The following is a 111,121-nucleotide window of genomic DNA, read 5'->3' on the forward strand; positions in this document are numbered from 1 at the left end:
CTCCAGCTATCCGCCGCACAAGCACGACACCGACAACCTGCCGGTCGAGAGCTCGCTGGAAGAAACCTATTACCACCGCATCGATCCGCCCCAGGGCTTTGCCTTCCAGCGCGTCTACACCGACGAGCGCGACCTCGATGAATCGATGGCCGTGGGCGATCACGACGTGGTGATGGTGCCGCGCGGCTATCACCCGGTGGTGATGCCGCACGGCTATCGCGGCTACTACCTCAACGTGATGGCCGGCCCGCATCGTGAATGGCATTTCAAGAACGATCCGGCACACGACTGGCTGATGCCGCGCTGAGCGATTCGCGCGTCGACACCAGCCCCGATCCAACTTTTCGATTGATACGGAAACACCGACCATGTCTGCCCAACTCTCTCGCTCCCCTGCTCCCGTCAATATCGGCCACTACATCGGCGGCCGCCATCAGGCCGGCAAAGGTCCCTCGGCACCCAGCTACAACCCGGCCACGGGTCACGTGATCGGCGCCGTGGCGCTGGCCGACGCGAAAGAAGTGGACCTCGCCGTGCAGTCGGCGCTGGCAGCGTTTCCCGCCTGGGCGCAAACGCCGCCGCTGAAACGCGCGCGCGTGATGTTCCGCTTCAAAGAGCTGCTCGAGCGCGACATGGACAAGCTGGCCGCCGCCATCACGCGCGAACACGGCAAGGTCGTCTCCGATGCCAAAGGCGAACTGGTGCGCGGCCTGGAAGTGGTCGAATACGCCTGCGGCATTCCCGAACTGCTCAAGGGCGACTACACCGAGCAGATTGCCAACGGCATCGATGCGTGGACCATGCGCCAGGCGCTGGGCGTGTGTGTCGGCATCACACCGTTCAATTTCCCTGCGATGGTGCCGATGTGGATGTTTCCGATGGCGATCGCCTGCGGCAATACCTTTGTGCTGAAGCCGTCCGAGCGCGATCCCTCTACCGCGCTCCTGCTTGCCGAGCTGCTGACCGAAGCCGGCCTGCCCGACGGCGTGTTCAACGTTGTGCAGGGTGACAAGGGCGCGGTCGATGCGCTGCTCGATCACAAGGACGTGCGGGCCATCAGCTTTGTCGGCTCCACGCCCATCGCCGAATACATCTACGCGCGCGGCACCTCGCAGGGCAAGCGCGTGCAGGCGCTGGGCGGCGCGAAGAACCACATGATCGTGATGCCCGATGCGGACATGGATAAAACCGTCGACGCGCTGATGGGTGCCGGCTACGGCGCCGCGGGCGAGCGCTGCATGGCGATATCCGTCGTCGTCGCGGTAGGCGACGCCACCGCCAACACGCTGGTGGAAAAGCTCACACCCAAGGTCCGCACCTTGCGCATTGGCGACGGCATGGACGACACCATCGAGATGGGGCCAGTCGTCACCAGCCAGCACCGCGACAAGATCACCGGTTATATCGATGACGGCGTAGCAGCCGGTGCCGAACTCGTCGTCGATGGTCGCGGCCTTCAGGTCGCCGGCTGCGAGCAGGGCTTCTTTCTCGGTGGCACGCTGTTCGATCGCGTCACCCCATCGATGCGCATCTACAAGGAGGAAATCTTCGGACCCGTGCTTTGCGTGGTGCGCGTGCCTGATTTTGCCAGCGCACTGGATCTGGTCGATTCGCACGAGTACGGCAATGGTACGGCGATCTTCACTCGCGACGGCCATGTGGCGCGCGAGTTCGCGCATCGCGTGCAGGTCGGCATGATCGGCATCAACGTGCCCATTCCCGTGCCGATGGCCTTTCACAGCTTCGGCGGCTGGAAAAAAAGTCTGATGGGCGATCACCACGCGCACGGCCCCGAGGCAGTGCGCTTCTACACCCGTCAGAAAGCCGTAACCCAGCGCTGGTTGGCAGACAAAGAGAGTGCAGGCGCCGAATTCGCCATGCCTACGCACTGATAAACGCTTGCTTCACTGCAACACGTTGTTTTGCTTCATCGCAGCACGTTTTTTGCCCCGCAACGCAACACGAAAAAACGCAATAGACCTCGGGCGTTAGTCAATTGAGCGTGATGAGTATCCGTTCGAAAATGCCAAGTAATAAAAAAATCATAAAAGTTAAAGAAAGAACTCGTATTCATTTTTCAATTGAAAAATGCTGACCGTTTAACGAACGCACCAGTCGCTTCACCATTGGGAGAGAGGGAATCATGGCTTCAACATTTCGGAAAAAATCACTCGCCTGCGCGCTGACTTTCGCAGGCCTCGGTCTAGGCATGGGCCTGGCGGCACCGCAGGCGCATGCAGCAGACGATCTGACTACCAGCCCTTACCTCTTCGGCGACTGGAACGGTGAACGCACCCGTCTGGCCGACGAAGGCGTCACCTTCAACCTGGGCTACGGCGGTGAAGCAGCGCATAACTTTACCGGCGGTACACGCAGCCTCACGCGCTATACCGATCAGTGGGTCGGCGGCGTGGCAGCGGACCTGGGCAAGTTGTGGGGCTGGCAGGGCGCCACCTTCCGCATGACGATCACCGATCGTAACGGCCGCAATCTCGGCGCCGATGCCAACATCGGCAACAATCAGCTGATCCAGGAAGTCTACGGCCGCGGCCAGACGTGGCTTCTGACCGAGTTCTCGCTGGAACAGAAATTCTTCGACGGCGCGCTGGTGGTGAAAGCCGGTCGTCTGCCGGTGGGTGAAGACTTTGCGCCATTCACCTGCGACTTCGAGAACCTGACATTCTGCGGCAACCAACCGGGCAACGTCGTTGGCAACTACTGGCTTAACTGGCCGACCAGCGTCTGGGCCGCCAACGTCACCCTCAACACGACCAAGCAGACGTACGTGAAGTTGGGTGCTTACCAGGTCAACCCCCAGTACGCGAATACCCAGTACGAGGAAAGCCACGGCCTGCTCCCGGCCTTCCCGGGCGGCACCACTGGCGCGCTGATCCCGCTGGAATTCGGCTGGAATCCGGTCGCCAACGGCCTGCCGGGCCACTACGATTTCGGCGTGTGGTACAACACATCGAAAGGCAATGACCTTTACTACGACATAAATCACGACCCTGCAGGCGAAACCGGCCTGGCTGCACAGCAGCGTGACGGACAGTACGGCGCCTACATCAACATGATGCAGCAGATCACCGGAGACGCCGGTGGCCGGGGCGCGACGCTTTTCCTCAACATCTCGCAAGCTGATCGCAACACCGCGGCAACCGATCGCCAGATCAACCTTGGTGTGGAGTACAAAGGTCCGTTTGCCCGCGACAATGACATGATCGGTTTTGCCCTCGGTGCCACCGACGCCAACAGCCGCTACGCTGCCTACATTCAGCAGAACAATGCCCGCACCGGCCAGAACATCATCGTCGGCAATGGTAACGAGTACGTGTCGGAACTGTTCTACAGCTGGTCGCCGATTCCGTCGGTATTTCTGCGTCCCAACCTGCAGTACATCCTGCATCCGGGTGGCACCAGCCAGAATAGCAACGCGTTTGTGGCCGGCCTGAAGATGGGCTTCACGTTCTAATCAGCGATGCCTAGTTGCTGCGCGACCCGCAGCGGCACGTCCAACATCCCGGCCCTGGTGCCGGGATGTTTTTTTGTATCGGTCGCCTTTCATCTGTCGCTTCATGAAGAAATTCTTCCGGCATGGTCGAGCATCGAAGAAGTGATCTTCCAATCATGCCCGCAGCTGGCGACATTCGATTCCTCGCGCATCACATCCCATCCCTTATGCTTGTACCTCCTCTCCCGCAAGGCCGCGAATTTTCATGACGCGCATCGTTGTTGTCGGCAGCATCAATATGGATCTGGTCACCGTGGCGTCCCGCTTTCCCGCGCCCGGTGAAACCCTGCTGGCGGAGAGTTTTCACACCATTGCCGGCGGCAAGGGCGCCAATCAGGCCGTCGCTGCCGCCCGTCTGGGCGCCCAGGTATCGCTGATCGGAGCGCTAGGTGATGACGCGTTCGGAAAGGATCTGCGTCGAGGGCTGATCGACGAGGGCGTGGATACCGAACATGTGCGTAGCCTCGATGACTGCGCCAGCGGTACCGCGTCCATCACGGTGGCGCAGGGCGACAACCACATACTGGTCGTGCCCGCCGCGAATGCGCGGGTCACGCCCGGGCAGGTCGAACGTGCGAGCGATCTGATCGGACGAGCCAACGTCGTACTCGTGCAGATGGAGATTCCGCTGGCGACGGTCGAAGCCACAGTGCGCTTGGCGCACAAGCTTGGCGTGCCGGTGATTCTGAATCCTGCGCCCGCGCAGCCGTTACCGACCGACTGGCTGAAGCTCGTGCGTTACGTCACGCCCAACCAGCACGAGCTGGCGATACTGCTCGGCGCCGGCGCGGACGAGGATTTTCACGCGCTGATGCAGCGCGCACCCTGCCCGGTCGTGCTCACGCGAGGCGATGAAGGCGCGTGGTATCGCGAAGACGGCAGCCCCGTACATCAGCCCGGTTTCGACGTGGGCGTCGTCGACACCACTGGTGCCGGCGATACCTTCAATGCGGCGCTCGCCGTATTTCTACAGCAAGGCCTGCCGATCGCGGTGCAAAAAGCCTGCGCGGCAGCGGCGCTTTCCGTCTCGCGACTCGGAGCGCAGGGTGGCATGCCGCGCCTGCCCGAGGTCGAGGCATTGATGAGACAGCAGTCATGAGGCGCGCCGGACTTCTGCACGCCGAGCTCAACCGCGTGATCGCCGCGATGGGACACACCGATATGCTGGTGATTGCCGATGTCGGCCTGCCCGTGCCGCGCGGCGTGCCGTGCATCGACCTCGCCGTGCTGCCGGGCATACCGACTTTTGTGCAGGTGTTCGACGCGGTCTGCGCGGAACTTGCGATTGAATCGATGACTTTCGCGAGCGAGATTCGTCGGCACAATCCGGCGCTGACGAATCTCGCCGAAAAATTGAAAGACGGCGGTACGGTGATCGACGAAATAAGCCATGAGCTGTTCAAACAGCGATGCGCGCAGGCACATGCAGTCATTCGTACCGGCGAGACGGCGCCATATGCCAATGTGATCCTGCACGCCGGCGTGACGTTCTGAATGGCGTGTGCCGGTCGGCACACGGGTACATGGAAAAGCCGCCAGCAAGGCGGCTTTTCCTTTCATCATCGGGTGATTTGGAAAATCACGGATCGATGGAGGGAGGTCCTGATCCCAGGACCAACGGCTCCAAATGACGATTCAGCTTCGACAGTGCGGCAGATCGAGTTTCAGCCCCGATTCGAACCCGACAGCACGTCGACCCACACCGCCAGCGCAAGAATTACGCCCTTGATGATCATCTGCCACGAGTTGTCGACGTCCATCAGCTGCATGCCGCTGTCGAGGCTGGCCATGACCAGGGCGCCGATCAGCGCGCCGTAGACCGTACCCGAACCGCCACGCATGGACGTGCCGCCGATGAAGCAGGCCGAGATGGCATCGAGCTCGCCGCCGGTGCCCGCCGAGGGCGAACCCGAGCCCGTGCGTGCCACCGTGATGATGCCTGCGAAGGCGCACATCAGGCCCATCAACGCAAACACCACCAGCTTGACCCGCGCGACGTTCACTCCCGAGAGTCGCGTGGCTTCCATGTTGCCGCCGACGGCATAGATGTGGCGACCGAAGACCGTCTGCGTCGATACGTAGGTGAATACGGCCAGCAGACCGAGCAAGATCATCACCGGAATCGGAATGCCGTTGGCGTCGTTGAGCATGCGAACGAAGCCGAAGATAAGCAGGCCGATCGCCAGCACGCGCGCAATGTCGATCCAGAGCGCGCCCTGATGAAGTCCAAGCTTTGCCCGACGCACGCGGCGACGCGCTGTCAGCGCGGCCATGCCGAGGAAGATAAACGCGCCGATCCAGCGTGAAATCACTGGCGGCACGAAACCCTGGCCCAGCGAGATCAGATCATCCGGCGCCGGCGCAATGGTCGAGCTTCCGGTGATGTAGAGCACCACGCCGCGAAACGCCAGCATGCCGCCAAGGCCGACGATGAACGACGGCACGCGCATCTTGGTGACCACGAAACCGTTGAACGCGCCGATAAGCAGGCCCAGGACCAGAACCGCACCGATGGCCGGCCACGTGCCCCAGCCGTGATTTACGGTCAGCAGCGCGACCACGCCACCGAGCAGGCCAAGCTGCGAACCGACCGACAGATCGATCTCGCCGGCAATGATGACGAAGACCATGCCGCAGGCGAGCATGCCGGTAATCGACATCTGCCGGAACAGGTTGGACAAATTGCCCGGCGTGATGAATGCCGAATCCGTCTTGATATGGAAAAAGATCCAGATGATCGCCACCGCGATAAGCAGCGCGAGAATCTTGTAGCGCACGAACAGTTGCTGGATTTGCTGCGACTGCATGGAGAACTTCCGTAATAACGTGGACGTGGAGGATAAACGGGTCAGGCCGCGTGCGCGGATCCCTCGGCGGCATGCGCGATCGCCGCGGCGAGCACCTGCTCCTGGGTGAGGCCGACATTCGGGAAGTTGCCCTGCAACCTGCCCTCGCCCACCACGAGGACGCGATCGCTGACGCCCAGCACCTCGGGCATTTCCGAGGACACCATGATGATGGCGACGCCTTTGGCGGCAAGCTCGAACATCAGCTTGTAGATGTCGTACTTCGAGCCGACGTCGACGCCGCGGGTCGGCTCGTCGAGTATCAGCACCTTCGGCTGCGGCAGCAGCATCTTGATCAGCACGGCCTTTTGCTGATTGCCGCCGGACAGACCGGCAATGGCCAGCTCCGGACCGGCCGTTTTCACGCGCAGGCGCTTGATTTCGGCGTCGACGGTCTGAAGTTCGGCCTGACGATCGATCTGCCCCGCATGCGCGTAATGCGACAGCGTGGCCAGCGTGATGTTGTCGCCTACACCGAGCATCGGCACGATGCCCTGGCGCTTGCGGTCTTCGGGCACCAGTGACAGCCCGGCCTTGATCGCCTGCTCCGGCGAGCGGATTTTCAGCGGCTTGCCTTCGAGAACGACCTCCGCTTCGTAGCGGCCCGGATAGGCGCCGAAAATGGCCGAGACCAGTTCGGTGCGCCCGGCACCGACCAGCCCGGCGATGCCGACGATCTCGCCGCGGCGCACCTCGAACGAGATGTCGTCCACGCGCTTGCGGTTGGGATTGGATACGTCCCAGCAGGTGACGTGCTTGGCTTCGAAAATCACTTCGCCGACGTCATGCTCCATCTTCGGGAACAGATTCTCGATTTCACGGCCGACCATTGCGGTAATGATGCTGTGCGTGGTCATCTCGCTCATCGGCCTGGTGACGATGTGCTTGCCGTCGCGAATGACGGTAACCGTATCGCACACCCGAGCAACTTCCTCGAGCTTGTGCGAAATGTAGACGCAGGCCACGCCGTCCTTTTTCAGATCCTCGATGATCGACAGCAAGGTGTCGGTCTCGGACGAGGTCAGCGACGATGACGGCTCGTCGAGAATCAGCAGGCGCGCATTCTTGGCCAGCGCCTTGGCGATCTCAAACAGCTGCTGATACCCGCCGCCGTAGTTGGAAACGGCTGCAGCGACGTTCACGTCTCTCAACTTCAGGCGGGCCAGCAGCGCCTCGGCCTTGGCGTACATGGCGTCGTAATCCATCACGCCGCCGAACTTGCGGATCTCGTTGCCGAGGAAGATGTTCTCGGCCACGGAAAGCTGCGGCACCAGCATCAGCTCCTGATGGATGATGACGATGCCGGCGTCCTCGCTGTCGCGCACGGAGTGTGCTCGCAGCGGCTTGCCGTCGAACAGAATCTCGCCTTCCCACGTGCCATACGAATACACGCCGGAGAGGACTTTCATGAGGGTGGACTTGCCTGCGCCATTCTCGCCGCACAGGCCAACGCATTCGCCGGGCCGCACGGCCAGATCAATGCCATTGAGCGCGCGTACGCCGGAAAATTCCTTGATGATCTGGCGCATCTCGAACAGGTATTCGCTCACGGTATTCCTTCAATCGCGGAACGGCGCCCCGCGATTGCAGGGCGCCGTTATCTTACGCGTAAGGCGGCTTACAGGCCGACCTGGGCCTTGGTGTAGAAACCGTCCTTCACCACGAGATCCACGTTCTGCTTGGTCAGCAGCGTCGGGGTCAGCAGGATGGTGGGGATATCGGCCTTGCCGTTATTCATTTTCGAAGTGAAGCTCGTCGGTTTGCCCTCGGCCATTTCGACGGCGAGGTTAGCCGCATCGGTGGCGATCGTCTTGATCGGCTTGTAGACCGTCATGGTCTGGGTGCCGGCCTCGATGCGCTTGATGGCGGCCAGATCGGCATCCTGACCGGATACGGCGACCTTGCCGGCCAGCTTCTGGCCGGTCAGTGCGGCGATGGCGCCACCGGCAGTGCCGTCGTTCGATGCCACGATGCCCTGGATGTTGTTCTTGTTCGCGGTCAACGCGTTCTCGATGATCGACTGCGCGTTGGAAGCCAGCCACTCATCGGTCCACTGCTGGCCCACAATCTTGATATCGCCCTTGGCAATCAGCGGCTGCAGCACCTTCATCTGCCCCTCGCGGAGAATCTTCGCGTTGTTGTCGGTCGGTGCGCCGCCGAGAAGGAAATAGTTGCCCTTCGGTGCCGCGTTGACCACGCCCTGCGCCTGCATCTGGCCGACCTTGTCGTTGTCGAAGGAGATGTACGCATCGACGTCGGCGTTGAGGATCAGTCGATCGTACGAAATGACCTTGATGCCGGCCTTCTTCGCTTCGGCGACGACGGTGGTCAGTGTCTTGGCGTTGAACGGCACGATGACAATGACGTCGACCTTGCGCGAAATCAGGTTTTCGATCTGCTGAATCTGCCTCTGTTCGTTCGCGTCAGCCGACTGCACCGACACGGTCGCGCCCTTGGCTTCGGCAGCGGCCTTGAAATAATCGCGGTCCTTGGTCCAGCGCTCAACGCGAAGGTCGTCGATGGAAAACCCGATGACCGGCTTTTCCTTGCTGGCGTGCGCCGGCATGGCGGCGAACGTGCCTGCCAGCGCAATGGCCGCGGAAAGCGTCAGCGTGCGGAGCGTGTTGCTTTTCATTGTTTTGGTTTTCATTGAGTCCCCATCCTGTGTGACGTGCTGCGTTAGTTGACTGAATCAGCGCCGGCTTCAGCGCCAGTGAAAAGCGGGTGCAACTGCGGGTACAACTTCTGAAACAACGGATACCGTTGTTCGCGATAAAACGCACGTCGCGACGCAACAGGAATGAAGTTCGCCACCAGCGCGGGCGCAGGACAAACCTCGTCCAGCGCGGCGCCCTGCTCAACGGCCAGATGAGCAAGCCGTGCCGCACCCAGCGCGGGGCCCACGTCACCGCCGGAGCGCTGCTGCAGAGGCTTGCCAAGAATGTCGGCGAGCATCTGGATCCAGTACGCGCTGCGCGAGCCGCCGCCGATTACGGTGATCTCGTCGGACACCAGGCCCGCCGCCTCGACGGCAAGCAGGCCATCGAGCAATCCAAATCCGACGCCCTCCAGCGTGGCGTTGGCCAGGTCGGCGCGCTGCGTGCTGCCGCTCAACCCGACAAACGCACCGCGGGCGTGGCTGTCGTTATGCGGCGTGCGTTCGCCGCTGAGATACGGCAGGAAGAACGGGCTGCTGCGATGAATGCCATTTGATGCCTGCGCATCGCCGAGCAGGGCCGGCACGTTCTCGTACGAGGTCAGCCGCGCGGTGAAATCCAGACAGCTGGCGGAGTTGAGCATCACGCTCATCAGATGCCAGGTATCCGGCAGCGCATGACAAAAGCTGTGCACCGCCAGATCGGGCCGCGAAAGGAAACCATCGGAGACGGCGAAGAAAACGCCCGACGTACCGAGCGACAGCATCGCCTGCCCCGGCTTAACGATGCCGACACCAACGGCGCCCGCCGCATTGTCGCCACCGCCGGCAGCCACCGGCACGCACGCGATGCCCCAGCGCTCGGCCAGATCGTCGCGCAGCAGGCCCGTGATTTGATTACCCTCGTGCAAGGACGGCATCTGCGACCGATTCAGCCCGCACGCACGCAACATCTCGTCGCTCCACGAGCGCTTGCCAACGTCGAGCCACAGCGTGCCGGCGGCATCGGACATGTCGCTGGCGTAGTCGCCGGTGAGCTTCAGCCGCAGGTAATCCTTCGGCAGCAGCACCTTGGCAATACGCTCGAAAATCTGCGGTTCGTGCTTGCGCACCCACAACAACTTCGGCGCGGTGAAACCGGGCATCGCCAGGTTGCCGGTGATGGCGCGGAAGTTCGGCACCTGTTCGAGTTCAGCGCACTCGATATCGCAGCGGCCGTCGTTCCAGAGGATGGCCGGGCGCAGCACCTCATCCTTTGCATCGAGCAAGGTTGCGCCGTGCATCTGGCCGGAGAGTCCAATGCCGGCAATATCGCTCGCAGCGACGCCGAGTTTCTTGGCCTCGACGAGCAAGGCATCGACCGAATCCAGCGTGGCCTGCCACCACGCCGCGGGGTCCTGTTCGGACCAGCGCGGCTGCGGCTGCGAAATGCTTAGCGCGGTCGAAGCGCTGCCACGCACCTCACCCTTGCGGTCAACCAGCACGGCTTTGACCGATGATGTTCCCAGATCGATTCCGATAAACATGCGCCGGCTTACTCCGGCGACCGTGCGGACATCGGCCGACGATCAACCGTAGACATAGCGATTGACCAGGTTCTCCAGCGCTTCCTGCTGGCCGGAGACATGCTTCGGCTGCAGATCACGTTTCGCTGCCTCGGCGGCCAGGGCCTCGAGGGTAAAGTTGCCGGTCAGGACCTGCTGGCCGAACTCGCCATCCCAGCCCGCGTAGCGAGCGGACTTCATCTTGGCCAGCGTGTCGCGTTCGATCATCCTGGCCGCGCGCTCCAGCGCCAGCGCAAGCACGTCGATCGCACCGATATGGCCGTGGAAAAGATCGGCCGGATCGCTGCTCTGACGACGCACCTTGGTATCGAAATTGAAGCCGCCGTTGACGAAGCCGCCCGCACGCAGAATCTCGTAAACGATCAGGGTCATCTCTTCGACGCTGTTGGGGAACTGGTCGGTATCCCAGCCGTTCTGCATGTCGCCGCGGTTGGCGTCGATGCTGCCGAACAAACCCAGCGCGATCGATGTGGCCACCTCGTGCTGGAACGAATGTCCGGCCAGCGTGGCGTGGTTGGCTTCCAGGTTTACCTTGACCTCGTGCTCCAGGCCGAAGTCCTTGAGGAATCCGTACACCGTCGCCGTATCGTAATCATACTGATGCTTGGTCGGCTCCTGCGGCTTGGGCTCGATCAGGATCGTGCCGTCGAAGCCGATCTTGTGCTTGTGCTCGACCACCATCTGGAAGAAGCGCCCAAGCTGCGCGCGCTCGCGTTTCAGGTCGGTGTTGAGCAGCGTGTCGTAACCTTCGCGACCACCCCACAGCACGTAGTTGGCGCCGCCCAGGCGCTTGGTCGCGCCCATCGCGTGGAACACCTGCGTGGCGGCGTAAGCGAACACTTCCGGCTGCGGGTTGCTCGCTGCACCGGCGGCATAGCGCGGGTGGCTGAACACGTTGGCCGTGCCCCACAGCAGCTTCATGCCGGTTTGCGCCTGCTTGGCTTCCAGCACGTCAACCATGGCGGAAAAATTGTTGGCGTACTCTTTCAGGCTATTGCCTTCCGGCGCCACGTCGGTGTCGTGGAAGGTGTAGAACGGCACGCCCAGGCGGCTGAAAAAATCGAACGCCGCATCGGCCTTGGCCTTGGCCTGCTGCATCGGATCGCCCGGCGCATGCCACGGCCGCTCGAACGTACCGGCACCGAAGACGTCGCTGCCCGGCCAGACAAACGTATGCCAGTAGCAGGCGGCCAGACGCAGGTGCTCGGCCATGCTCTTGCCAACAATCTGGCGCTTGGCGTCGTAGTGATGGAAAGCCAGCGGATTATCACCAGCAGCCCCCTCGTAGCGGATCGGGGCGATGGCGTCGAAATAAGACATGGTGAACTCCACGGATGATGGCATTGAAGAAGTTGTCAGCGCCGATCGGCAGCTGCTTGACCCAAAGAAAGCGCTAGCGATGACCGTACACGCGACCACCGCAATCCCCGAATGCTGCCTACTCCCTGCCAGAGGCGGCAATTGCGAAATCTGGTGGGGGGCTGATCATTTTCCCTGTGGCGATGCCGCATGCCAGCAGGGCTGGCGCGTGATAGCGTCTGCACTCTGCCGAGTGATCATCGTCCTCCGTGCACGCTGCCTGCCCATGCCCGGCCGGTTATGCGCGGTACGCTGGTGATCCCGCCATACCGGATTATCGACACGCCCATGGGACTCTCCCCGCCGCCGCACCGCATCGCGCTGCTGTTCAACGCCAACAAGGGCTATGACCGTGAAGTGATCGCGGGCATCGGTCAGTATCTCAACTCGACCCGCGTCGAATGGGACCTGTACCTGGAGGAGGATTTCCGCAGCCGCATCCAGGGCATCGAGCGCTGGCACGGCGACGGCATCATTGCCGATTTCGACGACCCGGAAGTCGTGGCTGCATTGAGTCAGTCCGCCCTGCCCGTGGTAGCCGTGGGCGGTTCATATGCCGATGCGTCGCTGTATCCCGCGCATATTCCGTATATCGCTACCGACAACGCCAAGCTGGTACAACTGGGCTACCGGCACCTGATCGATCAAGGCCTGTCGCATTTCGCCTTTTACAGTTTGCCACCGGCGCCCGGCAACGCGTGGGCGGCCGAACGCGAGGCCGCGTACGCGCAGCAGTTGCAGGGGGATGAGCTGCCGGTCACCATTTTCCGCGGCCAGCCCACCAGCGCCGGCGGCTGGGACCATGCTTCCGAACAGCTGGTCGAATGGCTGCAGGAGCTGCCCAAGCCGGTCGGCATTCTGTGCGTCACCGACGCCCGCGCGCGGCAACTGGTACAGGCGTGTCAACTGGCCCGCATATCCGTTCCCGAACAGATTGCCGTGGTCGGTATCGACAACGACTCGCTGACGCAGATGCTCACGCGCATTCCACTGACGTCGGTGATTCAAGGCACCGAGGAAATGGGCCGCACCGCAGCGCATTTGCTGCACCAGATGCTGCGCGGCGCCGACCACACGCAGACGCGCATCGTGGTGCCGCCGGTGGGTATCAACGTGCAGTCGTCGAGCAAGCACCAGCCGCTGCGCAGCCCGCTGGTGATGCGCGCGCGTCACTATATTCGCCAGTACGGTTGCCTCGGCGTCAAGACCGAGCAGGTCGCCGATTACGTCGGCGTATCGCGCACGGCGCTGGAAGAACACTTTCGTCGCGAGCTGAAGCAAACCGTGCATCAGGCGCTGCTGCAGCACAAGCTGGAGCACGCCGGCGAGCTGCTGACCAGTTCGTCGCTTCCGCTGGCCGATATCGCCGTGCGCTGCGGCTTTACCTCCTTGCAATACATGTATGCCGTGTTTCGCCGCGAATACAATCTCACGCCCAAGCAGTTCCAGGCACAGCAGCGCGGCATCGACATCACCGAATCCACCGACAGCTCCGCACCATGAACTCCCTCACGTATCCCAATGCCGCCCACGTACCGCACGCCGTGCGCTGGGGCACGCTTGCCGACGGCCGCAAGGTGCACCGCTGGACGATGCGCAACGCGCAGGACATGCGCGTGGACATCAGCGATCTGGGGGGTAGCCTGCTGAGCTGGCACACGCCCGATCGCCACGGCCGCATCGAAGGCGTGGTGCTCGGCCACGCCGACCCGCTTTCCTATGCCGCAGGTTTGGGCTATCTCGGCGCGCTGGTGGGTCGTTGGGGTAACCGCATTCGCAACGGTCGTTTCGAGCTGGACGGCGTGAGCTATCGGCTCGACCGCAACAACAATGGTCACCATCTGCACGGCGGCCACGAAGGTTTCCACCAGGCGGTCTGGAACGTTGACCGCGATGGCAATGGACTGCTGCTGACGCTGCACTCGCCCGACGGCGAAGGCGGGTTTCCGGGCAATCTCGACGTGCAGGTGCGCTACGAATTGCAGGACGACGGTACGCTGCGCCTGGACTATCAGGCCCGCACCGACCAGGCCACGCCGATCAATCTCACCGCGCATCCGTACTTCAACCTCGGCGGTGCGCGCGGGGATATTCGCGATCACCTGCTGTGGATCGATGCCGAAGATTTTCTCGCCGTCGATGCCGGCATGATTCCCGCCGGCAAGGAAAGCGTGGCCGGCAGCGCCTTCGATTTTCGTCATGCCGCGCCGCTGGGCTCGCGTCTGACTTGGCCGCATCCGCAGCTGGCGGTAGCCCGAGGCTTCGACCACTGCTACTGCCTGCGTGAACCGCATGGCCAGCCACGCAAGGTGGCGCAGGTGACCGATCCGGCCAGCGGGCGTCGGCTCACCGTCATCACGGATCAGCCGGGCCTGCAGCTCTACACCGGGCAATACCTTGGCGAGTCTCCCAAGCGCAGTGCGGGCTTTTACAAAGCCTTCGACGGATTTTGTCTGGAGGCGCAAGCCTTTCCCGACCAGATCAACAGCGCCACGGCCGAACGCGTGGTGCTTCGACCGGATGCCGTGTATCGCCAAAGCACCGCGTATCAGATCGATACGCTTTAGAAGCGGCCGGCGCGGCGTCTAGTCGTTGAAGGACTCGCCCGTGGGCTGCGATGTCGTCGCGCTGGGCGGGCGCACGCGCCGGCATCGAACCAGCGCCAGCGACAATGCCAACGCCGGCACCAGCACGCCGGGATTGCCGACCTTTGCCGTGGCGAATCCACCGGCGCAGGCACCGATGGCAAAGCTGCAGCACACCATCGCAAAAATCCGCGCCTGGTGGCGCGCCGTGGCGTCGCCGGGCGGAAAAAGCCCGGTGAACAGCAGCTCGGCGGTGCGCCGCAGGTTGCCGGTGGTCATCACCGAACTGTAGGGCGAGCCCTCGACCCTGGCGAAGCTGGTGCTCTGCAGCGCCGCGAGAAACGCCACGCCCAGCACGATCGGCAGATCCGGAAAACCGCGGGGCAACACCGCCACCACAACCAGAAAGGCGATTTCGATCGCGAGGCTGATCAGGGCCGTACGCTGCCTCGACTGTCGCGACTCGTTGAGGCGAAGCCGAAAAGCTACAAACACACCGATGAAAAATGCCAGGATTGGCGGCACGTGTCGCAGCGACTTCCCCCACTGCCCGGACGCCGCATAAATGCCCAGCAGAACGACATTGCCGGTCTGCGCGTTGGCAAATACGCCGCCATGACCCAGCCAGGTGAACGCGTCCAGAAATCCCCCTGCGCTGCTGAGCAACATCGCCACACCGACAGTTTCCTCGGGACGAGCGGACGCGTTTGTGCCGCGGCCTTTGAGCGTTTCAACCAGTGCGTGGATGGAGATGTTCAGAGTGGGCGCCCAAAAGCATGGGAATGCATGCGACGCGTCGAGACTGACATATCGCCGTCGTCCCGCTCAAGCCGTGCCGGCACGGCCGCAGCTGTCGTCGGCGTCCGCGGCTGCCTGCCGGTCCGCATAAAGTTCCGAACCCTCATCCGTGCGCATTTCTCTGCGATCATGCGCGGGTTGCCGCTTCTGCCATGTTGCCGTGGCGGCCCCGCCCCTAGAATCCCCTCACCATTTCGACTCTCTGCCGTGGTCTCCCGCATGACTGATGCCACCCCTGTCGATCGATATCCGTTTCTTGGCGGCGACTCCGAGATGGCCGCCCTTATACGGGCCTTCGACTGGAGCCAGACGCCGCTGGGGAATATAGATCAATGGCCGGAGTCGCTGAAGATGGCTACGGCGCTTGTCCTGCGCGTTGAATCCGCCATGGCCATTCTGTGGGGCGAACCGGGTTATCTGATCTACAACGACGGTTACGCCAAGCTCGCCGCCGCCCGACATCCTGCGCTGCTCGGCATGGGCGTGCGCGAAGGCTGGCCGGAGGCTGCTGCCTTCAACAGCCATGTCATTGAACAGGTGCTTGCCGGTAACAGCCTCGTTTACCGGGACCAGCACATGGTGCTCCTGCAAACGGGCAAGCCGCAGGACGTCTGGCTCGAGCTTCTCTACAGCCCGCTGCTCGACCTTGATGGCGTGGCGCGCGGCGTGCTCGCGCTGGTGCGCGATACCACCCAGCAGTTTCAGGTTGAGCAGCGTTTGCGCGTGGCGCAGGAAGCCGGCGGCGTGGGCACCTTCGAGTGGTATCCGGATGAAGGGCGGATGGAAGTATCCGATCAATACCGGCGTGTCTGGGGGCTGGACTCGCACGACCGCATCAACGACGCGCTGCTGGTCGGAATGGTGCATCCCGACGATCGGCATCTTGTCGGGCCCAATCGTTTGAACTTGTCCAATCCGATCAGTTACTCCGAGTTTCGTCTGCTGGATCAGCAAACCGGCGAAATCCGCTGGATCGCGCGGCGCGGCGAAACGCTGGCGCTCGATGGCTCGGGCCGTCAGCCGCGCTACATCGGCATCGCCATGGACATTACCGATCGCAAAAAGGCCGAAGAGGCCGTGATCGAAAGTGAGGCACGCTGGCGCAACCTGTTCGAGGACATGCAGGAAGGGTTTTTCATTGGCCGTGCCGTGCGCGACGAAGCCGGACGCATGGTCGATTTCATCATCACCGAGCTCAATCCGGCGTTCGGCAAGCAGACTGGCCTCAATGTACGTACGTCGATGGGGCGCTCCATTCGCACGCTGGTGCCTGACGTTCCCTCGTCGGTCGTTGACTCGTATGCGCTGGTGCTCGAGTCGGGCGAAGCCTCGCAGATGGAGGTGCATATTCCCACGCTCGAAAACCGCTGGTTCGAAGCGCGCGCGCGCAAAGTCGACGACGAGCGATTTGCGGTGCTGTTCGTGGACATCTCCGAACGCAAGGCCGTCGAAGACGCCGTGCGCGAAAGCGAGGCACATTTCCGCACGTTGGCGCAGTCCTTGCCGAACCACGTCTGGACCACCGACGCCGATGGGAAGATCGAGTGGTTCAACGATCGCCTTTACGCCTATGCCGGTGTCGACAATGGCTCGATGGAAGGCGACAAATGGTTCGCCATCGTGCACCCGGACGACGTGCAGCCAACCGTCAAGGCAATGCGCAAGGCGCAGGAAACCGGCGACAACTACGAAACCGAGCTGCGCCTGCGCCGGCACGACGGCATGTATCGCTGGCATCTGGCGCGCGCCGTTCCCATTGCCGGTCGCGACGGTGACCCGTTGCGGTGGCTGGGCACCAGTACCGACATCGACGATCAAAAAGTGGCCGAAGCCGCGCTCGGGAACCTGGCCGCCACGCTGGAAGAACGCGTCAGCCAGCGCACGGCGGAACTGATCAAGACACAGGACGCGCTGCGCCAGAGCCAGAAGATGGAATCGATCGGCAACCTCACCGGAGGCATCGCGCATGATTTCAACAATCTGCTGCAGGTCGTCAGCGGCAACCTGCAGCTGCTGGGCAACGACGTGGCCGGCAACGCTCGCGCCGAGCGGCGCGTGCAGAACGCAATGGCTGGCGTTACACGCGGATCGAAGCTTGCCTCGCAGCTGCTGGCATTCGGACGACGCCAGCCGCTGGCGCCGAAGGTCGTGAACGTGGCGCGCCTCATCCGTGATCTCGACGAGCTGCTGCGTCGCTCGCTCGGCGAAGGCATCGAACTCGAAACGGTGATCGCCGGCGGACTCTGGAACACGTTGATCGATCCGGGCAATGTCGAGAACGCGCTGCTGAATCTCGCGCTCAACGCCCGCGATGCGATGGAAGGTCACGGGCGCCTGACCATCGAGGCGGGCAATGCCACGCTCGATCAGGATTACGCCTATCGCTATCCCGAAGCCATGCCCGGCCAGTACGTGATGATTGCGGTCAGCGATACCGGCTGTGGCATGACGCCGGACATCGTCGAGAAAGTTTTCGAGCCGTTCTTCACCACCAAACCCGAGGGCCGCGGCACCGGACTCGGCCTTTCGATGGTCTACGGCTTCGTGAAACAGTCCGGCGGTCACGTCAAAATCTACAGCGAGCCTGGTCAAGGCACCACGATCCGCATGTATCTGCCGCGCTCGGCGCAACTGGAAGATCCGCTGCTCGATTCGGAAACGGGGCCGGTTGTTGGTGGCCACGAAACGATTCTGGTGGCCGAGGATGATGACGCCGTGCGCGAAACCGTGGTGGCCCTGCTCGGCGAACTTGGCTATCGCGTGCTCAAGGCCAAGGACGCCCAGGGCGCGCTCACCATCATCGAAAGCGGCATCGCCATCGATCTGCTTTTCACCGATGTGGTCATGCCGGGCGAGCTCAAAAGTCCGGATCTGGCCAACGCACTGCGTCAGCGCCTGCCGCATCTGGCGATCCTGTTTACCTCCGGCTACGCGGAAAACTCCATCGTCCACGGCGGCCGCCTCGACGAGGGCGTCGAGCTGCTGAGCAAGCCGTATACCCACGAAGCGCTGGCGCGACGACTGCGTCAGATGCTGGACGCCAGGCTGTCGCACGATGCCGAGATCACTTCCGCCGCGTCTCCGACGTCGGCCCCGCGTGCCGCTATCGGCAACCGCCGACTGCCGGCGCAGGCTGCGCGTCCATTGCATATTCTGCTGTGCGAAGACGATGCGCTGATCCGCATGAGCGTGGCCGAGATGCTCGAGTCGCGCGGCCACCGCGTGCTCGAAGCCGAGAGTGCCGCCCGCGCCGTGCAGATTCACGGCGCACAGCACATCGATCTGCTGCTGACCGATATCGGCCTGCCGGATGCGTCCGGCATCGAACTCGTCCAGGCACTGCGAACCCTCTCGCCCGATCTTCCCGTCCTGTTCGCCACCGGCCAACTCGACACCGGCGACGTTCCCAAAGACGCACGCACGTCGTCGATACTCAAACCGTATGGCGTGGAGGCGCTGCTGCAGGCGATCGACGGGCTGCGTTTGGCAACCTGAGTCAGCGCCCGAAGATAATTTCCTTCCCCTCGTGATCGCGATCCCAGCCGCGCAGCTGGTCGCGAATATGCGCAATGCGCTGGCGGCCGAGGGCGTTACGCTCCTCGTCCAGCACGTGGCCATCGAGGAGTTCGGCGAGGCGCTGCGCAGTGGGCAGCATCGCGTCCCACGCGTCGAGCGCGGAGAGCGGGCCCGGCAGCGTCATGAAAAAGCTGACGCCGGGCGTGCGCAGCGCGTCGAGTCGCACTAGGTCGAAATTGCCCGGCTTCAGCATGTTGGCCACGCTGAAGATCGGGCCGAGTTCGCGCTTGCCTTCGAGCAAGCGGTGATAGATGCCCATATCGCCGAATTCGAGCCCGGCCTTTTCGGCCGCCACCACCAGGTTCGGCCCGTTGAAGTGTTCGCCCTCGCGGGCCACCACAAACAGCGTGACGATGCGCTCGACGGCCAACTGTGCCGGGCGTCGACCAAGATCGGAACGCGGCGGAATTTTCGGCGCCGGCGCGGAAGCTGGCACCGGAGCGACCGGCGGCGCGACCGAAATCTCCGGCTGCGGCAGAAGGCTGTCTTCGTCGGGAATGCTGGGCGCGCGCAGCGCATCGACGATGGATGCCGCATGCCCCATCAGCTTCGACGGCATCGGCTTGCTGCTCGGACGCTCGCCGGACAAGGTGGCTCCCAGGCGCTCCAGTTCGGCGCGCATGCCGACATCCAGCTCGCCCTGCTTCGGCTTGACCGGTATGTCGAAGGCAGCATCGTCGTAGGACGCATCGCGCGCGCTGAAAGACGGCGGGTCGTCGCCGATGTCGTCGTCATCCCCGAGGCGGGGCTCCCGACGTTCGCCTGAAGACGCGCTGGGCACGACGCGGCGCTTGCCCTGCTCCTTTTTTGGCTGTCCGAACAGCCAGATCAACGCCAGGATGATGATAGCGACGATCAGCAGCGGAACACCGACGGCAGGGTTCCAGGCAAAAGCGAGCACGGGTTGCATGGTCATCGTGAAGTCCTCAGAGCCTGTTTGTGATCTCCACGTCGCCCGCGCCGGGAGCGGTTTGACCGCAGGGCAAGGAAGATCGGGGGAGTGTACGTCGGTACACGACCGAGTGATGACGCCGGCCTGCGGTCAAACCGACCCGGCCCGCGTTGAGTCGTCGCGACCGCCAGGCGGGCGCGACGACTCAACGCGGGCCACGCGGAGATCATAAACAGGCTCTCATGCGGCGCCTGCGAGTTTAGCCGCTTCCGCAAGATCCACCTGCACCAGTCGCGACACGCCCGGCTCGCGCATGGTCACGCCGCACAGCTGGGTGGCCGCTTCCATCGTGGCCTTGTTGTGGCTGATGAAGATGAACTGCACTTTTTCGCTCATTTCGCGCACCAGGCTGGAGAAGCGTCCCACGTTGGCCTCGTCCAGCGGCGCGTCGACCTCGTCCAGCAGGCAGAACGGCGCCGGGTTGAGTCCGAAGATGGCGAATACCAGCGCGACGGCCGTCAGCGCTTTTTCGCCACCGGACAACAGAGTGATATTGGACACGCGCTTGCCCGGCGGGCGCGCCATGATCGCCACACCGGTATTGAGCAGGTCGTCGCCGGTCAGCTCCAGATACGCATGGCCGCCGCCGAACAGCCGCGGGAATAGCTCCTGCACCCCGGCGTTGACCTTGTCGAAGGTCTCCTTGAAACGCTGGCGGGTTTCGCGATCGATCTTCTTGATCGCGCCTTCGAGCGTTTCCATCGCGCTGACCAGATCGGCCAGCTGATTATCGAGATAGGTCTTGCGCTCGCTCTGCTCGGCGTGTTCCTGGATCGCGGCCAGGTTGACCGGCTCCAGCCGCACGATCTTCTGGCCCAGTTCGCCGAGCTGCTGGCGCCACTGGTCGGCGTCGATGTCCTCGGCCAGTTCGGCCAGCAGCGTCTCGAGTTCCAGACCGGATTCGCGGATCGCCTCGGCCAGCTGCTCGGCGCGCATCTGCAGCGCCTGCGCCGCCAGCCGCTTTTGCGACAGCGCTTCGCGCAGGGCGCTGAGGCCGTGCTCGGCGCGCTGGCGCTCCTGTTCCAGGCGGCGGAATTCGCCGTCGCAGTCGTCCAGCGCGCGGCGCGCTTCGACCAGCTGCCTGTCGACCAGCAGGCGCTGGTCGAAATAGGTCTGACGCTCGGCTTCGAGTTCGGCGATCGGATCGGAACCGGCGGCCAGCTGTTCGACGATGTCGGCGCGACGCGCGGCGATTTGCGCCAGCTGCGCGTCCATGCGGGCGAGCGACTGTTCCAGCGACGACAGCGATGAACGTCGCGACTCCAGGCCTAGCGCCAGCGCGTGCGACTGGTCGGCGGCCTCGCGCGCATTCATGCGCGCTTCTTCGCGCGCCTCGAGCAGCGTGCGCCGCTCGTTTTCCAGCGCGCGGCGTTCGTCTTCCAGATCGCCCATCAGGCCGACGGATTCGTCCAGACGAGCGCGCGCTTCCCGGGTCTGGCCCTGCAGCTCGTCGAGCTGGTTGGCCAGATCGTCGAGCTCTTCGCCGACCTTGGCGGCACGCGCACGCGCGGTTTCCAGCTTGCCGCGATGGCTTTGCAGCTGGCCGGCCAGCTCGGACTGCTTGCGATGCGCGTTGTAGAGCTCGCGCTGGGCATCGTCGCGCGCCCGCTCGACTTCGAACTTGCCGGTGCGCAGGCTTTCCAGCCGCTCGCCGTCTTCTTCCAACTGCGCTTCCAGCGTGGCGATCTGCTCGGTCAGCAGGCGCAGCTCGCGCTCGCGCGCCAGCACGCCGACCTGATTGCCCTGCGCGCGGCGCACGCGCGCCCACTGCGGCGCCAGCCAGTCGCCATCGCGGGTGATGATGGACTGCTCGGGGCGCAGCGACGCCACGCGCCGGCTCGCTTCCTCCAGCGTGTCGGCCGTCTGCACGTTGGCCAACAGCTGCAGCGCGGCGATCGGACCCTGCACGCGAGCGGCCAGCGTGTCGGCGGCGCCCTGGTCGCCGTGGGCGGACGCCAACAAGGCGATATCGGCCTCGCCCAGGCTATCGAATTCCGACACCAGGCCCAGCGGGCTGTCGACCAGCACGCCGTCGAGCAGACCGGCCAGCACGGTTTCCACCGCCGTTTCCCAGCCCGCGTCGACCTGCAAGGTTTCGCCGAGGCGGCGCGACCTGTTCAGCCCCAGCCGGCTGAGCCAGCCGCTGGCGGCGCTCTCTTCCTGCCCCAGCGCCGCGTGCTGCAGCGCTTCCAGCGACGCATGGCGACCGCGAGCCGACTGCAGCTGCTGGCGCGCCTCGTTGAGGCTGGACTGGACCTGGCGCTCTTCGTCGAGCACTTTTTCGTGGCTGAGCTTGTGCTGATCGAGCAGGCTGCCGAGCGTTTCGACGCGCTCGCGCTGGGTATCGTGATCGGCGTGCAGCTGCTCGCCGGCCGCGTCGAGCGCGGCGACGTCGGTCGCCTTCTGCTCCGCTTCCAGCGCCTCGCGGCGCTTGGACAGATCGATGCTCTGGCGGTCGAGGTAGTTAAGCTTGGTGCGCTCGACTTCCGCCGCGCGGCTGGATTCGCCGGCATGCCGGGTATGGCTGTCCCAGCGCTGCTGCCAGTCGGCCAGCCTGGCTTCGGTTTCGCGCTGGGCTTCGGCAGTGTCATCCTGCAGCTGCTGCAACGCTTCGAGCTTGGGCTCGCCTTCGGCCAGCGCGGTGCGCAGGGTTTCGACCTGTTCGCGGTCGGTAGCGATGTGCGCGGCCAGCTCGGCGTGCTCGCGCTCGGCATCGGCATGCGCGCGCTGCAGGCGATCGGCGGTCTCGCGGCTGTAGCGCACCTGCTGCTCGACGCGGGCGATCTCGGCGCCGACCTTGTACACCTCGGCCTGCACGCTATTGAGATGTTCGCTGGCGCCGCTATGGCGTTCGCGCACGGTTTCCAGCTGCGCTTCGATCTGGCGCTGCCCGGCCAGCTGCTTCTCGATTTCGGTTTCGGCCGCCGACAGGTCGGCACCCTCGCCGTCGTGCTGACTTTTCAGGCCGCGGTATTCCAGCGCGCGCAGCTCGGCTTCCTTGCGCGTCTGCTCTTCCTTCAAAGCCTTCCAGCGCTCGGCGGCGCGGGCCTGGCGATTGAGATGATCGAGCTGCTTGTCGACCTCGTCGCGCACGTCGCGCACGCGATCGAGATTTTCGCGGGTGGCCTTGATGCGGCTCTCGGTTTCCTTGCGGCGCTCCTTGTATTTGGAGATGCCGGCGGCCTCTTCCAGATGCGTGCGCAGCTCTTCGGGATGCGCCTCGATAATCTGGCTGATCATGCCCTGTTCGATAATCGAATAGCTGCGCGGACCCAGGCCGGTGCCGAGGAACAGATCGGTGATGTCGCGTCGACGACAGCGCGTGCCGTTCAAATAATAGGCCGACTGGCCGTCGCGGGTGACCTGGCGCTTCACCGAGATCTCGGCGTACTGGCCGTACTCGCCCTGCACCGAACCGTCGCTGTTATCGAAGATCAGCTCGACCGTGGCCTGACCCACCGGCTTGCGCGAATTGGAGCCGGAGAAAATCACGTCCGTCAGCGAATCGCCGCGCAGTCGGCTGGCCGCGCTCTCGCCCATGACCCAGCGGATCGCGTCGATGATATTGGACTTGCCGCAACCGTTCGGACCCACCACGCCGATCATATTGCTCGGCAGCTGCAGGGTGGTCGGGTCCACAAAGGACTTGAAACCGGCAAGTTTGATGGTGGTCAGGCGCATGCGGTCATCAATGGGGTCATCGGGTAACGCCTTCAGTCAGGCGACTCGTCACTGTGCCAAACCAGAGACGGGGCTGCAACGCGTTTGCGCTGGAGAAAAACCTTAGATAATATACTTATCTTATTGTTATAACTGATTATTTATCAGTTGCGTCGATCGAGAGCGCGTGGATGCCGTTGTCCATCAGCCCTTCCATCGCCGCATAAACCATGCGGTGTCGCTGCAGCGGCAGCCTGCCCGCGAAGGCTGCGCTGACGATGCGCACATGGAAATGCCCCTTGCCGGCATTGCCGTGGGAAGCGTGCTTGTAGCCCTCGTCCAGCACCTCAAGCGCGGTCGGCGCGAAGGCGAGTTCCAGGCGACGGCGAATCTCATCCACCATCGGCGTCATGGCCGGCGCGCTGCTCACGCGCTCGGCAACGTCTTGCGGAACGGCCGCACTTTGACGTCTGCGTAGACGCCGGCGGCCATATAGGGATCGGCCTTAGCCCAGCTTTCGGCTTCTTCCAGCGAGGCGAATTCGGCAACGATGAGGCTGCCGGTAAAACCGGCTGGACCCGGATCTTCCGAGGCGATCGCCGGAAACGGACCGGCCAGCAGCAGTCGACCTTCGTCGTTCATGTGCTGCAGCCGCGCCAGATGTGGCGGGCGGTTGGCGACTCGAGCTTCGAGCGAATGGGGAACGTCATTAGCAACGATGGCAAACCACATCTCAGGCCTCCGGGCGCATATAGGGGAACAGCAGCACGTCGCGGATCGACGCTGATCCGGTCAGCAGCATCACCACTCGATCGATGCCGATGCCCAGGCCGCCGGTGGGCGGCAGGCCGACTTCCAGCGCGCGAATGTAATCGGCATCGAAATGCATGGCTTCGTCGTCGCCGGCGTCCTTGGCGTCAACCTGCGCCTGGAAGCGCGCGGCCTGATCTTCCGGATCGTTCAACTCGGAGAAGCCGTTGGCGAGCTCCTTGCCATTGACGAATAGCTCGAAGCGGTCGGTGATGCCCTTGTCGGTGTCGCTCTCGCGCGACAGCGGCGACACCTCGACTGGATGCTGAGTGATGAAGGTCGGCTGGATCAGCGTGTGCTCGACGGTCTTCTCGAAAATTTCCAGCAGCAGCTTGCCCCAACCGTAGCCGGGCTTGACCTGCACCTTTAGGCGCGCGGCATGTGCTGCCATGGCATCGCGGTTGCGCAGCTCTTCACGCTTGATCTCGGGGTTGTGCTCCAGCACGGCGTCTTCCATGCGCCAGCGGCGGAAGGCCGGACCGACGTCGATCTCGGCGCCGTCCCAGGTCAGCTGCGTCGTACCGAGAACGCTCTGCGCCGTATCGCGGATCACCGATTCGGTGAGGTCCATGATCTCGTGATACGTGGCGTAGGCCTGATACAGCTCCAGCATGGTGAACTCGGGGTTGTGCCGGGTCGACACGCCCTCGTTGCGAAAATTGCGGTTGATCTCGTATACGCGATCGAAACCGCCGACCACCAGCCGCTTCAGATAGAGTTCCGGCGCCACACGCAGATACAGGTCCATGTCCAGCGCGTTGTGATGCGTGATGAACGGCTTGGCCGTGGCGCCGCCAGGAATCACGTGCATCATCGGCGTCTCGACCTCCATGAAGCGACGCGGCGGCGCTTCCAGCCACTGGCGCATGAAGCCGATGATCTTCGAGCGCGTGACAAAGGTGCGGCGCGCCTCTTCGGTCACGATCAGGTCGACATAGCGCTGACGGTAACGCTGCTCCACGTCGGCCAGGCCATGAAATTTATCTGGCAGCGGACGCAGGCTCTTGGTCAGCAGGCGCAGGCTGTCGGCACGCACGGAGAGCTCGCCGGTCTTGGTGCGCATGAGCACGCCTTCGGCGCCGATGATGTCGCCGACGTCCCAGCCCTTGAAGGCCTCGTACGCCTCGCCCACCGTGCCCTGATGGATGAACAGCTGGATGCGCCCGGTGTAATCCTGCAGCTGCACGAAGCTGACCTTGCCCTGCACGCGCTTGAGCACGATGCGACCGGCGACCTTCACCCGCCGCGCTGCCGCCTCGATCGCTTCAGCCGTCTGGACGTCCTTATCGGCGAACTCGGCTTGCAGATCGCCGGTAAAGCTGTCGATCTTGAAGTCGTTCGGAAACGCGATGCCCTGCCCGCGCAGCGCAGTCAGTTTCTCGCGACGCTCGGCGATGAGGCGGTTTTCGTCGATCGGGCCTTCGGATTCATCAGACATGAAAAGAGTTCTTTAGTGGATTGCGCACCGGCAGGCGCGAGTGGTAGCGAAGAAAATCACGGTCGGCTGTCCACAGCTGGCTGACGCCGTGATCGATGCAGATCGCCGCAATGCGAGCATCGTGTACCTGTGAACCGCTCACATCGGCATCGATGCAGAGTTCAGAAAACGTCAAGAAGTGCCCGGCGCTTTCGTGCAGTAACTGTACCTGGTCGCTGGCCAGCCACACCGATACGGCCTCCAGTGCGGCGTGCATCGTCGTGGGAACTTTATAAATACGGCAGTTGGTCACGTTGCCGATGAATTCGTGCACACAGGGCCACGGGATGGCCCAGGGGCGGCGGCTATTGGCCAGAGTGTTGATGGCAAACAAAGCTGGCTCATGCTGCTGCGCGTAATCGGGGCGATGAGCGTACACCAGGATATTGGTGTCAACGGCGATCATCGGCGACGGCTCTCTTCTTTGATCTTGCTCCACGAGGCGTCGGCAAAAGCTTCTGTAAAGCCCGCCGTACCATCGAACACCAGCGACTCGATGGCCTTTGGCGCGCTTCGATGGGTCGCTTCGCCCAGAACGTGCTGCAGGCCCTGCTCCACTAACGCGCGCAGCGTTGTTCCTTCGCGCTGGCTGACGCTGCGGGCGCGCTTGAGAAGCGAATCGTTTATCTCGATGGTGGTTTTCATATGGCTCCCCTTATACAAGGATATGGGCACCCATACCTTAGTCCTGCCAACGCATCCGATCAAGCATCCGAACGCTTGGAACCCGCTTCCAAGCCGGACTTCAAGCTCGCCTCAATGAAATCATCCAAGTCACCGTCGAGCACCTTCTGCGTATCCGTCCGCTCGATGCCGGTGCGCAGATCCTTGATGCGGCTCTGGTCGAGCACGTAGTTTCGGATCTGGCTGCCCCAGCCGATGTCGGACTTGGTGGCTTCCAGCGCGTCGCGTTCGACATTGCGCTTCTGCACTTCCAGCTCGTACAGCTTGGCCGCCAGCATCTTCATCGCGGTGGCGCGGTTGGCGTGCTGGCTGCGGCCAGTCTGGCAGGCGACGACCGTATTGGTCGGGATGTGCGTGATGCGCACCGCCGATTCGGTCTTGTTGACGTGCTGGCCGCCGGCGCCGGAAGAGCGGTAGACGTCGGTCTTCAGGTCGGCTGGGTTGATGTCGATGTCGATGTCGTCGTCGACTTCCGGCGAAACGAAGACCGACGTGAAGCTGGTGTGGCGGCGGTTGTCTGAATCGAACGGCGACTTGCGCACCAGGCGGTGCACGCCGATCTCGGTCTTCAGCCAGCCGTAGGCGTAATCGCCTTCTACCCGGAACGTGGCGGATTTGATCCCGGCGACGTCGCCACCGGAGACTTCCATCAGCTCGGTCTGCCAGCCGCGCGACTCGCACCAGCGCAGGTACATGCGCAGCAGCATTTCGGCCCAGTCCTGCGCCTCGGTGCCGCCGGCGCCAGCCTGGATATCGACGAAGGCGTTGGTCGCGTCCATCTTGCCGGAGAACATGCGCTGGAATTCCAGCTTGCTGATCTGGCCATCGAGTCGCGCCACGTCGGCGACGACCGACTGGGCGGTTTCCTCGTCGCCGTCGGCAATGGCCATCTCGAGCAGCTCACGGGCATCGGTGAGACCGGCGGTGAGGCTATCGATGCCGCTGACGATATCGTCCAGGCGGGCGCGTTCGCGGCCCAGCTCCTGCGCGCGTGCCGGATCGTCCCAGATGGTGGGGCTTTCCAGCTCGCGGCTTACTTCTTCGAGACGCTCACGCTTGGTGGCGTAGTCAAAGATACCCCCGAAGCGACTCGACGCGGCCGCTGAGGTCCGCAATCTGCGCGAGGATGGGATTGGTCTCGATCATGGGTTCGCTCTTACCGGTTTTTCGACCCGCCATAATAGCAGACGACAACCAGCGGTCAGCGCTGCCGGCTTGGTCCCAGCGCTCGCCAGCGCCATGGTTTGGCTAGAAATGATGGGCTGACCGAACTGCGCGCAGCCTAAATCACTTGTCCGAGATCCATCAGTCCTCAAACGCCTCAACCGTTTTTCGACGCCCGAGCAGGAACGCGTCGGCCACCAGGCGCAGCGGAGCCGTATCGACATCACTGGCACCGTCGCGAATCAAGCTTGCAAAACGCGCATATAACCCGGCGTACTCGCGATCTTCGGCGCGCTCGACACCATTCGGCAGCTCAAGAACCGCGCCACCGTTGGCTAGTTTCAACGTGCCGGTATCGGTCTCGACCACGATGTCCCAACTCTGCGGGCCGGTCTGGCGCCAGTCCAGATCCATCGCTATCTCGACGCCGGCGGTATCCGTGAACGTCATCTCGGCGGCGATCGGCGCCGCGCGATTGGCCGGCGTCGAGAGGACGGCGGAGCGCAGAAAGAACGCGCGCGGCAGGATGCGCGTGGCAATCGACAAAGCATTGATGCCGGGGTCGAATACGCCCAGACCACCCGGTTCCCAGATCCATGCCTGCCCCGGATGCCAAACGCGAACGTCCTCGCGCCAGACGATCGACACGCGCTCGATACGCCGCTCGGCCAGCCATGCGCGCGCCGGCTCCACGCCACCGGCGTAACGCGAGTGCCAGCCGGCAAAAAGGGTCAGGCCACTGACACTGGCCTGCTTTTCCAGCGCCGCCACTTCGGCGAGCGTGGCGCCGGGAGGCTTTTCGAGAAAAACGTGGATGCCCCGCGCCAGCGCTCTCGCCGCCAGCTCATGGCGAACCTGCGGCGGCGTGCAAAGGACTACGGCGTCTACCGCAGGGCCATCGTTGAACAGCGCGTCGAGCGTATCGAAACGAGTAACGCCCTCGATGTCCGAGCTGCTGCTTGGATCCACCACAGCCTTCAGACGGAAAGCGTCATTGCCGGCGAGCGCAGAAAGATGCTGATCGCGGGCAATCTTGCCCAGGCCGATCACCGCCACTCGTATCGGACCCATCTCAAAGCGCCTTGATGCTGAACGTCTGGCCCGAGGCGATCGCCAGTCGATTGCGCAGCGGCAGGGTGAACGGTGCCGCCTCGATCTCGAACTGATCACCCTCCTGCGTTTTTATGCCGTCGGAGAACGACAGTGTGGCGGTGCCAAAAAAATGCACGTGAACATCGCCCGGCTGGCGAAATACGTCGTACTTGAAATGATGCGCCTCAAGATTGGCGAAGCTGTGCGACATGTTTTCCTCGCCGGAGAGGAAGGGCTTCTCCCACAGTACCGCGTCTCCGCGCCGAATGCGGCTGGCGCCTTCGATTTGCGCCGGCATCGGACCGACCAGCAACTCCGGGCCCAGCGCCGCCTGCCGCAGCTTGGAGTGTGCCAGCCAGAGATAGTTGTGGCGCTCGGTGACGTGATCGCTGAACTCATTGGCCAGGCACACGCCAAGGCGAAACGGCGTGCCGTCTTCGCCAATGAGATAAATGCCCGCCAGCTCGGGCTCTTCGCCGCCGTCTTTCGCGAACGATGGCAACGTCAGCGGCTGGCCGGGACCGACCAGGCCGAACCCGTTGCCCTTGTAGAACCATTCCGGCTGACTGCCGACTTCCCCGGCGGCCGGCTTGCCGCCTTCGACACCTTCGAGAAATATCCGCATCGAGTCGGTCTGCTTTTCGGCCGCTGCTGCTGCGCGATGCATCTTGTCGCGGCCTTCGGCAGAGCCCAGATGGGTCAGGCCCGTACCCGTCATGAACAGGTGCGCCGGATCCGGGTGATCGATCGGCGCCAGCAGCCGGCCAGCGGCCAATTCGGCAGCGACGTCCACCGACTCGCCAAAGCCGCAGTCGGCCACCGCGCCAGCGAGGTCTGTGCCCATGGTGATCGCCAGCTGCGCCAGCGCTCGCACGCTGTCGACGCCCACCACAAAGGCGTCGCCGCTGCCGGTGGAGGCGACGACGGAGCGATGGCCGCTCGCGTCACGATGCTGCAGAAGGCGCAAGGTCATGTTGTTCCTCTCTTAATGGAGATGCGGCACTCGCCAATTTACGAAGTGCGGTAAGGCGTGGCATGCGGACGACGATCATCCGTGCGTGGCAATGCCATCGAGCAGTCGCGGCAGCCCGGCGTCATCGCGCAGCACGGCGGGTAGCAGCTGCGGCGGGAAATTCTGGTAGGAGACCGGCCGCAGAAATCGATCGATGGCCAGGCTGCCGACGGAAGTCGATCGTCCATCGGAGGTGGCCGGATACGGTCCGCCGTGCACCATCGCATGCGTCACCTCGACGCCGGTCGGCCAGCCGTTGACGACGATGCGTCCGCTGCGGCGTTCCAGCAGCGGCAGCAGCCGCGCGGCCAAATCGATATCGCCATCATCCATCTGCAGCGTGGTGGTCAGCTGCCCTTCCGCCGCCGCCAGCACCGCCTTCAGCTCGGCCTCATCGGCGCAGCGAACGAGCAAGGACGACGCGCCGAAGACTTCATGCCCCAATACCTTGTCAGACAAAAACGACCGGCCGCTGGTCGAGAACAGGGCCGCGCGACCGGCGTTGCCACCGTCGGCCGCCGGACCCTGGGCAATGGTCTGCACCTGGCCATGCTGGTGAAGCGCGTCGATCGCGTGTTCGTAGGCCGAGTGAATGGCGCTCGTCAGCATGGTCTGCGCGGCGGCGCCCGAGACCGCTTCGGCGGCCGCCGACACGAAGGCATCAAGCCCATCGCCCTCGACCGCCAGCAGCAGGCCAGGGTTGGTACAAAACTGGCCGGCGCCCATCGTCAGCGATCCGACAAAGGCCTTGCCAAGCGCAGCACCGCGCGCGCGCAGCGCTTCGGGTAACAGCAGCACGGGGTTGATGCTCGACATCTCGGCATAAACGGGAATCGGAACCTCGCGCGCTTGCGCCAGTTTGACCAGCGCCAAGCCACCGGCGCGCGATCCGGTAAAGCCCACCGCCGTGATGGCAGGATGCTTGACCAGTGCTGCACCCAGTTCGATGCCCGGACCGACCAGATGAGAAAACACGCCGGACGGCAGGCCGCTGGCCTTCACCGCCGCATGTATCGCATCGGCAACCATGGCGCCCGTCGCCGGATGCGCCGGATGACCCTTGACCACGACCGTGCAGCCCGCCGCCAGCGCCGAAGCGGTGTCGCCACCGGCCGTGGAAAAGGCCAGCGGAAAATTGGACGCGCCGAACACGGCCACCGGCCCCAGCGGGATCCGTCGCAGGCGCAGGTCGGCGCGCGCTGGCGCCGTCGTGCCCGGGTTCGCCGGGTCGATCCGCAGGCCCATCCAGTCGCCGCGCCGCAGCACACCGGCGAACAGCTTCAGCTGGTTGACCGTGCGGCCGCGCTCGCCCTCGAGACGGGCGCGCGGCAGGCCGCTTTCGCGCATCGCGGTGACGATCAGATCGTCGCCCAATGCTAGAATTTCGGTGCCGATGCGCTCGAGAAACACCGCCCGGGCTTCGGCATTGGTCGCACGGTAGGCGTCGAATCCCGCCTCGGCTGCCAAACAGGCCGCATTGACTTCGGCGATGCCGTCGACTGCAAAACCAGGGCCGAAAGGCTGACCGGTCGCGGCATCGATCGAGTGGAAATCCATTGTCGCGTCATCCGTCAGTTGGGTCTTGCCGTCGTTCGACATTATGCTCACCGCCATTTATTACTCAGACAATTAGGTTAAGGCGCGTATGCTGGTTTTGCAATGCCGGCGGTTTCCTAAGATTTCCGAGCGTGCGTGCCGTGCAACATTGCAACTCGTTACCGAGGGGTGAACTCTTGAGCAAGACAATCACGCCAGCAGAACCCATCAAGCGTGCGCGCGAGCCTCGCGGGACCGGTCGCCGCCTGTACGGCGCGATCGCCCACAAGCTGGGGGCGGCGATCTTGGCCGGGGAATATCTTCCGGGCCAAGTGCTTTCCGGAGAAATCGTGTTCGCCGAGCTGCTTGACGTATCGCGCAGCGCGTACCGTGAGGCCATCCAGGTGCTTGCCGCCAAGGGGTTGGTCGAAAGCCGGCCCAAGGCAGGCACTCGCGTTCTGCCGAGAAACCGCTGGAATCTGCTCGACCCGGATGTACTGGGCTGGGCCTTTGCAGGGCAACCGGACGTCGCCTTTGTCCGCAGCCTGTTCGAGCTCCGCGCCATCGTCGAGCCTGCCGCCGCCGCGCTGGCAGCGGAGCGACGCGACAAGGCCGCACTGAAGAGCATGCGCGACGCGCTGGCCGGCATGACGCGGCACACGCTGGCCAGCGAAGCCGGCCGCATGGCCGACCGTGATTTTCACAACGCGATTTTGCATGCCACCGGGAACGATGCGTTGATCGTCCTCAGTGCGAGCGTATGCGCCGCCGTGAGCTGGACCACGCAGTTCAAGCATCGCCAGCGCGAACTGCCGCGCAACCCCATCCCCGACCATCGTCGCGTGCTCGATGCGATTGCCGCAAGCGACCCGGCCGCCGCGAGCGAGGCGATGCGGGTGCTGGTGGAGCTGGCGCTGGAAGATACGCGCCAGTCGATGCAGGCCTGAGCTGCATCGACCGACACCTGCCGTTTCAGCGGCCGCCGGTGCGGCGCTTGTTGTAGACGTCGAATGCCACGGCGGCCAGCAGCACGAGTCCCTTGATCAGCGACTGGTATTCCGTGCCGACACCAAGAATCGACATGCCGTTGTTCAACAGTCCGATGATGAGTCCACCGACGATCGCTCCCGTCACGGTACCGATGCCGCCGGTGACCGCGGCGCCGCCGATGAATACGGCCGCGATCGAGTCGAGCTCGAAGCCCGAACCGGCGCTGGGACTCGCGAGATTGAGCTGCGCGGTGAATACCAGCCCGGCCAGCGCCGAGATCACGCCCATATTGACGAACAGCAGAAAGGTAACGCGCTGCGTCTTCACGCCGGAGAGCGCCGCCGCATGCAGGTTGCCGCCGATCGCATAGACGTGGCGCCCAAAGACCGAACGCGCCATCACCGCCGCATAGATGACGATGAGCAGACCCAGGATCACCAGCACGATCGGCGTGCCGTTGTAGCTCGCCAGCAGAAAGGCGATGTAGAGGATAAGGAACGCGCCGAAGGCCAGTTTGAGGACAAACCACCACAGCGGCTGCGATTCCAGCCCGTATTTGTGACGGGCCAGACGCTGACGAACCGCACCCGCAATCAGCACGATCGACGCCAGCGCACCCAGCGCGAGCGTCAGCGGCTCGTAGCCACTGGTACCGAAGCTCGGCAGAAAGCCGGAGCCCAACCGGCGGAAGGCATCCGGAAAGGGCGATATCTGCTGGTTCTGCAGCGCGATCTGCGCGGCGCCGCGAAACACCAGCATGCCGGCCAGGGTGACAATGAAGGCCGGTATTCGAAAGTACGCGATCCAGAATCCCTGCCAGGCACCGACCAGTGCGCCAAGAATCAGGCACAGCACGATCGCAATAGGCCACGCGATATGCCATTCGGTAATCATGACGCCGGCCATGGCGCCGACGAAGGCCACCACCGAACCGACGGACAGATCGATGTGACCGGCGATGATGACCATCACCATACCGATCGCCAGAATCAGGATGTAGCTGTTCTGGATGACCAGGTTCGAAACGTTGATCGGGCGCAGCGTGATGCCATGTGTAGTGATCTGGAAAAACAGCACGATCACGATCAGGGCGCTGAACAGGCCCACCTGGCGAAGTTGGCCGGTGAGGTAACTCAGTACATTGCGTGCCTCGCTGACGGGCTTCGCCACTTCGTTAGACGTTGTCACTGGTGGTTCTCTCCCGCTCTCTTGTCATGTGCTGCATAAGGAATTCGGCGGTCGCCTGCGAGCGCGGAACATCGGCGGTGATGCGCCCCTCGGCGAGGGTATAGATACGGTCGCACACGCCGAGCAGCTCCGGCAGCTCCGACGAGATCATGATCACGCCTTTGCCCTCGTCGGCGAGCCGGTTGATGATGGTATAGATCTCGTACTTGGCACCGACGTCGATGCCGCGCGTCGGCTCGTCGAGGATGAGCACATCCGGATCGGCGTACATCCACTTCGACAGCACGACTTTCTGCTGGTTGCCGCCGGACAGTTTTCCGGTGATCGAGTCGACGCTCGGCGCCTTGATGTTGAGGCTCTTGAGGTATTTCCCGGCGACGGTCGCTTCCTTGTGGTCGTCGACAAAACCAAACAAACCCGCCAGCTTTCCCAGCGCCGAACCCGATACATTGCGGGTAATGTCGTCGATCAGGTTGAGCCCGTAGCGCTTGCGGTCCTCCGTCGCATAGGCGATGCCGTGCTGAATCGCTTTCGATACTGTGCCCGTATCGATTTCGACGCCGCGCTTGAAAACCTTGCCGCTGATCTTCACGCCGTAGCTCTTGCCGAACAGGCTCATCGCCAGCTCGGTGCGCCCTGCCCCCATCAGCCCGGCAATGCCGACGATTTCCCCGGCGCGAACGGTGATCGAGGCGTCCTTGACAATCTGGCGCGTCGTGTCGATGGGATGGAACACATTCCAGTGTTCGATCCGCAGCAGCTCCTCACCGATCGTCGGCGCGTGATCCGGGTAGCGGCTTTCGAGCTCACGCCCAACCATGCCCTTGATGATCCGCTCTTCGGTGATTTCATCGGCATGCATGTCGAGGGTTTCGATCGTTCGACCGTCCCGGATGATCGTCACGGCGTCGGCAATCGCCTTGATCTCGTTCAACTTGTGGCTGATGATGATCGAGGTGATGCCCTGGCTCTGCAGCTGCTTGATCAGCCCGAGCAGGTGCGCCGAATCCTCGTCGTTCAGAGCCGCTGTCGGCTCATCTAGAATAAGCAGCTTCACCCGCTTGGAAAGCGCCTTCGCAATCTCGACCAGCTGCTGTTTGCCCACGCCGATATCGGTGATCTTGGTGATCGGATTGTCTTTCAGGCCCACCCGCGCGAGCAGCTTGGAAGCCTCGAGGTTGGTCTTGTTCCAGTCGATCCAGCCCTTCGTCTGCTGCTCGTTGCCGAGAAAGATGTTCTCGGCGATAGACAGGTACGGGCTGAGCGCCAGCTCCTGGTGAATGATGACGATGCCGGCGGCCTCGGAATCATTGATGTTCCTGAAATCGACCTTGGCGTCTTCGAAGACGATCTGTCCCTCAAAACTGCCCGCGGGATACACGCCGCTGAGCACCTTCATGAGGGTCGATTTACCTGCGCCATTCTCGCCGCAAACGGCGTGAATATGGCCACGCTTGACGCCGAGCGAGACGTTTTGCAAGGCCTTGACGCCTGGAAACGTCTTCGTGATGCCCTGCATTTCCAGAATGTTTGTGGTCACGTTTTCTGCTTCTTCCTGATTGAGAAGAATGAGGAGGAACCCAGGCGCTAACGTCGGATAAACCAACGAACAGCGCCTGGGCGGGCGACCATTACTGCAGCTGTGCTGGCGTGTAGTAGCCGCTGTCGATGAGCACCTTCTGGTAGTTCGCCTTGGTAACAACCGTCGGCTGGAACAGATAGGTCGGCACCGTGATGACCTTGTTGTTGTAGCTCTTGTCGTCGTTGGTTTCCGGCTTCTTGCCGGTCAGGATGTCGTTGGCCATGACCGCCGCCTGATCGGCAAGCTTGCGCGTGTCCTTGTAGATCGTGGAGTACTGCTGACCGGCGATGATCGACTTGACCGACGCCGCCTCGGCATCCTGCCCGGTGATGATCGGCAGCGGTTTGGCGGAGCTTCCGTAGCCGGCACCCTGCAATGCCGAAATGATGCCGATCGACATGCCGTCGTAGGGCGACAGCACCCCAGAGAGGGTCGCGCCATCGGAATAGGACTTCGCAATCAGGTTCTGCATGCGGGCCTTGGCCGTTGCCGGATCCCACTGCAGCGTGGCGACCTGGCTGAAGCCGGTCTGACCGCTCTTGACGACGATGGAACCGTCGGCGATGTAAGGCTTGAGGGTGTCCATCGCGCCGTTGAAGAAGAACGTGGCGTTATTGTCGTCCGGGCTGCCGGCGAACAGCTCGACGTTCAGCGGACCCTTCTTGTCGGTCTTCTTGCCATCCGCATCGAGAAGCCCGAGGCCGGTAAGCAGACTGTTGGCCTGGTCTACGCCGACCTTGTAGTTGTCGAACGAGACGTAGTAGTCGACGTTCTTGCTGCCGGTCAGCAGGCGGTCGTAGGAAATGACTTTGATGCCGGCCTTGGCTGCGGCATCGAGCTGATCGCTGAGCGAACCGCCGTCGATCGACGCCACGATCAGAATTTTCGCACCCTTGGTGATCATGTTGCTCACCTGGAGTACCTGCTGGGGAATCTTGTTGTCGGCGTACTCGAGATCGACCTTGTAGCCAAGTTTTTCGAGGTCTTGCTTCACGGCGTCGCCGTCCTTGATCCAGCGCTCGGAGACCTTCGTTGGCATGGCGACTCCGATCAGCGCGCCCTTGTTGTCGGACGACGCCGCTGCGCTATCCGAGCCTCCGCGACCGCCGGAGCATGCGGCGAGCGAGAACGCCAGGCCCATTGTTGCGATGCCGATCAGTAATTTTTGTGCCTTCACGGTGAGTACCTTTCAGTTGATTTCAGGACGTCTTCATCGGTGTAGTGCTGATCGGTCCACATTGTCCGGGTGCGGATCCGCGTGCTGCCCTGGAAACAGGCGGCCAGTTTCTCTTCTAATCGTTCAAGCCAGAATCATCGACGCCATTCTGTCATCCCGCAGCGCCAGCGCCTGATGACGGACAGCAGCAGGCGCGCTTGCTCATGGTCCCAGCCTGGCTCCATTGGGAGGAAGCAACGCGCCGCATTGAGATCGCCTTCGATGAATTGGAATGTTCTTTACTGCGACGCGCTTCATCGCTTATCTTGTCTGAGTAATAGACTATCGACGCAGTCCTCATGCGTCAACGACCACTCGCAAAACCAACAGGAGTAGATATGAGCATGTCGCTTAAGATCACATCCGTCGCCGTTTTAACCGCGTTGATGGCGTGTAGTGGACACGTTTTTGCAGCAGAAGCAAGTCGCGCTGCAGCAGGACAGCTCAAAGACGGCAGCAGCGTAGACGCAATTACACTGAGTAATTCGCATGGCATCAAAGCACGAATTCTTGCCTACGGCGCCACGCTGCAGTCGCTGATCGCGCCGGACCGCAACGGCAAACCGGCAGACGTCATTCTGGGCTACGACGATCTGAGTTCGTACGTGGATCATCCCAACTTCTTCGGCGTGACGGTTGGCCGTTATGCCAACCGCATCGCCGGCGGCCGATTTGCGCTGGACGGCAAGACGTACCAGCTGCCGCTCAACGACAAGACCAACAGCCTGCACGGCGGGGGCAACGGCTTCGATAAAGTTCTCTGGAAAGTCGTTTCGGTGAAGAGCGGCCCCGTGGCCAGCGTCGTGCTCTCGCATCACAGCGCGGACGGTGATTCGGGCTATCCCGGCAATCTCGATGCCACTGTCACTTACACCCTCGACGAGAGCGGCAACCTTGGCATTCGGTTCGAAGCAAAAACGGACAAGCCGACCATCGTCAATATGACGAACCATGGCATCTTCAATCTGGCTGGTGAAGGTTCGCCGGACGGTGCCATGAATCAGCGCCTCACCATACCGGCAAGCGCGATCACGCCGGTCAACGCTACGCTGATACCAACCGGTAAGCTGCGCCCTGTCGCGGGAACAGTGTTCGACTTCCGCACGCCACGCGTCATTGCCGATGGCCTGCGCGACGGTCGTGACGAGCAGATCGTTTTCGGCCGCGGCTACGACCACAATTTTGCGCTCGATAAAGGTGTTACCAAGACGCCGCAGCTCGCTGCGCGGCTGGAAGATCCCGCCTCCGGTCGCGTACTGGAAGTATTGAGCACCGAACCGGGCGTGCAGTTCTACACCGGCAACTTTCTCGACGGCACCTTTATCGGCAAGCACAGCCACGTCTACCGCATGGGCGACGGCGTCGCGCTTGAGCCGCAGAAATTCCCCGATGCACCCAACGAACCCGGCTTTGTCTCGGCCCGCGTCGATCCTGGCAAGCCCTATGTACACACCATGATTTATCGCCTATCCACGCTTCCTGAGTGATCTGCAGCCTGCCATGAACAATCCCGCCAAACCCAAGCTTCGTTCGCGCGCCTGGTTCAACAATTCCGACAATATCGACATGACGGCGCTCTATCTGGAGCGCTACCTCAACTTCGGTCTGTCGTTGGAAGAACTGCGTTCGGGTAAACCGATCATCGGCATTGCCCAGACCGGCAGCGATCTTTCGCCCTGCAATCGCCACCACATGGTGCTGGCCGAGCGCGTGCGCGACGGCATTCGCGAAGCGGGCGGCATACCGCTGGAGTTTCCGGTGCACCCGATCCAGGAGACCGGCAAGCGCCCGACCGCCGGCCTCGATCGCAACCTCGCGTATCTGTCGCTGGTCGAGGTGCTGTACGGCTATCCCATCGATGGCGTAGTGCTGACCATTGGCTGCGACAAGACCACGCCCGCCTGCCTGATGGGGGCCGCGACGGTCAACATCCCGGCCATCGCGCTGTCGGTCGGCCCCATGCTCAACGGCTGGCACAAGGGTGAGCGCACGGGCTCGGGCACCATCGTGTGGAAAGCGCGCGAGCTGCTGGCCACCGGCGCCATCGACGAGGACGGCTTCATCAAACTGGTGGCGTCGTCGGCGCCGTCCACCGGCTACTGCAACACGATGGGCACGGCGACGACGATGAACAGCCTGGCCGAAGCGCTCGGCATGCAGCTGCCGGGCTCGGCGGCGATTCCGGCGCCGTACCGAGATAGGCAGGAAATTGCCTATTACACCGGCAAGCGCATCGTCGAAATGGTGGCTCAGGATTTAAAGCCCTCGGACATCCTCACACGCGAGGCGTTCCTCAATGCGATCGTGGTCAACTCCGCCATCGGCGGATCGACCAACGCGCCGATTCATCTGGCGGCAATCGCGCGGCATATCGGCGTCGAGCTGGCGATCGACGACTGGCAGACCTACGGTCACAAGATACCGTTGATGGTCAACCTGCAGCCGTCGGGGGAATACCTGGGCGAAGACTTCTATCGCGCCGGCGGCGTACCCGCGGTCGTGGCGGAGCTGATGAAGCAGGGGCTGATTCACGAGGATGCGATAACGGCCAACGGCAAAACGATCGGCGACAATTGCCGCGATGCGACGATCGAGGACGATCGCGTGATACGCCCGTTCGCCGACCCGCTGAAAAAAGATGCCGGCTTTATCGTGCTGCGCGGCAACCTGTTCGACAGCGCGATCATGAAGACCAGCGTGATCAGCCCGCAGTTTCGCGAGCGCTACCTCAGCAATCCGGAAGACCCCGAGGCGTTCGAGGGACCGGCGGTGGTGTTCGACGGTCCGGAGGATTACCACCACCGCATCGACGACCCGTCGCTCGGCATCACCACCGACACCCTGCTGTTTATGCGCGGCGCAGGACCGGTCGGCTACCCGGGCTCGGCCGAAGTAGTGAACATGCGTCCGCCCAACTACCTCATTCGCGAAGGCGTGCACGCCCTGCCCTGCATTGGCGACGGCCGCCAGTCCGGCACCTCGGGATCACCTTCGATCCTCAATGCCAGCCCGGAGGCAGCGGTGATGGGTGGACTGGCGTTGATCCGCACCGGCGACCGCGTTCGCATCGACCTCGGCAAAGGCACCGCCAACGTGCTGATCAGCGATGAGGAGCTGGCCGAACGGCGGCGTGCGCTGACCGAAGCGGGTGGCTACGCCTACCCGGCGTCGCAAACGCCGTGGCAGGAAATCCAGCGCAAGTTTGTCGGTCAGATGGAAACCGGCGCCATTCTCGAAGGTGCTGAAAACTATCAGCAGATTGCGCAGACACGTGGACTGCCGCGGGATAGCCATTAGGCGACCGCGGTTGTAATGCGACTGGGTGCCGAGGCCTGCGTGCAGGCCTCGGCACTGAAGAACGTTCATGCCAGCGCGTCGTCGTGTACGCCGCGCACTGCGCGACCGGACGGATCCGCCGCGTTGGCAAACGCCGGGTCCCAGGCCAGCGCCGCCGGCGACGAGCAGGCGATCGACTTGCCGCCGGGCACGGTCGCCGCGCAAGCTTCGCCCGGAAAGTGCTGCTCGAAAATGCGGCGATAGAAATACGCTTCTTTAGTGGCGGGCGTGTTGAACGGATACCTCGCGGCGGCCGCCGCGAATTCACGGTCGGTCACGGCCTGTTCGGCCTGCGCTTTCAGGCCATCGATCCAGCCGTAACCCACGCCGTCGCTGAACTGTTCTTTCTGGCGCCACAGGATTTTTTCCGGCAGCGCGCCGTCGAAGGCTTCGCGCAGCACACCCTTTTCCATTTTTCGGTTAGACGGGCCGGCCTTGTCGATCATCTTGTGTTGTGCGTCCATGCCCATCGCCACGTCGATGAATTCCAGATCGAGAAACGGCACGCGCGCCTCCACGCCCCAGGCCATCATCGCCTTGTTGGCGCGCAGGCAGTCGTAGCTGTGCAGCGCGTCGATCTTGCGCACGGTCTCCTCGTGGAATGCCTCGGCCGACGGCGCCTTGTGGAAATACAGGTAGCCACCGAACAGCTCGTCCGAACCCTCGCCCGACAGCACCATCTTCACGCCCATCGCCTTGATGCGCCGCGCCAGCAAATACATTGGCGTGGCGGCGCGAATCGTGGTGACGTCATAGGTTTCGATATGGCGAATGACCTCGGGCAACGCGTCCAGCCCTTCCCAGAAGGTGTAGACAAAACCGTGATGCACCGTGCCCAGCGCATCGGCGGCGATTTGCGCGGCGGCGAGATCGGGTGAACCTTCCAGGCCAATCGCGAACGAATGCAGCCGCGGCCACCACGCTTCGCTGCGATCTTCGTCTTCGATGCGCTCGCGCGCGAAGCGCGCAGCGCAGGCGGCAACCAGTGAGGAATCGAGCCCGCCGGATAGCAGCACACCGTACGGTACATCGGTCATCAGCTGGCGATGCACGGCCTGCTCGAAAGCCAGTTTGAGCGCGGCCGGCTCGACCGACGTGCCCTGCGTATGCGAATAGTCACGCCACGGTTTGACGTAATACTGGCGCAGCTCGCCGCTGGCGCTGTCATAGATGTGGCCTGGTGGAAACGACGCGACATCCGCGCAAAGGCCGACCAGCGATTTCATTTCCGAAGCCACGCACAGACGGCCGTGCGCATCGTGGCCCCAGTACAGCGGGCAGACGCCGATCGGGTCGCGCGCAATCAGGTAACGCTGCGCTTCGCCATCCCACAGCGCAAAGGCGAAGATGCCGTTGAGCCTGTTGACGAAATCGGTATCGCCATCGCGGTACATCGCGCTGATGACTTCGCAGTCGGAGCCGGTGGTGAAGTCATACGCGCTGCCGGCGCGCAGTTCGCGGTGGTTGTAGATCTCGCCGTTGACCGCCAGCGCCAGCGCGCCGTCGCGCGAGCGCAGCGGCTGCGCGCCGCTGGCCGGGTCCACGATGGCAAGGCGCTCGTGCACCAGGATGGCGCCAGCGTCGACAAACACGCCGCTCCAGTCCGGCCCCCGATGGCGCTGCCGCTGCGAGAGCTCCAGCGCCTGGCGACGCAACTGCGTCAGGTCGTCGCCGGGCTGCAGGTCGAACATTCCGAAAATCGAACACATCGCATTTCCCCTTGGTTTGTCTGATGAGTCTTTACTGATTACAAAACCGGGATGCCCGGCGATTTGTTCCTGCGTTCGGCATACGGCCATCCGTGGATGGCCGGAAATTGCTCCTGCATTTCCGGCATACCGGCCATCCATGGCCCGCCGAAAATTGCTCCTGCATTTCCGGCATACCGGCCATCCATGGCCCGCCGGAAATTGCTCCTGCATTTCCGGCATACCGGCCATCCATGGCCCGCCGGAAATTGCTCCTGCATTTCCGGCATACCGGCCATCCATGGCCCGCCGGAAATTGCTCCTGCATTTCCGGCATACCGGCCATCCATGGCCATAAAAAAAGAAGGCCCGCACTGGGCGGGCCTTCTTCGCGTGTTTTTCGTGGAATCCGAACTACGCGAAGGCCCGCCAACGGCTGGCGTTATTATTCGCGTTGTTATTGCTGTTACCCACAAGCGCGACCGGCTGCGCTATAAGCGCGGCGCTGGTCGAGAAGCTGGGAGTCATTGAAGTCATGGCTCGACTAAAACAGATACGGCGCGCCAACGCAAGCCCGCTGATGCGACACTCTGCGCAGGTACCGGCAACTAGTGTAGTGCTGCATTCTGTTTGGAACTTAAGCGGTTGTTGGCGCGGATGACCTTCTGGAGGATGTCGCGCGCGCTCTTGGTCCAGATGAAAGGCTTGGGCTGGATGTTGTGGTGAGCGACGTATGCCTCGATGGCAGCCACCAGTTCGGGCACGCTGGTGAACACGCCGCGACGCAGGCGTTCGGTGGTGATGTCGCGGAAGAAACGCTCAACCATGTTCAGCCACGACGCCGAGGTCGGGGTGTAATGCATGTGGAAGCGCGGATGCTTGTCCAGCCACGCTGTCACGACCGGGTGCTTGTGCGTGGCATAGTTGTCGGCAATCAGGTGCAAGGCCTTGTCCTTGGGTGTGCGGCGGTCGATCTTCTTCAGGAACTTCAGCCACTCCATATGCGTGTGGCGCGGCTGGCACTGACCGATGACCTGGCCATCGAGCACATTGAGCGCAGCGAACAGGGTGGTGGTGCCATGACGTTTGTAATCATGCGTCATCGTCTGGGCGCGCCCCTTCTTCAGCGGCAATCCGGGCTGCGTGCGATCCAGCGCCTGTACCTGGCTTTTCTCGTCGCAGCACAGCACCAGCGCGTGCTCGGGCGGCGACATGTACAGACCGACGACATCTTCGAGTTTCTGCACGAACTGCGGGTCGCGCGAGATCTTGAAACCCCGCACGCGATGCGGCTTCAACCCGTTTGCGCGCCAGTGGCGCGAGACACTGGCGGCGCTGATGCCCAGCTCAGCGGCCATCGTGCGCGTGCTCCAATGGGTGGCTGCCGAAGGCGTGCTCTGCGTAGTCAGTTCCACCAGCCGGGCCACGTCGACCTTCGACGGGGGCGCGCCGCGCGGGCGGTCGCGCTCGATCCCGGCGAGTCGATGCTGGGCATAGCGTTCGCGCCAGCGCGCGACCTGCACCCGCCCGAGGCTCAACTGCTCTGCAATCGCCTTGTTCTGCTTGCCCTCGGCCGACAGCAAAACGATCCGGGCGCGCTGCACTAGCCGGACGCTGGTGAGCTTGGAGCGAACCAGATGGGTGAGCTCACTCTGCTCCTCCTCGCTCAGCACAATGTTGGGGGCAACTCGCACGCCATCTCTCCCGCGGGCCTCGTAGTAAAACATGAGACCGGCGGGTCGCTTATACGTTCAATCAAGATTGAAACACTACACTAGCCGCGCGGCGGCTCGCTGATCCAGCTGATCGCCGACGGCAGCTCCGCATTGCTGAAAAGCCGGAATTCCGCCGGTATCGCAAAGCCCATCGCTGTCGCCGTCATCCGCAGCCACTGCACGTCGGTGACCAGCGCCACGCGATCCCAGCTGCTGAGATGGCGCATGCCGAGCTTGGCGTCATCCCACATCGCGCCCGGGTCAAAGCCGGTGAACTGTTCGCCGATGTGATAGATCAGGCGAAGCTTGCGATTCAGCGCAAACGCCGCCTCGACATCGGGCACGATGATGCGCGCATAGTCGTCCGCCGTGACCTGGCCAATGGCACGAAAGCCCAGCGTTCCGGCCGGCAGTCCCTGGATCTGTTCGATCATCGCTTGCTCCTGGCATAGGTGAATGGATTTGAATCTAGCAGCAGCTTGCATCGGTCATCGTGAACGATGCGAACGGCGTGCTCCGTTAGATCGCTTCGATATGCCGCAACAGCAGCCGCGGCGTTTCGCGGCCCTGCCAGTCGTTGATGGTCAGTTCGTACACCGCGCGCAGTCGCGTTGGTGGCGGCGTGCCGTGGTACGCGTTGAACATCACCGCATCGTGCATGGCGCCGTCGCGCGGATCGCGCAGCTGCAGGCGCAGGTGCCTCTCGCCCATCAGCTTCCAGCTCTGGCATTCGAACGCATTGTCGAACAGCGGTTCGGGAAACGCCTGCCCCCACGGCCCGGCCTGACGCAGCTGCCGGGCCAGATGCAGCGACGCGGCGCCCGCGGGCAATTCGCCGTCGGTGTACAGCACCGCCTGCAGTTGATCGGCGTCGAGCAGCTCGCGGGCCACTGCGTCGAAGGCGTCGGCAAAACGCGCGTAGTCGCAGGTCTTCAGGCTCAATCCGGCCGCCATGGCGTGGCCACCGAAACGGTCGATCAAACCCGGGTGCCGTGCGTCGATCGCCGCCAGCGCATCGCGAATATGAAAGCCCGAAATCGAACGGGCCGAACCGCGCAGCTCGTCGGTGTTGTCTTCACTGGCCGGCGCGAAGGCGATCACCGGGCGGTGCAGCCGATCTTTCAGTTTGGACGCCACCAGCCCGACGACGCCGGCGTGCCACGACGGTTCGAACAGGGTCACGCCGACGGCATCAGTATGCGCCGCAGCGTCTGCCATCTGTTCGGCCTCGGCCACCATCGAGGCCTGCAGATCGCGTCGCTCCAGGTTGATCGCGCTGAGCTGTTCGGCGTAGCGATACGCCTGCCCCACATCATCGGTGAGCAGGCACTCGATGCCCAGACGCATGTCTTCCAGTCGACCCGCCGCGTTCAAGCGCGGGCCGACGACGAACCCCAGATCGCTGGCGCACAGCGTCGCCACGCTGCGCTTGCCCGACTCGATCAAAGCGGTGATGCCGGCGCACGCGCGGCCGCTGCGTATGCGCTTGAGGCCGGCTTCGACCAGCACGCGGTTATTGAAATCCAGCGGTACAAGATCCGCGACCGTGCCCAGCGCAACAAGGTCGAGCAGGACCGAAAGATCGGGCTCCGTTGCGCCGAACGTGCCCCGCTCGCGCAACCTGGCACGCAGCGCGAGCAATAAATAAAACATCACGCCAACGCCGGCCAGCGCCTTGCTGGGAAAGCTCTTGTTCAAGATCGCGTCGTGCGCGCAAATCTCGCAGGGCGGGCTGCTGTGCCCGCATTGGTCGACGTAGACCAGATTGGGATTGACCATGGCATCCGCGGCAGGCAGCTGCTCGCCCGGCAAGTGGTGATCGGTGACGATGACCTTGATGCCGCGCGCCCTGGCCGCCGCCACGCCCGCCACGCTGGCCACGCCGTTGTCGACGGTGACGATCAGCTGCGGCGTCGGCTGCATCGATTCGACCAGCGCCGCGCTGAGCCCGTAACCGTGGATGAAGCGATGCGGCACCGCATAGCTGACTTTTTTGGCGCCCAGCATGCGCAGGCCGCGCACGGCCACCGCCGTACCGGTAGCGCCGTCGCAGTCGTAATCGCCGGCAACCACGATGCTCCAGTCGTCGCGGATCGCTTCGACCAGTATCTCGATCGCCTGCGGCATGCCGCCCAGCGCCTGCGGCGACAGCATGCGCGCCAGGCGGTGTTCGACCTGATCGGGCGTGAGCACGCCACGCGCGGCGTAGATCTGCTGCAGCACGACGTGCACCGCATCGGGCCAGCCGCTGGGCGTGCCGGCGATCGTCCGTCGGCGCAGCTGCGGTGTCATCGACGGGTTGCCCGACGCCACAGTCGCCAGCGATGCCACGGCTTGCTCTGCCAGCGTTCGCCGCTGGCAAAGTGCAGACGCAGCGAGCGGCGATGCATCAAGGTTTCGATAACCGGTAACCACGCGGATTCGATCTCGCGTATCGGCAAATCCTGCAAATCGATCAACCATCCATTCGCAGTGGCGGCAACGGCTGCTTCCGTTCGCGCAAGACATTTGATGCCGGCACGCGCGGCCAGTGCGGTGAGCAGCAAATCGTCGCTGATGACGCCGGTCAATGTACTGGGCAGCGGCGGCGCCAACGCACCGCCGCCCCAGAGCCACAGGCTGTTCGCCGGCGCCAGGCCACGCGCGCGCCGCGCGTTATTGAGCGGATGCTGATGTAGCAGGACCTGAATATCGTTGATCAGCACGCGCCAGCGCTTGCCTTCGGCGCCCTGCGGCAGGTGCTGCGAAAGATCTTCACCCAGCGCCTGCTCGGGCGCCGAGAACGTCGGCAGCGAGGTATTCGGCGGCAGTCGCAGATGCCAGCGATCCGGTGTGGTGATTTCCAGCGCGATCCCCGCGTCGTCAAACGCCGGTCGCAGCGCATCGGCAAAGGCGAGCGCTTCGTCCATCGTCAGCTGCAATTGCCCGCAGGCCAGCAGCCGCACGCCGTTCATTTCGGGCTGCACCCAGGCGGGATCCGCCGACAGCCAGGTATCCTCACCGGCATCGTGAGCCACGTGTTCGCGCGTGGTAGCGGCGGCTGCCATCGAGTTGTCAGCACCGGCAAAGTAATCGCCCAGACCGGCCAGATAACCGGCGCGTCCATTGCTGAGCCGATCGGCGCGAAGCAGTAGCGCTCGCAACGCGCTCGCAGTGCCGGTCGCCGGTAACGCCGGCAACCACAGATGCACGGTTGTGTCCGGCTTCGCGGTCATATCGATACCTTACGCTTCCAGCTGCTCTTGCAGCTCCAGCCACTCGGTTTCCAGCGCATCCTTTTCCTTGCGTAGTTCGGTCTGGCGCTGGCCCAGGCGCATCATCTCGCCGGTGGGGCCGTTATACGTGGCCGGATCAGCCAGCGTGGTCTCCAGCTTCGTCAGCTCGGCGTCGATGGTTGCGGTGCGGGTTTCGATTTTCTTCACCCGCTGGCGCGAGACTTTTTCATTCTCGCGCGCGGCGGCATGGTTACGCTTGCGCTCTTCCGGCGACTCGACCTTGACGACAGCTGCGACCGGCTTGGCCGCAGCGCCGGCCTTCGCCGCCTTTTTATTGGCTGCGCCGCGCGAGCGCAGCCACTTGGCGTAGTCGTCCAGATCGCCGTCGAAACCTTCCACCACGCCGTCGGCGACGCGCCAGAAGCTGTCGCAGACCAGGCCGAGCAGATGGCGATCGTGCGAGACCAGCACCAGCGCGCCGTCGAAGTCGGACAGCGCGTCGGCCAGCGCCTCGCGCATGTCCAGATCGAGATGGTTGGTCGGCTCGTCGAGGAGCAGCAGGTTGGGCTTGTCCCAAGCGATCAGAGCCAGCGCCAGACGCGCGCGCTCGCCGCCGGAGAACCCGTCGACCGACTCGAACGCGCGATCGCCAGCGAAATTCCAGGTACCGAGGAAATCGCGCATCACCTGGGTCGCCACGCCCGGCGCCTTGTCCATCAGATGCTCCAGCGGGCTGGCGCCTTCGCGCAGGCTCTCGACCGTGTGCTGGGCAAAATAGCCGATGCGCAGATCCTTGTGCGCCTTGCGCTCGCCGCTGAACGGATCAAGCTCGCCGACCAGGGTTTTGACCAGGGTCGATTTACCGGCGCCGTTGGGGCCGAGCAGGCCGATGCGGTCGCCGGCTTCCAGGCTGAAGCGCACGTTGTCCAGAATGATGTTGTCCGGGCCGCCCTTGTCGTCGGGGTAACCGGTGACGATGTCCTCGAGCTGCAGCATCGAGTCCGGCAGGCGGTCGGGTTTGGCAAACTGAAAGTGGAACGAGCGCTCCGCGCGCACCGCCTCGGTGCCGGCGAGCTTTTCCAGCCGCTTCATGCGTGACTGCGCCTGCTTGGCCTTGCTGGCCTTGGCCTTGAAGCGATCGACGAAGGACTGCAGATGCGCGCGCTCGGCCTGCTCGCGCTCGTGGGTGATCTGCTGCTGGCGCAGCTGCTCGGCGCGCAGGCGTTCGAAGGCGCTGTAGTTGCCGGTGTACATCTTCGCCTTGCCATCGTTCAGATGCATGGTGTGCGTGATCACGCCATCGAGAAACTCGCGATCGTGCGAAATGATCAGCAGCGTGCCCTGATAGCGGCGCAGCCATTCCTCCAGCCACAGCACCGCATCGAGATCGAGATGGTTGGTCGGCTCGTCGAGCAGCAGCAGCTCGGACGGCGCCATCAGCGCACGCGCCAGGTTGAGCCGCACGCGCCAGCCGCCGGAGAACTCCTGCACCGCCCGTTCGTGGGTTTCCGGCGGAAAGCCCAGGCCGTGCAGCAACTTGCCGGCGCGCGCGCGGCCGTCGTAGCCGTGCAGTTCCTCGATGCGCTGATGCGCGCGGGCCATCGCCTCGGTATCGCCGCTTTCGGCAGCGTCGCTTTCTTCCTGCAGCACGGCGGCGAGCTCTTCGTCGCCACCCAGCACGTAGTCGATGGCGGCATCGGGCAGCGCCGGGGTTTCCTGCGCCACCGAGGCCAGCCGCAGCTTGGCCGGGATATCCAGCTGGCCCGCATCGCCGTCCAGCTTGCCCTGCAGCGCGGCGAACAGGCTGGATTTGCCGCAGCCGTTGCGGCCGATCACGCCCAGCCGCCAGCCGCTCTGGATCACCAGATCAATATCGGAAAGCAGCAGGCGGGTGCCGCGGCGCAAGGCAAAGTGTCGAAAAGCAATCATGGTGTCGCCGGTGTCCGAATCGGGCAGGCTGTGGCCCGCAGCCGCCCATGATAGCGGGGATCAAGGTATTCTTGCCCTTGGGATGAGCATAGCGCAGGCTTCAGCGAAGTGCCGATCGGGCCGCCGCTCGTCAGAATCGACATAGCCTTATGCCGGGGAATACTCGCCGCCGTGTGGCGTTATCGACATTAAGCGCGTCACGGCGTGGCGCGGGCACGCTGGTTTTGCTACAACATCGCGGTATACAGCCTTGCGTGCAAATGTCTTGCGCGCACACAGTCTTGGTAGGGATAGGGGGAGCCATGGTCAAGTCCATTTGCCGTTTGCCGGTCGTCATCGCGCTGGCAGCCATCGGCGGTTTCGCCGCCTCGTCCGGCGTCAGCGCCGCGCCGCAAACGCAGACCCACGGCGACAACCTGCTGATCCACCGCGTGCAGCAGGAAAACGGGATGCACCTGCCTACCCGCGGCATGAGCATGGCGCAGGTGGAAAGGACCTACGGCGCGCCGCAGAGCAAGCTGTCACCGCGCGGCGGCGACAGCAGCAAGCATCCGGTGATCAACCGCTGGGATTACGCGAACTTCATCGTGTATTTCGAGCGCAGCCACGTGATCCACTCGGTGCTGAACACGCCGGCGGGCAACAACACCAATCCCGCTGCCGTCAACTGAGTCCCAGCTTTCAGGAAAGCTGCCTGTGGCGACACAGGCAGCTTTTTTATGCGCCTGTCAAAAAGCCCGACGTACAATGCGACTTTGCCAGCAAGCAGCGATGCACTCTCACCGATCTCCCTGAGCGTAGCGCAGCGGAGTCGAAGGGCAAGCGTTTGATCTGCTTCACCGCCACCGCCAACTTGCTTTTCCTTCGCCTAGAGAATTTCGTATGACCGACCACACCTTGCGCCTGCCGGCGGAATGGGAGCCGCAGTCCGCGGTGCTGATCGCCTGGCCGCACGTCGGCACCGACTGGGCCGATCGCCTGGCCAGCGTCGAAACCACCTATGTCGCGCTGGCCGCCGCCGTCGTGCGCTTCCAGTTGCTGATCATCGTGGTGCCGGATGCGGCGCTGCATGCGCATGTCGAAGCGCGGCTGCGCGAGCATGGCGTCGACCTCAAACGCGTGAGCTTTGTCGAACTGCCTTACGACGACACCTGGCTGCGCGATTCCGGCCCGATCACGCTAACCACCAGCGACGACCACTATCAGCTCACCGATTTCCGCTTCACCGGCTGGGGCGGCAAGTTTGGCTCGGAACAGGACGATGCCCTGGTCGCCGGCCTGTTCCGCGCGGGCCTGTTCGGCAAAGGCGCCAGCCATCGGCGCATCGACTGGGCACTGGAAGGCGGCGCAATCGAAAGCGACGGCGAAGGGACCGTTCTCACCACGTGGCGCTGCCTGGTGCAGCGTCATCCGGCGCAGTCGCGCGAGGAAATGAGCGCCATCCTGCGCGATGGCCTGCACGCCGACCGCGTGTTGTGGCTGGACTATGGCTATCTCGAAGGTGACGACACCGACGCGCACATCGACACCCTCGCCCGCTTCGCGCCCGGCGACCGCATCGTGTTTCAGGCTTGCGACGATGCCAGCGATCCCCACCACGACGAGCTCCAGCGCATGGCCGGCGAACTGGCCGCACTGCGCACCCGCGACGGCCGCCCGTATCAGCTGTATCCGCTGCCGTGGGCTGAACCCATACTCGACGAAGGCCGCCGGCTGGCCGCGTCCTACGCCAATTACCTGATCATCAACGGCGCCGTGCTGGTGCCGGCCTATGGCGACAAAGCCGACGACGAAGCCGCGCGCATCATCGGCAGCGCTCATCCCGGCCGCGAGGTCGTGCAGGTGCCCTGCCGCGCGCTGATCTGGCAGAACGGCAGCCTGCACTGCATCACCATGCAGCTGCCGGCCGGCCTGGCCTGAGCGCGAATCGCCTCGCAGCGAACGTCGCGACGGGAGAACCGGCTTGAGGCTTACCGCATCGGCTAAACTTCACGGCTAGCCACGCAAAAATCTGTCGCCCGAGGATTAAGCCCATGACCCGCAAGACCCTGAAGGTCGCCCTGCTGCAAGACGCCCATCGCGGCAGCCGCGAGGCGAATCTCGACGCGATCGAGGCCGGTCTGCGCGAGGCCGCGGCGGCGGGCGTCGAGCTGGTGGTGCTGCAGGAGCTGCACAACGGGCCGTATTTTTGCCAGCGCGAATCGGTGGAAGAATTCGATCAGGCCGAAACCATTCCCGGCCCCGGCACCGAGCGCATCGGCAAGCTGGCCGAGGAGCTGCAGCTGGTGATCGTGGCATCGCTGTTCGAAAAGCGCGCCACCGGCCTGTATCACAACACCGCCGTGGTGTTCGATCGCTCGGCGGCGATCGCCGGCAAGTATCGCAAGATGCACATCCCCGACGATCCGGCCTTCTACGAAAAGTTCTACTTCACGCCGGGTGATCTCGGTTTCGAGCCGATCGCCACCTCGGTCGGCAAACTCGGTGTGCTGGTGTGCTGGGATCAGTGGTACCCCGAAGCCGCGCGCCTGATGGCGCTGGCCGGCGCCGACCTGTTGCTCTATCCCACCGCCATCGGCTGGGACCCGAACGACGACCAGGCCGAAAAGGATCGCCAGCGCGATGCCTGGATCACCGTGCAGCGCGGCCATGCGGTAGCCAACGGTCTACCGCTGCTGGCGTGCAACCGCATCGGCCACGAGTCTGATCCGTCCAACGTCGGTGACGGCATCACCTTCTGGGGCAGCAGTTTTGTCGCCGGCCCGCAGGGCGAGTTTCTGGCGCAGGCCGAAACGCAGGGCCGTGCCCTGCTCGTGGTCGATGTCGATCTCGCGCGCAGCGAGCACGTGCGGCGCATCTGGCCGTTCCTGCGCGATCGCCGCATCGACGCGTATGGCGACCTGCTCAAGCGCTTTCGCGATTGAGCCACACGTTGGCCTTGCTTGTTCCCTGCTACGGTCATCCCCATGACTGCCCTGACCCCACGACCGGCGCGCTGATCGCATGAGTTTTCCCGAAACCCGTTCTCCCGAAACCGACAGCGCCCTGCTCCCCGAACTGCAAGGCCAGCCGATCGAACGCGTGCAGCGCGACGGCGTGGAATACGTGGTGCTGGGCACCGCGCACGTGTCGAAGGTCAGTGTGGATGCGGTGGATGCGCTGCTGGCAAACGAGCCCTTCGACGCCGTCGCGATCGAACTGTGCGACAGCCGCGCGCAGAGCATGCGCGATCCCGAAGCGTTCAAGCAGATGGACCTGTTCAAGGTCATTCGCCAGGGCAAGGCCGGCATGGTCGCCGCCAGCCTGGTGCTTTCCACGTTCCAGAAGCGCCTGGCCGATCAGTCCGGCATCCAGCCCGGCGCCGAAATGAAAGCGGCGATGGACGGCGCGGATCGACGCGGCCTGCCGCTGTGGCTGGTCGATCGCGAAGTGGGCACCACGCTGAAGCGCGCCTGGCACAGCGTCGGCTTCTGGCAGCGCTTCGGCCTGCTCGGCGGCCTGCTGGCCAGCGTGTTCGAACGCGAGGCGATCGAGCAGGAAGAAATCGAAAAGCTGAAACAGGGCGACCTGCTGGAGAGCGCCTTCAGCGAATTCGCCAGCGAATCCAAGCCGCTCTACCAAAGCCTGATCGGCGAGCGCGACGCCTTCATGGCCGCGCGGCTGCGTGAAGAAGCCACGCGCTCGGCGACCACCGAAGCACGCCGCGTGCTCGTCGTTATCGGCGCCGGCCATCTCAAGGGACTAACCGGATTGCTGCGCGACCAGCAGGAAGATCCGGCCACCGTCGTCGCCGCGCTCGCCAGCACGCCGCCCAAGGCGCGCTGGCCGAAGTGGGTGGCCGTGATCCTGGTGCTGGCCGTGTTCGCCGCCATCGCCTATGCCTTCCATCGCAACGCGGCGCTGGGCGCGCAGGCGCTGCGCGACTGGGTGCTGTACACCGCGGGCTTCTCCGCACTCGGCGCGCTGATCGCCGGCGGTCACCCGCTGAGCATTCTCGCCGCCGCCATCGCTGGACCGATCAAGCCGTTTCGACCCGGTATTCCTTCCGGCGGCGTCAGCGCCATGGCCGAAGCGTGGGTGCGGCGCCCGCGCGTGGTCGACTTCGACACCTTGCGCGACGATATCGGCCACTGGAGCGGCTGGTGGAAAAACCGCGTCGCCCGCACCCTGCTGAACTTTTTCCTGGTCAGCCTCGGCACCATCATCGGCGAATACACCGCCGGCATTCACATCTTCAAAAGCCTGCTCTGAAGGTTGGCAACGAAGCGTCAGCCTCGGCCGACGCGTTCACGCATGCTACGATTCGCACTGCCTGCCGCCCCTGGCGCAGCGCCTAAAACGCATCACCCGCCCGGATGGCGAAACTGGTAGACGCAAGGGACTTAAAATCCCTCGACCTCACGGTCTTGCGGGTTCGACCCCCGCTCCGGGCACCAATCACGGGAACTAAAGAAAAAGCTCACGGCAATGCGAGCTTTTTATTTATCGGTCGTTTTCAAGACGGCCTCTGTCTCAAGGCGAGACGCATTGAGGCGATACGTTTCCTAACTTTTTGCGACCATGTTTTCGACCAGCCTGGGCGCAATGCGCAGACCCAGTGGCAGCCAGCGAACGGCACCTGGACGCACTTCGGGTTTCCCTTTGCTGACGGCAGCCAGCGCCAGCTCAGCAACGCTGGTTGCAGACAACTTAGTGCCGGACAAATGGGCAACCGCTGGCGTATCCACCAATGGCGGAAGCACTTCGGTCACCGTCACACGATGACTTGCAAGTTGCCGGCGCAAAGCCTTGGCGAATCCACGCAAACCGTATTTGGCGGCGGAGTAAACGGGGCCGCGGGTAGATGCCGCCATCGCATAGCCAGAAGTCACCAGTACGATGGCGGAAGGTGATGCGCGTCGTACGGCTGGTAAGAATGCAGCCGTCCACTCGATGGCGCCGGCAAGGTTGCTGCGTATTTCTTCGGTCGGATCCTGATCGGCAATGTCATCGCGAGTAAAGTCCAGTTCGCGCAGCCCGCCGGCGTTGCTGATCAGCAGATCGATCTTCGGGTGACGCCCTACGACGTCCTTGGCGAAAGCGCGTAACGCGGCCGTATCGCTGACATCGCAAACGCCAGCCTCGACACCGGGAAAATCTCTCGCCAGTTTTTCCAGCTTCGCTGCATCGCGACCACAGGTAACAACCGTATATCCCTGCGCGTGCAGTTGTTCGACGAAGGCGCGGCCGATGCCGGAAGAGCCGCCGCTGATGACCGCGACTTTGCCGCTTGGCCTGGCAGTTGGCTGCATGATGTGGTGGTCCTTGGGGGAGTGAAAGACGCTCATTAAACGGCGCATCAGACGACGTACGCCAGCAAGCACATCGTCTAATGCCGACGCAGACGATCGAGACCAAAGCGTCGCGACAGCAGCGCGTCGCGCGCGCGCAATGGCAGCTGAGCCAGGGCGGGCAAGGTGCGGCTGTGCTTGCCAATGCGTAGGATCGAAGGCGGTTTGTCGGATAGCACCGCATTCACCAGCTGCTGCGCAAATAGGTCAGCCGGCATGGCGCCGCCTTGCGAGGCGCTGGCGCGGTCAGCGATCGCGTTGCTCAAAGCGGCGTAGCGCGAGGGCCGGCCGTCGGACGTCGCATTCAGCGCCGCGGTTGCCGTTGTGCCGAATGTCGACTGGATGGCGCCGGGTTGCACGGTGACCACGCGAATGCCGAAGGGCGCCAGCTCCATGCGTAAAGCGTCGGACAACGAATGCACGGCCGCCTTCGATGCGCAGTAGGCGCCCGAAAACGGCGTGGCGGTCACGCCCGACACGCTGCCGATGTTGACAATGCAGCCGCCGCCCCCGGCAAACATCGGCGGCAGCAGTGCCTGCGTCACGGCCATCAGCGAAAAGACATTCGTCTGGAACTGACGCTGCAATTGCGCAATCGGCAATTCCGCCAGCGGGCCCATCGCGCCGAAGCCTGCGTTGTTGACCAGCAAATCGACCGAGGCCCCATCCTGTTCCAGTCGCTGCAGCAGCGCCTGGATACTGGCCTCGGAATCGACATCCAGCGCAGCGGTTCGCAAGCCTGCGTCATGCAGCGCGGCAATGCTGTCCAGTTTGCGCGCCGTGGCGTAAACCACCAGACCACGCGCGTGCAGCGCCAGCGCGACGGCGCGACCAATGCCGGTGGAACAGCCGGTGACAAGCGCCGTACGCGCTACGCCCATCATTCGCCCATCACCACGCGATTGCGCTGCGTGCCCAGATCGATCGCGCCATCGGCCGTGCCAATGTGTGCTTCAACGATGTCGCCGGGCTTCAGATACTGCGTGCGACGCGACTGTACTTTGAGAAAAATTTCCCACTTCTTCTTTTCCGGCAGCAGCGCGCCGAGCTTCTGCTTTGCCGGCGATGGCACGCGGAGCGCGCAGCCGGCCGGCGTGCCGGTGGACAGCAGGTCGCCAACGTACAAATCCTGCACGCCGGACAATTCCGTCAGCGTTTCTGCCGGACCATAAACCAGGTTGCTTGTGCTGTCCTGCTGACGCACCTCGCCATTGACGGTGAGCTTCAAATGGAGCGTTTTCAGCAGCGGAATTTCCGCTGTGCTCAACAGGCACAGATACGGACCGATGGGGCCAAAGCTGCGAAAGCTCTTGCCCTTGTAGAACTGCGTCTGCGGAATCTGTATGTCGCGCGCGGAGTAATCGTTGACGATGACTGCGCCAGCCACGTACTCGTGCAGGTTGGCGTCCGTGACCTTCACCGGTCCGGTAATGGCGCGCCGCAGAATCAGGCCCAACTCGATCTCGTAATCGAGAAAATTAACCTGTCTGGGCCGTACCAGATCGGCGTTGGCCGCGACGATGCAGCTGGTCGCCTTGGTGAAAATCATGTTGTAGGTCTTGACGTCCGGATTCATGCCGGACTCGATCATGTGCTGACGGTAGTTGGCGCCCTGACAAACAAATTGATGATTGCCGGTAAGCGGCGAAAGCAGCTCGACAGCGTTTTCAGCGATCGATTCACCACTCAATCCGGATAGTGTTTCAGCGCTGTGCGCCCGGATGAAATCGCCGGTGGTGACGTAATCGCCCGGGATGGGCGTGATGGCATGACCGGCTATCACGCCCCACTGCGCGCGACCTTCGTATTTGTAATGGATGACGTGAACGGCCATTGAAACTCTCCGCAGGTATTCGGTAGGAAGATCTGGATCGGTGCGATGGGTGATCTAGGCGAAAAGGCGCGCCAGCGTCACGACCTTGGCAAAGCTCAGGTCGGGCGTGCGGCGGATCGCAGCCAGCATCCGCAGCAGGCCCGCGGGTGTCAGTTTCGGTCGCGTAAAGCTCCCCGGCATCAGCGGCCCCCACTGTGACATGGCCTCACGCGAGACCGGATGCACACCCATCGGCACAGCCGACGTCATCAGATCGCCGTCGGTGTAGTGCTCGTGCTTGTCGCCGAACGGATCGTGCCAATAGTCGAAGATCTGGCTGCCCAGCATGTGTCGACCCATGCCCCAGGCATGTTTCCAGCCACGCTCGCGCAAGACGCGCTGGCCCATGCCCACGGCATCGGCGTCAACCACCTCGTAGGCGCTGTGGCTGTAGAGCGGCAGCACGCCCTGCGCCAGCGCCAGCGTGTGATGATCGGCCGGGGTATCGCCCAGATCGAGCCGCATGAAGGTCACCGCCGGCGAGCCATCCGGGAGCACCTGCACATCGCTTGGAATGAACCCGAAGTGCCGCGTGTACCAGGCACAGGTTGCCTGAAACTGCCCTACTTCGAGTACCGCGTGCCCCAGTCGTATGACGTCTGGCGGCGCCACCGGTGGCCGCTGCGCTCTGTTGATGCGGGGGCGTGCCTCGGCGTAATTGAGCGGCAATGGCTTTCGGTGTCCGAAATCGTTGACCTTGCTGCCACCGAACACCGCATCTACCCGAAATCCTGAGGGATCGACCAAACGTACCCGTTCACCGCCGCCGGGCCAGTCAACGCCTTCGATCGGCGATGCGCCCGGCAGGGCAGCAAGTTTCAACAGGTCATCTCGGCTGCCGACTTGCAAACCCAGGCCGAGAAAACCGTCGTGCTCGGACTTCAGCGCAACGTAGCAAAACGGCGTCGGCGCCGTACCGCGTGCGAAGAGCTTTGTCTTATCACGAGAGACCACGTGCAAGCCGAAGTCGTCCAGAAAACGCTCGACCAGTGCCAGATCGCTTCGTTCGAACATCAGGTAAGCAAGTGCCGTCGCCTTGACCGTCGGCTGCGGGTGACGCGCTGGTTGGGGCGTGGTGAGGGTAAGCGTCGTCATGCTGATTTCCGGCTCGGTCCGCGGTTCAGAGGGTGATGGGCTGGAACGACGGCGCCGCCAGCGGATCCGGGCTGCCAAGTATTCGTAGCGATTCGCGCACCAGCCGGTTGGCGTCATTGGCCGGACCGTCATTGAGAACGATACGATCGGGACGTACGACAGCAACCCAGCCGACGGGCACCACCTTCGACAGAAAGCTGCCATCGATGTCCTCCCACACCGCATCATGCGCGGAAAGATGCAGCGCCTGGCCGCGGTGGCAGATCTGCACCACCTGGCCGCCAGCTGCAGCAAAGGCTGCCGCGATTTCCTGATCAAGAACGATGTCGATGCCGAAGCCGATCAAGGTCAGTGCATTGCCCAGCGCTTCGTCGCTGAGCTCGATGCGGCCATCGGCGGCGCGCACCCAGCCCTGCGGCAACAGCCCACCGCGATGCAGGCCGCTGCGCTTTTTACCGCGAACGAACAGGCCTTTGGAAAAACTGTTTTTCGGCTTCGCGCTCTGGTCTTCCAGCTGCCGTCGAAGGCCCGGAAACAGTCGTGCGATGCGCATGCCGCCGTGAGTGAAAAACGCGGTCACCGCGTTCATCGGCATCACCAGCCTGCCCATCATGCGCGCCAGCGCAATCATCGCGCGAGCGTGCGGGCGGCGTTCGGTGTTGTAGCTTTCCAGCGCCACTTCAGCGGCGTGGCCGCGCAGCACCCAAGCCAGTTTCCACGCCAGGTTGGCGCAGTCGCGAAGCCCGGCCACCAGCCCTTGTCCCGCAAACGGCGGCGTGATGTGTGCCGCATCGCCCACCAGAAAAACCCGGCCCATCTGGAAGCGATCCACAACCCTCGCGTGAAACCGGTAGACCGCCTTGCGCTCGATTTTTACCTCGGGCGGGCAACCCCAGTCAGCAAGCAACGCGTGGATGCGCGCGTCGTCGGTCATCATCTCCGCCGATTCGCCCGGCTTGAGCATGAACTCCCAGCGTTCGCGACCGCCGGGCGCCACCATGTGCGGCGTTGGACGCTTTGGATCACAGACAAATTCGACGTGATCAATCGGATGCGGCACGTCCAGCGCATCGATGATCAGCCAGTCTTCGCCGAAACTGCGGCCATGAAAATCCTGACCGATGAGCTTGCGCACGATTGAACCTGCGCCGTCGGCGCCGATCACATAGCGCGCGCGCAGCCAGCTGGGCAGACCGTTGCCGTCAACCAGCGAGACGTTGACGCCATCGGCATCCTGCTGCAGATCCGTCAGGGCGATACCCAGCGTCATCTGGACGGTTTTTTGCGATGCCAACCGGCGACGCAGGGCACGCTCCAGGTCAGGCTGATAGAACGTCACCAATTTGGGATGCCCATCAAGCGTGCCGGTGGTGTCGATTCGGGCAAATACACCGAACATCGGCGAGCGCATGCGCACCTGCGGAATGGCGATGCGCTCGAAATCGGTTTCACCGATACCGGCTTGCTGCAGGATGCGCAGTGCCTCGTTGTCCAGTGCGATGGCTCGCGGCGCTTCGTGGATCATCTGTGCTGAATCGATTACCCGGACAGAAACACCCAGGTCGCCGAGCAGCACCCCGAGCGTCGCTCCCACCGGTCCGCAGCCGACGATCAGCACATCGACTGCTGCGCACGGCTGGGCGGAGACTGACAACACCGCTGCGTTGGCTGCGTCCGCTTCTTTCCCGGCGGTCTGTTGAGCAAGTGGCTGCAACACTATCTCCTCTTATTTTGTACATTTTTGTCATAACTGATGAATATGTCAATAATGACTGTTACCGTATGCTACGAAAATGACCAAATTTCCTACCGATGCCTTGAAAGAGCCCGCAGCTAAGGTAAAAAAGAAGCGGGATACATCAGCCGTGAAAGTCGCCTTGACGGCGAGTGCTGATACAGGTGCTGGGCCGGCGCGGGGCGTCCGACGCAAGCTTCAGACGCGCGAGCGCCTGCTCGATGCCGCGCTGAAGCTGATGTCACGAAAAGGCATGGAAGGTGTCGCGATCAACGAGATCACAGACAGGGCGGACGTCGGTTTTGGATCTTTTTACAATCACTTCGAGTCGAAGGAAGCGATCTATATCGCCCTGATCGACAAGTTCTTTGAAGACTTTGCCAACGTGTTGGAAGAGTCGCTTACCAGCTTTGAAGATCCTGCAGAAATCATTGCGGCTTCGATCAGACACACCGTAAACCGCGCGTCCGACGACGCCGTATGGGGACGCTTTTTACTGCGCGAAGGACTTTCAACACAGGCGCTGACGCGCGGACTAGGTCGCCGACTTCTGCGCGATATTCAGAACGGCGTCTCCAGCGGCCGCTTCGGCGCTGCGGATAGCACCATGTGCTTTCTCGCGGTGGGCGGCACGGTCCTTACCGCGATCGCGGCGCGTCTGGCAATTCTTGAGCAGACGGAAACGCAGACGGAGGCCTTGCTTTCCGAAGGCAATGACCTTGGGCCGCTTGATCAACGAACCTCAACCATGTGCCTGCAAATTCTCGGACTGACGCGAGAAGAGGCCCTGGTTATTTCTGGCCGCGCGCTTCACAAAGACACCTGAAACGCAGATTCGTCGGGCGATGCGCCAACTCGGCCACGGAACGACCAAACCCGTTACACGCAGGAAGCGACTTTCATGGAGACTCTTGCCACCCGCGAGCGACATATAGCGCGTCAATGGCGTTTCGGCTTGCCATCTTCGTCATGCGCAGATGTGCGACTGCTGTCGTCGCCACCGCTGCCACCAGAGCCTGACGCGGGATCGCGTCCCTCTCCCCCCACTTCACCGTCTACACCGGCAGCGCCTTTGTTGCCTGGCTTGGGATTGCTCTGGTTAACCTTGCTTGGATCGTTTTTGTCGCTCATGGCGCAGCCCTCTTGAGATTCCCTCTCGCAGCATAAGCGCCAGTCGCATCAACGCCCGATGAAGAGAGAATTGGAGAGATCACTCGTCCGGCCATGAGAAAGAAACCGGCAAAACTGCTATGGCGCCGGATTCTCGTCATACTGGCGCATCAACCATCAGACCAAAACGGTGTCAGCCATCAAACAAGAAGTGCCGAAAGAGTTGGCGTCAGGGCAGATCCACGCCGGTGTTCTCAGTTCGTCAACTCATAATGGATGGCTCGCGCGGCTCGAGTGCGGCGTGGACGTGGTGGTGCCGCGGCCTTATGGGTCTAAGGGGCCGGTGTTGAACGACAAGGTGCATGTTCGGGTGCTGGCGATCAATCGCGTCTCGGGCGCCGTGGTCGGGGTGATGATTCAACCCGAGAAGCGCGAGTAGTACGTCGCTTCATTTCCCTAACTGCACAGGGCGAGCGAGGAGGCACAAGCCATTTCGGATGCCGTCAGCGCAGGTCGGGGAAATCGTCCTCCCAATACTCGTCGGACAGACGTTCGGGATCGCCGGTGCGCGCCAGTTCCTGTTGACGCAGTTCGACACGGCGGATTTTTCCGGAGATGGTCTTGGGCAGCTCGCTGAACTGCAGGCGGCGAATGCGTTTGTACGGCGCCAGCTTTTCGCGCGAGAAGCGGAACACGCTGCGCGCGAGTTCCGGACTCGCCTCGAAGCCCAGCCGCACGGTGACAAACGCTTTGGGTACGGTCAAACGCAGCGCGTCGGCGCTGGGCACGACGGCCGCTTCAGCGATAGCCTCGTGTTCGATCAAGACACTCTCGAGCTCGAACGGACTGAGCCGATAGTCGGACGATTTGAAGACGTCGTCAGCGCGCCCGACGTAAACGTAGTAGCCATCGTCACGGCGTATGGCGATATCGGAGGTGCGGTAGTAACCACCGCGCATCGCGTGCGCGGTGGCCTGCACATCGTTGGCATAGCCGGCCATCAGTCCGAGTGGGCGCGCTTCGAGCGGCAGCGCGATTTCACCTTCATCGGCCAGCTGTCCGTTGGCATCGACCAGGGCGACGCGATAACCGGGTAATGGACGTCCCATCGATCCCGGCACGAGTGGCTGCCCGGGCGAATTGCCGATCACGCAGGTGGTTTCGGTTTGGCCGAAGCCGTCACGTATGTTGATGCTCCACGCCTGCCGAACCCGTTCGATGATCTCGGCATTCAGCGGCTCACCGGCACCGACGATTTCGCGAAGCCGCACTGGATAGGACGCAAGCGGTTCCTGCACCAGCATGCGCCAGACCGTCGGCGGCGCGCACAAGGTGGTGACCTGGCAGCGCACCAGCACCTCGAGCACATCTTTCGGCACAAAACGCGCAAAGTTGAAAACGAACACGCAGGCCCGCGCATTCCACGGTGCGAAGAAGCAGCTCCACGCATGCTTGGCCCATCCGGGCGAACTGATGTTCCAGTGGACGTCACCCGGCTGCAGGCCAATCCAGTACATGGTCGACAGATGGCCGACCGGATAACTCTGATGCGTGTGCGCCACCAGCTTCGGCTTGGACGTGGTACCGGAGGTGAAATACAGCAGCATCGGATCGGTGGCTCGGGTCGGCGCATCCGCAACGAAGACCGCCGAGGATGCATAACCCTGCTGCAAATCGATCCAGCCATCGCGCGGATCGCCGACCGAAATCCGCCCCAGCGTTGCATCGATCGCGTCAAACTTGTGCGCCTCCGCACTACCGACTACGACATATCGAACGGCGCCGACGCTGATGCGATCGGCGATGTCGGCGGTGGAAAGCTGCGTCGATGCCGGCAGCACGACGGCGCCGAGCTTCATCGCGGCCAGCATCACATCCCACAGCTCGACCTGATTGCCCAGCATCAGCAGCAACCGATCACCCCTCCCTACGCCCAACTCACGCAAAAAATTGGCGACGCGTGCGGAGCGTTCGGCCATCTGCGCGAATGAAAATCGGCAGCCCTCGTGATCTGCCGCATCAACGATCCATAGCGCGGTCTGTTCGTTGCCGCGAGCCATCACGTCGAAGTAGTCCAGCGCCCAGTTGAAATCGCCGAGCTCAGGCCAGCGGAACTCGTCATGGGCACGGTCGTAATCGACGCGATGGCGCAAAAGCAAATCGCGCGCCTCGACAAACGTTGTCGCTGAACTCATGACTGCTCCCAAACGTCCATGGGTGATCCGCGCACCGGCCGAGGCGGTTGCACGCAACCATACCTTCATTGCACCGATACATCAGCGTCGGTGCAACTGCCTGTCTAGAAATGCAGCCCCGGCGGCGCGTTGCACTGATATTTTTCATCTTCACGGTTCACGTCATCGGGCGAGATATGCCGCGCAAGCAGCTCCTGCGTTGTCAGTGTTCGCCACGCCTCGACATCGATGCATTGACGGCTTTTGATACCGAACAGGCGCTGCGCCTGGCGCGCCACCGCGCCGACCCCCTGGTCCATGGGATTGACGAATTCGATGCCCGAGACAAGGGCTTTATCGGAACCCGGTATGCCGTGAGTAGCGGAGCCATGTTGCGCTTCACGCAGCCGTTTCCCAAACCCGCCATCGGCATTTGGGTCGCTTTGGTTTGGCGCTTGCGCTGGGATGGATAGCGGTGAAATCGCCGGCGTTGCCGCCGGTGAAGGCGAATCGCTAACAATGGTGTGAACCGTCGGCACGGCCATTCGTCGTATCCGTGCAATCGTCCGATAGCGTGGACTCCTGGACGCTTGAGCGCTGGAAGAAGCCACCGGCATCGGGATGAGGCGCGGCAAGGTGACAAAGCGAAGCTGCAGCGCGAGCCGCTTAGTCTTCGCCATCCGGTTCGTATCGGAGTGGTCGATGGCGGGCGGAAAAAACAGCATCAGAAAACCCAGATGGCAGGCGATGACCGCGACCCATACAGCGACCCGCCGACTGGATTCACGCCTATCGATGGCGGACTTTTGTTCTGATCTCACCCTGGGCATTCCTTTGGCGCTGCCAACCGATGGACAGCCTGCTGGTGAGGGAGTTCCTGCGCGCCGATCTTTCTGGCTGACCGCGCAAATGTCCTGAGCGGATCCAACCGCGCGCAATAGGGCAACACGCGCAGGGAAGCTGGCCGAGTCGATATGAGATTACGCCGCCGCTCGCTCGCGCACCGCTTCAACCGCGCGACGGCGATCATGTTTAACTGCAGGCGCGCCGTTGATCGTGGCTGCGACAAAGCCGGAGCTTGAATGAACATGGCCGGATGGCAGCTGCGCAAATGGCGGACGCGCCGCATTTGACGCTAAGGACGAAAATATCGTAAGGCGCAGTAGACAATAACGTCGGTCCGACACACGCTGGAATGCCGCTACAGCTGGATAAAATATAAAGTTGATCAGGGCGGTCCCATAGCCCGGCATTTGGCGACGCTCTGCTTTCAAGGACACATGCGCATGTCATCCCACGCTTCCACCGAATCCGGCATTCGCGCCGTTGCTCCGCATGGGGTTGGCATTGCTGAAATAGCGCTGGCGCTGGGCGGACTGGCGATCGGCACGGCCGAGTTCGCCGCGATGGGTGTGCTGCCCGAAATCTCGCGGGATCTCGGCGTATCCGTGCCGCAGGCGGGACACCTGATAACCGCATATGCGCTCGGGGTAGTGGTTGGCGCACCGGCCATCACGATTCTGATGGCGAAGACGCCGCGCAAGGCGCTGCTCGTAGGCCTGATGCTGCTCTATGCCTTGGGCAATTTTGCGACGACGATTTTTCACAGCTACGCGGCAGTGCTTGTTTCGCGCTTCGTGGCCGGCCTGCCGCACGGCGCGTATTTCGGCGTGGCCTCGCTGGTCGCCGCCGCGATGGTGCCGCCGGCGAAGCGCGGCGAAGCGATCGGCAAGGTGATCATGGGACTGAGCGTGGCCAACGTGCTCGGCGTGCCGGCAGCGACCTGGCTGGGCGAGACGTTCGGCTGGCGCTCGACGTTCTTGGCGGTGGCGGTGATCGCCTTTCTTACCGCCGCCATGATTTACGTTTTTGTGCCGGCAGTAAAAGCCGACAAGAACGCCAGCGCGCTGACCGAACTGGGTGCGTTGAAGCGCGTCCAGGTGTGGCTGACCCTACTGGCGGCGGCAGTCGGCTTTGGCGGCGTCTTCGCCGTATACAGCTACATCACGCCGCTGCTGACCGAGGTGACGCATCTGCCGCTGACGCGCGTTCCGCTGATGCTGAGCCTGATCGGCATCGGCATGGTGGTGGGCAGCGTCGTCTGCGGCAAGCTGGCCGACCGCTGGCTCAAGGGCACGATGATCGGCATGTACGCTTTCACCGCGCTAATGCTGACCATCCTGGTCTTTGTGGCGCACTCGGCGCCCGCCATGGTCGTCGTGCTGTTTCTGATCGGCATCTGCACGATGGTCACGGTGAGTTTTCAGGCGCGACTGATGGACGTGGCTGGCGATGCGCAATCGCTGGCTGCGGCCTTGAACCACAGCGCTTTCAATATCGCCAATGCGCTCGGCGCGTGGCTCGGAGGCGTCGCCATTGCAGCGGGCTTCGGATGGACGTCCACCGGCTGGGTAGGGTTGGGTCTTGCCATTATCGGTATCGGCGTGCTGCTCTGTTCGTTCGCGTTGGACCGCCGGCGCGTTGCCGCCTGACGTCGCCAGCGCGCAAGCAAAAACTAGGGCCCGCCCAACCCGACGCGGATCGCCTTCGAAAAGTCGTCGGTCGGCAAGCTGGCCCTGGCCCGGTCGGTGACGCGGCCGCGACGACGCAGTTCCTGCACCGATACGCTTTGATCCAGCGCGCCGATCTCGTAGAGATATTCCGGCAGGTAGCCGGTAATCAGTAGGCGTACGTCGTACGGCAAACCCGGGTCCAGCCGCTTGGCCATCCGGTAGACGATGGTGGTGCAGTTGGAGGTCAGCGTGTTGTAGAACGCCGGCGTCTTGACCAGCTCGTTGGCGGCATGGACGTAAGACAGAAACAGCTCGCGCATCACCTGCCTGCTCATCTTCAGCGGAAACAGGTAGTCGTCTTCCCCGCGCACGTTGGTACGCACGGCGATGATGTCGCGCTCGTCGGCCGCCGTGAGGATCATGTCGAAGCGTTTGAAGAAGCCGCCGATGGCCGAATACTGCTGGCCGCGCTTCTTGCGGATCTCGACGGAAAACACCACGTGGCGACCGTCGTCAAAGCCGAACGAAATCATCGCGTGGGAAATCTCCCTGCTGCCCCAGTACGACAGCACGGCATCGGCGGAGGCGATGTGATCGAGATCGTAGCTGCGCGTCTCCCAGCGGATGTCGTGATCCTCCTCGGTGCGCCAGGTGAAGTTGCGCACGTTGTTCAAGGTGACCTTGCTGCCGTCGACGGTGCCGCTCATCAACTGCGCCACGTCATCTGCCCACACGCGGTTATTGGAGGGCGCGATGGTCGACCACCACGCCAGCAACGCCACGAAGGCCAGCGCGTAAAGGAGCAGCGGCAGCCAGCTTCGGCGGCTTATCGCGAATGCAAACAGCGAAACGATGAGGATGGCCCACAGCGCGCTGCCGATCGCACGCACCACGGCGCTACCCGGCAGCTGAAACCACAGCGCCATGGCGCCCCAGAGGCCAGAGAAAAAAGCGACCAGCGCCACCAATACGTTGATGACGACGCGGCAAATCGCCCAGAATTTGGTGATTGTCATTGCGGACCAGAGTGACGATCAATGCCTGCAAGCGTGACGGTTTCGCCGCGCCAAGACAATTAGCGGCGGCCGGTGAAGTCGCCAGGCTGCCCGCGCGCGATCCGCGGGCGCACCACGAGTTGGTAGTACGCGGCAGCCAGCACAAACAACCCCAGAAAGATCGCAAACAGTACGGCGTTGTAGAACACCATGGTGAGCAGACAGATCAGCGCCGTCGCCAGCGCGATAAAGGGGAACCACGGATAGCACGGCGCACGAAACGGCCGTTCCAGCGCCGGTTCGGTGCGCCGCAAACGCAGCAGCGCCAGCATCGAGATCAGATACAGCACCACCGCACCGAAGACCGACAGCGTGACGATGTTGGCCGTCAGCGGCTGACCGCCGATCTGCACCCAGCGATCGGAGTAGATCGCCGCCACGCCGATCACGCCACCGACCAGGATCGCCCAGTGCGGCGTGCGTCGACGCGCGCCCAGCTGCGCCAGAATGGTGGGCAGAAAGCCCGCGCGCGCCAGCGCAAAGATCTGCCGCGAATAACCCATGATGATGCCGTGGAACGACGCGATCAGTCCGAACAGTCCGATCGCGACCAGCATATGCAGCCAGCCGCTGTGGCTGCCGACCACCACGCGCATGGCCTGCGGCAGCGGATCGTTGATGTTAGCTAGGGCGCGCCAGTCGCCCACGCCGCCGGCAAGCAGCATCACGCCGAACGCCAGTACCGCCAGCGTGCCGATACCGGCGATATAGGCGATCGGCACGGTGCGCCGCGGATCACGCACCTCTTCAGCCGCCATCGCGGCACCTTCGATCGCCAGATAGAACCAGATCGCAAACGGAATCGCGGCGACGATACCACCCAGCGCCTTGCCGTCGAGCGTCGCCTGCCCGGCCCAGCCGTTGGCCGTGAAGTGCTGCCAGGCAAAACCCGGCGCGACCACGCCCATGAATACCAGCAGTTCGACGATAGCCAGCAGAGTAACAATGAGTTCAAACGTGGCCGCAATGGTCACGCCGGCAATGTTCAGCGCCATGAAAACCACGTACGCGCCAACGGCGACCAGCTTCGGTTCCAGCGCGGGAAACTGGACGTTGAGATACGCGCCGATCGATAGCGCGATGGCCGGCGGCGCAAAGACGAACTCGATCACAGTAGCGAAGCCGGCCACCAGCCCGCCCCAGGGGCCGAACGCCCGATAGCTGTAGGCAAACGGACCGCCGGCCGAGGGAATCATCGTGGTCAGCTCGGTATAGCTGAAGATGAAGGTGACATACATCACGGTGATAAACACCGCGGTGACCAGGAAGCCCAGCGTCCCCGCGCTGGCCCAGCCGTAGCTCCAGCCGAAATATTCGCCGGAGATCACCAGCCCCACGGCAATGCCCCAGAGATGAAAACCGCTAAGTGTTTTCTTCAAGCCTGCTGCTGTGTTCATCCGAGATGCTCGCCTGTGATGAAAGATCAGGTTTGAGTGCGGTACCCGTCAGCTTGCGCTGGCGCGCTTCCTGGGCCAGCCACGCCAGCAGCGTGGCCGCGCGTTCGTAGCTGAGTCCGTCGGCATGGATATTCGAGATGCAGTTGCGCAGCGAATCGGCCTGCCCCGGCTCCGGCGCCCAGGTCAGATAGACGCCTAAACTATCGGCCACGCTGAGACCCGGCCGTTCGCCGATCAGCACCGCCACCATGCGCGCGCCGAGCCGCTGCGCAATCGCATCACCCAGGCCCACGCGCGCCTGCGTCGCCAGCACGATCGGCGCGATAGTCCAGTCCTCCAGGCGCGCCCTGCAAGCGTCCAGCATCGCGACCGAGTGATGCATCGCCGCACACGCGGACAAGCCGTCAGCAATGACAAAGACCAGATCGTAGTCGGCGCGCGCGGCATCGAGTTGGGCCTCACCGCTGCCCAATTCGCGGCCCCAGTCCGGCCACAGGAGATAAGTCTGGCGATCGGTGGCGCGACTACCGACCTCAATGCATTCGCGTGGCGCCAGCGCCTTGCGCAGCGCAGGGACGTCCAGCGCCGCGTGCACCGCATCGCGCGCCTGGCTCGCGGCGGCCTGAAATTTCAGCAGTTCTTTGGTCGGCAGCGCATCGCCGGTGCGGCCCAGCCCGATGCGCGCGCGGGTGAACTGACGCAGGCGCGCAAACGGATCGCGCGCCGGATCGTCGACCACGCGTCCGTCAACGGCAGATTCGTCGATGGCGCGCTCCTCACTCATGCGGACGGCGCTCCGAGCAGTCGCCGCAGCGGCACGCCGCCCGGCTGCGGCGGCGGCAAACGTCCATGGCTATCGAGCATGCCCATTTGCGCCAGCCAGCGCTCGAATTCCGGTGCCGGCTTCAAACCGCGCGCATGGCGTAGGCCGAGCACATCGTGAAACGACAGGCTTTGATAATTCAGCATCACATCGTCCGCGCCCGGCACCGCGATCAAAAAATTGACGCCGGCGTTGGCCAGCAGATGCATCAGCACATCCATGTCGTCCTGATCGGCTTCGGCGTGATTGGTGTAACAGACGTCGACGCCCATCGGAAGGCCCAGCAGCTTGCCGCAGCAGTGATCCTCCAGCCCCGCGCGAATGATCTGCTTGGCGTCGTAGAGATACTCCGGGCCGATAAAGCCGACTACGGTATTGACCAGCAGCGGATCGAACGCGCGCGCCACCGCATAGGCGCGCACCTCCAGAGTCTGCTGATCGACGCCGTGATGCTGGCCCGCGGACAGCGCGCTGCCCTGCCCTGTTTCGAAATACATCGCCTGCTGCCCGACGCTGCCGCGCTTGAGCGAGCGCACCGCATCGTGCGCCTCGCGCAGCAGCGAAAGGTTGACGCCAAAGCCGGTATTCGCACCTTCGGTGCCCGCCACCGACTGAAACACCAGATCCAGCGGCGCACCGCGCTCGATCGCCTGTATCGACGTGGTGACATGCGACAGCACGCAAGACTGCATCGGAATATCGAAGCGCTGGCGCAGATCGTCCAGCAGCTTCAGCAAGGTGATGCAATCGGACAGGCTGTCACCGGCGGGGTTGATGCCGATCACCGCGTCGCCCATGCCGAATAGCAAACCGTCTAACACCGCCGCCGCAATGCCGGCCGGGTCGTCGGTAGGGTGATTGGGCTGCAGCCGACTGGCGAGCGTGCCGGGCAGACCGATCGTGCTGCGAAACGCGGTGACCACGCGACACTTGGCAGCTACCGCGATGAGATCGGCATTACGCATCAGCTTGGAAACGGCCGCCACCATTTCGGGCGTGAGCCCTGTTGCTAGCTGGGTGAGAGCTGCGGCATCGGCCTCGTATGAAAGCAGCCAGTCGCGAAACTCGCCAACGGTTAAGTGCGCGACAGTGGCGAACGCGGCAGCATCGTGCGTATCGACGATCAGCCGCGTCACCTCGTCGCTCTCGTACGGCACCATGGCGCGATCGAGAAACGTTTTCAGCGGCAGCTCGGCCAGCGCAAAGCGGGCGGCGACACGCTCCTCCTCACTCCCCGCCGCGAGGCCGGCTAATTCATCGCCCGAGCGACGCGGCGACGCGCGCGCCATCAGCGCGCGCAGATCGTCAAAGCGATAGTTCGTTGAACCCACGGCCGCGGTATAGGCCATCGACTTGCCCTCTCGCCGGTCGATTCGATACTAGCGGCCACTTTGTGCATTGCGCAACGACCGATCGCCGTGGGCAGATCGGCTGTAACCGTCGCGATGCCTTCCGGTCAGTCCGGCAGGCGGTCCAGCCAGTCGCCCATTTGCTTCATCACCTGAGTGCGAGCCGGCTCCGCTTCGTTCATCAGCTCGTGATACAGCGCCGCGAAATGGCGGGTGGTGAGCTGGCCAGTTGACGCGGCCGCGCTGGCAAACGCGGTACTGCCGGCGGGGTCGACCAGCTTGTCCGCGCCGGCAACCAGCAACAGGGTCGGCACGGGCAGCTTGCCGGCATCGGCGATGCTGGCCTCACCGGCGCTCAAGATGAAGTTGGCCAGGCGCGGCGTGATCTGGCTGAAGACCAGCGGGTCGTTGCGGTAGGCCTCGATAACTGCGGAGTCGTGCGAAAGGTTGTCGACCTTCAGACCGTTGCTCAGCGGCAGATTCGGCAGCAGCGACGCCAGCACGTGGGCCAGCTTGCGCATGCCGGCACCCGACCAGCTGCGCAATGCCGGCGACGTCAGCATCATCGCGCCGGGTTTGATCCGGCCATCCAGCACCGTGCGCGCGGCGACCAGCCCGCCCATGCTGTGACCGAGAAGAAGCGGCGCACGGGCATGCTTGGTCGCGTACTCGTTATAGACGGCCGTGAGATCGTTCAGCAGATCGTCTTCGTGCTTCAGCGCGCCGCGCGGCCCCGGCGTTTCACCGTGTCCGCGCTGGTCGTAGCTGAGCACGTCGAAACCCCGCTGACGGGACCATGCTGCCACGTGGACGTAGCGACCGCTGTGCTCACCCAGACCATGCACGATCAGCACCGCGCGTTTGGCGTCGGCCAGCGGCCAGCGACGAAGCCGCAGCGCGAGTCCATCGGCCATGCGCTGTTCGTCGATAAGCCCGTTGTCCTGTTGGCTGGCCGACGACACGCCAGATTTTTCCGCTGCGTCCATGGTCGACCCCGATCCCGAATCAAAGATGCCGCATCATGCTACGAGGGGCGCTGCCGATGCCACCGCAACCGGCTATCGAGCACCGATATTTCACCTGGCACGCGCTATTTTTCCGCGCACGTTGCTTTCAGGAAACTCACATGGGCTGCCTACCCGTACCGCTCTTTTTTCTCATCGGCTTTGGCGTCGGTTATCTGGTCGACGGCCAGCACGGCGCACTGTGGGGCGCCGGCATCGGGCTGGTGATGGGCTTGATCGGCATGGGTATTATGATCAAGGCGATGCGCGGGAGCGACGGACGCTGAAGCTCGCCGCAGGTAGCTCGACGCTGGTTTCGCCGTGGAACGACGTGGCCGAGTGTCCCAGCTGGACACGATAGCTGCCAGCCGGACGCTGCCAGTTTTTTTGCTGGCTGTTGAAAGCCACGAGAATCCACGGATCGGCGGTGATTTCCACATGCTGCGTCGCGCCCTTTTTCAAGGTGACTCGACGCCATCCAGCCAGGCGCCGCGTGTGGTTTTCGCCGGGAAGCGTGACGTAGATCTGCGGCACATCGGTACCGTCGCGAGAGCCTCGATTGCTGACGTCGAAAGCAACCACCAACTTGCCATCCGCCCACTTCGCCTGCAGCCTGTGATAGCCGAAGCGCGTATAGCTCAGCCCATAGCCGAACGGAAACAGCGGCTCGATATTTTTCTTCTGAAACCATCGATAGCCGACGTCGGCTCCTTCGATGCGGTAGTCGACCGTATCGGCCGGCTGTCCCTGCGGCGGCAAGCCGATCGAGGCCAGCCCCGCGCCTGGAATCTGCGGCCGCGGCAGTTGCGAGTCATCTTTCGGCCAGGTCATCGGCAGCCGCCCCGACGGCGCCGCTTCGCCAAACAGCAGTCGGGCAATCGCCTCGCCGCCGCGCGCACCGGGATACCACGACTCCAGCACGGCGCCGGTTTGATCGAGCCACGGCATCTTTACCGGACCGTTGTTTTCCAGCACCACGACAGTGTGCGGGTTGGCCTTGGCAACGGCCTCAACCAGGGCGTCCTGGTTATCCGGTAGCGTCATGTCGGGCCGATCGAACGACTCCGCATCCCACTGCTCGACGAACACCACGGCCACCTCGGCATGCGCGGCCAGCTGCACGGCTGCCGCCACATCGCGTCCGTCGTTGAACTGCACCTTGCCCGGCACGCGGCGCGCTATCGCCGCGACCGGCGCGGACGGTTGATAGACGCGCGGCCCTGGCCAGCCGTCCGGCGGCAGGCCGGGCACGGCGTTACCGGCGGGCGGATACACCACCGACGAGCCGCCACCGCTGAGCACGCCCTTGTCGGCATGCCCACCAATCACGGCAATCGACTTCAGCGACGGCGACAGCGGCAGCAGATCGCGCTGATTGCGCAAAAGCACTGCGCCCGCCTCTTCCGCCTTCTGCGCAACCGCGCCATCGGCCGAAAAATCGATCGGCGCTGCTTTGGCGGGATGATCGATGATTCCCGCGGCAAACATGCTGCGCAGAATCCGTCGCACCATATCGTCGACGCGCGACTGCGGCACCTCGCCGGAAGCGATAGCCGCCCGCAGGGGCTGATCGAAAAATACCTTCGGGTCGAACACTTCGCCCGCTGATTCCTGATCGAGCCCCGCCAGCGCCGACTTGCCCGCGCTATGCACTGCTCCCCAGTCGGACATCACGTAGCCCGGGTAACGCCAGTCACCCTTCAGTACAGTGTTGAGCAGCCAGTCGTTTTCGCAGGCGTAGACGGCGTTGTAGCGGTTGTAGGCGCACATCACTGAACCGGGGTGGCCGATGCCGATGGCGATCTCGAACGCCAGCAGGTCGGCATCGCGCGCGGCCGGCTCGTCGATCTGCGAACTCAGCGTATTGCGCCCGGTTTCCAGCGCGTTGAGCGCGTAATGCTTGACGGTGGCGATGACCTTTTGATCCTGCACGCCGCGCACGGCGTTGCCCGCGATCGTGCCGGCCAGCAGCGGATCTTCACCGGCGTATTCGAAATTGCGGCCGTTGCGCGGATCGCGCTCCAGATCGACGCCGCCGACCAGCATGACGTTGAAACCCTTCTTCCGCGCCTCGCTGCCGATCATCGCGCCACCGGCGTAGGCGATCTGCGGATCGAAGCTGGCGGCGGTCGCCAAACCGCTGGGCAGCGATGTAGCGCCGCCGCTCTTGTCCGCCTTGGCCACGCCGAGCCCGGCGTCGGTCTCTTGCAAGGCGGGCAGCCCGAGACGCGCCAGTGCCGGCACATAGGCAGCCGAGTTCAGCGCGCCGACAGGCATCGCCCTGCCCTCGCTGGGCTGACCGAAGTCCGCACGGATCAACCGGAATTTTTCATCCTGGGTCATTGCCTTCAACACCAGCGTGGCGCGCTGATCGGCTGACAGTGAGGCGTTCATCCATGGCTGTAGAGATGATTCGGCCGAGGCTGTGGCGCAAGTCATCGTTGCTGCGCTGGCGGCCAGCATCCATCCCATCCGCAAGTATTTAGCGCGTGCCAAATTCGTTTCCTTTCTCGTTCAAGTCACCACCAAGCATGCCACGCGCTGTCGGGCGATCGGTGAACGTGCATCAAAGATGCAACGTTCAGCGCGCGGGGATCAATCCATCCAGACCCCACACAGTAAGAACGATGGGCAACAAAAAACCCGCTCGATGGCGGGTTTTCAGGGCTGCTATGAGCCATGACGCAATGGAGGCCTAGGTCGGAATCGAACCGGCGTACGCGGCTTTGCAGGCCGTTTACATCCTTTATTATCAGCCGCTTGCGAACACTGACACCAGCAACGCGCTTTAGATGCGCCGGTCTCTATGATTGAGACAAGGCCACGATACGCTAAAGCCATGGGCAGACACATCACCAAATCAATCCTTGGCCCCGGCTCGGCATGCGATAACTGCAACCGTGTGAATTGGGACATGGGCAGCGAGGGGTCGCTTTGCTATTACTGCAAGGCAGGGCTGTTCATGCACCGAAAATTCTGGCGTTACACGTTCAACGATCAGGACGAATTGATTGATGTGTCACCGCGGCCCGAAGTGACCGAGGCCGAGGTACACGAAGAATGGCGCCGATTAGGTGTTAGCTACAAAAAGTATCCGGAAACGATGCCCGAGCTGCTGCGCGACATGCTCACCGTCTACTGAGCTAGGGAGCTACTGGATCACGCCCTGCTCTCGCAGCTTGGTTATGCAGGTCCGGAAGCCGGACACCACTTCGCCCGCCTTGGTGTAGGCCGTGATGGCGTCGGTGATCCACTGATCCATCGGCGGCAAGTCAGCCATGCTATTCAGTGACGGCACGTTGGCCAGCACCGGCAGAGCTGGCACTTGGTCACAGGTGACCTGCGGCGGCGGCGTTGGCACGGGCGACGGCCTGGTCGAGGCTTGCTTGCACGCCGGCAGGGCGAGAACAAGCCACGTCAGTAGCAGGCCGATTGCGATAGATCGTAACGATCTGAGTCTTGGTTTCATTGGCGGTGGTATCCAGCGCGGGAAAGTCGCGGTTGAATTTGGCGAGCATGTCGCCGGTGGTCGTCAGGCTGAAGGCGTCATCGGCGGTGTGTTTGGCTTGGATCTGCTGCGCGGCATTGGCGTCGTCCGCCAGCACCTTGTTCTGGCCATCGGTGACACCCTGCGCATAGCGCTCGGCACCGTAGTGATGCACCCAAAACCCGGTACCAACGACGGTGAGTACCAGCACGATCAAGATGGCCAGCACGGCATAGAGTTTGGCGGTGGCCGTCATTTTCCTGCTCCCGCCATCGTCTTATGCGTGCGCCAATAGATGTAGACCGACGAACCGATGGCGGCGACGGCCAGCAACGCCGACACCACCATGAACCACTGCGAGCTGGTGGCACTGCCAGACAGCGCGCCGCCGATCGCGTTAGTGATGTGCTGCGCCTGCTGCGCGCCCTCGATGATGGCGCCGCCGGCGCCAGTCACGATACCCGCCAGCGCGCCCTGCCCGGTGCGTGTCTGCGAGGCGGACGTTGGGGGAGCCACCGGCGTCGCTGTCGTCACCGTAACCTGCCGCAAATCGGACTGTGTAAGCGTGGCGGTAGTCGGCAGCGCAGGACTGCTTTCGAGCGGTTTCATGGCCTCATCGGGCAACAGCCACAAGGTGGTTTCCAGCGCACGTCGGTTCACCAACCCCTTGGACACGATCTTTTTGCCGGTGGCAGGATCGGTAACGAACTTCCACTGAGCCAGCTGCTCGGGCACCGAATCGTAATTCGGTGGCGTCATGTTGAGATTCTTGACCAGCGTCGAAGCCTTGAATGCGCCAACGCCGACGTTGAATGCGAACCACACCAGCGCTGCAAACTGGTTGTTGGTCAGCGGCGCCTTGACGCAATCTTCCACTGCCGCGCAAGTCGGCGCCAAGTCGTCTTGCAGATCCTGTTCGGCGCGCTCCGGCGTGATGACGTCGCCAATCTTTACGTTCTTGGTGTGTCCGAAACCGATCGTCGGTACACCGGCCGAATCGAGATAGGCCTTGAGTGCTGGTTGACCGTTGGTACCCGGCAAACCCTCCCACACCTTGCCTTGGTTGAGTCCGTAGGCGTCGAGCATGCGTGTCATGACGTGGTTTCCAAATGGGTTAGCTAGCGCGACGCTCTTTCAGCATCACTTCCAATTCCTCAGCCGCCAGGCGCACCAGTCGCAGGGATTGGCCGATCTTTTGCTGCTCCTTTTCCCCGAGCTTCCAGTTTTGGATGTCGTGCTGTATCGAAAAAACGAGTGAGCTGAAATCCTTCACTGCCTCATGCAACTTGTGCCGTGCCGCGGTGAGCGCGCCATCGGTACCTGTGCGCCGTATCAGCAGCTCGAGCGATCCCAGTACGCGCGGAAACAAGATGATTTTTCCGGCTGCCGCCTGGGCGGGTAATTCTTTGTCGAGCGCCTTGCATTCGTCGATGAGCTTTGCCAGTTCGTCGGCGAGCGCTTTTCCATTCACTTGCAGGTCCTGGACTGCAGCTGTCCGACTTGAAATTGAAGTGTGGCGATCGCGCTGGTGCTGCCTGCGTCGTGCTTGATTAAGTCGATGACCGTTCCCCCAGCCCACGCGAAAATGGTCATGCACGCGGTGGCGGCCAGACCCTTCCAAAACGTCAGGTCGTTTTGCCGGCGCGCGCGCTTCACGGTCATGCGCTTATCCGTGCATGGCAATTCACCCCACTGATGGCGCACGAAAAATTCATGGCGCCATGCTCGCCGCTAGCGCGGAAACGGATAAGACAAAACGTTTCCAGGAACGGCCTTCAGCTATTCGTCGTCACAGGGATTAAGCGAAAGGGAACGGGGCCGACGCGGGTGCATAAGCCTCGCCGCCGTATCGACCCGCGCCGAGCGTGAAACGGAAGTTGGCGAAGTTACCGGCGAATGACTCGCTGCCATCGTAATTAGCTCCGATGGAAACGCGAGAGGTGTAGTCCACTGTCGGCTGCGCGCCTGATCCGATAATTGCGCCGTTAAGGTAAAGCGTACCTACCCCGCCTATCACGTCCCACGCTACTTTGTTGAATACGCCAGGATTGGCCACAGCCGTAGCGCCGCTGTTGGCAACGTTGAACGCGCTGTTGCCGTAGACGTATAGCTGATTGGCATTGGTTAGGCCTATGCAAACTGTGCCGGTAGTCGGTCCGTTGTTCGGTCGATTGGATACGATGCTCTGAAACGCAGCCAACGCGCCGACCACCATGAAATCAATCTCCCAACAGAAGTCCTGCGTTCCGATGACGACTGCCAGGTTGATCTGCAAAGCACCTGCCGGCAAGCTGAAAACCGTAACGCCTCCGCCTCGGTTAGCTAGAGTGTTTTTTCCGTACTGCTTGTTCGCCGAGTCGATGAAAACTTTGTTGCAATCAATAACCGGGTTGCCGCACAGATCGTAGAAAGCGAGACTGTTGGCGCGGCCATCGAAGGGTATCAGCGAGACGACTTTCGATAGCAGCGGATCTGTGCCTGCGCCGCCAGAGTGTCCGCCGCCGGCCAGCGATACGCCCAACCCCTGTGCCTGGAACGCCGACCCATTCCAGATGTAGACCAGGTTGTCCGCATCAACAATGTAAGAATCGCCGTCGCTCAGTCCCGACGTCGGCAACGCAGCATACGTAGCCACACGGCCTTTGAGCACGAGCGAAGCAACACTTATCACAGGCGCTTGCGGATTGGTTGAGTCGACAACGACGTTGGGCGTGCCAGGCACAATCGAATTGACACCGGGCGCCGGCGGCAGAGGCTTGGGGTTGATCAGCTCGTAGTGATTGGCCCCTTGCGTGCTGTATTGCAAAAGCAGTTCATGTCCACTACCCGCAATTTCGCCTGCGACCAGCGCCACCCCGCCAAACTTGGTGATCGGTAGCGCGCCAAGGTCGTTGGGGTTGAGCGTAGGTGCGGTTGTTGCGTTCGCAGCCGTCGCTCGCACCGATAGCACCATGCCATCGGTTAGCACCGTAAGCGCGGGCGAAAAGTCGACGGTGATCGCGTCCCCTGTGCCTGCACCAATGGCATACGCGATACCTGCACCGCCTGGGGAATCACCGCCGAAATAAGGCAGCGAATTCCATGGCGTAGCGCCGTCACCGATTTTCAGTTTGTTGGTGTCTCTCTCGTGGCCACCCTCGTCTGCCAGCAATACTTCGTTGCTCGCGGTCCACTCAGCAGCAGTGCCTCGGCGAAAGCGGAAGCGATAAGGTAAATCGGTCATGTGCCTGTCTGCCCGCCGTCGATGATGATTTGCACCGGTGTCCAGGTGACAGCGTCAATGGTGCTTTCAGTCACACCGCTGGCCGCGGTATAGGCAAATGGCACACTATGCATCTGCATGCTGATGCCGTTGGTGTTGATGGCATACACCTTCATGGTCACCTGCCCGGTGTAGGCCAGCGATGCCGTTGCGCCGGTCCCTCCGACATCGAGCTTTTCGATAATAAGCGCACCTGTGCCATCAAAGAATTGCACCGCGTAGCGCACGTCATCCTCGGGCGTGATGCTGGCAGCCGTGGTATCGATGACCTGATCCGCCTGGATGGTGCGGTTGCGCGTCGCCCACGTCACGGCGATGTTGCCGTTCACGGCCGCTGGCCGGTAGGTCCCACCGATGAGCAGATTGCCAGGCGGATACGGCAGCGCTTGTCGGTCCGCAAAAAGGACGGATAGCGTGGGCGCGTTGTCCAGTGACAGCGAGCTGCTGCCTAAATTGGTGAGCAGTTTGGCGTTGACGGTTTCACCGCCCACGTATTCGCGCTGATCGGTACCCGTCCACTCGCCGCAAAAATAAACCACGGACGCCGCTGCATGCACTGCTGGCAGTGTATCGGCGCACCCGCGTGCCAGCGTTACCGTGTTGGCCGTTGTGTCGAGTGCATCGACACGAACGATCTCGCTGTCCCACATAGCCCAGCTACCCACGTCGACGCGGTCGAGCAACTGGCCGCTGGCTATGGTGAACGCGGTATCGAGATAGCCTGCAGCCTCAACTATTTTTGCAATGGGCGTCCAGTCGGCCGTTGCGCGCTCGGCATACGCCTCACCCGTTGCCGCCGTGTCCACACCGTAGTTCACTCCACCCGAAGGCGGTGAAGCTGCCGTCAACAGGTAGCCCGCATCGGGTGCCAGCGCAGCGAGGTCTGCTGCGCTCAGCGTCTGCGCCAATTCGATATAGGGCGCTTCAAACGCGATCTGGTTAGGCGATGGTGTGGGTGTTGAAGGCGTAGGCTTCCACAGGCCAGGGGTTGCGTTGACGTACGCCGTCGCTGGCAGGTCATAGATGTTTTCAACGCCGACGATTTTCAGGCGACCATCCGTGCTGGTGCCATGGGCTACGCTGCCGCATACCAGCACCATACTGGCAATGCCTTCGCTGGGTGCCTGAAGCACCACGTTCAAGCCCGGCCGCAACCCGGGCAGAATGTGCCGAATCGTCAGCGTCATTTTGTTGGTGGGCGTGGCCAGCGCCTGACTATCGCGCGTGGCCACGCGCAAGGCGAGCGACTCGGTAGGAATCTCTTTGTAATCGTTGGTTGCCGCGATGATTTTGCCGACGGATTGAATGGCGCCCATGGCGTGTACTGGCGCCGTGGTTCGATCCTGCTTTGCTTGCGGATCGGTCCAGGACACACTCACCGTGTTGGTTGTTTCCGTAGTGATGCTGGCGTCCTGAGTGAAGCTGATGATGTCGTCGGTCAACTCACTGATCACCGGCAGCGTGCTGATATCCGTCACCGCGCGAATCAGGTCCAGGTAATAGAGCCCGTCCAGCCGGCTCTGGCTGACGTTGGCGCCGATGACATTGCATATCCGCTGGCGAAACTGCAGCGGCGTCTCGGCGCTGCTGTCGTACGTCGTGCAAAGGCCAAACCCCTCGGCATACAACTGGTCGGCCGCTGCGCGAAAGCTCGCGTCGTTGATCATGCCGATCGGCTCGCCCTGCATGTCGCTGAAGGTGATGCTGTCGTAGATCATATGGGCCGGATTCATGGCCAATAGCTCACCCGACAGGCCGTTTTTGTAGATGCGTAGCGATAGGCCACCACGGTTGTCATTGACTGGGTTATCGCTTAATCCAATCGTGTAGCTGGTCGACCCGGTGAGGTAGACATAGCTGTTAAGAACAGCAGCTTCAGCTTCATCGGCAGTATCGTAATCATTATCCCAGTACGTCGTTTTTACCCCGTTGCCATCAACTACGTTGAATACGGTGGTCCATTCCTGCCGACCAGGTGGCACATCGCTTTTTGAATCCCAGCGCGACCATGCCTGATATGTCATACCCACATCGTGGGCAAGGATGATCGTGTCGTCGGCCGTGAAACCCGAATTGATTGTTACGCCATTAACTACAGGATCGATGCCCGCGGATGTCGCAGGAAATGCGGTGTCGTTGATGACGAGATCACCGCTATCCATGGAAATGGCGGCTTTCTCGGGATACCACGGCGTGTCGTTTTCCCAGTCGGCGAGGATGCGCTCTACCTTCAAACTCACGGTTTGCGGATTGGGAATGTTGGCGCCGTAGCGGCCACCGCGGAACACCGTGGTCAACTTGCCGCGGTGGGCCGATTGTTCCGGCCCGAAGGTGCTAGTGAGATAATCGTTGGGCGCCTGGGTCTGCTCACCGAACATGATGTCCATGTCGCCCACCACGCCGCCCTGCTGGCTCTCGCCGCCCCACAGGTTGGGCAGGTTGACGCTGATGCGGCCGCTCGCCGTCATGCGCCCCTGCCATGCGGTTTTGCCGCCGGCACGCCACTCGAGCACGGCGTCTACCACGCCTTTGCACCAGCCGAAGTGCATGCTCCATGGGTACCAGTAGCCGACTGTCTGTTTTTTGCTACCGCCCATCGTATTGCTCCATCTGCATCGCGTGGTTCACCAGTCGAATGGCCAGCGCATCGCCGGTGGCGAGCAACTGCTCGGCGTCAATGCCCTCATACCGAAACTTCAGCCAGTCGAGGCCATGCCGCGCGAAGAACACACGCGCGCCCTTGCGGCAGAAACCGGCTCGGGTCGTGAAGCCCGGCACGGTGGATAGGTGAGAAAGACGCACGATCACTTTTTGCCACCGCTCTTGCGGATGGGTATGGGCGTGCCGGGCAACATCGCCAGCTGCGTCGGGTTATCGATCCACACGGTGCCGTAGAGCCGGATGATCCGTTTGCCGTCGGCCACATCGGGCACGCTGCCCTTGGGCGGAGGTGGTGTTCCAGGCAATTTAGGCGTCAGCGCAATCGTGAGGATCAGCGCGACAAGGCCTTCCGCAATAAGAATCCACATGGTCAGCTCACAGGGTTGCCGTCGTAGTAATTACGGCCCGGCATCCACAGCTCGCCGCCGTAGTTGTCGGTGTTGTTGTAGTACGTGCAGTCATCCCAGTCTTGTCCGCAGCCGGGGTAGGCAGTGCCTTCCAGCCCATCGATCAACTCGGCACCGCCGAACGTGACAGTGATCGTGTTGCCGCCGTGGCTGTCGATGCTGCGGCGAAGCGTCAGGCCATCCGAGGGACGCGTCCATTCGATCCAGCCGCCGGCCAAGCGCCCGCTCGGCAGCGTGCCGAACGCATCGGCGGTGAGGGAGAATCCAGACACACCGCTCAAAGTGAAGGGCAGCGCGTGCAGCGTCTTGTCGACGTTGCATCGGCCATTGCCTTGGCTGTAGAGCAGCAAATCGCAGGGACGCTGCCAGGTGCGACCACCGCCGGCGCGCTTGGCCGTGGTGAGCGTCGGCTCTGTCGTGAGTACGAGATTAGTGTCAGTGAACTGCGCGCCGACGATGCGGCCGACCCAGTTGGCTAGATAGTCGCTTTCGCCAAAGTGCTGCGTCAATATCGTGACGGACACTGCATCGCATGGTGGTTCGGGCCGCCAGTTTGCAGCGACAGCCGCCGTTTTCGGCAACGTGATGGTGATGCTGGCCTGGTTGGTTTCGCTGCCGTCCTGAATCTCGGTGTGGCTGATCGGCACCGGCAGGTAGATGTTGCCGAGGTAAACGATCGGGCGATCGGCATCCGTGTGGTACCAACTCACGGTGCTACGGGTAAACCTGTAGAGCTTGTAGGGCTTGCCTTGATCGAGGCTGATGTCGCGCGCTTCAGACGTCATCTTTGACGGCCTCCCATGCGGTGGTGACCTGGAGGATGCCGTCGGCGTCGGTGACGTGATCGAGCTCGATGCTGTCATCGGCCAGCTCGGCCAGTGTCATGAAACTCACCGCACGCACATCGCTGGGCGCAAACGCCACGCCGAGCGCGTTGTCGATCGAGAGCGACTCGGTATCGGTGGCTTCCACGCTGCCGGTGATGCGGCAGTAGTAGACCGCCCCGCTCCACAGCTCGATGCGCAGATTCCGGCGCCCGGGCTGCTGGCGGCCAAACACGGTGTAACCGCACCACTCGATGGTGAGAGTCACGTCAGCTGGCGACACGGGCGACGCGAGCAGCACGTCGGATGACCAGCTGGGCAGCCACACCGTGCCCATGCGGCCGGCGAGCGCGTATAGCAGGCTGCGGAACGCGTCATGGTCTGCGCGGCCCACAATGAGCCATTCGTGCGACTGGTTGCGGAAGGGCACCTGCGGCAGGTCGATGTACTCCACCAGGCCGGTATCCGCATCGACCGGCTCGATCAGGCGGTCGTAAGTGTCGGTGGGATCGTTCGATTCGTTCGGGCGCCACTCGACCACGTACACGCCGCGATAGAGCGGGAACGATGCCGGCATGGCCGCTGGCCAGTCGCACGGCTCGATGATGTCGAAGCTGACGCTGACCTTGCCGCCGTCGTCGCTCCACCGATCCTGCTCTGGCTGCGCGTTCATGACAGCGGCGCGCGTCGGGTACAGGCGGGTCAGCGCAGGCCAGTCATGCTGCGTGGGGCCGGTGAGCGTCAGGCTATCCGCACCGATGCTCTGGACGGTCGCAAGCTCCCACTGGTTAAGCCCACGCCACAACAGCGCCTGCCCGCCGTCGACAAAGTCATAGCCGCTGGTGGCACAAGGGAGAACCGTGCTGCCGGCTGGCAGGTCGGCTTGCGTCCATTGCAGATCGGGCCAGATGGGCAGCTGCCATGGACGCGTGCCCATGTCGGCGCGTACGGCATCCATCAGCCGGCGGTCCTGCGCGGCCATCATCGACAGAAAGGTAAAGCTGCGCCGAGGCGCCAGGCGCAGTTGCCGTTTTTGCTGCACGCCCAAGCGACCCTGCAGCACGTCGGTGAGCCACGCGAGCGTTTCCTTGAGCGGGTCGCCCCAGTCGGGCGGTATCGGCCAGATGACTGGCTCACCAATCGCGAAGGCCATCAGTTGCCCCAGCGCTGTTTGATGTTCGTCGGATTTTTGCCAACGATATTGAGCACAGCATGCTCGAAGGTTGCTGTGCTCGCTATATGCCGAGCGCCCTCTTCCTTGTCCCATAAATTGACACTTTTCAGATGCACCGCTTGTGGCTGACTTGCGCCACCCGACGTACCGGGCATGCTGGAAAGTGATGGATCTGATGGATTGGTGTTGAAGCCTGCCAGGCTGGCCATGGGCGAGCCAACGAAGCCGCCGTCAGCGAAGCCCGGCAATGTACGCGAATACACTGCGTCCATGCCGCGCTGGTTGAAGTCCATCAGGAACGGCAATGCACCAGGTTCTTTCACACGTTCCTGCGGCGTGACTACCTCACCACGATGCACGATGCCGGCCGGCTCATATTTGCCGCCGTCGCCGGTATAGCCGCCCGTTGCAAAGCTGGTCGGTTGCGCGCGTATCTGCGCGACGTTGGCCAAGCCTGCAGCGATAGCCGCAGCCGCAGCAGCAACGCCTAGTTCTGGTCCCACGTACGGAATCGATGAAAGCGATGCATAAGCATTGGTTGCACTTTCATACGTCTTGATCAGCGCCTGCGCGATAGATGCGGCTTTGCCGATTTCAGCCAGCGTGCTGTTCTGGCTGCGCGATAGTCCGGCGATCTGACCGAAGAAATCGGCGGTGCTTTGCAGCGTCAGTACTTGCCGCGCTTTCTCGATTTTCTGGTTTTCTGATGCGTAGTTTGCGTCGAGCTGCGCTTTGGCTTCATCGTAAATTTTCTGCTGCGCCAGATCCGCACTGCGGTAGTCATTTCCAGCTAAAAGCTGTTGTTTGTAGGACTTCAGTTGATCCTGATAGGCCTTGTCCAGTGTCGTTTGCGCAGAGAAATTCTTTTGCAATTCGCCATCGGAACCACCCACGGCAGCGCCCGGACCTTTGTACTCGGGCAGCTTGGTGACTACCTTGTCGCCGATCGCTTTCAGTGCATCGTTGTATTCTTGAGCGCTGGCCGTTCCATTTTTCAGGAAGGTATTCAGCTTTTGCAGCTCCAGAATCGCATCGGCACCCTTCGTTTCGATTTTGGTGCCCAGCGACGCGCGAAATTTCTCGAAAGCTTCGCGTTCGTTGTCCGCAATTTTAGTGATGTCAGCGTCACGCACGGCAGCTGCGGCGGCGATGCGAGCATCTCGCTCTTTATTAATAAGCGCAATATTGGCTGTGCTGCTAGTTTTTGCTTTGTCCGCAAGCTTATTTGCCGTGTCGACTTCTTTGTCGTAAGACGCCCAAGCAGCTTGTGTCGCATCAAGTTTTCCTTGTAAGGATTCAAGACCTTGCTCAAGCTCTTGTTGCGCAGTGGCTGCAGCAGCGTCAATGGAATCTTGCGAGCGACCTTTCCGAGCTTTTGGCTGCGCATATTTTTTATCGATAACTGCCAGTGCCGATTTTTCATCGGCTTGATATTGAGTAGTTTCACCCGGATTTGTTTCGATTAATTTGGCAGTTGCCGCCTTTACCTTAGCGATTTCTTCAGCCTTCGCTTGATCTGTTTTTGCTGATACCAAATACCCCGCAATAACATCGCTAGCGGTTTTCGCCTGCGTCTGGATTTTCGTTTCATTTGATTGAGTATCAGAAACCCACTTCTCCAGAAGAGCTCCGCTTTTAGCAGTGTTTTGTTGGCTTATCAGTTGCTGGATAGTGCCGTAATCACCAGCAAAATAAGGGTGATTAGGGTCAGAAGGCGTCGATGCCGCTTGCAGCAATTGCTGGTCGGTCAGGTCTTTGGTTTGAGGCAAACGATTTTTTATCGCCTGCAACTTGGTTGTCGCTTCGTTGAAATCATCCGTGTTCGTCGTTGTTCGCCCAATTCCTTTCATCGCGTTCCATGCCGCGCTAGCCGTATCACGCACCCTCGCCCATGCCGTCTCCAGCAAACCTAGGTTGGAACGTGTCTCGCTGGCACGCTGCGCCAAAACCTGCGCGGCCGCTGTCTGAGCAATGGCAAGCGCACCTTCAGCATCACCCTGCGCTTCGAGCGCTTTTATGTTTTCGTATTGGGTAAGCGTGAGGATGTGATACGTCGAATCCAGTTCCTTGATTGCTTTAACTGGATCCTCTTGCAACTTGATAATTGACTCAACGGCCTTTTCGATGCTCATTCCGGTGACTGCGGACAGATCGACCGCCGCCTGCCCCGCTTCAGCCAAGTGATCGCCGGTTACTTTTCCGGATGCCGTCAACAGAGTAAGTGCAGTAGTTGCGTCGCCTAATGGACCTTTCGTTTTTGCAGCAAGGTCACGCAACTGTCCGGATGTGACTCCAGCATAATTGCCTGTAGCAATGATCGCCTGATTAAGTTTTGCTTCATCCTCTGCCCCTTTTTCTGCCGCCAGTGCAAATGCGCCCAGAGCGCCACCGACAGCCAGAATAGCTAGACCCAGCGGACTGAATAGCGCCGTCAGAAAGCCCGTACGGTTCGCCAGCGTCACCAGGCTACCTTCCAGCCTCGCGGTATTACCGCGTGCCAACTCCCCGGCCAGCACGCCGTATTCGCGCTTGGCGCCCGCACTGGCGAAGGCAAACTTTTCTGCCGCACCGGCGGCACTGGTCAGCGATACACGGTTCTGATCGATGAGTCCCTTATAGACCGCATAATCTTCCGCGCCGACAACGCCTTTTGAACGCAGCGCATTGAGCGCCACCTCTTGGGCATCCAGCTTGGCCAATGCGGCGACGGTCGGGTCGATCTGGCCGGCCAGCTTGGCCATGGCAGCGCGCTCGGCCTCGAGGCCGGCCACCGCAGGCGTGCCACCGACGCCGCCGGTGGATGCACCGGTGGATGCGTTGCGGTAGTCCTGCGCGGCCTTGGCGGCGCGTTGCATGGCCGCGGCCTGGTCGTCGTAGCTCTTGATGGTCGCGGTGGTTGTCTGCGCCGCCCGCTCGGCCTGCGAGCGGGCGGATTCCTGCACCTGCACCTGCTCGGATGTGGCCGCCACCATCGCCCTGATGCGCGCGGTGGCTTCGTCGGCGCTTTCGCCGAGCTGGTCGGCCGAGCCCTTGGCGTCACCCAAACTGCCCTGCAGACCTTTCAGGCCGTTGATGGCGTCCTGAAGGTCGGCGGAGACTTTGAGTAGTAGCTGGTAATCCTGGACGGCCATTGGTGCTCTTAGTCGGTCAGCTGTTTGATGTGTTGCGTGGCCGGCTTGCCGCCCACGGTCCCCATGGCGATGTCCATCGTTCTATCGCGGCGATGGCGGCGGTGCTGCCGCTGCACCGCCTCGTAAAGCAGTTTCAGTTGACGCTTCGTGTAGGTGCTGAGCTGTCGCGCGTCCCCGTGCCCGGAGGCGGTGAGGGCGGCGAAAACATCGCTCCACCGACCTCGCGCACCTTGGCCAGCTGCACGCTCAGCAGGACGCGTTTCAGAAAAAAATCGCTGTTCACGCTCCACCAGAGCATGTGCAGCTGCTCGCCGTCGTCGGCGCCGAGGCTGGTGACCCAGTCCACCGGCTGATCGCTGGCAATGGCGATGAGCGCCATTACCGCATCGGCCTGCTCGCCGAACGCCGCGCGCAGGGAATCCAGATCCGCGAACTGGCCCTTGAGCGCGATGCCTGTCATGGCATCCGATAACGCCGCGATCAGCGCGTGGTGCTTGAGGCTTTCGGCGAAGGTGTATTCGCGCATGGTGACGGCTACGCCCGCGATGATCGCGGAGCGTTCCGGGTAGAGGATGGCGAGATCATTCTCGCCATCGTTGTTGCTGTTGGGCTGTGTCATGGCTTAGGCGGCAACGCCCACCTGCGTGACACGGCCGAACTGGCCCAGCGGACCGCTGGCCGGCTTTGTGGTGTCGATGAGCACGCCGGCAGTCATCGCCATGCCGGCGGTGTCGGTGCCAGTGGTGATGTGCATCAGCTCGGTGAGCACGCCCGGCGCCACCTTGTAGTACTCGGCGATCACGGCCGCGTTGTTCTCGGCCAGGTTGATGCCCTCATACAGCACGCTGATGTCCGGCTGGCCGGCGGTGAAAATGCCCGTGTCGGTGCGCTGCGCGTAGCTGTAGTTGGCCTTGAACGGCTGCACGTAGGCGCCGATGTTGAGAATGGTGATGCGTCCGAAGGTCGGGTCGACGGTGTAGTCGGTACCTTCCACCAGTTCGGCGGGCACGGCGGCACTGTCCGTCAGCACCAGATCGCTGATGCCGGGATTGGCCGTCCGCACGTCGTCGCCCACCGCAAGACCAGGTGCGAGTACTTCATCGGTGGCCGTGCCGCTTTCCACGCTGATGTTGGTGCCGTACAGCGCAAAGGCGAGGTTCTTCGGGCGGAACTCGCTGAAGGTCCAGTCGAGCGTCAGCGCTTTTTCGCTGGGAAAGTAAGCCGCCAGCGCGCTCTGGCCGCTGTAGCTTTCCTTGTGCTCGACCATGGTGGTGGTGGGCTTGGCACTGAATGCCGACACGTCACCGCACCAGACCCACGGGCCGAGTGCCTTGGTGATCGGGTTGCGCACGGCGATCGAGAACCGACCTTTGCCGTAGTAAAAATTGGATGCTTCAAGACTCATGGCTGGGCTCCGGTGGTTTCGGCAGGTGTTGCGGTGGTGGTCGGCGCCGGATCGGCGGCGGGTTGTTCGGTGGCTTCCACAGGTGCGGCAGGCGCGGCGCTCGGCGCTGGCACAGTGACGCTGCGCTCGACGCGCGCCACTTCCACGATGCCGCGGTTGATCAACCAGGTAGCCACGTGATCGGGCACGCTGAGCGAGACGCCAGTGGCGTGAGGCACACTGGCATGGGTATGTGGGTAAAGCAGCGTGACGCGTTTCATGGTGTGCTCCCGAGCAGTCGGGCCTGCTCGCTCTGAAGGGTGCGGATGGCGAAGTCGACCAGCCGCTCGGGCCGGCGACCGTGTTTGAGCATCTGGCCGATGCTGGGGCCGTAGATGCCTTCCAGCGGCAGCCGCTTTTTACCGGCACGGGTAAAGACCAGCAGCGCACCGTTTTTGCCGCGCGCGATGAACGTGCCCGGCTGCGCGCCGCGATCACCGCCGCGCTTGATGGCGTACTTGGCGCCCAACGCGCTGTCGCCGCGCAACTTGCTGCCGTACTTCACCGCGGTGAATTTGCGCTTGCTGCTGGTGGCCACCAGGCCGCTGCCCTTGACGCGCGACCAGGTGGCACCGAACTCGATGGCGTTGATGCCGCGCGCCTTACCGATGAGGCTGATGCCGTCGGGCGTCATGCGCGCGCTGAGTCCCTCAGCGATGCGCGCGGCCGTGAGGTTATATTCCTCTCCGATGCTGCGTTTTGCTTCCGTTGCCAGCTTGCGCTGCAGCGTGGACAGCGCGCGCTTTTGCAGGCTGACGATGCGCGCCGGGATATGGCCGATATCGGCCATCGCCTCCAGCGCGCCGGCGAGGCTGACGGTTTGCGTGGTGTATTTGCTCATCGGAAGTACCTCGCCACGACGCGCACTTGGCAGGCGATGACGGGCGCGCCTTCGGGCCGATCCAGAATGGCCACGTCCGTGACGTACATGGCCGACGCCTGTTTGACGCCAGCGATAGGAACGCCGAAGGCCTGCGCGTAATGCGACATGCAGTTTTCGACGTCCTCGATCACGCTGTGAATCTGCTGCTGTGCGTCGTCCTGATCGGTACCGATGGCGCATTCGATCAGCAGGCTGAGCTCGCGCACCGGCTTGCCAGCGCGCGCCTGATCCACCCCGGGGCCGGCGATGTTTTCGCTGTAGATCATCGCGCCGAGCGCGTCGCTTTCGGGGCGCTGGCTGTCGGTGGTCCAGATATTGAGGCCAAGGTCTGTGATGTAACCGTTGGCGATGGTGATGGTGGCCAGCTGCGTGGCCAGCAGCTGGATCAGCGTCCAGCTGCGCGAGGCGGTGGCGACCAGTGCATTACCCATGCATCACCACCACGACAATGATGCCGTCGTCGGTGGCGATTTCGTCCACCTTGCGGGTTTCGTTGCGCACGGTGATGACGTCGCCGCGCGCCGGCTGCCAGTCGGCTTTCATCATGCCGATGGCGCGCTTGCCGCTGACCACGCGCGAATAGTTGCCCAGCTCCTGCAGCGCGTCGTCCACGAAAAAAGTGAGCGGTACGGGATCGGCTACACCGCGCACCACCGTGCCCTGCTCGCCCAATACGGCAAGCAGTTCACGGGTGGCGGCGGTGAAGTCGTCCAGCATCATGGTTTATGCAACCACCGCGCCGGCGGCCGGGGTAAGCAGCACGCGCACGGCGGTGTCAGCGGCTAGCGCGCCCTGCTCGACCACGACGGCCCCGCCGGCCACATCACCGCTGGCGCCGGCGCCGACGATGAAGTGCTTGTTGACGTGGTCCCACGTGACGACGGTGCCTTCCGGCATGGCGGTGCCGCCGACTTTGGGCAGCGTCCAGACGCCCTTGATGCCGACGCTGCCGGTAGCGTTGACAGGGATGTTGGTGAGGGCGACGGCAAGCAGCACGCCGATCACCACCACGTCGTTGACGTTGATGGCGGCGCCGGAGCTGTTGGTGTGATCGATGGTGTCGCCGGGCTTGTTGAACTTGGTGGTCATGGCTTTAACCTCTGAACGGGAATGGGTTGGCAGGTGTGCAGCAAATGCGGGCGGTAGCGCGGGCTGGCCGCACTACCGTTGGGCGATTACTGGCCCGGATTCATCACACCGCCGCGCCAGCCGATGGCGGCCACGCCGTAGCGGTGCACGACCTTCCAGGCGAGGCCGTCGGTACGGAAGTTGGTTTCCTGCTGCAGCGTCGGCGTGCTGACACCATCGAGGAAGGCCACCTCGAACACCGGCTCCATGGCGGCGTCGGCCAGCGCGTACCACTTGGTGGGCGGCAGGCGCGGCGTGGTGACGATGTCGCGGAACATGCCGCGCACGATGTTGGGCACCTGGAATTTGTTGCTGACACTGGTGTCGTACAGCGCTTCGTTGAGCGTCAACGCGGCACCGTTCAACGACAGCGCCGCAAGGAACACGGCCGGCATGATGTCGAGGTAGTCGTTGCCGCCCACGTCGAGCTGCGTGGCCATCTGCTGGCGGATCAGGTCGAACGCCGTGACGCTGGGCGCCGCGCCTGGTGCGATGTTGTGGTGGCCGGCGTCGAACAGCGGCAGACCGTCGTTCATGGTCGGGCCGAAGCCGTTATTGAGCGCGAATAGCGCGTACACGTCTTTCTCGATGGTGCGGCCAGCTGCCTGACCGAGCGCGGCCGCGATGCGGGTGAACGCGCCGAGGTCGTCGTTGATGAGAACTTCCGGGGTGATTTCCAGAATGCGGCCCTTGCGGATCGCGGTGATGGTTTCCTTCGCGCCATCGCCGAGCACGCCGTTTTCGTACTCGCCGGCTTCGTTCACCGGCTTGAGGTCGGAGAACGAACTCAGGTGGTAGCGACCGTGCGGGCGGTAATCGCTCAGCGTGCCGGTCATGCAGAACCGGTTCCAGGTGAAGTTGGCGGTGTTGTAGCCGCCGATGATGACCTTGTTCAGTACGTTTTCCAGCAGCAGCTGAAAATCGCTGGTGGTCTGCGGGCCGGAGGAGGCAAGCACGCGCCGGGCCATATCCTCGCGGCTCATGTCACGGGTATTGACGCCCGCGCGGATGAGCATCTTTTCTGCGACTCCCATCAAGGTGTCGCGCGCAAACGGGTTACCCTGCCGCGCTTTTTCGGCCTCCGCACCCTTGATGACGCCCGCACGCGCCAGCAGCATGTTGACGCCAGCCTCGCGCAGCTTGTCGCTGTCGTCCTGACCGTGCACGGTGCCCTGATGGGCGCCGAGCGGCTGGGCGGCCGAGCCGAGCAGTGCGAGCGCCTGGGCGCGCACGCTGTCGACGCTGGCCGATGGATCTTCCAGCGCAGCGGTGTAGAGGGCTGCAACGCCCTCGCGCGCCATGTACGGCTCAAGCGCCGCGCGAATATCGGTATTGCGGGTGCGCAGCGCTGCATGAGCAGACGCGGTGGCAGCAGCGGTGATGGCGGCCGTATCGACCGCCGGGTCGGCCTGATTGGCCTGGTTAGTATTCGGCATGGAAATAGCTCCGGTGGGTTTGGCGGCGGTCGCCGCGCTGGTCGAACGTGGTGAATCGGTCTTGATGGCTTGGATCAATGCGGTGAAATTGGCGATCGCATCGGGCGAGAGGTCAATGGCGTTGGCGGCGGCTTTCGGCAGGTGCCACGCGGCGGCAACGGACAGCTTTTGCACGGCCTTGGTGGCTTTGCCGATGTAGCGCTGCAGGCCCGCGGCAAATAGCGGGTCGTCCTGCGTTTCCACATCGGGCACGTCAGTGATGAGCGTGTCGGCGAAGCCGGCAGCGACGGCCTGCTCGCCGGTGTAGAAGTGATCGGCGCCGTCGAGAACCTGCGCCACGACGTCGTCGGCGCTCATGCCGCTTTTGGCGGCGTAGGCGGCAGCCATGGCAAGCGCGAAAGTGTCGAGCGTGTCTGCGTACTCGCGCATTTCAGCCGAGTTGCCGCTGGCAATGCCCCACGGCGCGTGAATCATCATCACGCTGGTGGGCGGCATCTGCACTTCGTCCGCGGCCATGGCGATGAGCGAGGCGACGGACATGGCCACGCCCTCGACCACGGCGACCACGTTTGCTGGATGACGCTTGAGCGCGTTGTAAATCGCCAGGCCATCGGTAACGCTGCCGCCGATGCTGTTGATGCGCACGTTGATCTGCTGCGTGTTGAGCGGCAGCGCGTCGAGCTGGCCGACCACGTCGACGGCGCTGACGGACTGATCGTCACACCAGCTGTCCCCGATGTCGCCGTAGACCATTAGATCGAACTGCTGCGGCTGCGCGCTGGCTTTCAGCGATAGCAGCGGCGTGACCGTGGCGACGTTTGCGGCAGTCTTGGCTTTAGGCATGATCAGGCGGCCTCGGTGGTTTTGGCGGGTGCAGGCGCGGGTGTGGGCGCCGGTGCAGGTGCAGGTGCAGGTGCAGGTGCTGGCGCAGGCGCAGGCGCGCCCGGTGCGGGCGCCGTAGCGGGATCAGCCACGGGCGTGGTGTCGGCTGGCGGCGGCTGTTTTTTGTAGGTGGGCTGTGCGGTGGGCGAGTCTTGCGTGATAACGCCGGCATCTTGCAAATCTTTCTGCCATTTGGCTTGCGACCGGATAACGTCGGCCGGCTGCGCGCCACGGCGGCGAACGATTTCGCTGCCGGACATCCAGGCACGGTCTTCCATCATTTCCCAGCCGGCAGCCTCTTTCACCGGGTCGATCCACGGCATGCTGGGCGCGATGTATAGCGCGTGCGACAGATCCGCAAAGCTGATTCCACGTGGAACATTTTTCAGCAGGCCGCCCAGCACGCAGGCGGCTACAAAACGGCTGTAGGTTTCACTGGTGTCCTGATCGATGTACGCCTGACTGAGCAGCGCGTAACCCTGCCAGCCTTCCACCAGCTCTTGCCGCTGCGCGCTGTAGCTGCCGATGTAGTTGCGGCTGATGGTGCTTTTGTTGGCGCCAACACCGGCCGAGATGGCGCCCATCTGACCGTTGCGCCACTCCACCGCCTGCGGGTTGGGGCGGTTGCTGTTGATCATGCTGATGTCTTCGCCGGGCAGCAGATCGTCGAATACCATGCCGGGGTGAAAATGCATCTGCCGGGGCGCGCCGCTGGTGGGCTGTTCCGGATAATTGGTGGCGTCACCCTTTTTGATGACGGCGCCCATGCTGGCGGCGATGCGCGCGGCGATGCGCTCGCTTTCTTCGTAGTCCTTCAGGTCATCCAGACGATTGAGGATGCTGGCAAACAGGCTCACGCCACGGCGCTGGCCGATGCGGTCGGTAAGCTTGAGGTGGCCGATGCTAGCGGTGGGCACGCGCTTGAGTTCCGGCATGGCCACGAACGGCTCACCAGGGTGCTGCTTATAAAGCCAGTACGCCTGCGGCCTGCCCCATGCATCGACCTCGATACCCTGGCTGATGCCGTTGGTGTAGTCGTTCCAGTCGATCGGCAGCATGTCGCACTCGAGCAGCTCGACCGAGAACGGCACCACGCTGCCGTGCGTGAGCTTGGCTTTGGTGCCTTCGACGTACTGCCACAGCACTTCACCGTCACGCAGCCAGCTGCGGCATTTGAGCTGCTCGTAACGCGCACGGTTGAGCTCGCCAGTGACTTCGGGCGCCTTGCTCCAGCTAACCCACAGGTCACTGAGTTGCTTGGCAACATCCTCGAGAATGTCGCCGTTTTTGTCGCGCGGCTGTGGCTCCACGCCAATGCCGGTAGGGCCGACAATGCACTGCACCATGGTGTTGAGGATGCCGCGGCTCAGATCGTGATTGCGCTCCAGATGGCGGGCCTTGTCGCGCAGCTCGCGGTGGCCGAGGCCGGCGACCATGTTGCCGTCGCCATAATCGCGGCCGCGCTTGTGCAGACGGCCGGGGCCGATGGCATCGAACGCATGGCTATAGGCCTGCACGGCCAGCCGGGCCTTGGCGCGGCGTGCGCCCCAGCCCGGTGACACCGCCGTAATGACGCGATCAAAGGCGCTGCCGTTTGGCTTGATGGGGGCGCTGGGCTTGCTCACCAGTAGCCACCCGTGCGGAAACAGCCTTCGCCGTAAGGGTCCGAGCCTTCCGGCTGGTTGGTCACGCCGGTTAGGTTGGCAAGCGCGACACTGGGGCCCTTGTTACCGTTCAACTCGGCGTTGGCCTTGCGCTCCCACTCGCGCCGCCCATCCTGCACCATTTTCAAATCGGCACGGGTTAGCTGGCGGTCGCCCCACTTATACGACTGGCCACCGAGAATGGCTGTCTCGGCGGCGAGGTAACTGGCGAGCATGTCGGTAGCGGTGGACATGCGCGCACTATCACAAATTACACGGAAGTCAATAAGGCAACGCGTTTCCCGCTTTTATGATCTGGCGAATGCGACGCAGGCACAGGTCGTATTTCAACGACAGGTAGTCTTCGGGCACGCCGTTTTTTGCGTCGCTGCAGATGGCCTCATCGCGCTGCATGAGCGCCACGCGATCCGAGTCGCCGATCTTGGCCACGTAGGGCCGCGTGCCGCCCCAGTCCGCGCGGGCGGCACGCTCTATGTCTACCAGCGCGTCGGGCGCAATGCTGCCGACGCGATTCTCCACGTGGCGGAGAATGTCACCGATGATGTCGAGAAAGGCCATGGCTTACAGCACCTGGTGCGCGGTGAAATGCACGCCGGGCCGGTCCAGCTCACCGGCCAGCGCGTTGATGGCGTGGCCCAGTTGGGTGAGCTGGTTTTGCTGCTGGCGCAGCTGGCGCATTTGATCGTCCAGCACGTCCAGCCCCAGCACCATCACGCAGCGCGTGCCGGCCTGCGTGTTGGCTGCCCAGCGGGCCAGGGCTTTCAACGTGGCTTTGCGCTGCTCGGCCAGGGCAGCAAACTGTTCCATGTAGGCGGTGTAACGGCCAAGCGGTTCAAAATCGGTGTCGGGCATGGCGGGTTACTCCATCAGGGTGGGGTGGCCGGTGGATACCAGGTGCGGGAGCGTTGGCCGGGTGCGCCCGTGCGCTTTGGCCACCAGCCAAGGCGACGCATGGCGATGCCAACGCGTGTTTGTAGATCGCGGCTTTCGGGGTCGCCGTGCAACGCCTCTTTGATCACGTCTTCCATGCGCGTGCTGGCGCGACCTTGCAGCCACGGGGCCAGCAGGGTTTGCGTGCGGTCAACGATGGATGGGCGACTGTTATGCAGCGCGGGTGAGCCAAGCACGTCGGATGCATCAAGCTCGGCGATCAGGTCGATACCGGTGGCGCGGAGCGTGGCCGTGTTGGCGGCGCGCACGCTGCGGATGCGGTCCATGCCGATGCTGCGCCCGGCCCGCACCAGCGCATTGAAGCCGCGCGAGGCAGACACCAGCACGTCGGCCCGGTGCTGCGGGCTGGTGGGTACGGCAGGCAGAGCATCCGGCTGGGTGACCATGGCGTCATACGCGCGGATGACGTGGAGATGGAAAGGCGCGCTGATCCACATGGCGTAGGCGTAGACGAGTTCCTTGACGGCGTAGGTGCCGCGGGTCGGGCCGCCGTTGATGACCTGAACTGCTGATTCCACTCCGGGATTCCCCGGAGTGGATACTGGGTTTGCCTCCACTTCTGCCACCAGCTCGCACGTTTTTTCAAGGCGAAGCCAGTCATGTGGCTGATGTTTTTTATTCCCGCCGCTAGCCTGGTGCAAATCATTCAGGCAGTACCGCCCAATCACATCGCGCCGTATCTGGGTGTTGGCGATCACCAAAGCGTTCATGCTTTCGCCCCTTGCAGCTGCAGCTGCATTTCCAGCCCGTTGAGCGCGTTCATCACCGCGCAGAGTTGCGTGGACTGGTTGTCGCTGATGGCCGAGCCAGCGACCAGCATGGGCTCGATGGTGTCGAAATCGACGGTGAGGTCAGCCGCCGTATCGAACAGCGCTTTGGTGGCGCATGCCGCACCGAGCACGGCGTCCAGCATGCTGTGGATTTCGCACGCGCGCTCCAGCGCTGTGAGGATTGGGGCCCTTTCAGGGCCCGCTTGGGGCTTACGAAACTGCTTGGGAATAGGCATCGTGACGTCTCCTGTTTGATCGAGAGACCACGCGGAGACGTTTCGATGCGCCTCCACCGTGGGTGTCGGGAGTTTCGAAACCGCAAACAGACGGCCGGCAACTTTTCCCTTTCGGGTCTTGTATAGCCACCGACTCCCGACGTGAACGTCAGAGACAGAAAAACCACGGGACTGACGGGCGTGGTGGCCGCTGTTTGAGGGGTTTCGAAGCCCCGCAACCAGAGGATGCACCGTGAAGCGCCGTGGGTCAATATGTGCTGGGTATTGGTTCAACAGGAGTGCAAAGCGATGGAAACCATTGATCGACTGCAGGAAGTGATCGACGCCAAGGGCACCACCATCATTATTTATCACGGCGGCAGTGCGCCAGGCACGGCACGGGCTATCCAGCCAATTGCGATTGAATCTGGGAAATTGACCGCTCGATGCCTTGAAACTGACACCCGGAAAACGTTCATGCTTGACAAGGTGGAGTTGGCCAGTGCAGCGCCGATTATTCCAAGACCAAAACGCATTGCGGAAGACGTGAAAGCGCTCAAAACACTGCGCGCCAAGACGTTTAATGAATTTGCACAGGAAATCGCAGCGCTTGCCCTGCGAGAAAATTGGCTGCTTGAGTTTACCGGTGACAAGCTGCTGGCAAAAAATGCCAACTGCCAGCACGAACTTTGCTACAGACCAACCATGGCGGGTTGGAACACAGAAACCCAGAAATTCGGAGTGGTGGAATCGGAACGCCCATGGCATCTGGACAAGAAACTCTTCACCCATAAAGAAACCGCTTTTGCAGCATTCATGGACGTATTGCTTGCCCCACACTAAAGCACTCATCGCCGCTGCGCCCAGTCGCTGGAAATCCCAAACGGGTTGCTCGGTACCGGCACGCGCTCTACCGGCACGACAGGCGGCGGCATCGCACGTGCCTGCCGTTCCACAACCGCTGCCGGTGCGGGTGGCGCCGGCGCGCTGAACAGGTCGCTGGTGCCCGGCTCCAGCTTCGCTTCCAGCTGCGCCCAGTCGGCGTCGCGCTTAACGTGGATGCGCACGTTGGGGCTGAGCGCGGCGGCGTAGGCGTAGACCAGGGTGTCCAGCGCTTCGTTGCGCGCGCCGGATTTTTTCAGCCAGCGCTTGGCGACCAGATCGAAGCGCTCGGCGGTGAGCATGGCGTAGTAGTCGTCGGGCATGTCGGACGGGAAATGGACCAGGCGCTTGTCTTCCTCGCGGTCCTGATCGCCGAGCAGGCGCTGGAGCAGCGTGGTTTTGGCCGAGTTGACGCCAACGATCCAGAGGTTGAGGCCGCGCCGATTGGTGCGGCCGCGGCCATCGACTTCCTGCTTGCTGGCGCGACCGATGACGGGCTTGGTGGCATCTTTGCTGCCCTTGATGGCCATGACGCCTTGCGTTTGCAGCGGGCGCACGGCGTTGTAGACCTCTTGCGTCCAGTTGCCGGAATCGACGGCCGCCGCGCTGATGCGCAGGCTGATGCCGGCCGCGTTGACGATGGGCTGGCCCAAGTGCTCCCACAACACGTTCCAGTCTTCGGTGCGCGTTGGGTCGGCTGGCAGCTCGACGTAGTCGATGATCCACGCCTGTTCGTTGCGGCCCCACGCGACGATCTGCACGGCGAAACGGTTGACCTGCACGTCGACGCCGGCCGTGAGGATGAGCGCCCCGCGCGGCACGGTGCGGCGCAGCCACTTGCCGGCGCGCTCTTGCAGATCCTTCGCCTCGACTTTCTGGCTGGCGCCTTCGTAGGCTTCGCCGAGGATGGTGTTGGTGAACACGACCTGCAGCGCGGAATCTTTGCGCGCCTCGGCGCGCATGTCGGCGATTTCGCGCCAGGTGTAGCCAAGGCCCAGCGCGGCGTAGGCCGACCAGATGTGGAAACTGCGGTGGTGGGCGCTGCGTTCTGGACGCCGCGCGATCCACTGGCCCGCTTCCAGCATGCGGGTTTTTTGGTGCTCCTGGATCAGCTTGCCGCAGTGCAGGCAAACGAACTGACCGTCGTCGGTGAGCTGATCGATGACCAACACTTGCTGGCGCGCGCAGTGCGGGCACGGCACGTGGAACTGGCTCTGGTCGCCGGCATCGTAGGCCGCGCTAATGGCGCACGCGTCTTTGATGGTGGCCGAGCTGATGCGCAGAATTTTCCGTCGGATGTACGAAGACGTGCGGCGCAGCGCTTGCTGCTCGGCACCACCCTGGTCATCGAGGTCAGTCGGGTATTTCGACAGCTCATCGAGCACCAGATACATGATCGGCATGGACGCCAGCGACGCCGAGCTGTTGGCGCCGCTCAGCACCAGCATGCCGCCGGGAAACTTTTTCATCAGCGTGGTGTTGCCGCTGTCGCGGCTGCGCGCGGGCGGGATGCGTTCCTGCAGCACCGGCATGAGCTTGATCGCGGGCGTGAGGCGTTGCTCGCTGAACTTGCGCGCGGTGTCGATCGTCGGCAACACGTACATCACCGAGGCCGGCGCATGCTCGATGATGTAGCCAAGCCAGTTGATGCCGATTTCGGTACCGCCCACCTGCGTGGATTTTTTGATGGTGGTTTCGCGGACGGTGGACTCGCGATGCAGGCAGTTCATGATGTCGCGCAGGAACGGCATGCGGCTGGTGTACCAGTCGCCGGATTCGCTCGAGCCCTCTTTCGGCAGCTTGCGGTAGCGGTCGGCCCAGTCGCTCAGCGTGATCGGCTCGGGAATGGTCCAGCCGTTGCGCCAGCTTTCCAGCACCACGTCGGCGCCGGAGGCAAGGTCGACGTCGATGTGGTCGATATCGAGCATCAGGCAGCCTTCGCGTGTTCTTCAGCCAGGCCCGGTAGTGCGCCGAGCATCGCCTTGCGGATCTTGCTGGCGTTTTCAGTGATCAACGCATGCACGCGCTCGACGTCCGTTTCGGCAGCCAGCTGCGGCGCAAGGCGATCGGCTAGCGCGTCCAGCGCTTCCATCGCCTGCCGCGAAAGCCCGAAGACCGCTGCCGCCACTTCTGACTTGCGTACGAGCTCGCCCGTTTTCTCGGCCAGCTCAAGCTCGGCCAGCCGCGCTTTGGCCACGCGCTCGCGCGTAGCGGCGTTTCGATACGCCGGGTCGCCGCCGACGGCATCGCCGGACGGTGCAGCGCCAGCAGGCGGAACGCGCGTGGTTGCCACTGGCTGCGCCGCTGCCGCGGGCGCTGATGCTGGCGCTGCCCCACGCTTGCCGCCGCGCGCAGGATCGCGATAGTGCGCGATACGCGCGTCGCTGGCGGCGAAGTCCACCAGGCCTGCAGCGTTGTAGACCAGAAATTCCGACAGCCGCGAAACCAGGCTGTCGGAGCAGCCGCGGTGCTTGGCGTAGGCCGCCTTGTTGCCAAAGCCGTTGACGCTCATCCGAACACCCCGAACAGGTCAGATATGCCATGTCCGAACAGTCCGCACCAAAGTTGAAACCCAGTAACTACCGCGTTTTTGCGGCCGTGCAACCCGCATTCGGCTGGCCTGGAAAGGACCCGCGCCGAACCGATCCCGAACGCCCAGGCCGTGCCGTTGTCCCAACCTGCCCAACCTGCCTTTGATGAGGTCGGGATGCTGAAACCGTTGCTGGGCTTGGCTTGTCCCGACCTGCCCAACCTACCCAACCTGTATGCGCACATATAGAGAACGGATGCACTAGCAGACCATAGTTCTATATACGCGAGAGGCGCGAAAAGGTTGGGTAGGTTGGGACAGCCCAACAGCCGCAACGCCTTGCAGGTCGGGACAAGGTTGGGACAAGGTTGGGTAGGTTGGGACAAACAGCCCGCACCCATGATCGGCCAGGCATCAGAACGGCACATCGCTATCCCCCTTCTTTGCTGGCACGGTGTTGACCCACCGGCGTTCGCGGTATCCGTTCACCCACACGCGTTCGTGATTCCACTTGAGCCGCCGCATGATCGAGGCGATGCGCATCTGCTCGGGCTTGCCGTGCTTGCCCACATCGATGCCCAGCGCGTTGGCCAGCAGCTCGGTCGTAGTTGCCCATTCAACCGGCTTGCCATCACCGGCAAACGGTATGCGCGATGGATAGTGCGAGTCCGGTGCACGGCCAGCCAGCCAGCGCTGCAGTGGACCTTGCCAGCTATCCTCGGCGAAACGCTCATCCTGCTGCTCGACCGCATCGTCTGGCAGCGACCACCAGGCAAACCCATCGCGGAACATCTGCACGGCCTCAGCCCAAAGCTGATCGCGCTCGGCGATGATCTTGGCGATATGCACGGCATTGACCTTTACCGGCAGGAATCGCCGACCACCGCTGGCATCGCGCAGATATTCATTCTCATTGGTCGTGCCGACAAAGATATTCTCGCGACGAAACGATCGGCTCACGCGCCCGTAGCTCGGCCGGTAAGTATCGAAGCGCGCCGTGATCGCCTGCTTGACCTTGGTCACGTCGGCCTTGCTGAAGCTGTCCATCTCGCCAATCTCGACGCACCAGCGACCGCGCAGGCTTTGATAGAAATCCTTGCTGCTGGGCGACTCCATCGACTCGGCATACCACTCGGCGCCGAACAGCTCGCGCACGGCCGACGTCTTGCCGCGACCCTGCTCGCCTTCCAGCACCAGCATGAAATCCACCTGCGCGCCGTTGTGCCGTACCTTGGCATCCAGCCACAGGATGCGCGCGACCGCGCTCACCATGAAGCATTGCGCCGCCTGCCGCGTATAGTCCGTATCCTCGGCGCTGAATAGCCGCGGAAACAGGCTGCGAACGCGCGGTTTGCCATCCCACACCAGCGTCGTCAAATACTCGCGCACGGGATGCACCTTGCGACGCCGCGCCATCGCCTCGACGCAATCCATCACCATGTCGCGCTTCACGTTGAGCTTGTAGTTATCGGGGCTACCCAGCCAGCCGGATAGCTCGGTGCCATCCTGATCGGTGAATTCGTCGCGCTGGCCCGCTTGCCAGCAGGCGTCGCGTGTCAGCTTCACGACGTTGGCGAATTCATCCAGGCTGAAAAGCCCCTGCAGCGGATCGGCATGCGTCATCACCAGCAGCGTGTTGTGCGTGGTCGATTCCGGCTTGCCGGTGCTGTTGCGCGTAAGTTTGTTGCCCCAGTCGTTGTGATCGAACGAACCACCGGAACCGCTGCCGCCGCGGCCACTGCCGTTGCCGCCACCGCCGCCGCGTTTACTCGGCTGCCGCTGGCCCATGGGCACGACGACCTTCGATGGATCTGTCATGCGATCAACCTGCCTTGTCGCTGCGCGTCTTCTATGCGGCGGCAGGCTATGTCGAAGTAGTGTTTTTTCGATTCGACACCGACAAATGTTTTGCCCATCTGGATCGCGGCAATGCCTGTACTGCCGCTGCCCATATACGTGTCGAGGATCAAAGACGGATCGCCGACCTGCGTGATGCACCAGCGCATCAAAGCTTCAGGCTTCTGCATAGGATGGTGCCGTTTCTGGCCAGCTGTCACCTCATGCCGAGCGCCTTTGCCAACGCATAAACCATCCCAAAGCAGACGAAAGATACGCAATGGCGCATCTGGCTCAACGTTTGTCCATGCGATTTCGCCGTCACCTTGGCTTCGCACCTTTCCCGTGGGAACTTTGTCCCAAACGAGCGCTCGACCCGGCGGCAGGCAATGGCCGAACTTGTGCGCGCCCCACATCAGCACGCGTGGCGCGAGAGCTAGCAGCGGCGTCGGATCAAATGGTTCGTCATCGCCATCGATTTCTGCATGGACGTTTGGGCGAACCATCAAGGTCGATCCATTTCGCTGCACGACTGCGTTATCGCGCGTTCCTCCCTTGTGAAAAGTGTTTACCTTGTAGTCCTGTCCGTATGGCGGATCGGTTATCAGCGCATCGACCACAAGTTTACGCGGCAGAACACTCTCCCAGCGTCCAAAGTACAACGTTGCGTTGCCGATGACTTCAACTCGAGTCATACAGCCACCCTCGACTCATCCACCACAATCTCCACCGGCTTCACTCGCTCACGTGCCCACGCCATCAATTGTTTAGCCGTCCAGCCGTCCGCAATCGCGTCGGCAATATCCCAGCCTTTCGGCCGTTGCGACACGTCGACCACCCGCAGGCTGGCGCATCCCGCGCGGTGCGCCAGTTGCGCCACGCCTTCGTGCAGCAGTCCGGTGTTGTCGATGTAGCCGAGCATCGCCTCGCGGCCGGCATCGTCAGCATCCGGCCACAACACCACATCGCGCCCAGCCAGCGCCGACCAGTCGGCATACTTCGCACCTTTGCCGCCGCCCATCCAGCAGGCCACGGCATACATCGGCAGTGCGCCAGCACTGACCGTGGCGCACTTTTCGCCTTCCACCATCAGCACCGGCGCATCGGGCTTGCGCGCTAAGTCATGCAGCCCGAATAAGGGCCTCGGTTCTGGAAATGGCTGCAGGCACCATTGCGATTCCCCGCGAGGGCCAATGCACCACGTGACAGCCGGCGTGATCTTGCCGTCGTCCATCTCCACCCGCAGCACATAGCCCATCAGCGAGCCATCGGCGCCGAGGTAGGCATCCGCGCGCGATGGCTCAACATGCCACCAGCGGCCGCGCTTGATGTTCCACACCTTGCCTTTCACGCCTACCGACCAGCGCGGCGCGTCATCCGGTACCGGCCAAATCGGCACCCACACGCCGTCACTCGGCACATCCGGTCGGCGTGGCAGCTCGCGCACGGCGTTGCGTACAATCTGTCCGAGGTCGTGGCCACCCAGCTTGTGGCAGGCCGTCTGAAAATCGCAGCCGTCCATGACCATCACAAAGCCGATCGCATCGTGGTGCGCGCCGCAACCGAAACAGTGCACAAAGCCTTTCACCGGCGACACCGTAAAGCTCGGGCTGCGCTCGCTGTGGAAGGGGCAAAGCCCGGTGTATTCCACACCGTTTTTCTTCAGCGGTGTGAATCGGCCCACCAGCTCGACCAGATCCACGCGCGCCAATATCGCCTGTACGTTGATCATGCGTCGCTCCTCGCGAGACCGCGGACGCTGAATATATTTTTCAGAAACACCTTGACACAAGGAACAATAGTTCCTACTATAAACCCATGCCAGCCATTCCGGCGCGGCGAATACAGGAGATCGACATGAGCAAGATTGCGCAGCAGATTGCGGCACAGCACGCCGACACCACGAAAGCCTCTGAAGCCGCTGAAGCAAAGGCGATTGCCAAGGATCAGGTGTGGGAAGGCGAGGGTTACACGAAGTACACCTTCGACGACAACAGCATCCTGATCCAGCAGGGGGCGACGCAATACGCAATGGACGCTGACGACGCCGGAAGCATCCAGGGTTACGCCGAGTGGCTGGATGATGTGGCACGCGCTGCCGAAGCTGGCGAGGTAGAGCGGCTGCTGGAAGCGTTGGAAGTATGAGCAAGCAACTGCCGAGCAGGCAGCCCGACGCATCCAAGCACGATCCGAGCCCGGAATATCTCCGGGCTTTGCTTGAGCAAGCCGGCCTGACGCAGCGCCAAGCTGCTGAGCGCATCGGCATACATGAGCGGATGCTGCGTTATTACCTCTACCCCGAAGGTCATGCGCAGCGTCGTGCGGCACCATATCTCGTGCAATACGCGCTTGAGGGCCTTGTACAGTCATAAAAGCCCACAACATCACGTCGAAGTCCTCCCCGCCCACTTCATATCCGCCACAATCTGCGACCACAGCGCACCGCGCACGTACGTGGCAAACAGCGCATCGCCGCAGTGGCGCATCAGCACGTCATCGGCGCGCTGGCCAATGCTCACCAGCGCCCACGTGCCATCGGGGAAACGAAACACCCGCACGCCCTCGCCCTTCCACGCGCGCTCGGCCACCACGTCGGCAATCGGCAGCAGCGGCTTGCCCGGGCGCCACACGCGCACCACGTGGCCGATCTTCTGCGGCACCGGGCAGACCCAGCGCGCCGCCTTCACCGCGGCACCTCCAGCGGCAAGGCCGGCTGCCTCGGGTTGTTCAGCGCCTGCAGCGCGGCATACGCCTGCGCCGTATCCGCGGGCGTCGTCTCGCCCCGCAAAATGCGCTCCACATGATCCTTCGCGGCCTGCATCGCCGCTCTCTCGCTCGAACTGATAGGCCATCGTGCTAGCCCTGGCCGCGCGGTGCCCATCGACGCGCCTCCAGTTCGTTGGCTTTTGCGCAATCAATGCACAGCCGCGCGCCCATCGCCTGCCGAAAACCGGTAATCGCTTCGACGCAGTCGATGTTTTCGCAAAACGCCAGGCCCGGCACCGACACTTTGCGCTGACTCAGCGCATGGTCGATATCTTCCTGCTGGCGTCGCTGTGATACGTCAATCACATCCATGGCCACGCTCCCCTTTCTTCGCTCGATGCCGCAATGGCACTACTTGCCCGCCTGACGTATGCAGCGCGTACCTCTCGCGCAATTCATCGGCGGCCAGCTGCTCTACCGTCACGCCGCGCGCCGCTGCCGCTTTTTCCAGCCGCTCCAGCTCGCTATGCGTGAGTGCAATTTCAATGTCGGGCACAAGTCCCCCATGAGGCCCCTAAAAGCGCCTTCATGCCGCCTTCGGTTGCTCGGTAACCTGTGCCTCGAATCGCGCCACGCTGGCCATCACCAGTTCGCGAATAAACGCGGCCCGTTGCCGGCGGTTGTAGCGGGCCAGCGCGTCAACCACCGCCAGCTCTTCGTCATTCAAGCGGACCTTGATCTCGCGGTCGCGGATGTGGCTCGGATCGTCATACATGGAATTACTGACCTCGGGGAAAGGCATGAATCGAAAAATAAGCGCGGCACTGCCGGTAAGCTGGCGCGCACCAACCAATCAACCTATGAGAGAGCCGCATGGAAAACACGCTGGAAGAACGAATCACCCTGCTCGAAGTGATGCATCGGGAAGTATTTCTTGCCCTCATCGACACCATCGAGGACTTGGCCGAAATTGCCGAAACCGACGTGCGCGCGCAGTTCAAAACGTACCTCCAACAAACTGCTGCCGCACCGACGCCCGTGCCTGGGCTCGCAAAAGCTCTCGCCGATCTAGCAACGCAAGTATCTGCCGCTGCTCTTCGGTAAGAGTCCGCAAAAAAGCATCATCAGCGGCCTTCATCGCGGCGCGTATCGCCCGGTGTTGCTCGCTTCTTGACGGCGCGCTCGGCTCGGTTTTGCTTTCCATATCAGCCAGCCTCCTGCAGTTCGGTCGCAGGCGCTTCGCCGAATACGTCGGGGCGAAGGTCGTAGCGGGTGACCTTTCCGCCTGTAGCTGCCTCAATAGCGCCACAGCGCTCGGCAGGCACCTGCTTTCGCTTGCGCCAGTCGGAAATCGATGGCGATTTGATGCCAAGCACCGAGGCAAGCGCCTCCTGACTGCCCAGCAGGTCGCAAGCTTTATCAAGAAAGGGAATCGTCATAGTGAACGCATTATTAGGCCTGTCCTAATATTGTGTCAACAGGGCGAGCCTAATCTCTTTTGGGGGAAAATTTAGGCCATGCCTAGACACCCACCAGCACACGATCCGGCCGAATTTTCGGCGCGACTCAAAGAGGCCCTGACAGACGTCGGCCAGAACTCTGGACGCGGTGCAGGCGTAAAGCTTGCAGATCGTTTCAAAGTATCTCCAGTAACTGCTAGCGCCTGGCTGAAGGGCGAGCACATGCCATCACCGAACGTGGTCGAAGAAATGGCGACAGAGTATGGCGTTCGCTACGAGTGGCTCTATTTCGGTAAAGGCTCCAAGCGCGCAGCCACGGTGAACGTCATGGAAGACAGAACTAGCTATGGCGTGGATGCAGGCTTGCAACTCACTGCCGCCGAGTATGCGCTCATCGCTAAATTTCGGGCTGCTGACGAATCGCTGCGTCAAATCGTGGAACTTGCACTGGAGCCAAAACAGCATCAGCCAAGCAAAAGGAAACTGGGACATTGATCGTTGACAAACGTTGAATCGCAGAATGCTGCGGGCCATGATGCCCGGTACTTACCGTGGAGTAGTGGCGCCTTATGGATAACGCAGATGATCCCGCTGGCTTACCCGAAAGCGGTGAGCCCATAAAAAAAAATGATTTGTCCCATGACCCGCACACCCTTACACCACGCGAAATAACGCTGATCGGCAAATGGCGTAAAGCTAACTCCAGACAGCAAAAGCATGTGATGCACCTGCTTGAATCAGGACCACCACAACGTTAAACCCTTACCGATGAGGCAAAGAATGGATATCTGCCGCTCCACACTCCGTGCAACTTGCTTACTCATGGCTGCCGCCACGCTAGCCGCCTGCAGCACTACCAGTGGACACCGCCCCACCGTCAATCAAAGCGGTTTCGATGGATCCAAAGTAGTGGATATCGACCCGCATGGTGGCATGTGTCCAAAAATCACGCAGACCTGTATCGGCTTGGGCGCCCAATGGTCGTCAGCTCACGCTGAAACGGCCATTCTGCGCGTCGAGCTGATCGGGGAATATCTCAATATCCAAAGTGTCGAGCTCAACATCGACGGCGTCACCACTCAAGTAGAACCTACCAACACCACGACCGATTTCAACAACGAAACTGGCGTGTTGCGCACGTCCGATCGATCATTCGTGGCATCGCTCGCCACTATCCGATCCATGGCCGCCGCTAAGCGCGTGTGGGTGCGCGCTATGACTGACAAGGGTTACGTCGAAAACGGCATTGTGGATGCCTCCGGCGATAGCAAAGCCTACAACGCACTGAAAAGATTCATGGCCGAGGTCGACGTTACGCGCGTAACAAGGTGAAAAATAATTAGGCTGTACCTATTGACTTAAAATTAGGTAGTTCCTAATATCAACCTCCAGCCGCACCACGCGGCATGGAGGCATCATGATCGAGCGCGTTATCCATCACCCGGCAGGCAGGTTCACCCGCTGCCGCAACTGCGGTAGCGAACCGCGCCACATCCATGTGCTCGGCCGCAGCAGCCGCGAGCCCGTGGTCTTCATGGCTACTGGCCCACGCCACCGCATTGAGTGCCGCTGCGGCACCCGTACCACACCGCATACCACCGTCACCGGCGCCGAGTTGGAATGGGGTACCGACTACGCCCAGCTGGCGCTGCCGCTGCGCGTGCCGCGCCGCCGGAGTGTTGCAGCATGAGCGCCATCATGGATAGCCAGCTCACCCAGCTGTGCCGCCAGTGGGATGCCATGGCCATCGACCAGCTTCGCGCGGAAGTGGCCCGGCTATGCGCCGAAAACGAGGCATTGCAGGAGCGCGCCGAACGCGCCGAGCGTGATGCCGACTGGTACGCGCAGGACGCGCAGGAAATGCACCTGCAGCTGTGCGAAGCCACCGGTGGGCTGCCAGGCATCACCATTGACGGCGCTCTCGTCATCACGCAGGCGACACCATGAGCGCCCACCCCCAAGCCGTCCGCCGCCCCGATAACGTAGTGCGCATCGGCCGCGCACGCGCCGCCGAGCGCAACTGGCCGCAACAGGCCGAGCGCCGCCTCGCCTACGTCAAACCACCTAAACCCACGCGCGGCGATCGCTTTGCGGCCGTAGCCTGGAATCTGCACGACGGCATGCCGCTGCTTTGGGTGTTGCTATTCGCGCTGTTCCTCATGGCCAGCGCGGGTATCAGCGTGCTGCTGTTTGCGTTTGTTCTTGGGTGGCAGCCATGAGCATCCATCCCAACAGCCTGCCCGCTGCCGCGGTGGTCAAGCTCGCCGAAAGCTGCGAGCGCTGGCTCAATCGCGCGCATGAGCGCCCGCGCAATTCCCTCGAACGTGAAACCGCACAGCGCATCGCTGCCGACCGGTCGCGCCAGGCCTTTGACCTGGTGGCGGCTTTGTCTTCGCCTAAGGAAACCATCCAATGACCCATCAACCCGCCGACGCGGTCAGCATCCTTGTCGATGCATCCGACACCATCACCGAGCGCGGCAAGCAGCGCGACCAGCCCACCGGTGAACGCAGCATGGGCCGCTGCGTGCAGGCGTTCAACGCCATCTACGGCACCACGCTCACCGAGCAGCAGGGCTGGCAGTTCATGGCGCTGCTGAAAATCGCGCGCTCCAGCAGCGGCGCGTTTCGCCTCGATGACTTTGTCGATCAGGCCGGCTACGCGGCGCTGGCCGGCGAGTGCGCCGCGCGCGTGGATGACAGTGCCGAAGCGCATCACGCGCGGCTGCAACAACTGCTGCGCGGTCGCCGCGTACAACCCGGCCACGCGGTTGATCTGTGATGCCTCGGCTTACCCAAACTTTTCAGCGCGGGCCGTCGCTTACGGCCGGGATCAGCCGGCCAGTGCCCGCGCACTTCATGCGCAAAACCCCGGCAGCAGGGAACAACGGTCGTGTGCGTTGCACCCGAGCGATCCATCCGTTCGTCCTAGCCGTTTAAGCCCCTGCCCGCCGCTGCGTCGGTAGCCACACACGCAGCACTGATCAGGGCCTTGCACGCGCCCCCCCCCCTGCGCGCCACGCCGTTCCCCTACAGTTTTGCAGGGCCCTGTTCAGTCCCCTACCCACGCGGCCATGCCGCACATACCGGAGCAACGACCGTGCAGCAGAAAACAGACGTCGCCACCCTCATCAACGACCTCGACGCCGGCATATTCGCCCAGCGTCTCAGCGCTGCCCTGTGCGACACCGCGCTGGGCGTCGTCACCACCGGCAAGAAAGGCAAGGTCAACATCACCATCGACCTCGCCCGCATCGGCGACAGCAGCCAGGTCACCGCCGTGCACCAGATCAAGTACGCCCGTCCCACCACGAAGGGCCGCGTCATTGAGGAAGCCACCACCAGCACCCCGCTGCACGTCGGCATCGGCGGCGCGCTCAGCCTGTTCCCCGAAAGCCAGACCGATCTTTTTCTGGAACGCCAGCGCGCGGAAGCCGAGCGTTCGGACGGCTAGACCGTTTTTGCATTGAGTCGCGGCGCGCGTGGGCGGTCTTAAAAACCGGCGCGTATGACTTGCCAGGCAGATTCCGTAAGGGCCTGGACTGAAGGCGGCACCAGTAATCGAAGGCGTTGGTATACGTCGAGCAGCCGCTTCACACCTGACAGCCGGGAAAGACCGGCACTGAATTCAACCCGTTGCCCACCGAGATCAAAACCATGGATAAATCCGCCATCGACGCCATTGGTCAGCTTGCTGTTGAAGCGGCCAAAGCAAACCAACTCGATACCGATACTCCCGTCATCGTGCTGAAGGACGATGACGATACGCAGAAAGTGGTGAGCTTAGAACCGTTCCAGCATGGCCGTTCACGCTACCGCGGCAGCTATCGCACGCTTCATCTGAAGCCATTCGCTAACTACGTCAACGCCGTGAAGGAAAACAACTCGCCAGCGGCGCAGGCACAGGGTTTCATCGACACCACATTGATGAGCGCCAAGGTCTTTTTCAACCTGGGCGATGCAGAAACACCAGGGCATGGCGACTACACAGCCACGCTCGATCTCAAGCCCACCGCAGCGTATGCGGCACTCACCCACGTCACCAACAAAAACACCATTCTCAACCAGCGCCAGCTGCACGATTTCGTTGAAGACTGGCGCGATCACATTACCTTTCTTATCGACGGCCAGCCGAGTGAGGCGCCACTGGCTAATGCCCTCGCCGCTATCCGCGATATCAGCATCACCACAGCGCGTGAAGTGAACAACGTCGAGCGCGACATGGGCAACACCCGCAGCGCCATGGAAAGCGTCGACGCCAGCAGCAAACTCAAGCTGCCCAGCGGTTTTACTTTCCGCGCGCACCCCTATGAAGGGCTGCCGTTGCGCACCTTCACCCTGCGCCTGGGCGTCAACACCGGCGGCGACAAAATCGCCCTGGTGCTGCGCATCCAGCAGGCCGAACAAGTCGTGGAAGACATCGCCAACGACTTCCACGATGAACTGACCAAGCTGCTCGGCACCAGCAGTACCCTTAACCTCGGCGCGTTCACCCCGTAAGCCGACGCCATGAACTCACCTAATCAATTGGAAAACCGGGCAACGCTCGCCGTGCGATCGGGTGCCTGTGCTTTAACGGCGAAGGCGCACATCAGGCGCGCCATCGCCCTATCCAGCGAAGGCCGTGTCGGCATCGCTCCTATCGATGACTTGAATACCGCGATGCTCGCCATCGACCGCGCCATCAAGCATCTCGACCAATCCCGCCAGCGCCTGTTGCGCAAGGCAAAACGCAACGGAGACGCACTATGAAATCGACGCATTCGCCTGTGATCAACATCAAGCACGTGACCATCAACCTGCAGCCCAGCGAAGCCACGTCGCCGCTGAACACGCTGCTCGCCGCTTCTCTGGCGAAGTCGTTCGCGAGCGGCGGTTTCGCACGCACGGCCGCATCGAACGATTCATCCACAACGGCTGACCGTTTTCTTCGGGCTTACGACGAACCTGTCGTGGTCGATAACAAAACTCGTTTGATGTGGGGTTCTGCAGAGTCAGAAAAGCGCATGACGTTCGAGGAAGCGGAGGCGTATGTCGCGAGCCTGAAACTCGGCGGCTTTGACGATTGGCGCTTACCCGACCTCGAAGAACTCGAATCCATCCGCGACCTGACGCGCCACGATCCCTGTATCGACACGGCGTTCTTCCAGAGCAACAGCTCGTGGGTCTGGTCGCGCACGCCCTGCGCGTGGTCTTCCGACTACGCGTGGTTAGTCGTTTTCGGCGACGGCGCCGTGTACGACGGCCACCGGAGCGGCGCCGCCTTCGTGCGGCCGGTGCGGTCCGTTTCCGCCGGTCAGTGATTGGCCCTTTGGGCTTTTGAGAGCGTGATGACACTAGCTACCCCACCCATCGTAAAGCTGGCTTTTGGTTTGCTCCGTGACATTGAGCTGGCCGTGTCGAAATTTCCTCGGTGCCACCGCTACGGCGTCGGTGAGGATCTTCGGCGCGCCGCGCGCGAAGTGCTGCGCGTGGCCAACCGGGCGTGGCGTGACAAGCCACAGCAGGCGCGGTGGGTGGGGCAGCTGGTGTGGGATACCGATGAACTGAAGTTCACCCTGCAGCTTGCCAAGCAGGTGCACGCGTTCCACAGCTTTGCCCAGTTCGAGGCGCTTGCGCGTTGTGCGGAAGACCTCGGCATGCAGGCGGGCGGCTGGAAAAAGCAGCGGCATCCGAACGGCCAGAATTCGCCGGCACAACCGCCGGCGGAGCGTGCCGAGACACTGAGTACCCGCGCCGCCTCGATCGCTGAGGCCAAGTCATGACGACGCTTTACTACCCACATGGATGTCTGGCCGGATCGCAAGTGCGCGGGGATGCGTGGTCTTCCGACTACGCGTGGATAGTCAATTTCAACAACGGCAACGTGAACAACAACCACCGGAACAACACCGCCTTCGTGCGGCCGGTGCGGTCCGTTTCCGCCGGTGAGTGTCAGGATGCAGTGAGTCTGAAAACGCTGTACGGCGCCTGGAAGTGCGCGCGCCAAAACAAAAAGCCCAGCAGCAACCAGCTGGCGTTCGATATCCGCTGGGCCGATGGTCTGCTGCAACTGCAGCGCGAGATCAACACCTGCACCTGGTCACCGCGCCCCGCGACGTGCTTCATCGCCCAGCGCCCGAAGGCGCGCCAGATCCATGCACCTGATTTCGCCGACCGCGTCGTGCACCACTGGCTGGTGCGGCAGCTCGAAGCGCTCTATGAGCCAGGCTTCATCCACGACAGCTACGCGAACCGCAAGGGCAAAGGCACGCACAAGGCCGTCGAGCGTCTACAGCAGTTCGCGCGCTCCGTGCACAGCGGCCAGGGCGGCGGATGGTATCTGCAGCTCGACATCCACAACTTCTTCAACAGCATTCACCGCGGCGTGCTGTATGGCGCGCTCAAGCCGCGCCTTGAGCGCGCTGGCGCGCCGGAGATCGTCACCCGCGCCGTGCATGCGCTGCTGCGCCACCCGGTTAGCAAGCAGGGCGTCGTACACCGCTCGACTGCAGCAGAGCGCGCGCAGGTGCCGCTGCATAAGCGGCTGGAAAACGCCGCACCGGGCTGCGGGCTGCCGATCGGCAACCTGAGTAGCCAGTTCTTCGCGAACGTCTACCTTGACGCGCTGGATCAGTTCGTCAAGCACACGCTCAAGGTCGACCGCTATCTGCGCTACGTCGATGACTTCGTGCTGGTGCACCGCGATCGCGCGCAACTGGAACGCTGGCAGGCGCAGATCGAGCAGTTCCTTGCCGACAAGCTGAAACTGAAGCTCAAGGCCGATATCCGGCTGCGGCCGCTGAGCGCCGGCTGTGACTTCCTCGGCTACGTGGTCTACCCGACGCACACCCGCGTGCGTGCGCGCGTGCTACGGCACGCACAGCAGGCCATCACCGCGTGGAAACGGCAACACATACGCGGTGACAAAGCCCACGCCACGCCGCAGCAGTTCCGCGCAATTTCCTCTATCTGGGCCAGTTATCGCGGTCATTTCGGCAAAGCCGACAGCTACCGCCTGTGCCGCCGCTTTCATCTCCGGCAGCCGTGGCTTGCCTCACTCACCGACACGCGCCGTACGTTTGATTACCGGCTCGAAGGCAAGCACATCACCTTGAGGATTCCAACGTGAACCACGAAAAGACGATCCGCCTCACACCGCCCGACCAGGTGCTGTGCATCTTCCACGGCAACTGCGCTGACGGCTTTGGCGCCGCATGGGTGGTGCACCGGTTCTTTGGTGATGGCGCAACCTTCCATGCCGGCCACTACGGCCAGCCGCCGCCGGACTGCACCGGCAAAGTGGTGTTCATCGTGGACTTCAGCTACCCGCGCGACGTGCTCATCGCCATGGCCAAGCAGGCGCAATGCATCGTCGTGCTCGACCACCACAAGACCGCCGCTGAAAATCTACACGGCGAGCTTGCTGACAACATCGCCGTCGTGTTCGACATGGAGCATAGCGGCGCCGCACTCACGTGGAGCTACTTTTACCCCGAGCAACACGCACCGCGGTTGCTCAAGCACATCGAAGATCGCGACCTCTGGCGCTTCGCCCTGCCACACACGCGCGAGATTCAGGCCGCGCTTTTCAGCTACCCCTACGACTTCGCCGTGTGGAACACGCTGATGCTGGAGTCTTACGATTCCACCGAGCGACTGCAGCACGACGGCATCGCCATCGAGCGTAAACATCACAAAGATATCGGCGAGCTGCTCGCCGTCACGCGCCGCACCATGACCATCGGCGGCATCGACGTGCCTACCGCCAACCTGCCCTACACCATGAGCAGCGAAGCCTGTCACATCA

Annotated in this window: 117 protein-coding genes and 1 tRNA gene (2 of these 118 only partly in view); 41 read left to right on the forward strand and 77 right to left on the reverse strand. The window is 62.6% G+C overall.

Annotated features, from left to right (window positions below):
* The 5 genes from iolB to rbsD all read left to right on the forward strand — a co-directional run.
* On the forward strand, positions 1-307 hold the final stretch of the coding sequence (iolB, locus tag ACDK93_RS10720; protein WP_458068532.1) for a 5-deoxy-glucuronate isomerase. It extends 491 nt beyond the left edge of the window; the window shows 307 of its 798 coding nt (coding positions 492-798); its start codon lies beyond the left edge, outside the window; the stop codon is at positions 305-307.
* Between the two features lie 61 nt (positions 308-368).
* Positions 369-1,892, forward strand: a complete 1,524-nt coding sequence (locus ACDK93_RS10725) for a CoA-acylating methylmalonate-semialdehyde dehydrogenase (protein WP_458068534.1) — start codon at positions 369-371, stop codon at positions 1,890-1,892.
* Positions 1,893-2,143: 251 nt separating this feature from the next.
* On the forward strand, positions 2,144-3,472 hold the full coding sequence (locus ACDK93_RS10730) for a carbohydrate porin (protein WP_458068535.1): 1,329 nt from the start codon (positions 2,144-2,146) through the stop codon (positions 3,470-3,472).
* Between the two features lie 244 nt (positions 3,473-3,716).
* Entirely contained in the window at positions 3,717-4,610 is an 894-nt protein-coding gene (gene rbsK, locus ACDK93_RS10735; protein ID WP_458068537.1) for a ribokinase, read from the forward strand.
* Entirely contained in the window at positions 4,607-5,005 is a 399-nt protein-coding gene (rbsD, locus tag ACDK93_RS10740; RefSeq protein ID WP_458068539.1) for a D-ribose pyranase, read from the forward strand. Before rbsK ends, rbsD begins: the two co-directional genes overlap by 4 nt.
* 170 nt (positions 5,006-5,175) lie before the next feature.
* Here the strand turns inward: rbsD and ACDK93_RS10745 are convergent, their stop codons facing one another.
* The 5 genes from ACDK93_RS10745 to xylA form a co-directional block, all read right to left on the reverse strand.
* Positions 5,176-6,318, reverse strand: coding sequence for a sugar ABC transporter permease (locus ACDK93_RS10745; protein WP_458068540.1), 1,143 nt, complete (start codon positions 6,316-6,318; stop codon positions 5,176-5,178).
* A gap of 41 nt (positions 6,319-6,359) precedes the next feature.
* Positions 6,360-7,907 carry a xylose ABC transporter ATP-binding protein gene (locus tag ACDK93_RS10750; RefSeq protein ID WP_458068542.1) on the reverse strand — a complete coding sequence of 516 codons (1,548 nt, stop codon included), beginning with the start codon at positions 7,905-7,907 and terminating at the stop codon, positions 6,360-6,362.
* 68 nt (positions 7,908-7,975) lie between these two features.
* Positions 7,976-9,007, reverse strand: coding sequence for a D-xylose ABC transporter substrate-binding protein (xylF, locus tag ACDK93_RS10755; protein WP_458068543.1), 1,032 nt, complete (start codon positions 9,005-9,007; stop codon positions 7,976-7,978).
* A gap of 29 nt (positions 9,008-9,036) precedes the next feature.
* Entirely contained in the window at positions 9,037-10,539 is a 1,503-nt protein-coding gene (gene xylB / locus ACDK93_RS10760; RefSeq protein ID WP_458068544.1) for a xylulokinase, read from the reverse strand.
* A 42-nt stretch (positions 10,540-10,581) separates the two neighbouring features.
* A complete protein-coding gene (xylA, locus tag ACDK93_RS10765) occupies positions 10,582-11,898 on the reverse strand; it encodes a xylose isomerase (RefSeq protein ID WP_458068546.1) in 1,317 nt (438 codons plus the stop codon).
* 327 nt (positions 11,899-12,225) lie between these two features.
* On the opposite strand from xylA, the gene ACDK93_RS10770 reads away from it, so the two are divergent.
* The gene (locus ACDK93_RS10770) at positions 12,226-13,440 is read left to right on the forward strand and encodes a XylR family transcriptional regulator (protein ID WP_458068547.1); all 1,215 of its coding nucleotides are present in this window, start codon (positions 12,226-12,228) and stop codon (positions 13,438-13,440) included.
* Positions 13,437-14,504, forward strand: coding sequence for an aldose epimerase family protein (locus ACDK93_RS10775; protein WP_458068548.1), 1,068 nt, complete (start codon positions 13,437-13,439; stop codon positions 14,502-14,504). Before ACDK93_RS10770 ends, ACDK93_RS10775 begins: the two co-directional genes overlap by 4 nt.
* A gap of 18 nt (positions 14,505-14,522) precedes the next feature.
* Here ACDK93_RS10775 and ACDK93_RS10780 read toward each other — a convergent pair whose 3' ends face one another.
* A complete protein-coding gene (locus ACDK93_RS10780; RefSeq protein WP_458072424.1) occupies positions 14,523-15,191 on the reverse strand; it encodes a YoaK family protein in 669 nt (222 codons plus the stop codon).
* Positions 15,192-15,539: 348 nt separating this feature from the next.
* On the opposite strand from ACDK93_RS10780, the gene ACDK93_RS10785 reads away from it, so the two are divergent.
* Complete coding sequence (locus tag ACDK93_RS10785; RefSeq protein ID WP_458068549.1) at positions 15,540-18,815, forward strand: PAS domain S-box protein; 3,276 nt, start codon at positions 15,540-15,542, stop codon at positions 18,813-18,815.
* Position 18,816: 1 nt separating this feature from the next.
* Here ACDK93_RS10785 and zipA read toward each other — a convergent pair whose 3' ends face one another.
* The 11 genes from zipA to ACDK93_RS10840 form a co-directional block, all read right to left on the reverse strand.
* Complete coding sequence (zipA, locus tag ACDK93_RS10790) at positions 18,817-19,812, reverse strand: cell division protein ZipA (protein ID WP_458068550.1); 996 nt, start codon at positions 19,810-19,812, stop codon at positions 18,817-18,819.
* 216 nt (positions 19,813-20,028) lie between these two features.
* The gene (gene smc / locus ACDK93_RS10795; RefSeq protein ID WP_458068552.1) at positions 20,029-23,529 is read right to left on the reverse strand and encodes a chromosome segregation protein SMC; all 3,501 of its coding nucleotides are present in this window, start codon (positions 23,527-23,529) and stop codon (positions 20,029-20,031) included.
* Between the two features lie 136 nt (positions 23,530-23,665).
* Complete coding sequence (locus ACDK93_RS10800; protein WP_458072426.1) at positions 23,666-23,911, reverse strand: BolA family protein; 246 nt, start codon at positions 23,909-23,911, stop codon at positions 23,666-23,668.
* Positions 23,912-23,934: 23 nt separating this feature from the next.
* Complete coding sequence (locus ACDK93_RS10805; protein ID WP_458068553.1) at positions 23,935-24,240, reverse strand: YciI family protein; 306 nt, start codon at positions 24,238-24,240, stop codon at positions 23,935-23,937.
* Position 24,241: 1 nt separating this feature from the next.
* Positions 24,242-25,756, reverse strand: coding sequence for a lysine--tRNA ligase (gene lysS / locus ACDK93_RS10810; RefSeq protein ID WP_458068555.1), 1,515 nt, complete (start codon positions 25,754-25,756; stop codon positions 24,242-24,244).
* Positions 25,749-26,201 carry a TA system VapC family ribonuclease toxin gene (locus tag ACDK93_RS10815; protein WP_458068556.1) on the reverse strand — a complete coding sequence of 151 codons (453 nt, stop codon included), beginning with the start codon at positions 26,199-26,201 and terminating at the stop codon, positions 25,749-25,751. The genes lysS and ACDK93_RS10815 overlap by 8 nt, the downstream gene beginning before the upstream one ends.
* On the reverse strand, positions 26,198-26,440 hold the full coding sequence (locus ACDK93_RS10820) for a type II toxin-antitoxin system VapB family antitoxin (RefSeq protein WP_458068557.1): 243 nt from the start codon (positions 26,438-26,440) through the stop codon (positions 26,198-26,200). Before ACDK93_RS10820 ends, ACDK93_RS10815 begins: the two co-directional genes overlap by 4 nt.
* A gap of 59 nt (positions 26,441-26,499) precedes the next feature.
* Positions 26,500-27,625 (reverse strand): peptide chain release factor 2 gene (gene prfB / locus ACDK93_RS10825; RefSeq protein WP_458068559.1). Its coding sequence is split into 2 segments (ribosomal slippage): positions 26,500-27,549 and positions 27,551-27,625, totalling 1,125 coding nucleotides; the frame shifts between segments, so codons are not numbered across the junction.
* Between the two features lie 159 nt (positions 27,626-27,784).
* Positions 27,785-28,714 (reverse strand): Gfo/Idh/MocA family protein, encoded by a 930-nt coding sequence (locus ACDK93_RS10830; RefSeq protein WP_458068561.1) that lies wholly within the window; start codon positions 28,712-28,714, stop codon positions 27,785-27,787.
* 1 nt (position 28,715) lies between these two features.
* Complete coding sequence (araD1, locus tag ACDK93_RS10835) at positions 28,716-29,708, reverse strand: AraD1 family protein (RefSeq protein WP_458068562.1); 993 nt, start codon at positions 29,706-29,708, stop codon at positions 28,716-28,718.
* A gap of 75 nt (positions 29,709-29,783) precedes the next feature.
* Entirely contained in the window at positions 29,784-31,361 is a 1,578-nt protein-coding gene (locus tag ACDK93_RS10840) for an aldehyde dehydrogenase (NADP(+)) (protein WP_458068564.1), read from the reverse strand.
* Positions 31,362-31,435: 74 nt separating this feature from the next.
* On the opposite strand from ACDK93_RS10840, the gene ACDK93_RS10845 reads away from it, so the two are divergent.
* Positions 31,436-32,230: a FadR/GntR family transcriptional regulator gene (locus tag ACDK93_RS10845; RefSeq protein WP_458068566.1), complete on the forward strand. Its 795-nt coding sequence runs from the start codon at positions 31,436-31,438 to the stop codon at positions 32,228-32,230.
* A gap of 25 nt (positions 32,231-32,255) precedes the next feature.
* On the opposite strand, the gene mmsB is transcribed toward ACDK93_RS10845, so the two are convergent.
* The 3 genes from mmsB to chvE all read right to left on the reverse strand — a co-directional run bounded on the left by mmsB (position 32,256) and on the right by chvE (position 36,220).
* A complete protein-coding gene (gene mmsB / locus ACDK93_RS10850) occupies positions 32,256-33,461 on the reverse strand; it encodes a multiple monosaccharide ABC transporter permease (protein ID WP_458068567.1) in 1,206 nt (401 codons plus the stop codon).
* Positions 33,448-35,001 carry a multiple monosaccharide ABC transporter ATP-binding protein gene (gene mmsA, locus ACDK93_RS10855; RefSeq protein ID WP_458068568.1) on the reverse strand — a complete coding sequence of 518 codons (1,554 nt, stop codon included), beginning with the start codon at positions 34,999-35,001 and terminating at the stop codon, positions 33,448-33,450. Before mmsA ends, mmsB begins: the two co-directional genes overlap by 14 nt.
* Positions 35,002-35,092: 91 nt before the next feature.
* Positions 35,093-36,220, reverse strand: coding sequence for a multiple monosaccharide ABC transporter substrate-binding protein (chvE, locus tag ACDK93_RS10860; protein ID WP_458068569.1), 1,128 nt, complete (start codon positions 36,218-36,220; stop codon positions 35,093-35,095).
* A 377-nt stretch (positions 36,221-36,597) separates the two neighbouring features.
* On the opposite strand from chvE, the gene ACDK93_RS10865 reads away from it, so the two are divergent.
* Together ACDK93_RS10865 and ACDK93_RS10870 are read left to right on the forward strand one after the other, a co-directional pair.
* A complete protein-coding gene (locus ACDK93_RS10865; RefSeq protein ID WP_458068570.1) occupies positions 36,598-37,746 on the forward strand; it encodes an aldose epimerase family protein in 1,149 nt (382 codons plus the stop codon).
* A 13-nt stretch (positions 37,747-37,759) separates the two neighbouring features.
* The gene (locus tag ACDK93_RS10870; protein WP_458068572.1) at positions 37,760-39,556 is read left to right on the forward strand and encodes an IlvD/Edd family dehydratase; all 1,797 of its coding nucleotides are present in this window, start codon (positions 37,760-37,762) and stop codon (positions 39,554-39,556) included.
* A 65-nt stretch (positions 39,557-39,621) separates the two neighbouring features.
* On the opposite strand, the gene asnB is transcribed toward ACDK93_RS10870, so the two are convergent.
* Positions 39,622-41,304, reverse strand: a complete 1,683-nt coding sequence (gene asnB, locus ACDK93_RS10875) for an asparagine synthase B (protein ID WP_458068574.1) — start codon at positions 41,302-41,304, stop codon at positions 39,622-39,624.
* A 51-nt stretch (positions 41,305-41,355) separates the two neighbouring features.
* Between asnB and ACDK93_RS10880 the strand changes: the two genes are divergently transcribed.
* Entirely contained in the window at positions 41,356-41,814 is a 459-nt protein-coding gene (locus ACDK93_RS10880) for a hypothetical protein (RefSeq protein ID WP_458068575.1), read from the forward strand.
* Between the two features lie 77 nt (positions 41,815-41,891).
* On the opposite strand, the gene ACDK93_RS10885 is transcribed toward ACDK93_RS10880, so the two are convergent.
* The 5 genes from ACDK93_RS10885 to ACDK93_RS10905 form a co-directional block, all read right to left on the reverse strand.
* Positions 41,892-42,977 (reverse strand): IS630 family transposase, encoded by a 1,086-nt coding sequence (locus ACDK93_RS10885; RefSeq protein ID WP_458068577.1) that lies wholly within the window; start codon positions 42,975-42,977, stop codon positions 41,892-41,894.
* Between the two features lie 80 nt (positions 42,978-43,057).
* Positions 43,058-43,432: an STAS/SEC14 domain-containing protein gene (locus ACDK93_RS10890; protein WP_458068579.1), complete on the reverse strand. Its 375-nt coding sequence runs from the start codon at positions 43,430-43,432 to the stop codon at positions 43,058-43,060.
* Between the two features lie 85 nt (positions 43,433-43,517).
* Positions 43,518-45,290, reverse strand: coding sequence for a DHH family phosphoesterase (locus ACDK93_RS10895; RefSeq protein ID WP_458072427.1), 1,773 nt, complete (start codon positions 45,288-45,290; stop codon positions 43,518-43,520).
* Positions 45,287-46,213 carry a phosphoglycerate mutase gene (locus ACDK93_RS10900; RefSeq protein WP_458068580.1) on the reverse strand — a complete coding sequence of 309 codons (927 nt, stop codon included), beginning with the start codon at positions 46,211-46,213 and terminating at the stop codon, positions 45,287-45,289. Before ACDK93_RS10900 ends, ACDK93_RS10895 begins: the two co-directional genes overlap by 4 nt.
* A 9-nt stretch (positions 46,214-46,222) precedes the next feature.
* The gene (locus ACDK93_RS10905; protein WP_458068581.1) at positions 46,223-48,142 is read right to left on the reverse strand and encodes an ABC-F family ATP-binding cassette domain-containing protein; all 1,920 of its coding nucleotides are present in this window, start codon (positions 48,140-48,142) and stop codon (positions 46,223-46,225) included.
* A gap of 302 nt (positions 48,143-48,444) precedes the next feature.
* Here ACDK93_RS10905 and ACDK93_RS10910 point away from each other — a divergent pair, with 302 nt between their 5' ends.
* The 5 genes from ACDK93_RS10910 to ACDK93_RS10930 all read left to right on the forward strand — a co-directional run bounded on the left by ACDK93_RS10910 (position 48,445) and on the right by ACDK93_RS10930 (position 52,578).
* The gene (locus ACDK93_RS10910) at positions 48,445-48,813 is read left to right on the forward strand and encodes a hypothetical protein (protein WP_458068583.1); all 369 of its coding nucleotides are present in this window, start codon (positions 48,445-48,447) and stop codon (positions 48,811-48,813) included.
* Positions 48,814-49,024: 211 nt separating this feature from the next.
* Positions 49,025-50,062 carry an agmatine deiminase family protein gene (locus ACDK93_RS10915; protein WP_458068585.1) on the forward strand — a complete coding sequence of 346 codons (1,038 nt, stop codon included), beginning with the start codon at positions 49,025-49,027 and terminating at the stop codon, positions 50,060-50,062.
* 113 nt (positions 50,063-50,175) lie between these two features.
* Entirely contained in the window at positions 50,176-51,066 is an 891-nt protein-coding gene (locus ACDK93_RS10920) for a carbon-nitrogen hydrolase (RefSeq protein WP_458068587.1), read from the forward strand.
* Positions 51,067-51,145: 79 nt separating this feature from the next.
* The gene (locus tag ACDK93_RS10925) at positions 51,146-52,393 is read left to right on the forward strand and encodes a TraB/GumN family protein (RefSeq protein ID WP_458068588.1); all 1,248 of its coding nucleotides are present in this window, start codon (positions 51,146-51,148) and stop codon (positions 52,391-52,393) included.
* Between the two features lie 98 nt (positions 52,394-52,491).
* Positions 52,492-52,578 (forward strand) — tRNA-Leu (locus ACDK93_RS10930).
* Between the two features lie 108 nt (positions 52,579-52,686).
* On the opposite strand, the gene ACDK93_RS10935 is transcribed toward ACDK93_RS10930, so the two are convergent.
* From ACDK93_RS10935 to ACDK93_RS10955, 5 genes are read right to left on the reverse strand one after another with little or no spacing between them, the layout of a single operon-like run.
* Positions 52,687-53,505: an SDR family NAD(P)-dependent oxidoreductase gene (locus tag ACDK93_RS10935; RefSeq protein ID WP_458068590.1), complete on the reverse strand. Its 819-nt coding sequence runs from the start codon at positions 53,503-53,505 to the stop codon at positions 52,687-52,689.
* Between the two features lie 5 nt (positions 53,506-53,510).
* Positions 53,511-54,353: an SDR family oxidoreductase gene (locus tag ACDK93_RS10940; RefSeq protein WP_458068592.1), complete on the reverse strand. Its 843-nt coding sequence runs from the start codon at positions 54,351-54,353 to the stop codon at positions 53,511-53,513.
* Positions 54,353-55,306 carry a fumarylacetoacetate hydrolase family protein gene (locus ACDK93_RS10945; RefSeq protein WP_458068593.1) on the reverse strand — a complete coding sequence of 318 codons (954 nt, stop codon included), beginning with the start codon at positions 55,304-55,306 and terminating at the stop codon, positions 54,353-54,355. Before ACDK93_RS10945 ends, ACDK93_RS10940 begins: the two co-directional genes overlap by 1 nt.
* A 54-nt stretch (positions 55,307-55,360) precedes the next feature.
* Entirely contained in the window at positions 55,361-56,440 is a 1,080-nt protein-coding gene (locus ACDK93_RS10950) for a VOC family protein (protein WP_458068595.1), read from the reverse strand.
* Between the two features lie 25 nt (positions 56,441-56,465).
* On the reverse strand, positions 56,466-58,154 hold the full coding sequence (locus ACDK93_RS10955; RefSeq protein WP_458068596.1) for a bifunctional 3-(3-hydroxy-phenyl)propionate/3-hydroxycinnamic acid hydroxylase: 1,689 nt from the start codon (positions 58,152-58,154) through the stop codon (positions 56,466-56,468).
* Positions 58,155-58,233: 79 nt separating this feature from the next.
* On the opposite strand from ACDK93_RS10955, the gene ACDK93_RS10960 reads away from it, so the two are divergent.
* Positions 58,234-59,001 carry a TetR/AcrR family transcriptional regulator gene (locus ACDK93_RS10960; RefSeq protein ID WP_458068598.1) on the forward strand — a complete coding sequence of 256 codons (768 nt, stop codon included), beginning with the start codon at positions 58,234-58,236 and terminating at the stop codon, positions 58,999-59,001.
* Between the two features lie 113 nt (positions 59,002-59,114).
* Here ACDK93_RS10960 and ACDK93_RS10965 read toward each other — a convergent pair whose 3' ends face one another.
* Positions 59,115-59,306, reverse strand: a complete 192-nt coding sequence (locus ACDK93_RS10965) for a hypothetical protein (RefSeq protein WP_458068600.1) — start codon at positions 59,304-59,306, stop codon at positions 59,115-59,117.
* Positions 59,307-59,475: 169 nt separating this feature from the next.
* Between ACDK93_RS10965 and ACDK93_RS10970 the strand changes: the two genes are divergently transcribed.
* Complete coding sequence (locus tag ACDK93_RS10970) at positions 59,476-59,724, forward strand: hypothetical protein (RefSeq protein WP_458068601.1); 249 nt, start codon at positions 59,476-59,478, stop codon at positions 59,722-59,724.
* A gap of 64 nt (positions 59,725-59,788) precedes the next feature.
* Here the strand turns inward: ACDK93_RS10970 and ACDK93_RS10975 are convergent, their stop codons facing one another.
* Both ACDK93_RS10975 and ACDK93_RS10980 read right to left on the reverse strand, forming a co-directional pair.
* The gene (locus tag ACDK93_RS10975; RefSeq protein ID WP_458068602.1) at positions 59,789-61,480 is read right to left on the reverse strand and encodes an AMP-binding protein; all 1,692 of its coding nucleotides are present in this window, start codon (positions 61,478-61,480) and stop codon (positions 59,789-59,791) included.
* A 104-nt stretch (positions 61,481-61,584) separates the two neighbouring features.
* A complete protein-coding gene (locus ACDK93_RS10980) occupies positions 61,585-62,280 on the reverse strand; it encodes a hypothetical protein (RefSeq protein ID WP_458068603.1) in 696 nt (231 codons plus the stop codon).
* Between the two features lie 465 nt (positions 62,281-62,745).
* Here ACDK93_RS10980 and ACDK93_RS10985 point away from each other — a divergent pair, with 465 nt between their 5' ends.
* Positions 62,746-63,951 carry an MFS transporter gene (locus ACDK93_RS10985; protein ID WP_458068604.1) on the forward strand — a complete coding sequence of 402 codons (1,206 nt, stop codon included), beginning with the start codon at positions 62,746-62,748 and terminating at the stop codon, positions 63,949-63,951.
* A gap of 23 nt (positions 63,952-63,974) precedes the next feature.
* Here ACDK93_RS10985 and ACDK93_RS10990 read toward each other — a convergent pair whose 3' ends face one another.
* The 5 genes from ACDK93_RS10990 to ACDK93_RS11010 form a co-directional block, all read right to left on the reverse strand.
* Positions 63,975-64,988 (reverse strand): Lnb N-terminal periplasmic domain-containing protein, encoded by a 1,014-nt coding sequence (locus tag ACDK93_RS10990; protein ID WP_458068605.1) that lies wholly within the window; start codon positions 64,986-64,988, stop codon positions 63,975-63,977.
* A 59-nt stretch (positions 64,989-65,047) separates the two neighbouring features.
* The gene (eat, locus tag ACDK93_RS10995) at positions 65,048-66,406 is read right to left on the reverse strand and encodes an ethanolamine permease (RefSeq protein WP_458068606.1); all 1,359 of its coding nucleotides are present in this window, start codon (positions 66,404-66,406) and stop codon (positions 65,048-65,050) included.
* The gene (gene eutC, locus ACDK93_RS11000) at positions 66,390-67,208 is read right to left on the reverse strand and encodes an ethanolamine ammonia-lyase subunit EutC (protein ID WP_458068607.1); all 819 of its coding nucleotides are present in this window, start codon (positions 67,206-67,208) and stop codon (positions 66,390-66,392) included. Before eutC ends, eat begins: the two co-directional genes overlap by 17 nt.
* Positions 67,205-68,596, reverse strand: coding sequence for an ethanolamine ammonia-lyase subunit EutB (locus tag ACDK93_RS11005; RefSeq protein ID WP_458068608.1), 1,392 nt, complete (start codon positions 68,594-68,596; stop codon positions 67,205-67,207). The genes eutC and ACDK93_RS11005 overlap by 4 nt, the downstream gene beginning before the upstream one ends.
* 107 nt (positions 68,597-68,703) lie before the next feature.
* The gene (locus tag ACDK93_RS11010; RefSeq protein WP_458068609.1) at positions 68,704-69,582 is read right to left on the reverse strand and encodes an alpha/beta hydrolase; all 879 of its coding nucleotides are present in this window, start codon (positions 69,580-69,582) and stop codon (positions 68,704-68,706) included.
* Positions 69,583-69,722: 140 nt separating this feature from the next.
* Between ACDK93_RS11010 and ACDK93_RS11015 the strand changes: the two genes are divergently transcribed.
* The gene (locus ACDK93_RS11015; RefSeq protein WP_458068611.1) at positions 69,723-69,887 is read left to right on the forward strand and encodes a hypothetical protein; all 165 of its coding nucleotides are present in this window, start codon (positions 69,723-69,725) and stop codon (positions 69,885-69,887) included.
* On the opposite strand, the gene ACDK93_RS11020 is transcribed toward ACDK93_RS11015, so the two are convergent.
* On the reverse strand, positions 69,856-72,039 hold the full coding sequence (locus tag ACDK93_RS11020) for a beta-glucosidase (protein ID WP_458068613.1): 2,184 nt from the start codon (positions 72,037-72,039) through the stop codon (positions 69,856-69,858). The genes ACDK93_RS11015 and ACDK93_RS11020 overlap by 32 nt on opposite strands.
* Here ACDK93_RS11020 and ACDK93_RS11025 point away from each other — a divergent pair.
* Both ACDK93_RS11025 and ACDK93_RS11030 read left to right on the forward strand, forming a co-directional pair.
* Positions 72,026-72,283 (forward strand): hypothetical protein, encoded by a 258-nt coding sequence (locus tag ACDK93_RS11025; RefSeq protein WP_458068614.1) that lies wholly within the window; start codon positions 72,026-72,028, stop codon positions 72,281-72,283. The two genes, ACDK93_RS11020 and ACDK93_RS11025, sit on opposite strands and share 14 nt — an antisense overlap.
* A 279-nt stretch (positions 72,284-72,562) precedes the next feature.
* Positions 72,563-72,742, forward strand: a complete 180-nt coding sequence (locus ACDK93_RS11030) for a hypothetical protein (protein ID WP_458068615.1) — start codon at positions 72,563-72,565, stop codon at positions 72,740-72,742.
* 9 nt (positions 72,743-72,751) lie between these two features.
* On the opposite strand, the gene ACDK93_RS11035 is transcribed toward ACDK93_RS11030, so the two are convergent.
* The 26 genes from ACDK93_RS11035 to ACDK93_RS11160 all read right to left on the reverse strand — a co-directional run bounded on the left by ACDK93_RS11035 (position 72,752) and on the right by ACDK93_RS11160 (position 93,940).
* Positions 72,752-72,880: a hypothetical protein gene (locus ACDK93_RS11035; RefSeq protein WP_458068616.1), complete on the reverse strand. Its 129-nt coding sequence runs from the start codon at positions 72,878-72,880 to the stop codon at positions 72,752-72,754.
* 49 nt (positions 72,881-72,929) lie between these two features.
* Positions 72,930-73,343 carry a hypothetical protein gene (locus ACDK93_RS11040; RefSeq protein ID WP_458068618.1) on the reverse strand — a complete coding sequence of 138 codons (414 nt, stop codon included), beginning with the start codon at positions 73,341-73,343 and terminating at the stop codon, positions 72,930-72,932.
* The gene (locus tag ACDK93_RS11045; RefSeq protein WP_458068619.1) at positions 73,340-74,182 is read right to left on the reverse strand and encodes a lysozyme; all 843 of its coding nucleotides are present in this window, start codon (positions 74,180-74,182) and stop codon (positions 73,340-73,342) included. The genes ACDK93_RS11040 and ACDK93_RS11045 overlap by 4 nt, the downstream gene beginning before the upstream one ends.
* Positions 74,183-74,201: 19 nt before the next feature.
* Positions 74,202-74,558 carry a hypothetical protein gene (locus tag ACDK93_RS11050; RefSeq protein WP_458068621.1) on the reverse strand — a complete coding sequence of 119 codons (357 nt, stop codon included), beginning with the start codon at positions 74,556-74,558 and terminating at the stop codon, positions 74,202-74,204.
* On the reverse strand, positions 74,555-74,749 hold the full coding sequence (locus ACDK93_RS11055) for a hypothetical protein (RefSeq protein ID WP_458068623.1): 195 nt from the start codon (positions 74,747-74,749) through the stop codon (positions 74,555-74,557). Before ACDK93_RS11055 ends, ACDK93_RS11050 begins: the two co-directional genes overlap by 4 nt.
* 136 nt (positions 74,750-74,885) lie before the next feature.
* A complete protein-coding gene (locus ACDK93_RS11060) occupies positions 74,886-76,310 on the reverse strand; it encodes a LamG-like jellyroll fold domain-containing protein (RefSeq protein ID WP_458068624.1) in 1,425 nt (474 codons plus the stop codon).
* Complete coding sequence (locus ACDK93_RS11065; RefSeq protein ID WP_458068625.1) at positions 76,307-78,946, reverse strand: hypothetical protein; 2,640 nt, start codon at positions 78,944-78,946, stop codon at positions 76,307-76,309. Before ACDK93_RS11065 ends, ACDK93_RS11060 begins: the two co-directional genes overlap by 4 nt.
* Positions 78,936-79,157, reverse strand: coding sequence for a hypothetical protein (locus ACDK93_RS11070; protein ID WP_458068626.1), 222 nt, complete (start codon positions 79,155-79,157; stop codon positions 78,936-78,938). The genes ACDK93_RS11065 and ACDK93_RS11070 overlap by 11 nt, the downstream gene beginning before the upstream one ends.
* Positions 79,154-79,378 carry a hypothetical protein gene (locus ACDK93_RS11075; protein WP_458068627.1) on the reverse strand — a complete coding sequence of 75 codons (225 nt, stop codon included), beginning with the start codon at positions 79,376-79,378 and terminating at the stop codon, positions 79,154-79,156. Before ACDK93_RS11075 ends, ACDK93_RS11070 begins: the two co-directional genes overlap by 4 nt.
* A 2-nt stretch (positions 79,379-79,380) precedes the next feature.
* Positions 79,381-80,202 carry a phage BR0599 family protein gene (locus ACDK93_RS11080; RefSeq protein WP_458068629.1) on the reverse strand — a complete coding sequence of 274 codons (822 nt, stop codon included), beginning with the start codon at positions 80,200-80,202 and terminating at the stop codon, positions 79,381-79,383.
* Positions 80,192-81,394: a hypothetical protein gene (locus ACDK93_RS11085; RefSeq protein ID WP_458068630.1), complete on the reverse strand. Its 1,203-nt coding sequence runs from the start codon at positions 81,392-81,394 to the stop codon at positions 80,192-80,194. The genes ACDK93_RS11080 and ACDK93_RS11085 overlap by 11 nt, the downstream gene beginning before the upstream one ends.
* Positions 81,394-84,546, reverse strand: a complete 3,153-nt coding sequence (locus tag ACDK93_RS11090; RefSeq protein ID WP_458068631.1) for a phage tail length tape measure family protein — start codon at positions 84,544-84,546, stop codon at positions 81,394-81,396. Before ACDK93_RS11090 ends, ACDK93_RS11085 begins: the two co-directional genes overlap by 1 nt.
* A 133-nt stretch (positions 84,547-84,679) precedes the next feature.
* Complete coding sequence (locus ACDK93_RS11095) at positions 84,680-85,165, reverse strand: DUF6631 family protein (RefSeq protein WP_458068633.1); 486 nt, start codon at positions 85,163-85,165, stop codon at positions 84,680-84,682.
* A gap of 3 nt (positions 85,166-85,168) precedes the next feature.
* The gene (locus tag ACDK93_RS11100; protein WP_458068635.1) at positions 85,169-85,951 is read right to left on the reverse strand and encodes a phage tail tube protein; all 783 of its coding nucleotides are present in this window, start codon (positions 85,949-85,951) and stop codon (positions 85,169-85,171) included.
* On the reverse strand, positions 85,948-86,211 hold the full coding sequence (locus ACDK93_RS11105) for a DUF7210 family protein (RefSeq protein ID WP_458068636.1): 264 nt from the start codon (positions 86,209-86,211) through the stop codon (positions 85,948-85,950). Before ACDK93_RS11105 ends, ACDK93_RS11100 begins: the two co-directional genes overlap by 4 nt.
* Positions 86,208-86,831 carry a phage tail protein gene (locus ACDK93_RS11110; protein ID WP_458068637.1) on the reverse strand — a complete coding sequence of 208 codons (624 nt, stop codon included), beginning with the start codon at positions 86,829-86,831 and terminating at the stop codon, positions 86,208-86,210. The genes ACDK93_RS11105 and ACDK93_RS11110 overlap by 4 nt, the downstream gene beginning before the upstream one ends.
* On the reverse strand, positions 86,828-87,304 hold the full coding sequence (locus tag ACDK93_RS11115; protein WP_458068638.1) for a hypothetical protein: 477 nt from the start codon (positions 87,302-87,304) through the stop codon (positions 86,828-86,830). The genes ACDK93_RS11110 and ACDK93_RS11115 overlap by 4 nt, the downstream gene beginning before the upstream one ends.
* Positions 87,297-87,593 (reverse strand): head-tail joining protein, encoded by a 297-nt coding sequence (locus ACDK93_RS11120; RefSeq protein ID WP_458068640.1) that lies wholly within the window; start codon positions 87,591-87,593, stop codon positions 87,297-87,299. The genes ACDK93_RS11115 and ACDK93_RS11120 overlap by 8 nt, the downstream gene beginning before the upstream one ends.
* Before the next feature lie 3 nt (positions 87,594-87,596).
* Complete coding sequence (locus ACDK93_RS11125; RefSeq protein ID WP_458068641.1) at positions 87,597-87,962, reverse strand: capsid cement protein; 366 nt, start codon at positions 87,960-87,962, stop codon at positions 87,597-87,599.
* Positions 87,963-88,048: 86 nt separating this feature from the next.
* Entirely contained in the window at positions 88,049-90,280 is a 2,232-nt protein-coding gene (locus ACDK93_RS11130) for a ClpP-like prohead protease/major capsid protein fusion protein (RefSeq protein WP_458068642.1), read from the reverse strand.
* A 2-nt stretch (positions 90,281-90,282) separates the two neighbouring features.
* A complete protein-coding gene (locus ACDK93_RS11135; RefSeq protein WP_458068643.1) occupies positions 90,283-91,944 on the reverse strand; it encodes a phage portal protein in 1,662 nt (553 codons plus the stop codon).
* Positions 91,941-92,216, reverse strand: coding sequence for a hypothetical protein (locus tag ACDK93_RS11140; protein ID WP_458068644.1), 276 nt, complete (start codon positions 92,214-92,216; stop codon positions 91,941-91,943). The genes ACDK93_RS11135 and ACDK93_RS11140 overlap by 4 nt, the downstream gene beginning before the upstream one ends.
* Before the next feature lie 28 nt (positions 92,217-92,244).
* Positions 92,245-92,541, reverse strand: a complete 297-nt coding sequence (locus tag ACDK93_RS11145; protein WP_458068645.1) for a hypothetical protein — start codon at positions 92,539-92,541, stop codon at positions 92,245-92,247.
* A 3-nt stretch (positions 92,542-92,544) separates the two neighbouring features.
* The gene (locus ACDK93_RS11150) at positions 92,545-92,835 is read right to left on the reverse strand and encodes a hypothetical protein (protein WP_458068646.1); all 291 of its coding nucleotides are present in this window, start codon (positions 92,833-92,835) and stop codon (positions 92,545-92,547) included.
* 14 nt (positions 92,836-92,849) lie between these two features.
* Positions 92,850-93,644, reverse strand: coding sequence for a KilA-N domain-containing protein (locus ACDK93_RS11155; RefSeq protein ID WP_458068647.1), 795 nt, complete (start codon positions 93,642-93,644; stop codon positions 92,850-92,852).
* Positions 93,641-93,940: a hypothetical protein gene (locus tag ACDK93_RS11160; protein ID WP_458068648.1), complete on the reverse strand. Its 300-nt coding sequence runs from the start codon at positions 93,938-93,940 to the stop codon at positions 93,641-93,643. Before ACDK93_RS11160 ends, ACDK93_RS11155 begins: the two co-directional genes overlap by 4 nt.
* A 288-nt stretch (positions 93,941-94,228) precedes the next feature.
* Here ACDK93_RS11160 and ACDK93_RS11165 point away from each other — a divergent pair, with 288 nt between their 5' ends.
* Complete coding sequence (locus tag ACDK93_RS11165) at positions 94,229-94,762, forward strand: hypothetical protein (protein ID WP_458068649.1); 534 nt, start codon at positions 94,229-94,231, stop codon at positions 94,760-94,762.
* 5 nt (positions 94,763-94,767) lie between these two features.
* Here the strand turns inward: ACDK93_RS11165 and ACDK93_RS11170 are convergent, their stop codons facing one another.
* From ACDK93_RS11170 to ACDK93_RS11190, 5 genes are all read right to left on the reverse strand, one after another.
* On the reverse strand, positions 94,768-96,729 hold the full coding sequence (locus tag ACDK93_RS11170; RefSeq protein ID WP_458068651.1) for a phage terminase large subunit family protein: 1,962 nt from the start codon (positions 96,727-96,729) through the stop codon (positions 94,768-94,770).
* Entirely contained in the window at positions 96,729-97,313 is a 585-nt protein-coding gene (locus ACDK93_RS11175; RefSeq protein ID WP_458068652.1) for a hypothetical protein, read from the reverse strand. The genes ACDK93_RS11170 and ACDK93_RS11175 overlap by 1 nt, the downstream gene beginning before the upstream one ends.
* Positions 97,314-97,745: 432 nt before the next feature.
* A complete protein-coding gene (locus ACDK93_RS11180) occupies positions 97,746-99,149 on the reverse strand; it encodes a VapE domain-containing protein (RefSeq protein ID WP_458068653.1) in 1,404 nt (467 codons plus the stop codon).
* A complete protein-coding gene (locus ACDK93_RS11185) occupies positions 99,146-99,862 on the reverse strand; it encodes a DNA methyltransferase (RefSeq protein WP_458068655.1) in 717 nt (238 codons plus the stop codon). The genes ACDK93_RS11180 and ACDK93_RS11185 overlap by 4 nt, the downstream gene beginning before the upstream one ends.
* Positions 99,859-100,899 carry a CHC2 zinc finger domain-containing protein gene (locus tag ACDK93_RS11190; protein ID WP_458068656.1) on the reverse strand — a complete coding sequence of 347 codons (1,041 nt, stop codon included), beginning with the start codon at positions 100,897-100,899 and terminating at the stop codon, positions 99,859-99,861. Before ACDK93_RS11190 ends, ACDK93_RS11185 begins: the two co-directional genes overlap by 4 nt.
* A 125-nt stretch (positions 100,900-101,024) precedes the next feature.
* Between ACDK93_RS11190 and ACDK93_RS11195 the strand changes: the two genes are divergently transcribed.
* Together ACDK93_RS11195 and ACDK93_RS11200 are read left to right on the forward strand one after the other, a co-directional pair.
* Entirely contained in the window at positions 101,025-101,312 is a 288-nt protein-coding gene (locus ACDK93_RS11195) for an anti-CRISPR protein AcrF2 (RefSeq protein ID WP_458068657.1), read from the forward strand.
* A complete protein-coding gene (locus ACDK93_RS11200; protein ID WP_458068658.1) occupies positions 101,309-101,539 on the forward strand; it encodes a helix-turn-helix domain-containing protein in 231 nt (76 codons plus the stop codon). Before ACDK93_RS11195 ends, ACDK93_RS11200 begins: the two co-directional genes overlap by 4 nt.
* Before the next feature lie 12 nt (positions 101,540-101,551).
* Here ACDK93_RS11200 and ACDK93_RS11205 read toward each other — a convergent pair whose 3' ends face one another.
* The 5 genes from ACDK93_RS11205 to ACDK93_RS11225 are packed head-to-tail and all read right to left on the reverse strand — an operon-like array spanning position 101,552 to position 102,648.
* Positions 101,552-101,854 carry a hypothetical protein gene (locus tag ACDK93_RS11205; protein ID WP_458068659.1) on the reverse strand — a complete coding sequence of 101 codons (303 nt, stop codon included), beginning with the start codon at positions 101,852-101,854 and terminating at the stop codon, positions 101,552-101,554.
* A complete protein-coding gene (locus ACDK93_RS11210) occupies positions 101,851-101,988 on the reverse strand; it encodes a hypothetical protein (protein WP_458068661.1) in 138 nt (45 codons plus the stop codon). Before ACDK93_RS11210 ends, ACDK93_RS11205 begins: the two co-directional genes overlap by 4 nt.
* A 35-nt stretch (positions 101,989-102,023) precedes the next feature.
* Complete coding sequence (locus tag ACDK93_RS11215; RefSeq protein ID WP_458068662.1) at positions 102,024-102,245, reverse strand: hypothetical protein; 222 nt, start codon at positions 102,243-102,245, stop codon at positions 102,024-102,026.
* Complete coding sequence (locus ACDK93_RS11220; RefSeq protein ID WP_458068664.1) at positions 102,232-102,429, reverse strand: hypothetical protein; 198 nt, start codon at positions 102,427-102,429, stop codon at positions 102,232-102,234. The genes ACDK93_RS11215 and ACDK93_RS11220 overlap by 14 nt, the downstream gene beginning before the upstream one ends.
* Before the next feature lie 30 nt (positions 102,430-102,459).
* Entirely contained in the window at positions 102,460-102,648 is a 189-nt protein-coding gene (locus ACDK93_RS11225; protein ID WP_458068666.1) for a ribbon-helix-helix protein, CopG family, read from the reverse strand.
* A 98-nt stretch (positions 102,649-102,746) separates the two neighbouring features.
* Between ACDK93_RS11225 and ACDK93_RS11230 the strand changes: the two genes are divergently transcribed.
* A complete protein-coding gene (locus tag ACDK93_RS11230) occupies positions 102,747-102,977 on the forward strand; it encodes a hypothetical protein (protein WP_458068667.1) in 231 nt (76 codons plus the stop codon).
* Between the two features lie 101 nt (positions 102,978-103,078).
* On the opposite strand, the gene ACDK93_RS11235 is transcribed toward ACDK93_RS11230, so the two are convergent.
* A complete protein-coding gene (locus ACDK93_RS11235; protein ID WP_458068669.1) occupies positions 103,079-103,312 on the reverse strand; it encodes a Cro/CI family transcriptional regulator in 234 nt (77 codons plus the stop codon).
* A gap of 78 nt (positions 103,313-103,390) precedes the next feature.
* Here ACDK93_RS11235 and ACDK93_RS11240 point away from each other — a divergent pair, with 78 nt between their 5' ends.
* From ACDK93_RS11240 to ACDK93_RS11305, 14 genes are all read left to right on the forward strand, one after another.
* Complete coding sequence (locus tag ACDK93_RS11240) at positions 103,391-103,828, forward strand: helix-turn-helix domain-containing protein (RefSeq protein ID WP_458068670.1); 438 nt, start codon at positions 103,391-103,393, stop codon at positions 103,826-103,828.
* A 327-nt stretch (positions 103,829-104,155) separates the two neighbouring features.
* Complete coding sequence (locus ACDK93_RS11245; protein ID WP_458068671.1) at positions 104,156-104,665, forward strand: hypothetical protein; 510 nt, start codon at positions 104,156-104,158, stop codon at positions 104,663-104,665.
* Between the two features lie 85 nt (positions 104,666-104,750).
* On the forward strand, positions 104,751-105,023 hold the full coding sequence (locus ACDK93_RS11250; RefSeq protein ID WP_458068672.1) for a hypothetical protein: 273 nt from the start codon (positions 104,751-104,753) through the stop codon (positions 105,021-105,023).
* Complete coding sequence (locus tag ACDK93_RS11255; protein WP_458068674.1) at positions 105,020-105,280, forward strand: hypothetical protein; 261 nt, start codon at positions 105,020-105,022, stop codon at positions 105,278-105,280. Before ACDK93_RS11250 ends, ACDK93_RS11255 begins: the two co-directional genes overlap by 4 nt.
* Positions 105,277-105,552 carry a hypothetical protein gene (locus ACDK93_RS11260; protein WP_458068675.1) on the forward strand — a complete coding sequence of 92 codons (276 nt, stop codon included), beginning with the start codon at positions 105,277-105,279 and terminating at the stop codon, positions 105,550-105,552. Before ACDK93_RS11255 ends, ACDK93_RS11260 begins: the two co-directional genes overlap by 4 nt.
* Complete coding sequence (locus ACDK93_RS11265) at positions 105,549-105,749, forward strand: hypothetical protein (RefSeq protein ID WP_458068677.1); 201 nt, start codon at positions 105,549-105,551, stop codon at positions 105,747-105,749. Before ACDK93_RS11260 ends, ACDK93_RS11265 begins: the two co-directional genes overlap by 4 nt.
* Complete coding sequence (locus tag ACDK93_RS11270; RefSeq protein WP_458068678.1) at positions 105,746-106,114, forward strand: DUF6378 domain-containing protein; 369 nt, start codon at positions 105,746-105,748, stop codon at positions 106,112-106,114. The genes ACDK93_RS11265 and ACDK93_RS11270 overlap by 4 nt, the downstream gene beginning before the upstream one ends.
* 318 nt (positions 106,115-106,432) lie before the next feature.
* Positions 106,433-106,786: a hypothetical protein gene (locus tag ACDK93_RS11275; RefSeq protein ID WP_458068679.1), complete on the forward strand. Its 354-nt coding sequence runs from the start codon at positions 106,433-106,435 to the stop codon at positions 106,784-106,786.
* A 203-nt stretch (positions 106,787-106,989) separates the two neighbouring features.
* Positions 106,990-107,832 carry a DUF2303 family protein gene (locus ACDK93_RS11280; protein WP_458068680.1) on the forward strand — a complete coding sequence of 281 codons (843 nt, stop codon included), beginning with the start codon at positions 106,990-106,992 and terminating at the stop codon, positions 107,830-107,832.
* 9 nt (positions 107,833-107,841) lie between these two features.
* Positions 107,842-108,084 (forward strand): hypothetical protein, encoded by a 243-nt coding sequence (locus ACDK93_RS11285; RefSeq protein ID WP_458068681.1) that lies wholly within the window; start codon positions 107,842-107,844, stop codon positions 108,082-108,084.
* On the forward strand, positions 108,081-108,635 hold the full coding sequence (locus tag ACDK93_RS11290; protein ID WP_458068682.1) for an Lcl C-terminal domain-containing protein: 555 nt from the start codon (positions 108,081-108,083) through the stop codon (positions 108,633-108,635). The genes ACDK93_RS11285 and ACDK93_RS11290 overlap by 4 nt, the downstream gene beginning before the upstream one ends.
* 93 nt (positions 108,636-108,728) lie before the next feature.
* On the forward strand, positions 108,729-109,097 hold the full coding sequence (locus tag ACDK93_RS11295; RefSeq protein ID WP_458068683.1) for a four helix bundle protein: 369 nt from the start codon (positions 108,729-108,731) through the stop codon (positions 109,095-109,097).
* Positions 109,094-110,443 (forward strand): reverse transcriptase domain-containing protein, encoded by a 1,350-nt coding sequence (locus tag ACDK93_RS11300; RefSeq protein WP_458068684.1) that lies wholly within the window; start codon positions 109,094-109,096, stop codon positions 110,441-110,443. Before ACDK93_RS11295 ends, ACDK93_RS11300 begins: the two co-directional genes overlap by 4 nt.
* Positions 110,440-111,121 carry the 5' portion of a hypothetical protein gene (locus tag ACDK93_RS11305; protein WP_458068686.1) on the forward strand. 368 nt of this gene lie beyond the right edge of the window, so 682 of the gene's 1,050 nt are visible here — the first part of the coding sequence; its start codon is at positions 110,440-110,442; its stop codon lies beyond the right edge, outside the window. The genes ACDK93_RS11300 and ACDK93_RS11305 overlap by 4 nt, the downstream gene beginning before the upstream one ends.

This window comes from Rhodanobacter sp. BL-MT-08, assembly GCF_054161255.1.

What these genes read in the sequence shown, in the direction of transcription:
- ACDK93_RS11130 (WP_458068642.1), bottom strand. Translation starts at nt 90,280, where the DNA reads ATGCCTAAAGCCAAGACTGCCGCAAACGTCGCCACGGTCACGCCGCTG.
- ACDK93_RS10815 (WP_458068556.1), bottom strand. Translation starts at nt 26,201, where the DNA reads ATGATCGCCGTTGACACCAATATCCTGGTGTACGCTCATCGCCCCGAT.
- asnB (WP_458068574.1), bottom strand. Translation starts at nt 41,304, where the DNA reads ATGTGTTCGATTTTCGGAATGTTCGACCTGCAGCCCGGCGACGACCTG.
- ACDK93_RS10925 (WP_458068588.1), top strand. Translation starts at nt 51,146, where the DNA reads ATGAGTTTTCCCGAAACCCGTTCTCCCGAAACCGACAGCGCCCTGCTC.
- ACDK93_RS11125 (WP_458068641.1), bottom strand. Translation starts at nt 87,962, where the DNA reads ATGACCACCAAGTTCAACAAGCCCGGCGACACCATCGATCACACCAAC.
- ACDK93_RS10880 (WP_458068575.1), top strand. Translation starts at nt 41,356, where the DNA reads ATGCCCGGCGATTTGTTCCTGCGTTCGGCATACGGCCATCCGTGGATG.
- ACDK93_RS11240 (WP_458068670.1), top strand. Translation starts at nt 103,391, where the DNA reads ATGCCTAGACACCCACCAGCACACGATCCGGCCGAATTTTCGGCGCGA.
- ACDK93_RS10820 (WP_458068557.1), bottom strand. Translation starts at nt 26,440, where the DNA reads ATGAAAACCACCATCGAGATAAACGATTCGCTTCTCAAGCGCGCCCGC.
- ACDK93_RS11265 (WP_458068677.1), top strand. Translation starts at nt 105,549, where the DNA reads ATGAGCATCCATCCCAACAGCCTGCCCGCTGCCGCGGTGGTCAAGCTC.
- ACDK93_RS10870 (WP_458068572.1), top strand. Translation starts at nt 37,760, where the DNA reads ATGAACAATCCCGCCAAACCCAAGCTTCGTTCGCGCGCCTGGTTCAAC.
- ACDK93_RS10770 (WP_458068547.1), top strand. Translation starts at nt 12,226, where the DNA reads ATGGGACTCTCCCCGCCGCCGCACCGCATCGCGCTGCTGTTCAACGCC.
- ACDK93_RS10805 (WP_458068553.1), bottom strand. Translation starts at nt 24,240, where the DNA reads ATGTGGTTTGCCATCGTTGCTAATGACGTTCCCCATTCGCTCGAAGCT.
- xylF (WP_458068543.1), bottom strand. Translation starts at nt 9,007, where the DNA reads ATGAAAACCAAAACAATGAAAAGCAACACGCTCCGCACGCTGACGCTT.
- ACDK93_RS10940 (WP_458068592.1), bottom strand. Translation starts at nt 54,353, where the DNA reads ATGGGCGTAGCGCGTACGGCGCTTGTCACCGGCTGTTCCACCGGCATT.
- ACDK93_RS10780 (WP_458072424.1), bottom strand. Translation starts at nt 15,191, where the DNA reads ATGTTGCTCAGCAGCGCAGGGGGATTTCTGGACGCGTTCACCTGGCTG.
- ACDK93_RS11120 (WP_458068640.1), bottom strand. Translation starts at nt 87,593, where the DNA reads ATGATGCTGGACGACTTCACCGCCGCCACCCGTGAACTGCTTGCCGTA.
- ACDK93_RS11270 (WP_458068678.1), top strand. Translation starts at nt 105,746, where the DNA reads ATGACCCATCAACCCGCCGACGCGGTCAGCATCCTTGTCGATGCATCC.
- ACDK93_RS10730 (WP_458068535.1), top strand. Translation starts at nt 2,144, where the DNA reads ATGGCTTCAACATTTCGGAAAAAATCACTCGCCTGCGCGCTGACTTTC.
- ACDK93_RS11235 (WP_458068669.1), bottom strand. Translation starts at nt 103,312, where the DNA reads ATGACGATTCCCTTTCTTGATAAAGCTTGCGACCTGCTGGGCAGTCAG.
- ACDK93_RS11230 (WP_458068667.1), top strand. Translation starts at nt 102,747, where the DNA reads ATGGAAAACACGCTGGAAGAACGAATCACCCTGCTCGAAGTGATGCAT.
- ACDK93_RS10975 (WP_458068602.1), bottom strand. Translation starts at nt 61,480, where the DNA reads ATGAGTTCAGCGACAACGTTTGTCGAGGCGCGCGATTTGCTTTTGCGC.
- ACDK93_RS11150 (WP_458068646.1), bottom strand. Translation starts at nt 92,835, where the DNA reads ATGCCCGACACCGATTTTGAACCGCTTGGCCGTTACACCGCCTACATG.
- ACDK93_RS10915 (WP_458068585.1), top strand. Translation starts at nt 49,025, where the DNA reads ATGACCGACCACACCTTGCGCCTGCCGGCGGAATGGGAGCCGCAGTCC.
- ACDK93_RS11065 (WP_458068625.1), bottom strand. Translation starts at nt 78,946, where the DNA reads ATGGGCGGTAGCAAAAAACAGACAGTCGGCTACTGGTACCCATGGAGC.
- ACDK93_RS11100 (WP_458068635.1), bottom strand. Translation starts at nt 85,951, where the DNA reads ATGAGTCTTGAAGCATCCAATTTTTACTACGGCAAAGGTCGGTTCTCG.
- ACDK93_RS11290 (WP_458068682.1), top strand. Translation starts at nt 108,081, where the DNA reads ATGAAATCGACGCATTCGCCTGTGATCAACATCAAGCACGTGACCATC.
- ACDK93_RS11040 (WP_458068618.1), bottom strand. Translation starts at nt 73,343, where the DNA reads ATGACGGCCACCGCCAAACTCTATGCCGTGCTGGCCATCTTGATCGTG.
- ACDK93_RS11020 (WP_458068613.1), bottom strand. Translation starts at nt 72,039, where the DNA reads ATGACTTGCGCCACAGCCTCGGCCGAATCATCTCTACAGCCATGGATG.
- ACDK93_RS11300 (WP_458068684.1), top strand. Translation starts at nt 109,094, where the DNA reads ATGACGACGCTTTACTACCCACATGGATGTCTGGCCGGATCGCAAGTG.
- ACDK93_RS11180 (WP_458068653.1), bottom strand. Translation starts at nt 99,149, where the DNA reads ATGACAGATCCATCGAAGGTCGTCGTGCCCATGGGCCAGCGGCAGCCG.
- ACDK93_RS11140 (WP_458068644.1), bottom strand. Translation starts at nt 92,216, where the DNA reads ATGTCCACCGCTACCGACATGCTCGCCAGTTACCTCGCCGCCGAGACA.
- ACDK93_RS11210 (WP_458068661.1), bottom strand. Translation starts at nt 101,988, where the DNA reads ATGCAGGCCGCGAAGGATCATGTGGAGCGCATTTTGCGGGGCGAGACG.
- ACDK93_RS10895 (WP_458072427.1), bottom strand. Translation starts at nt 45,290, where the DNA reads ATGACACCGCAGCTGCGCCGACGGACGATCGCCGGCACGCCCAGCGGC.
- ACDK93_RS11165 (WP_458068649.1), top strand. Translation starts at nt 94,229, where the DNA reads ATGGAAACCATTGATCGACTGCAGGAAGTGATCGACGCCAAGGGCACC.
- eutC (WP_458068607.1), bottom strand. Translation starts at nt 67,208, where the DNA reads ATGAGTGAGGAGCGCGCCATCGACGAATCTGCCGTTGACGGACGCGTG.
- ACDK93_RS11055 (WP_458068623.1), bottom strand. Translation starts at nt 74,749, where the DNA reads ATGACCGTGAAGCGCGCGCGCCGGCAAAACGACCTGACGTTTTGGAAG.
- zipA (WP_458068550.1), bottom strand. Translation starts at nt 19,812, where the DNA reads ATGACCATGCAACCCGTGCTCGCTTTTGCCTGGAACCCTGCCGTCGGT.
- ACDK93_RS11060 (WP_458068624.1), bottom strand. Translation starts at nt 76,310, where the DNA reads ATGACCGATTTACCTTATCGCTTCCGCTTTCGCCGAGGCACTGCTGCT.
- ACDK93_RS11005 (WP_458068608.1), bottom strand. Translation starts at nt 68,596, where the DNA reads ATGGCCTATACCGCGGCCGTGGGTTCAACGAACTATCGCTTTGACGAT.
- ACDK93_RS10945 (WP_458068593.1), bottom strand. Translation starts at nt 55,306, where the DNA reads ATGGCCGTTCACGTCATCCATTACAAATACGAAGGTCGCGCGCAGTGG.
- lysS (WP_458068555.1), bottom strand. Translation starts at nt 25,756, where the DNA reads ATGTCTGATGAATCCGAAGGCCCGATCGACGAAAACCGCCTCATCGCC.
- ACDK93_RS11085 (WP_458068630.1), bottom strand. Translation starts at nt 81,394, where the DNA reads ATGGCCTTCGCGATTGGTGAGCCAGTCATCTGGCCGATACCGCCCGAC.
- ACDK93_RS10800 (WP_458072426.1), bottom strand. Translation starts at nt 23,911, where the DNA reads ATGGTGGATGAGATTCGCCGTCGCCTGGAACTCGCCTTCGCGCCGACC.
- ACDK93_RS10865 (WP_458068570.1), top strand. Translation starts at nt 36,598, where the DNA reads ATGAGCATGTCGCTTAAGATCACATCCGTCGCCGTTTTAACCGCGTTG.
- ACDK93_RS11195 (WP_458068657.1), top strand. Translation starts at nt 101,025, where the DNA reads ATGAGCAAGATTGCGCAGCAGATTGCGGCACAGCACGCCGACACCACG.
- xylB (WP_458068544.1), bottom strand. Translation starts at nt 10,539, where the DNA reads ATGTTTATCGGAATCGATCTGGGAACATCATCGGTCAAAGCCGTGCTG.
- ACDK93_RS10965 (WP_458068600.1), bottom strand. Translation starts at nt 59,306, where the DNA reads ATGAGCGACAAAAACGATCCAAGCAAGGTTAACCAGAGCAATCCCAAG.
- ACDK93_RS10905 (WP_458068581.1), bottom strand. Translation starts at nt 48,142, where the DNA reads ATGATTGCTTTTCGACACTTTGCCTTGCGCCGCGGCACCCGCCTGCTG.
- ACDK93_RS11090 (WP_458068631.1), bottom strand. Translation starts at nt 84,546, where the DNA reads ATGGCCGTCCAGGATTACCAGCTACTACTCAAAGTCTCCGCCGACCTT.
- ACDK93_RS11245 (WP_458068671.1), top strand. Translation starts at nt 104,156, where the DNA reads ATGGCTGCCGCCACGCTAGCCGCCTGCAGCACTACCAGTGGACACCGC.
- ACDK93_RS10990 (WP_458068605.1), bottom strand. Translation starts at nt 64,988, where the DNA reads ATGACAATCACCAAATTCTGGGCGATTTGCCGCGTCGTCATCAACGTA.
- ACDK93_RS11160 (WP_458068648.1), bottom strand. Translation starts at nt 93,940, where the DNA reads ATGCCTATTCCCAAGCAGTTTCGTAAGCCCCAAGCGGGCCCTGAAAGG.
- rbsD (WP_458068539.1), top strand. Translation starts at nt 4,607, where the DNA reads ATGAGGCGCGCCGGACTTCTGCACGCCGAGCTCAACCGCGTGATCGCC.
- xylA (WP_458068546.1), bottom strand. Translation starts at nt 11,898, where the DNA reads ATGTCTTATTTCGACGCCATCGCCCCGATCCGCTACGAGGGGGCTGCT.
- ACDK93_RS10960 (WP_458068598.1), top strand. Translation starts at nt 58,234, where the DNA reads ATGACCAAATTTCCTACCGATGCCTTGAAAGAGCCCGCAGCTAAGGTA.
- ACDK93_RS11110 (WP_458068637.1), bottom strand. Translation starts at nt 86,831, where the DNA reads ATGAGCAAATACACCACGCAAACCGTCAGCCTCGCCGGCGCGCTGGAG.
- ACDK93_RS11185 (WP_458068655.1), bottom strand. Translation starts at nt 99,862, where the DNA reads ATGACTCGAGTTGAAGTCATCGGCAACGCAACGTTGTACTTTGGACGC.
- ACDK93_RS10985 (WP_458068604.1), top strand. Translation starts at nt 62,746, where the DNA reads ATGTCATCCCACGCTTCCACCGAATCCGGCATTCGCGCCGTTGCTCCG.
- ACDK93_RS11030 (WP_458068615.1), top strand. Translation starts at nt 72,563, where the DNA reads ATGCACCGAAAATTCTGGCGTTACACGTTCAACGATCAGGACGAATTG.
- araD1 (WP_458068562.1), bottom strand. Translation starts at nt 29,708, where the DNA reads ATGACCTTGCGCCTTCTGCAGCATCGTGACGCGAGCGGCCATCGCTCC.
- ACDK93_RS10745 (WP_458068540.1), bottom strand. Translation starts at nt 6,318, where the DNA reads ATGCAGTCGCAGCAAATCCAGCAACTGTTCGTGCGCTACAAGATTCTC.
- ACDK93_RS11285 (WP_458068681.1), top strand. Translation starts at nt 107,842, where the DNA reads ATGAACTCACCTAATCAATTGGAAAACCGGGCAACGCTCGCCGTGCGA.
- smc (WP_458068552.1), bottom strand. Translation starts at nt 23,529, where the DNA reads ATGCGCCTGACCACCATCAAACTTGCCGGTTTCAAGTCCTTTGTGGAC.
- ACDK93_RS11190 (WP_458068656.1), bottom strand. Translation starts at nt 100,899, where the DNA reads ATGATCAACGTACAGGCGATATTGGCGCGCGTGGATCTGGTCGAGCTG.
- ACDK93_RS11200 (WP_458068658.1), top strand. Translation starts at nt 101,309, where the DNA reads ATGAGCAAGCAACTGCCGAGCAGGCAGCCCGACGCATCCAAGCACGAT.
- ACDK93_RS11045 (WP_458068619.1), bottom strand. Translation starts at nt 74,182, where the DNA reads ATGACACGCATGCTCGACGCCTACGGACTCAACCAAGGCAAGGTGTGG.
- ACDK93_RS10950 (WP_458068595.1), bottom strand. Translation starts at nt 56,440, where the DNA reads ATGACGACGCTTACCCTCACCACGCCCCAACCAGCGCGTCACCCGCAG.
- ACDK93_RS11225 (WP_458068666.1), bottom strand. Translation starts at nt 102,648, where the DNA reads ATGTATGACGATCCGAGCCACATCCGCGACCGCGAGATCAAGGTCCGC.
- ACDK93_RS11255 (WP_458068674.1), top strand. Translation starts at nt 105,020, where the DNA reads ATGAGCGCCATCATGGATAGCCAGCTCACCCAGCTGTGCCGCCAGTGG.
- ACDK93_RS11035 (WP_458068616.1), bottom strand. Translation starts at nt 72,880, where the DNA reads ATGGCTGACTTGCCGCCGATGGATCAGTGGATCACCGACGCCATCACG.
- ACDK93_RS10785 (WP_458068549.1), top strand. Translation starts at nt 15,540, where the DNA reads ATGACTGATGCCACCCCTGTCGATCGATATCCGTTTCTTGGCGGCGAC.
- ACDK93_RS11105 (WP_458068636.1), bottom strand. Translation starts at nt 86,211, where the DNA reads ATGAAACGCGTCACGCTGCTTTACCCACATACCCATGCCAGTGTGCCT.
- ACDK93_RS10910 (WP_458068583.1), top strand. Translation starts at nt 48,445, where the DNA reads ATGGTCAAGTCCATTTGCCGTTTGCCGGTCGTCATCGCGCTGGCAGCC.
- ACDK93_RS11015 (WP_458068611.1), top strand. Translation starts at nt 69,723, where the DNA reads ATGGGCTGCCTACCCGTACCGCTCTTTTTTCTCATCGGCTTTGGCGTC.
- ACDK93_RS11010 (WP_458068609.1), bottom strand. Translation starts at nt 69,582, where the DNA reads ATGGACGCAGCGGAAAAATCTGGCGTGTCGTCGGCCAGCCAACAGGAC.
- ACDK93_RS11145 (WP_458068645.1), bottom strand. Translation starts at nt 92,541, where the DNA reads ATGGCCTTTCTCGACATCATCGGTGACATTCTCCGCCACGTGGAGAAT.
- ACDK93_RS11095 (WP_458068633.1), bottom strand. Translation starts at nt 85,165, where the DNA reads ATGACACAGCCCAACAGCAACAACGATGGCGAGAATGATCTCGCCATC.
- rbsK (WP_458068537.1), top strand. Translation starts at nt 3,717, where the DNA reads ATGACGCGCATCGTTGTTGTCGGCAGCATCAATATGGATCTGGTCACC.
- ACDK93_RS10725 (WP_458068534.1), top strand. Translation starts at nt 369, where the DNA reads ATGTCTGCCCAACTCTCTCGCTCCCCTGCTCCCGTCAATATCGGCCAC.
- ACDK93_RS11155 (WP_458068647.1), bottom strand. Translation starts at nt 93,644, where the DNA reads ATGAACGCTTTGGTGATCGCCAACACCCAGATACGGCGCGATGTGATT.
- ACDK93_RS11170 (WP_458068651.1), bottom strand. Translation starts at nt 96,729, where the DNA reads ATGCTCGATATCGACCACATCGACGTCGACCTTGCCTCCGGCGCCGAC.
- ACDK93_RS11280 (WP_458068680.1), top strand. Translation starts at nt 106,990, where the DNA reads ATGGATAAATCCGCCATCGACGCCATTGGTCAGCTTGCTGTTGAAGCG.
- ACDK93_RS11175 (WP_458068652.1), bottom strand. Translation starts at nt 97,313, where the DNA reads ATGAGCGTCAACGGCTTTGGCAACAAGGCGGCCTACGCCAAGCACCGC.
- ACDK93_RS11215 (WP_458068662.1), bottom strand. Translation starts at nt 102,245, where the DNA reads ATGGATGTGATTGACGTATCACAGCGACGCCAGCAGGAAGATATCGAC.
- ACDK93_RS10775 (WP_458068548.1), top strand. Translation starts at nt 13,437, where the DNA reads ATGAACTCCCTCACGTATCCCAATGCCGCCCACGTACCGCACGCCGTG.
- ACDK93_RS11075 (WP_458068627.1), bottom strand. Translation starts at nt 79,378, where the DNA reads ATGTGGATTCTTATTGCGGAAGGCCTTGTCGCGCTGATCCTCACGATT.
- ACDK93_RS10890 (WP_458068579.1), bottom strand. Translation starts at nt 43,432, where the DNA reads ATGATCGAACAGATCCAGGGACTGCCGGCCGGAACGCTGGGCTTTCGT.
- ACDK93_RS10900 (WP_458068580.1), bottom strand. Translation starts at nt 46,213, where the DNA reads ATGACCGCGAAGCCGGACACAACCGTGCATCTGTGGTTGCCGGCGTTA.
- ACDK93_RS11250 (WP_458068672.1), top strand. Translation starts at nt 104,751, where the DNA reads ATGATCGAGCGCGTTATCCATCACCCGGCAGGCAGGTTCACCCGCTGC.
- ACDK93_RS11260 (WP_458068675.1), top strand. Translation starts at nt 105,277, where the DNA reads ATGAGCGCCCACCCCCAAGCCGTCCGCCGCCCCGATAACGTAGTGCGC.
- ACDK93_RS10920 (WP_458068587.1), top strand. Translation starts at nt 50,176, where the DNA reads ATGACCCGCAAGACCCTGAAGGTCGCCCTGCTGCAAGACGCCCATCGC.
- ACDK93_RS10830 (WP_458068561.1), bottom strand. Translation starts at nt 28,714, where the DNA reads ATGGGTCCGATACGAGTGGCGGTGATCGGCCTGGGCAAGATTGCCCGC.
- ACDK93_RS11115 (WP_458068638.1), bottom strand. Translation starts at nt 87,304, where the DNA reads ATGGGTAATGCACTGGTCGCCACCGCCTCGCGCAGCTGGACGCTGATC.
- ACDK93_RS11080 (WP_458068629.1), bottom strand. Translation starts at nt 80,202, where the DNA reads ATGACGTCTGAAGCGCGCGACATCAGCCTCGATCAAGGCAAGCCCTAC.
- ACDK93_RS10840 (WP_458068564.1), bottom strand. Translation starts at nt 31,361, where the DNA reads ATGGCGGTGAGCATAATGTCGAACGACGGCAAGACCCAACTGACGGAT.